Below are 81,196 nucleotides of genomic sequence, written 5' to 3'. Positions count from 1 at the left end.
GGGGATTGGGGATTGGGGATTGGGGATTGGGAAGAAACCGCTGTTTGATTAACTAATATTTTTTCCCAGTCCCTATTGCCCCTAATCCCCACTTCCTGCGGTCGTGGGGGCTCCGAGTTCCCCAGTCCCCAGTCCCCATCATAATTTCATGAAAAAAAACTTATTTTCAGACAATTTATCCTATTAAAATATTTAATCTTTAAAATTATTTCATTAAATAAAATATATAAATACTAAATTTACTTGACATTTGTAAAACAAATATGATATGAATTGATATTTGTGACCAGAAAAATAGAATATTAACCACAGGAATAGGCTGTGAGTAATAAACCTCAGAAATGCTGGTAAATTCAAGCTCCTCAGTATACTAGCTACATAAAACGTAACAAATAGTTAGCAATTGCACCATTAACTTGGGTATTAGCTCTTGGGCGTCTATAATCTTTATACAGGCGTCCAAAAGCTTAGCCTGTGCTAAAATCAGCGTACCGGCACGACGCAGGTGATGGGATAAAGCTATGTTTGAACGCTTCACAGAAAAAGCAATTAAGGTAATCATGCTGGCCCAAGAAGAGGCCCGCCGTTTAGGTCACAATTTCGTCGGCACCGAACAGATCCTCCTGGGTCTGATCGGGGAAGGGACGGGAGTGGCGGCCAAAGTGCTGAAATCTATGGGTGTCAATCTCAAAGATGCCCGGATTGAAGTAGAAAAAATCATCGGGCGGGGTTCTGGCTTTGTGGCTGTGGAAATTCCGTTTACGCCACGGGCAAAGCGAGTTCTAGAACTATCCTTAGAAGAAGCGCGCCAGTTAGGGCATAACTACATTGGCACCGAGCATCTGCTGTTGGGCCTAATCCGGGAAGGGGAAGGTGTGGCAGCCAGGGTGCTAGAAAACCTAGGGGTGGATCTATCTAAGGTAAGAACCCAAGTGATTCGGATGCTGGGAGAAACAGCAGAAGTTTCGGCTACCGGACAATCGGGGCGCACCAAAACTCCAACTTTGGATGAATTTGGCTCGAACCTAACCCAAATGGCGACAGATAATAAGCTCGACCCAGTGGTAGGACGTGCCAAAGAAATTGAGCGGGTGATTCAGATTTTGGGTCGCCGGACTAAAAATAACCCAGTGCTGATTGGGGAACCAGGGGTAGGTAAAACTGCGATCGCTGAAGGTCTAGCTTCACGCATTGCTAACAAAGATGTCCCTGACATCTTGGAAGATAAGCGCGTGGTGACACTAGATATCGGCTTATTGGTAGCAGGAACCAAGTACCGGGGTGAATTTGAAGAACGCCTGAAGAAAATCATGGACGAAATTCGCCAGGCGGGTAATGTCATTCTTGTGATTGACGAAGTTCACACCCTAATTGGTGCGGGTGCAGCAGAAGGTGCCATCGACGCAGCAAATATCCTCAAGCCAGCTTTGGCTAGAGGTGAATTACAGTGCATCGGCGCGACCACCTTGGATGAATACCGCAAGCACATCGAGCGGGATGCAGCCTTGGAACGTCGCTTCCAGCCAGTAATGGTCGGTGAACCAACTGTAGATGAAACAATTGAAATTTTGTACGGTCTACGCGATCGCTACGAGCAACACCACAAGCTGAAAATTTCCGATGAAGCCTTGGTGGCGGCGGCGAAATTGTCTGACCGTTACATTAGCGATCGCTATTTGCCAGATAAAGCCATCGACTTGATTGACGAAGCAGGTTCTCGCGTCCGTTTGATTAACTCCCAACTGCCACCCGCAGCCAAAGAGTTGGATAAGGAACTGCGGCAAATACTTAAAGAAAAAGACGATGCAGTGCGTTCCCAAGACTTTGATCGGGCTGGGGAATTGCGCGATCGCGAAATGGAAATCAAAGCGGAAATTCGCGCGATCGCTCAAAGCAAAACCAACGCTTCCGGTAACGAAGGTGAAGAACCAGTAGTCACCGAAGAAGACATCGCCCACATCGTCGCTTCCTGGACAGGCGTACCGGTGAACAAACTCACCGAATCCGAATCTGAGAAGCTGCTGCACATGGAAGACACCTTGCACCAGCGTTTAATTGGTCAAGAAGATGCTGTGAAGGCAGTTTCACGAGCCATTCGCCGCGCTCGTGTCGGTTTGAAAAATCCCAATCGCCCCATTGCTAGCTTTGTCTTCTCCGGGCCTACCGGGGTGGGTAAAACTGAGTTAGCAAAATCCTTGGCTTCTTACTTCTTCGGTTCCGAAGAAGCAATGATCCGCCTGGATATGTCCGAATACATGGAGCGTCACACCGTCAGCAAACTGATTGGTTCGCCTCCAGGCTATGTTGGTTACAACGAAGGTGGTCAGTTAACCGAAGCTGTGCGCCGTCGTCCTTACACAGTGGTGCTGTTCGACGAAATCGAAAAAGCGCACCCCGATGTATTCAACATGCTGCTGCAAATTTTAGAAGACGGTCGCTTAACCGACGCCAAAGGTCGCACCGTTGACTTTAAGAATACCTTGCTGATTTTAACTTCTAACATCGGTTCTAAGGTAATTGAGAAAGGTGCCTCCACCATCGGCTTTGAATTTGCCGACGATGCTGGCGAATCACAATACAACCGCATTAAGACTTTGGTCAACGAAGAACTCAAACAGTACTTCCGTCCAGAGTTCCTCAACCGCTTGGATGAAATCATCGTCTTCCGTCAATTGAGCAGAGACGAAGTGACCCAAATCGCCGACATCATGCTCAAAGAAGTGTTTGGCCGCCTGACAGAAAAAGGTATCACCTTAGAAGTCACCGAACGCTTCAAAGACCGCTTAATCCAAGAAGGTTACAGCCCCAGCTATGGTGCAAGACCATTACGTCGGGCGATTATGCGTTTGTTGGAAGATAGCCTAGCAGAAGAAATCCTTTCTGGTCGCATCAAAGATGGCGATACAGCCGTTGTGGATGTAGATGAAAATGGTAATGTTCAAGTAAGTTCTCAACAGCCACGGGAATTGTTACCCCAAGGCATTGAGTAAGATTTAAATTTTGGGATTAAATCTCAAATAAAATATTAGGAAACGGTAGAGGATAAATTTCTCTACCGTTTTTTGTGTAAAGACGTAGCAGAGTAGATAGTCGCAGCTGAACCTTAAAAAACTCATAATCACTTTAGTTTCATCTCTCCTATTTTTACGTGAGTTCAATGAGCGGAATTGATCGTCAAATTACTCTTGACGTTAAACAAGTTGCTAAGCATATAGCAGGTACACCTCAAATGCAAAGACTTATTAAACGAGGACTTGCAGCTCATGTATTTAATGATGAAACTACCATGAACCAAGTTGCCCAAGCCATAATAGAAAGTGGACAGTTTACTGGAATTATTCGAGGATATGAACGCTACGGAATGTTTTTTAATGAACCAATAGGTTATAGAATCAGTCCAGATGGTAGCCGTATTCCACTCAATTATGGGGAGATAAAAATCAATGCAGACAACCAATACCATGTCATCCCCCGAACAAAACCTAGTGAAGAATGACTGGGAATTTACAGAAGTATGGATAGATCCAATGTTGTCTCCTCCATACATTCTTTTATTGCTCTGCGATAGTGAGGAAAATTGCCAAATTTATGATCCGGCGCAGGGTTATAAAGTTATATTTTCTAGTCAAAGTTATGAGACAGCCAAGTTATGGTTATTAGAAGATGAGTATGAACCAATTACAGGTAGGCTATTAGCTACAGAATTAGCGTGAATTAGTTAAACTTCATGAATAAGTTTGGAAGAAATTATTATGCTGACAATATCTACCTAACAGACAGATAAAAAAAGCTAAGGCTATTACTAAATATATAATTTATTTTCATTTGTATATGAGCCAATTAGATCAAGCTTTACGTCAATTTGAAGCTGTTGAAGCAAATTTAGTCAAACTAGAAAATTTATGGAATTTGCTACAAAACAATATACCTGAAGGAATTGTATTCGGGGTAAATCCTGATTATGAAGATGCTTGCCGTTCCTATGAACATATACTCACAGGTTTACCATTGATTGATGGGTGGAAACCGACATCACTACCTTGTAGTCTTGATGAGATTGCCCAAGATCGTCTTGATGCACATCAAGTTGGAGTACTAGAATTTGAAATTGAAGTAGAGCGTCGAATTCAAGAGCCTGGCAAAGAACTAAGGGAGTATAGATTTCATTTCAATCAAAAGCGACGAAAGCTTGTTCAAAACACAGTGTTAGAAATTTCTCATGAAATAGATCAAGTACTAGATAGACTTCAAAAAATTTATCCTGTTGACTATAAATATGAACCTGTTTGTAAAAAAATTGAAGATGCAGATTGGCAGATCCTCCGTAATAAGATAAAGCAAATAGATGTCTTACTTGGTAGTAGCGTACCTCGTACTCAAGGATGGAACGACATAAAACGTCATATTTCTTATGCACAAATTAATGATTTGAGAGATATTGTCCTATATGATTGGCCATCTATAAAAAAAGGATTTCAAGTATCACTATACACTGCAAATGAACCAATCTCAGTTGAAATTAATGATTTAGCCGAGCTTGTTGCATCAAAGCCTTCAGGCTCTATTTCTACTAGGTTAAATTGGGAAAAGCTTTCTGCTGAAAACTTTGAACGTTTAATATTTAATTTACTCACTTCAGAAAAACAAAGTTATCAGAATCCTGAATGGTTGATGCACACTAACGCCCCCGATCGTGGTCGTGATCTGTCTGTTTATCGAGTTTATCAGGATCAATTAAGTGGGACAATCCGTAAACGCATTATTATTCAGTGTAAACATTGGCTTACTAAAAGCGTTCCTCCATCAGAGATTATTGTACTACAAGGGCAGGTAAAACTTTGGGAACCGCCAAGAGTGGATATTTTAGTAATTGCTACAACAGGGCGCTTTACATCTGATGCTGTTAGCTATGTCGAGAAACACAACCAATCAGATTCAGCTATGACGATTGAGTTATGGCCAGAGAGCCATCTTGAAAGTATCCTCGCTTCAAACCCAGCTTTAGTTGCAGAGTTTGGTTTGCGATAATATCCATTAAAGTCATCACCTCTAAAACAACATCTTTCAAATAGTAGTAAGGAGTAAAATTGTGCAAACCATACTTTTAAGCCGCGAAGAAGTTGGACGACGTGCCAAAGAACTATACGAAAATAACATTCGTCAACAAGTGGAACGAGAAGAAAATATCGGTAAAATGGTGATTATTGATATAGAAACAGGTGATTACGCAGTTGACAAAACAGGTATAGAATCGGCGCGATATTTACGAAACAAACACCCATTAGCTCGATTTTTTGGTATTCGTATAGGTTACAAAGTTGCTGCTTCCTTCAGTGGCGAAATGGAGCGTGATACTCGGTAATTTCTGGCATTGTCAAGAACGGACGCCCAAGCGTTAATATAATATTTCGACTGCCAAATCAACCAGATTTTAGTATTGAATTTTTGATTGATACAGGTTTTACAGAATTTCTTTCCCTACCTTCGGCAGCAGTTAGTTTGTTGGGTTTTCCTTTCTTGTATGATGCATATGCAAATTTGGCTGACAATAGTAATGTAATCTTGCCAGTACACCAAGCTACTATTATTTGGAATGGAGAAGAACGGGAAGTTAATGTACTTGCTACAGGACGGCTACCTTTATTAGGTACAGCTTTACTTGATGAGCATGAACTTGTAATACAGTTTACTGAAAATGGATTGGTAACAATAGAGGAGTTTTAGTTCTGGATTTTTTCATCGACAGCATCAAGAGCAATTACCAATTACAGTTAATTTATGGAAGTTTCAAAGTTTACTACTCCAAGTGAGAATACCCAGCTAGAAAAAATAGAAACGCCTATAAAATACAAAAACATCAGCCGTCGTGAGTTTATGAAGTTGCCACTAGAAGAACGGCAGCGTATACTAGCAGAACAAGCTGAGTTAATGTTACTACATTACCAGCAAGATAAAGAATGGCAAGAATTAGAGGCAGGAGACTTAATTGATTATTAGCTCTCTTGGGCCTAAACGGGGTGATATTTGGCTGGCTAATTTTGACCCAACAGTGGGAGCAGAAATTAAAAAAGTCAGACCTGCTGTAGTGGTAAGTTCTGATGGTGTTGGTAAATTGCCCATTAAATTAATAGCACCAATTACAGATTTGAAGGAATATTACACTGGTAATATCTGGCATGTCAAAATTGAATCAGATAAAACGAATAATTTAACAAAAGCTTCTGCTGTAGATGTTTTACAATTGCGCGGTATGGATGTGCAAAGATTCATCCGTAAAATTGGAGAATGTTCGACTGAAATTATGGAAGAAATAGCTGCGGCTATTGCTGCGGTAGTTGAGTATTTTTGACAAAGCTTTTATGGGTATTGAACTGAGTTACAGACGCCTCACACCTGAAGAGTTTGAAAGATTACATAATGATGAGGCGTATGCTAGTATTTATTTTGGTGATGATTTAGAAACAGATGAAGAGATCCATGCTTATTTTGAAGCATTAAGAGTTAGCGATCGCTATCTAGACCTTGATAAATATTGGCGATCGCTATACTTCTTGTTTACAGGTGAATTTCCATATGATGACAAAACTAATAGTGAAACCTGGCTTAAAAACATGTTTATGGGAGGAAAAGCAACACAGTGGGAAGCAACTTATGGAATGGTACGTTATTTCACTGTAAGCGAAGTTAACGATATAGCTGAAGTTTTAAATCATGTTTCTGTTGAGGATTTACAAAATCGTCTTAATCAATTATTTGAATCTTCCAAAAGCAGAGCCTATATGGAGCCACATCATCTTGATTTATATGCTCAGTTAGTCAATTTTTTTAGCAAAGCAGCACAACAAAGCGAGATAATACTTTTGTCGTTTGACTAATTTAGTCTTGCAAGTATATTTTTATTTTTATCCTTAACTATACCGTATTTGGGATTTGAGATTTGGGGTTGAGAATTGCTTTGTGTGTCTGGGTTGGGTGAATCTATCTCTCACATTCTTTTTACAAATGGGTTTAATGTGGCTTTAACTACCGTATTAAGTTGAATTAGTAAGATAAAGTTGCTTAATATATGTCATTAAAGTACTGACTTAATTTAGTAGCAAAAAAGGATAACCAATGAGCAAAGAAGTAGCCAAAGTAATCTTATGGGAAGAAAATCAAAAAGATTTTCTTAAAAAGTTCTATGATCTACAATTTGTTCCCAGAATAGGAGAGGAAATTTACATAAAAAAGGATAAATGGAGAGTAACTAAAGTTGAACATGATTTAGAAGTTAATGAGGTTAATGTCTACATAGAATTACTCAAAAAAGTAAAGCAAGATAAATCATCGCAGGATAAATCATCTAATTCATAGCCCCTCTTAAAGTACCCTCTTCCCAGATTTATAGCAAAGTGCTGAGTAAAAACCCAGTTATTTCAAGGCTTTGTGATATAGCCGTGTCCTAACACATATGACCACGGTCATATCACAAAGCTTGAAAGAAGAGGGATGAAAAACGTTGAAAATCTAAATCAGCAAAAATTTATAGTAGTTTGGTATCGGTTTCCTGACTAAATAATTGATGTATAAATTGGACTACCCTGAATATTGATTATATTAATGATTTTTCCTCACTTGTGAGAAATTCTGGATTTGACAAGTTTGTGGACTTTTCAGATAGCCATTTATACCAATTATCTAATCCTATGCCAGTTTTTGCAGAAACCTGAAAAATCTCAATATGCGGATTAACCTGTCGCGCATATTCTATACATTTTTGCACATCAAACTGCACGTAAGGTAGCAAGTCAATTTTAGTGAGAATCATAATCTCACTAGCACGAAACATATGGGGATATTTTATCGGTTTATCTTCTCCCTCTGTCACCGAAAGAATTACTACTTTTGCCTGTTCTCCTAAATCAAATAAAGCGGGACAAACCAAATTTCCCACATTTTCAATCATCACAACTGAGTTCAAAGGTGGATTTAGTTGTTGTAAACCCCTGTCTATCATTGATGCATCCAGATGACAGCCTGTCCCCGTATTAATTTGGATAACTTTACAACCTGTTTCTCTAATTTTTTGAGCGTCATTAGTTGTTTCTTGGTCGCCTTCAATAACACTAATGGTAAGCTGATGTTTTAAATCATTGATAGTTTGCGTTAAAAGAGTTGTTTTTCCTGCACCAGGAGAACTCATTAAATTTAAAGCAAGAATATTTCGCCCTTTGAACCAACCCCGATTTTGGGCTGCAATTAGATTATTTTTTGCTAAAATATCTTGTTCTAAAGATATAGTTGTATTATGAATTTTGGCGTGAATTTGAGATACTTCGCTATGAGTGTCGTGACTATGTGAATGAGTAATTACAGTACCATCAGGTAAAGTGTGAGTATGGTGATGATGGTTGTGTTCAAATTCACCTGTTTCTAAATTAGTAACTTTCCCTTCACTATCATCAGAACAACCACAAGTTACACACATACTTCCTCTATTTCTATTTCCTTAATTTTTAGTTCTTCACCAGTTATTAAATCTAAATGCACGCTACCACAGTTACAAACACCAAACGGTTTATCCAAAGCTATTTCAGTACCACATTGCCGACATCGTGCTAAACCAGGTATTTCTATAATTTCTAAAGTCGAACCTTCTAAAACTGTCCCTTGAGTACAAATATCAAAACAAAATTGCACAGCATCAGGCATAATTGCTGAAAGTTTGCCAATTTCTAACACAACTCGTAAAACTTTTTTAGCTTTGGCATGTTCAGAAACAATTACCACAATATTTTGTGTAATTCCTAGTTCATGCATAGAGAAAATTATTAAAATTATACCAATTGCATATAAATCTTTTCTTGCACACTACTCCTTTAAGCATTCTCTTTCTTTGTGTCTCTGTGTCTTTGTGGTTCAATTAACAAATTCGTGGCAATTGTTCACCTACCAACATATCCACAATTCTTTCAGTACCAAAAGCGGTTTTTAAAAAGACAACCCCTGGGGGTGAAGCAATAACTTCACCAATGATACAAGCATCTTTACCTGCGGGGTGAGATTTCATCGCTGATAAAACAGCCTCAGCATTCTCTCGTGCAACCACCACTACCAGCTTACCTTCATTCGCTAGATATAACGGATCTAAACCTAAGATTTCGCAAACTCCTTGAACTTCTTCACGCACTGGTATAGACTCTTCATTAATACGAATCCCTACATTAGAACTGAGGGCAAATTCATTTAAAACTGTGGCTAACCCCCCCCGTGTAGCATCCCGCATTGCATGTACTTGTGGGCAAACTTTGAGGATAGTTTCGACTAAATTATGCAACGGTTGACAGTCACTTTCAATATCGGTTTCTAATGCTAACTCCCCACGGGCAATTAAAATTGCTGTACCATGATTGCCTAATTCACCATTAATAATTACTACATCTCCAGGTTGAATATTGTGGGCGGAAATGCTGACTCCCGCCAGAATAACGCCAATACCAGCAGTATTAATAAATAGTTTATCAGCAGCACCACGATGTACAACTTTAGTATCACCGGTAACGATTTGCACACCAGCTTTATTCGCGGCTGCTTTCATACTTTTAGCAACACGCCGCAAAATTTCCACAGGTAAACCTTCTTCTAAAATAACGCTACAGGTGAGATATAACGGTTTAGCACCGCTGACAGCTAAATCATTAATTGTACCATTTACAGCTAATTCACCAATATCACTACCAGGAAAAAATAAAGGATCTACAACATAGGAATCAGTGGTGAAAGCCAGTCTATCTCCTTGTTGTAGAAGATTAGATAAATTCAAACTAGCTTGGTCTTCTAACTGTGAGAGAATCGGATTATCAAAACTACTGACAAAGATATCATCAATTAAATCGCGCATTGCTTTACCACCGCTACCATGTGCGAGGGTGATATGCGTATCTTGAACTTTTCCTTGGCGGCGGCGGACTTGTTCTATTTTTTGAAAAAGGGTATTTTTAGTTGATTTATTTAAAGAAATATCCATTGTTAAAGTTTTTTACAAATTGTTTGGATATCATATTGTAGGGTGTGTAAATCTTACCAAATTCATACACCCTACAATTTGCTAACTATATCTTATCTGCCTGCTTCGTCATGTCTACCACGATGTCTATCGGAGTGTAATAGACCACCTACAGCCCAATTCTCGCGTTCAAATTCATCAATGTGAATAGTTATCCATTCTGGTTTAGTATCTAACGCTGAAACTAAGGCATTGGTTAGGGCTTCTACTAGTCGCCGTTTTTTTTCGATGGAATGACCACGGGCAATTTTGACTGTAACGAATGGCATATGATTGTACTCCAATCACAAGATGATTGTGTTGTAAGGTTTGGGTTGGTCACTTTCATCTTAGGTTATGGCGTTAGAATTATCATTTCTTGTTCAGCAATTTTTTTATTAGCAAGATGGGAAAATCTTCCGTATTTGTAATAAGCTGCACAAGCACCTTCGGAAGATACCATACAAGTACCAATGGGTGTTTCTGGAGTACAAGCTGTACCAAATACTTTACATTGCCAAGGTTTTAAAACTCCTTTAAGGATTTCTCCACATTGACAAGCTTTATGGTCAGCAACTTTGCGGTTTGGAATGGTAAATTTTAGTTCTGCATCAAATTGTGCATAATCAGGATGGATTTTTAAGCCTGAATAAGGTATGTCACCTAAGCCACGCCAATCAAAGTTTTCTCGTACAATAAAAACATGGTTCATGGCATTTAATGCTACTGGATTACCAGCTTTTTCTACTAGTCGGTTATATTGGTTTTCCACTTCACAACGATTTTCAATTAGCTGTTGTAACAGCATCCAAATTGATTGAAGTATATCTAATGGTTCAAATCCAGAAATTACAATTGGTTTATGATATTGTTGGGCAATAAATTCATAAGGGTCTGTACCAATTACCATGCTGACATGACCAGGGCCGACAAATCCATCTAGTTGCAAATCAGGATTATTTAATAATGCTTGCAGGGCGGGTATCACGAGGACGTGATTACAAAACATACTAAAGTTATGAATTTTTTCGGCTGCTGCTTGCAAAATTGTGAAGGCTGTGCTGGGGGCTGTAGTTTCAAAGCCGAGGGCGAAAAAGACGATTTCTTTATCGGGGTTGTCTTTAGCAATTTGCAGGCTGTCTAGCGGTGAGTACACCATACGTATGTCTGCGCCTTGGGCTTTGGCTTGGAGTAAGCTGGTTTTGGAACCGGGAACGCGCATAGTATCGCCAAAGGTAGCCAAGATGACGTTATGATTTTGGGAGATTGCGATCGCATCATCTAATCTCCCTTTTGGCATGACGCATACTGGACAACCAGGCCCATGAATTAACTCGATGGTTTCGGGTAGAATTTCTTCGATACCATATTTAAAGATGGAGTGGGTATGTCCGCCACATACTTCCATAATTTTGATTGGTTTTTCTAGCTGCTGGCTTAATTTTGCAATTTGGCGGCGTAAGGCTTCAGCTTTTTCTGGTTCTCGAAATTCGTCTACATATTTCATAGGAAGTGGGGAATAAGAGGTAACGAACCGCAAAGGACACAAAGGACACGAAGGAAGAAGAGAAAGAAGAATTTTAATTAGTAATTTCTGCTAGTTCTTGTAATAGTTTTAAGGTTTCTGCGGCTTCTTGTTCGTTAATTCTATTCATGGCGAAGCCAACATGAACTAATACCCAATCTCCTATACATGCTTCTGGAGGATGTTGTTCGTCAACTATGCAGGCAATATTTACTTGGCGTTTGACTCCACCAATGTTGACGATGGCTAATTTGTGGTTGGCGTTAGTTATTTCGATGATTTGTCCGGGAATTCCTAAACACATTTTTATTTTCCTTTTTGAAGATGAACGAACCGCACCAGACGCAGAGGGCGCAGAGAAAAGATTTGTTAAGAGAAAGTGGTTAATATTATTAATTATTCATTAATTGGGCGGCTGTAATGATGGCTTGTCCTAGAGATAAGCTGCCGTCATTTGCAGGAAGTAAGCTCTGTGTTAGTACATCAATTTTTAAGGATTGTAGGCGGTTGGTTACTTGCTCTAATAAAATAGTATTTTGAAATACTCCTCCTGTGAGGACAACTTGATTAATCAGATTTTCTTGACGAAGGATGTTAACCATTTCTACTATGGCATTGGCTAAACTGATATGAAATTTTGTAGCTATAATTTTTTTAGGAATCTGCTGCTGTAAGTCATTTAGTAAAGCTTGCCACATGGGGGCTGGATCTATACAGTAAATATTATCTAATAAACTAAATTTAAAATGGTATTTTTTGGTTTCTTCACAATTATTTAATTTATTAATATCCACTAGGGATTCCATTTCAATAGCGGCTTGTCCTTCATAGCTACATTCTTCTAGACAAATGCCAATGGCTGCTGCTAATGCATCGAATAACCGTCCTACTGAAGAGGCTGAAGGTGAGTTAATTCTTTTTTCTATAAGTTGATTGATGAGTTTGAGTGGTTTTTGTTGCAAAAGTTTTACAACTTCTAACTCGGCATATTGTTGTTGACAATTATTCCAAAGGTTAGCGGCGAGTAACTGGGCATAGGTATTACGCCAAGGTTGATAAATTGCTTGTTCACCACCAATCATTGCCACAGGTTTAAATGTTGCTAGGCGCTGGAATTGGCGATAATCTGCTAATAGAAATTCTCCACCCCAGATTGTACCGTCTTCGCCATAACCTAATCCATCTAAAGCAATACCTAAAACTGGTGGCGAATCTAAAGGAATTGCATTTTCTGCCATACAAGCAGCAATATGGGCGTGATGATGTTGGATGGAATACAGTTTAATTTTATTGGCTGATGCTAGTTCTTTACCAAGTTTACTTGCAAGATATTCTGGGTGTTTGTCGATGGCTATGGCATTTGGCTGATGTTCAAATAAATTTAAGTATAAATTCAACGTATCTTGATAAGCATTAAAAGCCGCAGCGTTTTCTAAATCTCCCAAATGTTGAGATAAAATTGCTTTTTTCTCTTGTAATAAGCAAAAGGTATTTTTTAATTCGCTGCCCATTGCTAAAATTGGCGGCACATTCTCAAATCCTGGCGGTAAACTAATAGGCGCGGGTGCGTATCCTCTAGCACGGCGAATTGTTTGCACTTTATCGCCGACAACTCGAACAACAGAATCATCTACTCTATTGACGATCGCCCGATTATGAAGGAGGAAATAATCAGCTATTTTGCCTAGTTTATCTCGCACTTCATCATTATTAATACATTGCGGTTCATCGGAAAGATTCCCACTTGTTAAAACAATTGGGCGGTTCATCCGCTTAAGAATTAAATGATGTAAAGGCGTATAAGGTAACATGAAACCAAGGGTATTTTGCCTTGGTGCTACTGAAGATGCAATTGAATATTGAGTATTTAGCAAAGAATAAACTGTTTTCTTTTGCAGTAAAACAATAGGTGCAGCAGGACTTGTCAATAATTCTTTTTCTTTAGCGTTGATGTTACAGTATGCTTCAATTACTGATATATCCCGCGCCATTAAAGCAAAGGGTTTATGATAGCGCTTTTTCCGCTGGCGTAGTTTTTGTACAGCTGTTTCCTGTGTTGCATCGCAAGCTAAATGAATACCACCTAAACCCTTAATTGCTACAATTTCCCCTCTTTGCAATAAGGTACAAACTGCATCAACATCATCCAGCATAGAGAACATCGACGCGGTGACAGGTTTACCGTCAGCACGTTCTAACCAAGCTTTGGGCCCGCAGATATGGCAAGCTATAGGTTGGGCATGAAAGCGACGATTTTCAATATTGTGGTATTCCTTTGCACATTCGGGACACATGCTAAACGCAGACATACTGGTATTGCATCTATCATAAGGAATGGTGCGAATAATACTCAGACGCGGGCCGCAATGAGTGCAGTTAGTAAAAGGGTAGCGGTAAAAGCGACTAAAGGGGTCAAAGATTTCTTGTTGGCATTGTGGACAAGTAGCAGCATCAGGAGCAATTTCTGTTTTAATAGCATTATTAACACTATTAGAAATTACAAAATCATCAAATTTAAATTCACCTTTATAAACAGTTCGTTTCAGTTGTTGAATTTTAGCCAACGGCGGACATTCTTGTTGTAATTTAGTAATAAATTCTGTTAAAGCTTCTTCACTACCAGCTACTCGAATTAAAACACCTTCACCATCATTACAAACATCTCCCCGTAACCCATAGGCTTTAGCAAGACGATATACAGTAGGGCGAAATCCTACCCCCTGAACAGTACCACGAACTCTAATTTCCTCAATCGCCATAAGCACCTAGGCTACTACTTTTATTTCCTTTGTGTCTTAGTGACGGCAGTCGCTTCAAGTCGGCAAAGCCGACGACAGTCGCCTCAAGTCGGGAAACCCGCCCACGGCGCTGTCTCCCCAACGCGCTGCCTCGTCTTTGTGGTTAATTTTTTCATCGAACCTCCACAACAAAACTCGATTATTTCCAGAATCAGCTATTACAGCAGTGTCACCACATATTTTTATGCCATAACACCAATTGAAACTATCTCGCTTTGGCAATCCAAAATTGCGATTTTCTCCCTTACTTTGAAAATTTAATTGTCCAGCGATCGCATCCGCCACCGCACCCTGTAATGATAATATTGATGCTGGCTTTCTCCATCCTAGCAACCGGGAGTTAGCAGTATCTGCAACTATCAGCCAATCACCTGCAACCCCAACACCATAAGGCATACTCAAACTACTACCACTAGGGACATAATGCCCTTGATTCATTTCCACAAAATCAAAGCTTTTTTGTCCTAACACCACAGCACAAGGGGCATTATTTTCTGTTGGCATTCCTTGCCAAATCATCACACGATGATTACCTGCATCAGTAACAACTAAATTGTCTCCCCAAAAGGTAATATCATGACACCAACGCATACTCGCCGCAGTTGGAGAACTGCCCCCGTTTTCATTACGAGATATCATATCTGGTTGTCCCAGAACTAAATCGGCTGGTTGACCATTTTCTGTCGGCATTTGATGCCAAATTAATACCCGTCGATTGCCTGTATCAGCAACAAATAGCCGCCCTTGATGATAAAAAATGCCGTAAGGCCAATGCATTGTATTGGCTGATGCTGCTTGATTTCCTCGGTTTGGTTCGTTTTCAGTAAAATTAGCTTGCCCTAACACCAAATCTGCTGGAACATTGCTATCTTCTGGTAAATTTTTCCAAATTAAAATTCTATGATTCCAAGCATCTGCTACTGCTAATCCTTTTTCACAAGCACAAATTCCAGTTGGTACACTCAGAGTTGCCTTTCCCAATTTGCCTTTAGCATTTTGTCCTTCATGGTAAAAGTCTGGTTGTCCAATTACCCAATCAGCGCTTTGACTATCTCTAGTAGGTAAATTACGCCATCCCAATAAACGATGATGCCCTGTATCTGATACCCACAATGATCCATTTGTGAATAAACAAGCACCACGAGGGCCAAACATTGTTGTGGGACTAGGCGCTAGCGGTATTGCTAATATTTCTGGTTCTAAAATATTACCTAAAATTACCTCTGCACCTTTAGGTGACAAAGGTAATTTTTGTAAATTAGCTGTGACTTCTGAGGGTAATTTTGGTGTAGGAGTAATCACAATATGATATACAAAAACCGCAGTTAACGCTGTGAAACAAATGTATGAGGAATTCCAATTTGAAATTACCTTTCTCTCATTTTATTTTTTTTACAAAAACCTTCTCCCCTTTAATCTTTACTGGATGTGACTGTAAACGAACATCAGCAGCAGTTAGGCATTCACCAGTTAGTAAATTATATTGGAATCCATGAGAAGGACAGGTAATAATACCATTTTCTACCTTACCTGTATCTAGAGGAGATGCTAAGTGAGTACAAGCATTAGAGTAACAGGTAACCTTCTTGCCTTGACGATATAAAATTAGTGAATGACCAACAAGTTTTTTTACCAATACGCCAAAATCGGGAAGTTCTTCAATATTTGCTACTTTGACCCAAGTAGAAGTTATTTGTGGAGAAAATGGACTGATTAAACCAGAATTGGTTTTGTGGACAATAGAAGTGTTATTAACAGCAATTACTTTGGTGATTTCAGAGCAATGGTTTTTAATTGCCTGTTCTACTCCTTGAGATAAAGTTAAAGTTGAAGCCGGACAACTGCTGCAAGTTCCTATTAACCTAACTTCTACAGTATCTGGTGGTTTAAAAGCTACCAGTTCTATATCTCCGTTATGACTTTTTAAACTTGGGCGAACTTCCTCAAGGGCTGTCTGAATGCGTTCTACAATGGGTGGTTTGACTAGTTCATGGTAAAGCAGTACGGCATACACTACTTCATCAGTAACAGCAAGACGCAAAGCTGACATTGATTCTTGCTTGAGACTTTTAATCAAGCGTGTCAAAGCTTCTTTATGTAAAGCTTCAATTGCCGTTTTTAGACCTACTGCTACGCATCTTTGGCTTTCATCCCACTCGGATATAATTGCTTCAAATCGGTTAATTTCTTGAATAAATTCTTCGAGGTTGGTCATTAGTCATTGGTCAGTGGTCAGTGGTCAGTGGTCAGTAGTCAGTGGTTAGTGGTCAGCAAGTAAATAAAATATAATAACTAACAACTGACAACTAACAACTAACACCTCATTTCATTTTGAAATCCTTGAGAAGAAATGGCATCATTATGCCAGTTGCTAAGCTAGACAATGTTATTGGTAAACAAAAGGGAATATCAACTTGAGCTAGCAATACTAGTAATAGAAAACCAATGCTAGTGCCAATTGCAGTTTGTCGAATAAAATGCATGGGGTCGCGTAATAGCTTTCCTTTAAAAAATAATTTTGCGGAAAACCACCCTATTTCTATCATGCTACCTCCTAATAATTTGATAATAAAGTCAGTAAAATAAGTCCTAAGAGTATAGCAGGAATTGCACCAGCAGGAGCAAATAATGCACCAAGCATTGCTGAAAAAGAATAACCTATATCTTTACCTGCTAATATTATTCCGCCAATAGCACCGCCAATCATAGATACAACTGTTGCCAGTATTAACCATAATAATCCTGTTGTTAGGTTCAAGTCACCATCTGCCATATTTGTAAGAAAATTACTCATGTTTAATTACTCAAAATATTACTCATGTTAGTTGGGAATTGGTAATTGGGAATTGAATTGAAAAAATATCAGTTATGACTCATAATTTTTGAATTCTAATTCTAATTCTTGTAATGCTTGATTGACTATTTCTGCTTGGTCTATCTGTTGATATTGTGTAAATATTTCTCTAGCTTGCTGATAGTAATTACGCGCTTGTAATAAATTGTGATAATTACCTTTTTCTGGTTTTTCGGGGTCGTCGGGTAAGTTGAATAAAGCGTTGGCTTTGTTAGAAATTGTGTTAGCGTACTCTAGAGGTGTGTCTTTAGGGTTACGCACTTTGAGTGCCTCGTTATAAGCTGCGATCGCCCGCAAATTGTTCTCTACAGGATGGGAACTCACTAAATATTGCAAAGCGTTGCCCAAGTTATTTTGCAACATGGCATATTCTCTAGGATGATCAATCAAATTAATATGCTTCAGTGCTACTTCAAATGACTGTACTGCTAACCCCTGACGCAAGTATTCTGTGTGTGACGCCATGGGCATCGAAAGGTAAGCGATCGCAATATTGTTATATAAAATCGCGTATTCCTGCGGAAAGTCCTGCCAGGTAAACACCCGCAACGCTTCATGATAAGCTTGGATACTGTCTGTCATCCGTGCCAAATTGAAAGGCACAAGCGACTGCAATACCAGCCCCAAGTTCATCTGTGCCTCTGCCACTTCTTCAGGGGAGGCTAATTGTTGTAAAATTGGCAATGCCTCTTCATAACTTGCCTTGGCTTGCAGTAATAATTCAGTTCCGCCATCCGGAATTGCCTGCAACGTCCCTGCCATTCCTGCTTTCGACCTGGCTTTGAGTAGGAGATACTCCTCACCACACATTTCATACGCCCGGTAATATAGCCCAACTGCATTTCGCAAGTCTTGGGCAGTTTTGGGCTTTTTTTGAAAGCCTTGTGCCATCTCGATCAGCATTTGGATTTTTTCTTCTGGCGTTGCTGACTCCGATGCCATAGCGGCGATCGCTGCTTTTACTGCTGAATCTGTAATGCTAGGGGTCATAATTACCGTAACTCTAGCTGTTGGAAAATTGAGTCTATCAACGCCCGCGATCAATCAAGACACGCGATCGCGTCTTCATCAAGGGCTATAGCATTTACGCAGGCTTGAGTCCCTTAGTGGAATTCCCCTTTTTTGTCTAATTGAGACTGGTGACTGGTAAGCCAGCGCAGTCTTGCCAAGTAAGTGACGTGAGATGCAATCATGGGAACTAACGTCACCCGAAGGGCGACTGAGGATTAGTAGAAGAGTTTATCTCATCCCCAATAAGCGAATCAATTTTTGACTATAAAACAATCTATTGATAAAAATCTAGAGTGGAATTGCCAATGTTAATGTCAAGTTTAAGTACCTAATATTTTTTTTACCAATCGCCATATCTTTTCTCCAACAATACTAAGTAACAAAGTAGGAAAAGTGGGAAAAGTAGGAAAGGTAGGATATTTTAGTTTTACTGAAAAATAATAAAAATTTAATGTTATTATCACTGGTATCAACTTAAAGCGAACAAATTTATGGAAGAACAAAAAAACTATGTAATTAGCAGCACTAGTAAATTCAGAGGAACTGGACGAAGCATAAATTCCAGCAATAATAGCAGGATTTACACGAGAATTTTGGGATGAACTAGGGAAATAATACTACTTGATCAATCATTACAATAATGATATTATTTCACAAGGTCAAACAACGCGATACACCTGATTCGCTTATAAAAGTTGATAAAAATGTGAATATTTAAGTTTGGCTGAGTTCAGTTAATAAGCCACAGATACGCGACTTATTTAAGTAAGTCGCGTATCTTGTTAAGAGTGTATTGAAATTTCAAGTTTTTTTCCTTCAAGAGAATATTCATGTCTGTTATAACTATCACGTCTTTTAGTAAAATTCGTTGTAGATGTAATACCATTTCACGAAATAACTGATACAGATACATGGGTAGGGGCGTATAGCTGTACGCCCCGGAGAGTCGATTTATATCTTGCAAATATTTTTGGAATTGGTATAACCTTTTTACTTATTGATTTATTTCTTGAGATTTAGGAAAAAGATTAATTTATATTTAATTAAATTTAAATAAATCAAAAAATACCTTATGTTGAAAAATAAACACTCATAAACGGGTGATACTCTACAAGCTTTATCACCTAGATCATGCATGGTAAACAATAGAAAAATGTGTAGCTGATGACTAACGTACTCTGGCTGCAAGGTGGTGCTTGTTCAGGTAACACCATGTCATTTCTCAATGCCGAAGAACCGACAGTCTGTGATTTAATTGCCGACTTTGGTATTAAGGTGCTTTGGCATCCCTCCTTGGGATTGGAACTAGGCAACAACTTGCAAACACTGCTGTGGAATTGCATATTGGGCAAAATTTCCCTCGATATTTTGGTATTTGAAGGTAGCGTTGTCAACGCCCCCAACGGCACAGGCGAATGGAATCGGTTTGCCGATCGCCCGATGAAAGATTGGTTAACAGACCTTGCCAAAGTTGCGAAATTTATCGTAGCCGTGGGAGACTGTGCCACATGGGGAGGAATCCCCGCCATGACACCAAACCCCAGCGAATCACAAGGATTGCAATTTCTCAAGCGTACTGAAGGCGGCTTTTTAGGCAAAGATTTCGTTTCTCAAGCAGGACTACCAGTGATTAACATCCCTGGATGTCCTGCACATCCCGATTGGATTACGCAGATATTAGTAGCGATCGCCACTGGACGCATCGCCGACATCGCCTTAGACGAACTACATCGCCCCCAAACCTTCTTCAACACCTACACCCAAACAGGTTGTACTCGCAACGTCCACTTTGCCTACAAAGCCTCAACCGCCGAATTTGGTCAGCGTAAAGGTTGCTTATTCTACGACTTAGGGTGTCGCGGCCCCATGACTCATTCCTCCTGCAACCGCATTTTGTGGAACCGCGTCTCCTCCAAAACCCGCGCCGGAATGCCTTGTTTAGGTTGCACAGAACCAGAATTTCCCTTCTTTGACCTCAAACCCGGCACCGTATTTAAAACTCAAACAGTGATGGGCGTTCCCAAAGAATTACCCCCAGGAGTGAAAAAGAAAGACTACGCCTTACTCACAATGGTTGCCAAAGATGCAGCCCCAGCTTGGGCAGAAGAAGACTTTTTTACAGTTTAGTCAGTGGTCAGTGGTCAGTGGCAACTAACAACTGACTACTGACAACTAACAACTAACAAATAACAACTAACAACTAACAAATATGCCAATTCAAACATTAGATATATCGCCCGTTGGTAGAGTTGAAGGCGATTTAGATGTGCGTGTGGAAATCGCAGATGGATACGTCGTCAATGCTTGGACACATGCTGAACTTTTTCGCGGATTTGAAGTTATCTTACGCGGCAAAGACCCCCAAGCCGGATTAATTGTCACACCCCGCATTTGCGGTATTTGTGGCGGTTCTCACCTGACTTGTGCATCGTGGGCATTAGATACAGCTTGGGGAACAGAAGTTCCACGCAATGCAATTTTAGCGAGAAATTTAGGTCAAATTGTTGAAACAATTCAAAGCATACCTCGCTATTTTTATGGTTTATTTGCCATTGATTTAACTAATAAAAATTACCGCAGTAGTCGCTTCTATGAAGAAGCTGTGAGGCGCTTTGCTGCTTTCACTGGCAAATCTTACGAATTAGGTGTCACAATTTCTGCCAAACCTGTAGAAATTTATGCTCTTTTAGGTGGACAATGGCCTCATTCTAGCTACATGGTACCCGGCGGCGTCATGTGTGCCCCCACCCTAACAGACATTACCCGCGCTTGGGCGATTTTAGAATATTTCCGCACCAATTGGTTAGAACCAGTGTGGTTAGGTTGTTCTTTAGAACGCTACGAAGAAATCCAGACATATGATGATTTTATGTCATGGCTAGATGAAGACATAAATCATCGTGATTCCGATTTGGGTTTTTATTGGCGCATGGGTTTAGATATCGGTTTAGATAGATATGGCGCCGGTGTTGGTAAATACGTCACTTGGGGATATTTAGCCCATGAGGATAAATATCAAAAGCCCACCATTGAAGGACGCAATGCCGCTATGATCATGAAAAGTGGAGTGTACGACAGTTTCACCGACACTCATACCTTGATGGATCAAAGCTTCACCCGCGAGAATACCACACATTCTTGGTACGATGAAGGCACAGCGGATATGCACCCAAGCGATCGCACCACTAAACCCATCGCCAACAATACCAAAGACTTTGACAACGCTTATTCTTGGGCAAGTGCAGTCCTACACAAAGACTTCGGGCGTTTGGAAGCTGGCCCTTTAGCACGTCAATTAGTCGCTGGTGGTAAACATGGAGAGTCTTGGCAACACTACGACGGCTTGATTTTGGATGTGTTCAAGCGGATGGGTGGTGCTAACATTCATGTGCGTCAGCTAGCACGAGTTCACGAACTTGTCAAGTTATATCGGCAAGCTGAACATTGTTTGCGCGAGTTCAAATTAAACGATCCTTGGTATATTAAACCCCAAGAAAAGGATGGTAAAGGTTGGGGTGCAACCGAAGCAGCGCGGGGTTCTTTGTGTCACTGGGTAGAAGTCGAAGGCGGTAAGATTAAGAATTACCAAGTGATTGCCCCTGGTACTTGGAATATCGGCCCCCGTGACGGTGAAGGCAAACGCGGCCCCATTGAAGAAGCGTTAGTGGGGACACCCATCTATGATCCTACCGACCCTGTAGAAGTTGGTCATGTGGCGCGATCGTTTGATTCTTGTTTGGTGTGTACAGTTCACGCCCACGATGCCAAGACAGGCGAAGAATTAGCGCGTTTTCGCACTGCGTAAAAGTTATTAATAGCTAATGCCTACTTGTTTTTTAGTTAGTCATTAGCTATATTTTTTACCTTGTTAGATATTGTGCGGTCATTAGAAATAACGAAGGCATAAGAGAAGAATTTATGACTATAACTATAGAAGCTGACCAACCTACTGGGGGATAGCTGTTGCGATAATGCAATACGGCTATATTTGAAATTGTTGGACATATTCTATCTGACCTCGGTTTTATTGGTATAAATACTGATGTATATTTTATATCACCACACTCAATAATAGTTCTTGCTTGTGCTGTAAAAATTTGCCACTGTCAATACACCAACAACAGCGATCGCCCTTGCACCTCCATGATAACTAAACTAAACTTAGTTTATAGACTTAGTTTAATTTTATGGAAACCGTAAATATTCATCAAGCTAAAACGAATCTCTCAAAGCTGTTGTCGCGCGTAGAACTGGGAGAAGAAATTATTATTTCTAACCGAGGCGTTCCCATCGCCAAGTTGGTGCCATTTCGCTCTTCATCAAATCGACTCAGTAGTCTAGGGCAAGATAGAGGGCGTTTTGTAGTGCCAGATGATTTCAACGCACCTTTGCCAGAAGAGATTTTGGCAGCGTTTGAGGGCGGTGAAGAGTGAAACTGTTGCTAGATACGCAGTGCTGGTTATGGTGGTTTACACAACCAGAGTATTTGAATGAGGTAGCAATCGCCCATATTGCTGATGAAACCAATGAATTATGGCTCTCAGTCGCCAGTATTTGGGAAATAGGGATAAAAGTAGCGATCGGCAAGTTACCCTTGGAAGACCCCCTAGACAGTTATATTTCTAGTAGGATGGCACTATTGAGAATGCGATCGCTGGAAATTACATCACCTCATGCTTTACGAGCAGCTGCATTACCACTGCATCACCGAGATCCTTTTGATAGGATGTTGATAGCACAGGCACAGATAGAAGATATGACGCTTGTAAGTGCCGATTCAATGTTCAATAAGTACGAAATTTCCCTACTTTGGGCAGCTAATTCCTGAAATTTAACACTTTAAAAGTTGCTTTTTACATGCACAAGATCAAATTGATACACAACCAACAGGTTTTGATAGTAATTAATTTATTGTCTAGTGCATTAGCCGTAGCGTAACACACTAAAACTTTCAGAAACGATGCGTTAGGCTTGCCTTATTGTCTCCAAAAAGCTCAAATTTACAAGGTAAGCTTGTGTCTGATATAGCGCTACATAAATATCTCCCTCGCCTTCCCGAAATAGCACTACAAGAATTTATTGAATGGTGTGTTTTAGAACAGGCAAAAGCAGCAGGATGTAATTTTACTCCAGAAACAAGTAAGTTAAATAACTTACCACCAACAGAATATGTTCCTAAACTTATTGATCAGTTTATGAAGGTCAAACCAGATCCAATTAAAGCAGGTTTAGTAGCTGCGATCGCTGGTAAAGAAGCTGACAAACATGGGTTATCTGGTTTAGCGATCATTGCTGATTTTGTATCACTTTATGTCAAGTATTTAATCCCTAAAGATGGAAATACGCCAGAACAAGCACAAGCAATATTAACTCAAGCATCACAACATCAGTGTGAGAAACTTGTTGAAATCGCCAAAAAACATGGTGTAGAGTTTTAGTTTCTACCAGATATTGATTTTTCAAAAAATCGAGAACTGATAGGGGCGGGTTTAAAAATATTATCAATTGTTAATTGATGAGCTTGGTGAACCTGCCCCTAATTTCACAATCTAAAATCTAAAATAGTAGCAATTATGTTTGTCGTAATGAAAAACGTTGTACCTCATTAGCAGTTTGTTTTCGTAAATCTATCGGTTCAATATCAATTATTTCTAGCCAAATTACATTAATTGGCATCATCACACCATCAACACCTGCACTGATGTATGGATATTTTATATCTATAGAATCACTATTAATAGCCCAATGCCCATTTTTTCTATGTTTCAGAATTTCACCTACATAAGCAACTAAGTTATCATATAAATTGCTTTGTATTTCATTAATTCCATAAGCTTCAGCTTTTTTGGATATAATATCCAAACTCATATACGAGAAATCAAGCTGCCGATGATTAATTTGTAGCTGTTCTCCAAGCTCATGAATTAATTCATCAATGTGATTTATGAGTTCTACCTTATATTTTGAGTAATAATACCAATGAGCAACAGAATTACCTCGATTATTGGCACAATATTCTCTAATTTTTTGTGTCTGTTGAACAAATTTTAAAAAATATTCTTTTGGATAAATATCTCCTTTAGCAGGAGTACTAAGATCATTAGGATCAAAAACAAATAAGAATTTGTCATTAGGTAACTCATAGACTAGGGGCTGATCCTTATATCCAGTTGAATCAGTTACTTCAAAAAACTTTGTGAACTCTTCGTGCAGTTTTCCTTCAGATTCAATCAATTCTTGAACCTGTTTTCTCGTCAAACGCTTTTTATTGAGAGTTCGTTTATGTGCCATGATTGATAATAACAGATAAAAATAAGTATCATGAAGTTTTTACTAAATACATTCTTCTAGCATTACTCTTCTATTAATTGTTTCAGTTCGTTAATATTAGACGGAAACTTTAGCTCACCGTTTTGTTCTTCTCGCTGTGCTGTTTTGAAGTTTTCATATATTTCCTCTCGGCGTTCTTCTCGTAGATACTGTCTGAGTAGAAGTTGGAGTTCTTGCTTTTCTTCAAATGAAAGACCTTTGATTGCTTCTACCACATCACTGAAGCTCATAACTTAAAATACCTGTTTTGTTACATGTTAAATCTAACATGATCATTGTTTTTCCGGTCGAGGTATTGGGCGAATAGAATTCGCTACTACACAAACGAAGTCCGCCTCCGCGGACTAATAAAACATTAAGGGTTTTTAACCCACGTACTGCTTCGCAGAACCCGTTCACCGAAGGTGTTTTCGCAGGGTAGGGTAGGTGGATTTTGTATGTGTAGCTGCGACTTCTAGTCGGTAAAACAAGTCATAAATTAGACTTTTCAAACAACCTCTAAGCTAACTATAATAAAATCGATATTTAGCAATCAAAGTCTGTTACTTAACCTTGTTTATCACTAATTTGCTGACGAATAGCTGCTTGAATTTTACTGTCAAATTCAGGATCATCTATTGTAGTAATTACTTCGAGTCTTCGTCCCCGACGACGTTCTAAATAAGCTTGAAGTGCAACTTTATCTTCTCGATGCTTTATGAAATACTCTTTTAACTCTTGATCAGACATAGCAGTGTAATCAATTTGACTCATTAAAGCACCTCCCCATTTACAGTAATTTCAAACTCTATTTCCTCGTTTTGCCCTGCCAGTATATATAGATTTTGAGTCCGATCGTCAATGCAAATGAGGTGAATAGGCTGAAATATTAGATATGTTAACTGGTAACAGATTCGATATAAACCCTTCAATTGCGCGTTGGTAGGCATCCAACTTCCTAATTACCTGAAGAATATGTATTTAGTATACAGTTTTATTCCATAAGTGTGACTACATTCTATAGTTTAGAGAATCCTTAGCATGTCATGCTCACAATTATCGGTTGCGGAAATTTGAACCGCAGTGACGACGCTGTAGGCGTAATTATTGCCCAACGCTTACAAAAATATCTAGCCGAAAATCATCATCCTGATGTGCGAGTGTATGACTGTGGCACCGCAGGAATGGAAGTGATGTTTCAAGCTAGAGGTAGCAAACAATTAATAATTATTGATGCCAGTTCAACTAATTCAGAACCGGGTGCTATATTTAAAGTTCCAGGCAAAGAATTGGAAGCTTTGCCGGAACCTAGTTATAACTTGCATGATTTTCGTTGGGATAACGCTTTAGCCGCTGGACGCAAAATATTTCAGGATGACTTTCCCGAAGATGTGACAGTTTATTTAATTGAAGCGGCAAATCTTGATTTGGGACTAGAATTAAGCCCTGTTGTTAAACATTCCGCTGACCTGGTTTTTGAAGAGGTAGCTGCAATTATCAGACAGAATGTTTAAAATTAATACATCGATACTCTATTTTCATTGATTTGAGATTTGAGATGTGCAGAATGTGGGTGACAATTTCTCCCTTATCTTCCTCATCTTCCTCATCTTCCTCATCTCCCTATCCAGCCATATCACGGTAAACAGCGAGTTCATCTACTCTCATTTCAAAGGGTACACCTTGACCTTCTGGAGGACAGACGCGAATTTTAGCACTGGTGACAATTTTGTTGAGTAATGTCCCCATCGGCACAATTTTTTGTAAGACACGCCAGTTAGTAACTTGGTCGGGACATTCAATTACTAATGTCATGGCGCTAGCGTGGGTTGTCACGTACCACCGACAAGTAGATAAAAGATTTTGAATTGTGCGATCGCAAGCTTCGTAAAAGTACTTACTAATAGAATACTCTAGTTGCTGCCGCAAAATAATATCTGCCGATGTCGGCTGCATTGGATGAAATTCGTTACCATTAAATGAATACTTTCTTCTAGCCATCGTTCTTACCTTACTACTTAATTTCCAATTGCCATTGCATAGAGAACATCTTTAGTTGTTTCTAAGAATCTTTGAGTTTCGTCATCATAATAAGCACCAATTGCACTACATTGAATTGCCATATAGTTGCTACCCAGATAAACTCTTTGTCCGATAAAACCGGCTATTTGCATAGCAGTTTGATAACTTTTATAGTCAGACACAAAAAACAAAGTTACAGCACAATCTCTCGCTATAGCTTGATTTATGCATAAGTAACCTGTCTGCTCACTGAAATCACCAGCCTTCAGCAGATGCTTACCTTTATATAACCCTGGTGACATCCCCTCTACTCGATGCACAACCGAGTAAATTTCTATTTCCTCATAGTTCTCAGTCGGTAATGGCTGCTCAAGTTGCTGCCATATATATAAATATTCTTCTTGAGAAATACACTTTTTCCGGAAACGTCTACATGAACGTCTGTTGAAAATAGTCTGATAGAATTTATCTCGATCAAATTTCAACTGAGGCTGCTTGAGTTGCTGTTGGTAACTCTGCTGTACTGCTGTTGCTTTGTAGCTAGTTTCAATAAATTGATTCGCTTCAAAATAATCAGTAGCGCAGACAAAAGGCACCTTCAGCCTTAAGCGTCTCGTTTGCTTCTCTTGCGCTTTTCCCGAAATTGCACAAGCTGTAATAAACTCTTTATTCTCAAAACCTAAATCTGTATTGAGAGCAAGTTTATCGAAGTCGAAAATTAACTGTATATCCTTGCTATGAAGATATGCTGATGCAGCAATAGCACCTAAATGGTGTCCGCTATCCAAAAAGCAATATCTCAGGCTTCTGTCTTGATATTTCCAACTAGACCTATAATAAACGCAACTAATTAAAAAAATGAATCCGCTGATACATTTGGTCGGTATAATGTAACTCTCTAACCCATCATCAATTAATTCATAGATTAGTGTTAGACAATTATTCTCAACTTCTAGATGATATACACCATCTACCATTCCATGCACTCCGCGAACCTGTACATAAACTTCTGTGGGATAAAGAGCGCCTGCTGAGGGATTTACACGGAGTTTATAAGGCACATCCTTATATACTTTCTCAAGGGTGATAGCACTAGTCAACCAGATAAAAGAATGCACTGGATTATTGACATTTAATTGCACACGTCTATAAAATTTGGGATAAACTTTAAATGTAGACGGTTGAGTTGATGCATCTACATAATTAGGATTCATCTGCACTGATAAGTAAGAATGCTTGGTAGCATCATGATACGCTTTGCCTAGATTATTTTTTTGTAGCATTTTTCAGTATCCTTAAAACTTCTACATTACTTGCAAAATCTATCGCTTTATAATCATCTAAGTTTTGCAAATACAGATTAGGTTGATGTTGTAAAAGCAACTTGACTACTTCAGTTTTTCCAGCAGAAGCTGCATACATTAAGACAGTTGCACCATTATCATTTTGATTATCAATATTAATTTTTGACGACAACAGTAAAGTAATTAAATCGTAGTGATTGCCAAAACAAGCAAACCATAAAGCATTGTTTCCATCATTGTTTCTTGAATTTACATCTGCACCTGCATCAATCAGTTCTTTAACAACTTGGTAAATTCCTTCTCTTGTGGCTTTCATCAAAGCTGTATCGCCATTTTCACCATGCTGATTCAAATCTACAAAACTGTAACCTTTTGTTGTCAACCATTGTTTAGTAACATCTGTCAAATTATTCATATCTCTCGCCTCGTGTAAGTTTGCTCAACAAATAAAATGGTGGACAATGCCCACCATTCTTAAATAAAAGAATATATAAATAATTTTTGTTTGAATTGTACAAAATTCAAAACTAAAAGCTCAGATTTCCGACTTTTCAAAAAAGTCGGAAATCTCGTTGTTGAATGCGAGTTAACCAACAGCTACTGGTTTACGTTGCTCAGAGAATAACTCTCTTGCAGTTTTTTCTGGTTTTGGTGCGCCATAAAAACCTGCTTCTGCTTCGAGTTCATCTACTAAATCCCAAGCTTCAATTGCTCTTTTAGAATCAGGGCCATAGTTAGCAGAAACTGAACGAGCATTAGATATAGCTTTCAAGAGTTCTTTTCGCAAGAATAACAATTTTGGTTTTTCTAGAAAGTTTCCTTTATTGATAATATCTGTGACAGAAATAATACCAAGTAATTCACCTCGGATGACAGGCGCACGCCATACACCTGTGTTCGCAAATAACCGCGCCACATATTCTACATCAAGGTCAGGATCAACGACGATGCAGGGTTTGCTCATTATGTCATAAACATGCACCTCTTGTGGGTCTTTTCCATAAGCAACAACTTTGCCTACAATATCCATTTCAGTAACAATACCGTAAGCATCACCGCTGTTACGAGGTTCCACAATTAACGCCCGTAATTCTTTGAGCCTTAATAGTTTGACTGCTTCTGCTACAGTAGCGGAACCGCGAATAGTAGCTACATCTTGAGTCATGATTTGTTTGGCTCGCATAACTCTTGCTCCTTAAATTTTTTGCAAGTAGGGCAATTTCTAAACTGCTGCAATTCTTCCCAAACTGCATTTGCTTAGCTGCACTGAACGCCTATGCGCCTAACTCAAATTCAAGTTGAATTGTGAGGAATCGATATTTGCCACCTAAAAAAGCGGTTACGGAACATAGACACCCTTTTCCAGAAGTATTAAGTCCATTTCATACCTTAATAAATGTGGTTATTGATTGGGAGAAGATTTATGCATTTTCCCATTAATTATGTGTGTATGCTTTTTCACTGTCTACCCAATTTTTATGTTTAACCACTATTAAGATGAGAATGTCTTAGATAACCCTGTAATCGCTTTTTGCTGAAGTTTAGGTTCACTAGCAACAATTTAGCTTACCTATATATTATCACTCTGATAAGTTTAAATTATGAATCATTTGTTAAGATACCCAGACATATAATTACTTAAAATAAATTGAAAAAGCAACTAATTTTACAGTTATAAATCAAGAATTAAGATAGATACTTACTTACAAAAGTAACCTAATTAGCTAGCAATTATATGAGAGATGATTTATAAAGTAAACCTTAAATTGTAGGGTGCGTTAAGCGTTGCTATAACGCACCGATAAAAATGGTGCGTTACGGCTAATCCTCACTCTCTCAAACTCCGAAATCCTAGCAAACGCCGTAACACAACGGCAATAAAGCGAGAACTCAGAGCGGCGGCTTCCGCCGCTCTGAAGTTCGGTGGGGAGGAACATCCACACCGCTTTTTGCCTCCCCTACTTAATATTTACTTTATAAATAGGCTCTGAATGCTTGTCAATAAAATTAATCTATTACCTGATTGTCAAAAGATAGATCTATGCCACATTGATATTGTCTGTGGTTTGTAATTAAAATCAAGCCTCATAACTGAAATAAGATAGGATTTACACAGAGAATAATTAAAACCTTTATTTTCATATAGTGATAATTAATGAATTGCCGCTACAGCGTCTGGTTTTGTGTAAGTTTTATAGAAGTACTATCGCTTCTCAGTTTTACGTTGATGTCAAGATTATCAACATTTAGTAATAGTGTTTTAAACCTTGCTGAGATTAACTAAGTAGTATCTCGATATAATCTATCAAATAGAGGTGTCGCTATTGAAAGACATAGTGTATTAGATATATCTCTTAAAAAATTAAGAAATCTTGAATAATCTTATTACTAGTATCAAAGCTTGTTAAAGTGGCAAGTATAAATAACTAAAAGGAAATTAAAACATGGAAATTAGCGCTCGTAATTCGCTCAAAACCACAGTCAAAAAAGTTGTAACTGGTTCAGTCAATACTGAAGTGACTTTAGAATTAGCACCTGGAATAGAACTAGTGTCAATTATTACCAAATCATCAGCGGAAAAGCTTGGACTTGCGGAGGGCAAGCAGGCTTATGCTGTAATTAAATCATCAGACGTGATAGTTGCTGTTGATTGACAAATAGGCGACTTGCTTTTAAAAGCAAATCGCCCATAAAGCTTTTGAGTTTATTTGAGGGTGAATAAATATTATGGGCGCAAAACCTTGCGTCCATACTAATCAATTATCAATAATCCGAACATAAATAGCGCGGGCAACTTCTCGTTCTATATTCCAGGATATATTACCAATTTTGATGATTAAAGAAGGAAATTGTTGTTCTAAAGTGATGATAGTGCCTGTTGTCACGCCGATTGATGTTATTTTTGTATGGATTTTCTCATCTTGAATTTTGCAGAAAGTAACAATGCCTCGTTCTCCTGTTCTGAGTAATTCTAATGAGCAACCAATCACGCTAAAAGGAGTAAACATTTTAACAATAAAACATGAAGTATGAAGTATGAAGTAAATACATATACTTCATACTTCATACTTTGTTCTTTAATTGATTGCTAAGGATAGCAACCAAAGCGATCGCTTACACGAGATATGCTTCTTGATGTGTCTTAATCGTGCAATTAGAACGTGGTTTGCTAACACAAAGTAGAGCAAAACCTTTCTCAAGTTGCTCGTCATCCAAGAACAGTTGATCTTCTTGATCTACTTCACCTTCAACTACTTTACCTACACAACTTGAGCAACCACCTGAATGGCAAGAGTAAGGTAATTCAATACCAGCTTCTTCTGCTGCATCCACAATGTTTTGATCTTCATCAACTTCAATTGTGGTATCGAGGTCTTCTTTTTTGTTGATTAATCTAACTTGGTAGGTAGCCATTTTCCGATTCTCCTCAAATATACGATTCGGTTGGTTTCTCGAAGTTGTGCAATCTTTCCCACTCTTCGAGAAAAAGTGCGGAGCGCCTCAAATAATTAGTAGTTCGTAATTCGTAATTCGTAATTTTATTAATTACAAATTACCCATGAACAATTACGAATTATTTAGCTGCAAGGTACACCTGTAGGCGTGCAGTCACCTGCTTTAAACGACTTTCCGCAGCCACAGGTATCACTTGCATTTGGGTTAGTAAACTTAAAGCCGCTTTCTATTACCCCTTCGACAAAATCGATTACCACCCCTTCCAATAAAGGCGCACTTTTAGCATCCACATAAATCAGCACCTTGCCTTGCTCAATAACTAAATCATCTGGTTGGGGTTTGCTAGTGATATCGATCACATACTCGTAGCCACTGCAACCACCATCTTTTACAGAAATGCGGACACCTTTAGTTGCACCATTCTCGTCAGGAGCGGAACCTCGCAAAAATGCTCGCAAACGAAATTCTGCTTTTTCTGTCAAAGTAACGGTCATTAAGCCTCCTAATTTGTAGCGATTAATTGTTCTGGTTTCGGGTGTAGGTTTGTTAGCTGTCAGTTGTTAGTTGTTAGTTGTCAGTTGTTAAATAACTAATAACCATTGACTACTGACTACTGACCACTGACCACTGACTAATGTGTGCAATTGCTACTGGTGGGTTCCATCGAATTGGATTGCGCGTATCTCCAGGGTGCAGTGTTACCACAGACTGGACAAGAGCGATCGCGCCCAGATCGGCGTTTAGCAAATTCCATTCGGTTAAAATCAATTGTCAGCAATTGTGACAACAGAGGTTGACTAAACCCAGTGATCAACTTCACCGCTTCCAGCGCTGTCAGACAAGCCAAAGTTCCCGAAACAGCGCCCAGAACCGAAAAGCCGCGCCGATCCCACTCAGGCTTCTCAGGAAACAGACAGGATAAACAAGGAGTCACACCAGGAATAATCGTTGTCAAATACGCCTCCATCCCATCCATTGCGGCTTCCACCATTGGTTTGCGCCAACGCACACAAGCTGCATTTAACAAATCGCGTTCCGTGAAATTGTGCGCGCAGTCCAGCGCCATATCAGCAGATTGCACCAAAGAGTCTACATTTTCCGGGGTGATATACTCATGAACTGCTTCTATCTGGATGTCGGGATTGATCGCCTCCAGAGTTTCCTTTGCTTTGAAAACCCTTGGTTTACCTACCCAATCATCCGTCATCAGAACTTGACGATTCATATCATCCAGTCGCAAGTCACCACCTCGGACAAGGATTAGCCGCCCAACACCCGCTACTGCTAAGTAAAGTGCCGCCGTACCGCCTAATCCCCCCACACCCGTAACCAGAACCGTCGCTGACTTGAGGCGCTTCTGAGCTACTTCGCCAAAATTCGGGAGCATCATTTGGCGACTATAGCGTTCTAACTCTGTAGGCGTTAGGTTTATCACTTTGTAACTCCTAATCAGAAGTGATTTCTGTCAGCGTGACTACATTCTTAGGCTTCTCGTTAAATACCTTGAACAGCTTTTGTTCTTGGGGTGTTGATTCCAGAAAAACCTCATAAGCTTTTTGTAAAGCTAAAGAATATTGATTGAGCTTTTCTTCTGCACTCAGATCAGGAGAATTATCATCAATTTCCCGAATATATTGGGAAAACTTCTTCAAAATATGAAGACGATTTACATTCACAAATTTTTCGTCGTAGGGCAGATTAAAAAACTGCAAAAATTCTTCTGTATCTACGAGCTTTTTGAATTCTTCAATAGTCCCAGCCATAGAATTTTGGATTTTAGATTTTGGATTTGGGATTGACCCCACAAATTGATTCGGGGGCTTGGGGATTTTGGATTTTAGATTTTGGATTTGGGATTGATCCTAAATATCTGGGGGGTTGATCATTTAGCATTCTCCAATTTCTTCAGCTGTTGCTTAAGTTCATCTAACTCACGATAGATTTCATAAGTTGCAGCCGCCACATCCATAAGGTTTTTGTAATCAGTTGGCAGACCTTCCGCTAAATCATGCAGATCCATCTTCATCTGACCCGCTTTACTATTAAGCTTTCTAATCTGCCCTTTCAGTTCCTCAATATTTGTTTCTCCTGCCTGCACCATCAACTTCTCCTCATTAAGTGCTGAGTGCTAAGTGCTGAGTGCTGAGTTATAAGTGATAACTTATGAGTGCTGAATTTTGAATTATCTACATTAGACCTCTTGCAAAAGTCATTCTTAGCGTTCTTTTCTTTGCGTCTTTGCGACGGCAGTCGCTTCAAGTCGGGAAACCCGCCCAACGCGCTGCCTCGCCTTTGCGTGAGACAAAAAAAGATTTATGCAAGAAGTCTATTAATTATGAGTTGTGAGTTATGTAATTGTTAATTCATAACTTCTAACTCATAACTTCTTACTATTCACTCAGCACTCAGCAACGCCACATGCTTCAAGTCGGCAAAGCCGCCCAACGCAGTGGCTCCTCAGCACTCAGCACTTCTAAAGTTTGCCAACTTCGGGGAAGCGTTTCGCTAAATCAATTCCTTTTTGGACAAACTTATCTCCTTCTTCAGCTAGTTTCTCTAGAGAATCAAAACCAAAGCGATGGGCATCTCGCAAGGTTTTTACAGCTAGCAAAAGCCGACCAGAAAAAACTAATGCCCAGCCGAATCCTTCATGACTCAAGTCAATTACCACTTGAGATATCAAACCTGTTTCTTTTTCAATTCCGGCGGCGATAGCGCGGAAAAATGCCATAATTCGCGCCTGTGTCACCGGGTCAACCTCACCCTCAACAGAAATTTCACGTTTTTTCTGTTTAGTGACAACAAAGGGTTTGAGAATTAATTCATCCGACCAATTGCGGTAAACTCCATAATTATCTTGTCCTCGGATTTGGAAAACTAACGACTTCAAAAAAGGAGATTCTGCAACTACAGTTGTCGCGGTTCCATTAACGCTATTATTTTCACTCATACCGTTGCTTCATTTTCTACTTCATCTGCAAAGTTTGAGGTTTTTTGCTGTAAAGCTTTACGCAGCCAAGGCGGAGGATTGCCTTTAAGGGTTTGCACTAATTTAGTGAGTACTTCATTAATTTCTTCTTCTTCTGATCGCGCCTTAACTGGAGTCACACCTTTCTTGATTAATTTAGCAGCAGCAGTACCACCAATTGCCGTTACATAAACAATGGTACAATCGCTTAGAGCTTCAAGTTTGGGTGTGATTTTATCCTCATTACCATCTTCTTTGAGTTCGCCAGAAAATGAGAGAGTTTCTAGAAATTGATATCCCTCATTGGAGATTTCATAAACATCAATTTCTCTTGCCCATCCGAAGTGAGCATTGATATGAACGTGGTCACTTGTCGTAAAGGCAATTTTCATTGTTAGTTGTCAGTTGTTAGTTGTCAGTTGTTAGTTGTCAGTTGTCAGCGGTCAGTTGTCTTTTACCAATGACAAAGGACTAAGGACTAATGACTCTTCTTGCTCTAAAAAGAGGTTACCAATACCAAATAAAAGCTCCATTGTGCCGCGATAGCCAACTTTGGTAAATTGCCCATTACCCAAACGGTCATAAATGGGAATGCCGAGACGGTACAAAGGAATTGACAGACGTTTAGCGATCGCGTTTACATTAGAATTACCAATCAGCAGATCAGAACCCACTGCTAATTGTTCAAAGTCTTCTAAATCACCGATGGTCACGCTCTTAATCGGTAATTGTTCCAACAGTGGCGATTTTGTGGTTGTCACGGCTGCATGAATTTGGCTTCCCATCGATTGCAGGAAATTCACCGTTGACCATAACAAGTCAGGTTCCAGCGCTAAGGAAACTCTCTTCGCACCGAAGTAGAAGTGAGTATCCAGCATGGCATCTTGCAGTTGGCGACGTTGGCGGCGGTATTTTTCTGGTACACTATTGCTACTCAAAATCGCCAATGCCTGCAAAAATTCATCCACTGGTTCCAAGCCAGTTAATTCGCCAAACACCTCGTAAGGAATGCCAAACCGTTCTTCGAGAATTTTGGCAGCACCGCGCATACTTTCACCCAAGGCGATAGTGAAGGCAGAACTACCGACTTCTTGTAACTGTTTGACAGTGGTGCCGCTGGCTGTGATAGCGTTATAGCCATCTTCTAAATGTCCATCCAGGGAAGCGCCAAGGTTAGGTACAAAGATGGGTACTAAACCAAAAGCCGTCACCATCTCTTTGATTTCCTGCACATCCCCAGGCGTGAAAGCAGAACCCGCCAAAATCGTTACTTGCTCAGTTCTGATTCCGCCTGCTTTCGGAACTTCCCTAACTATACTTTCCACAGCAGCAGCAAAACCATCTTGCAACGCACCCTTAAAATCAGGTGTGGGAGCAAAGACAATAGGCAGGTGATCTAGTTCGCGGTGACGTTTGCGGATATCTTTGATAAACCGCTCAATATCATCGCCTCTAGTTTCTGTCAATCCTGTGCTGCACAAACCGATAATTTCGGGATTTACCTTTTCTACCAAAGTGAGAATTGCTTGCTCTAAATTTTCTTCACCACCCAAAATGGTAGTCACTTCCGTCATGGCTGTAGTGGCTAGGGGAATAGCTTCCCGAAAATGCCGTACAAGCACAACTTTAGCGAAGGCGGTACAACCTTGGGAACCGTGGAATAAAGGAATCATTCCTTTCAATCCCAAGAATGCTAAGGATGCGCCCAAAGCTTGGCTTTGCTTGAGGGGATTAACTGCAACTGATTTATTGGGAACGGTAACGATCGCCATTTAAATTATCTCCTCCATCGAGGCAAACAGAGAATGATCGGTATCCCTACCTTCCAAGATGCCTTCATCTTCATCCCAAGGCGCCGGCTTACGTATTTGTTGCCAAATGGGGCTATAAAGGGCTTCGTACAGTTCTCTAGCCATTTCAATCATCCCCACATAACCTGCGTAAGGATGGTGGCGTTCTTGGTTAATATCTAAGAAAGGAATCCGCGCTTTTAGGGCTGTGTATTGGTTACGACCACCAGCAATCAGCATATCTGCTTTGGTGTCTTTAACCAGTTGTAACAGTTCCTTAGCGTTGCCCTTTTCCAGCATGATGCCATCATTGCCGATTAACTTCTTAATCTTGGCTTTGTCTTCCTCAGTACTTTTTCTCGTACTAGTAGCAACAACTTCGATACCCAAGTCCTTAGCAGCCGAGATAATCGACCAACTCTTAACACCACCAGTATAAAGAACAACTCGCTTACCTTTGAGACGAGCGCGATAGGGAGCCAACGCCAAATCTAAAGCAGCAGTTTCTTCAGCAATCAGCTTTTCTGTCCGTTCTTGTAAATCAGGATCACCCAACTTCGCAGCAATGTTCCGCAAACAGCGGTTCATATCATCAATGCCGTAGAAAGATTCTTCAATATAAGGAATGCCGTAGCGTTCCTCCATCTTTCTCGCCATATTCAGCAGCGCCCGCGAGCAAATCATCACATTGAGTTTGGCGCGGTGGGCATAGCGAATTTCTTCATAGCGAGCATCGCCTGTGATTTTGGATAATACCCGAATACCTAACTTTTCTAACAGTGGTGTGACTCCCCACATCTCCCCGGCGATATTGTACTCACCGATTAAGTTAATATCATAGGGCGTTGTTTCTTCCGGTTCTGCTGTCCCGACAACATATTCTAATAAAGATTCACCGCCAAAACGGTTGCCGAGATTTTTACTGCCAATAAATCCTGGGGAGATAACAGGGATGACCGGAGTACCAGTTTTTTCAGCAGCAACTTTGCAGACTGCATCGATATCATCGCCAATCAAAGCAGTCACACAGGTAGCGTAGACAAATACCGCCGCTGGCTTGTAGCGTTCTTGTACTTCTAGAATTGCCTTATAAAGCTTTTTCTCACCACCGAAAATGACATCATTTTCAGTCATATCGGTAGTAAAACCCATCTTGTATAATTGGGGGCCAGAGGAGAGACTACCACGACTACCCCAAGAATTGCCAGCACAAGCGATCGGCCCGTGGACTAAATGAGCCGCATCGGCGATCGGTACTAGAGCAATCATTGCACCATCAAAAGCGCAGCCACCTTGAGCCGCCCCTGGTTGTGCTTGTTGCGTACAAGACTTGTTTTTCTTTTCTCCCTGCTTATGCTGATTATGTTCGCATCCCGGCTCACTGAGCAACTCGTTGATTTTGCCTTGGGTGATTTTCATCTCTCTTCTCTTGCTGGATGGCATTAATTGTTCTTTGTTAGTTGTGAGGCAGTGCGTTGGGCGGGTTCCCCGACTTGAAGCAACTGCCGAACCCGTAAGGGTCAGTTGTCAGTCGTTAGTTGTTAATTGTTTTTTTTGCACATTGTTAGTTTTCACTACTGACCACTCACTATTGACTGTTGACCACTAACAACTGACCACTGACCACTGACAAATAACTAACAAATATATTTCGTGACATCTTCACCACACACATCAGTGAGGTAAGATAAAGCACGAAAACGCATTCCTACAAATTCGTCATATAACGGATTCAGTTTGCATAAAGGTGGAATATGCAAAGTCCGCCCAAATAAATTAATAGTTCGCTCAAAAGGACAGCAACAAGGAATTACTTGACAAATCAAATGAGCGAGTCGATAATTTTTAATCTCAAATCCATCTACGACATTACGTAAGGGATTGAGGATATTGTTAAACCATCCAGATTTTTTATAGTTAGGTGGATGGAAATTAACATGACTATGAGTATGAGTATGAGCGTGAGTTTGATTGATAGTTTCCATAAATAGATACCTCAAGGTAAATGCAAGGAAGAAAAGGTAAGGTGGGGATTGGGAAGGGTAACGGGTAAGGGGCAAAGGGGAAAGGGATTCCTTTCCCCTTTCACCTTTTCCCTTTCCCCTTTTTAATCCCCTTACTTACCGTTGTTTAGCACGCTGCGGGTGAATGCAATTTCTAACGAATCAAGTCGTAGGAAATATCTGTCTTAGAAGGAATGTTGGTGTTGCGATCGATTTCTTCAAAGATTGTGTTAACAATCCAGTTGAGTAAGTTGATCACGCCTTGGTAACCGATGGTGCTATAGCGGTGGTAGTGGTGACGATCCATGATGGGATAACCGATTCTCACGAGGGGAATCTTGGTATCGCGCCACAGGTACTTACCGTAGGAATTACCAATTAACAAGTCTACGGGTTCGGTGAACAACAATGAACGCATATGCCATAGGTCTTTACCACCCCAGATGGTTGCACTCTTGCCAAAAGGACTAGAATTTAACAACTCTTTGAGTTCTTTTTCAAATTCTTCGTTAGAGTTGTGAACTAGGATATGTACAGGTTCAGCACCTAATTCCAGCATGAAGCCGACTACACTGTACACTAAGTCTGGTTCGCCGTAGATAGCGAAGCGCTTGCCGTGAACCCAAGCATGGGAGTCAGTCATCGCGTCAACTGCACGACCGCGTTCGATTTCCAATTCTTCAGGAATTGGCTTACCAGACAGTTCGCTGAGTTTCATCAAGAACTCATCAGTAGCCTTGATACCCCAAGGACGAGCAACTGCAACTTCTTGCTTCCATTCTTTGGCGATGTACTCGCGGGTTTTGACTGTGGAGTGTGATTGTAGAAAGACTGTAGCTTTAGCATTAATGGAATCAGCTGCATCTTCCAGCTTGGTTCCACCTGGGTACATATCGAACTCACCTGTGTTGGGTGAATCCAAGTAGTCGCTGTTGTCAGCCAAAATGGTGTAGTCAAAGCCGAACAAAGAAGCAATCCGCTTGATTTCGCGGTTGTTACCTACATAGGTGTCAAAACCTGGTACAAAGTTGATTTTGCCGTTGCTGGTTGCTTTCTTCTTACCTGCGGTTAGGTTAGAAAGAATACCCTTCATCATGTTGTCATAGCCAGTGATGTGGGAACCAACAAAGCTAGGAGTATGAGCAAAAGGTACTGGGAAATCTTGAGGAACTGAACCAGCTTGCTTAGCGTTGTTGATGAAGGCTTGCAAGTCATCACCAATTACCTCTGCCATACAGGTGGTGCAGACAGCAATCATCTTGGGCTTGTACAGTTGGTAGGAGTTTGCCAAACCGTCAATCATGTTTTGCAGACCACCGAACACCGCTGCGTCTTCAGTCATGGAAGAAGACACACCAGAGAATGGTTCTTTGTAGTGGCGGGTTAAGTGGGTACGGAAGTAAGCCACGCAACCTTGAGAACCTTGTACAAAGGGTAAAGTGCCTTCAAAACCCACAGCAGCGAAGATTGCACCTAAAGGTTGGCAACCTTTAGCAGGGTTAACGGTCAACGCTTCACGAGCGAAGTTCTTTTCACGATAATCCCAGCTCTTAGTCCATTCTGCAACCCGTTTTACTTCTTCGGGGTCGTGACCGTTTTCAAACTGCTTTTTGTTCTCGAATAATTGTTGATATTCCGGCTGGTGGAATAACTCTACGTGGTCTTGAATCTTGTCTGGATTCTGAGGCATTTCTGGATCTCCAAGCTTACTGAAGTCGTTACTAATCGAAGAATTGGGGGATGGTAAGTGGAGGGTAGGGAGTAGGAATGTACTTCAAAACTCAAAATGCAAAATCAAAACTAAATCTTGAATTTTGAATTTTAAATTTTGAATTCCCGCCTCCTCCTGGGGCTAAAACCCCAGGCTATCCCTACTTTCCCGTTTTTCTAGACGGAAGCTTTAGCTTTAGCTTTAGCTTCTTTCTTGCTCCAGGGAGCGCCAATTAATCCCCAAGTTGGGCTGTTGAGTGCTAAATCCATGTCACGAGCAAAGATGGCGAAGCCGTCATAACCGTGATAAGGGCCGGAGTAATCCTTTTGATGCTTTGATTTTTCTAAACAGCTGAATGTTTGCAGTAAGCAGTGTTAATCCTAAACATTGTTCATCGATAGCACATTTATTTTGAGGCTAAATCTAGGCTAAATACACAGCAAAATAATTCGTAATTGATAATTCGTAATTCGTAATTATGGCTCTTAATTACGAATTACGAATTAGTAACTATTTAGGCTCAAGTCTGCAATCACTCCAGCAAAGAGAGGATATGAAAACAAAGGTACCCCTGGAATTAGAAAAGGTAAATCTGCGTTTGAAGTCTGCAAAGACAAAAGTTACAATTAGAGAATCGAATGGAAGTCTGCAATTACGTGCTACCTTACCAATTAAACCAGGAGACAAGGACAAAAACGGAACTGGGAGAAAGCAATACAATCTCAGTTTAAATATTCCCGCTAACTTAGATGGATTAAAAACTGCTGAAGAAGAAGCTTATGAATTAGGTAAATTAATTGCTCGTAAAACCTTTGAGTGGAATGATAAATATTTAGGCAATGAAACAATTAAAAAAAGCTTTAAAACTATAGGTGAATTACTGGAAAAATTTGAAGATGAGTATTTCAAAACTCATCAACGCACCACAAAAAGTGAACATACCTTTTTTTATTATTTTTCCAGAACCAAGCGTTTTACTAATCCTCAAGAGTTAGCGAGTTCTGAAAACTTAATAAATTCAATTGAAAAAATTGATAAGGAATGGTCTAGATATAATGCAGCCAGAGCGATCGCTGCATTTTGCCAGGCATTCAATATTGAAGTTGATTTATCTCTATATTCCAAAATGCCTGAGAATAATACTCGGAATATCCCAACCGATGTAGAAATATTTGCAGGATTTAGCAGGTTTGAAAATTACCAGATTAACAGAGGTAATCAAGTCAATGAAAATGTTAGAGATAGCTGGCAGCTTTGGCGATGGGCCTATAGCATGTTAGCAGTTTTTGGTTTACGCCCACGAGAATTATTTATTAATCCTGATGTTGAATGGTGGTTGAGTAAAGAGAATATAGATTTAACATGGAAAGTTCATAAAGATTGTAAAACTGGGGAAAGGCAAGCATTACCGTTATATAAACAATGGATTTTGGAGTTTGATTTAAGAAATCCTAAATATTTAGAGATGTTGGCAACGGCAATTAGTAAAAAAGATAATAGCAATCATGCAGAAATCACAGCTTTGACACAACGCGTTAGTTGGTGGTTTCGTAAAATTGGCTTAGATTTTAAGCCCTATGATTTACGTCACGCTTGGGCAATTCGAGCGCATATTCTGGGAATCCCAATTAAAGCAGCAGCGGATAATTTGGGGCATAGTGTCCAAGTTCACACGCAAACCTATCAGCGTTGGTTTTCGCTTGATATGCGAAAATTGGCGATTAATCAGGCTTTGAGTAAGAAGGATGAAGTTGAACTGATTAGGGAGGAAAATGCTAAGTTGAAAATGGAAAATGAAAGGTTGAAATTGGAGATTGACAAATTGAAGATGGAGTTAGTTTATAAGCATAGTTGAATTTGCTCTGTAATTAGCTAGAATATGATTGTTGTGCTAATTTATTCACTAATTATCAATGAAAAAATGACACTAGAAACCCTTAATCAAATACTTAAACAACTAGAGACACTAGACATAAAAGAACTTCAGCAACTTAATCAGACAATTCAAAGGTATCTTGCTGATAAAGAAGAAAGTGCCAAACAAGCATCATTTCACCAATCTTTAATCGATTCTGGCTTAGTGAAGCAGATTAAGCATCATGCTTATGAACCAATCAACGAGCGACGACTAATTCATGTTGAAGGAAAACCTGTTTCTGAAACTATTATTGAGGAACGCCGTTAGATGGCAATCTACTTTATAGACAGTAGCGCATTGGTCAAGCGTTATATCAGTGAAATTGGTTCAACGCACCCTACTTCTGGAATCTACTACTATGGAAGAAAACATTCCAAAATATAGGTTGTGTACTGTAAGCTCAGTTAATATGACTGAAGCTTTAGATTACTTTGCAGATTTCATTCAAGAAAAAACCTCTTATAAAGATAAAGAAGCATATCTGTGTATTGAAGGATCTTTATTAATATTCCATTGTTCTGGAATAAAAAACTTAGTCTTCCTTGAAATACATTGCAGTGTGATTGCAAAACCAGGGGAAGGTAGAATTGATTTTGTAGCGATCGCAAAATTCATTAATTTTTGTAATAGACAAAAAACAAATATAAAAATACTGAGAAATAACTCCGTCGTTCCTTCTTCCATTGGTGCGATAATGTCAGACTTCTATGGCTCCTTGCCATATAAAAAAGCAACGCATTATGCTAATTATCGATACCGTGTAAGTAAGTTAAAGCATGAGTAAAACACTGATTTATACAAAATCCAATCATTTGTCTTATGAAGCGCGATCGCATTCCCAATGTAGGGTGCGTTGTCGCAAAGCGCAACGCACCACTGTTTCAAACGTCCTAAATATTTGACAAAAGTTAAACTTTACCATTGCCACCCCAATCTAACGGGTAAATCTTTTGCTGAATAAAACGATGAATACTGAAAAAAATCCATTTCTGGGGTAATTGCTGCAATTGGGCATGGTTTTGAAAAATCCTGTTTGTTTTTAAGACAGCCATGATTGATGCAGTGCTTTGTGGCGCAACACACCTACTAGCTAGTTTACTGTAGTAAAAAATGCTAATCATTTATGATATGCTAAGATTTTTGCTAATTTTTAATGAAAATATGGCAATTTAATTCCTAAACCAAATTTTAAACCAGTAGAGGCACTGGACAAAAAAGAGCTTGAACAATTTAATCAGAGAATTCAAAGGTATCTGTTAATGTATATCTACAAACTGACCCGGATCGTATTCAACAATGGAGAAGAAGTTAAACCAGGAAACCTTACCGTTATCATTGGGCCGAACAATGCTGGAAAAAGCCGTATTTTAAAGGACATTGCTCAGAAAACCACAATAAGTACACCTCTACCTAATGTTGTTGTTAACGATGTTGACTGGACAACCCCACAGAATCTACAAGAGCTACGCGAAGCCTATAGTTTAGAACGCCACCAAGACGAATATAATAACTGGGTGTTTCGTACACTAGCTCCTGAGCTTTCCCGGGAACGCCAAGCCATTGCAAACTTCTGGACTGAAGAAGATGAGGTAATTTATCATTTTTTATCTAAGAAATCTTTGTTTGCCGAGCATTTTGGTCTTGCTATGGTTGCATTCATCACCACAGAACACCGTCTTAAATTGGTGAAAGAGGCTGCTAGTGCAGAGCATGAAAGACAAGAAGCCAATCTGCTGCAAACTATGTATAATGCAGGAACTTCTCTAGAGAATGAAATACAAAAGTTAGTTAAGCGTGCCTTTGGCAAAGAAATTAAGCTGGATTTCACTGTACCTCAAAGATTACTTTTTCGAGTTGGAGATGATTTTAGTTTAATTCCTTCAGATCCAAGAGATGCTAGACAGCCGATGCAGCAGTATGACAAATTGGATGATCAAGGGGATGGAATCAGAAGTTTTGTGGGAATTACCACTGCATTGCTGGCGACTAAACGAAATGTATTTCTAATCGATGAACCAGAGGCTTTTCTTCATCCGCCTCAAGCTTTTCGGATAGGTGAGTTTATTGCACAACAAGCAAACAGCGAACGCCAGATAATTTTAGCCACGCACAGCGCTGACTTACTGCGCGGTCTTTTAAGCAAGACAACTGATCTCACTATTATTCGGATTGACCGTAGAGATAAAATAAATTATTTCAATACACTTGACCCAAATCGCTTACAAGAATTAGTAAACGATCCTCTATTGAGTTCATCTCGTGTTCTCGACGGACTCTTTTACTCCGGCGTAGTTGTAGTAGAAGCAGATAGTGATGGGCGGTTTTACCAAACTGCCTCTAACAAGCGGAAAAATGACATCGATTTATATTTCGTTAATGCAGATAATAAGCAAACTGTTCCACGGATTACCACATTGTATCGGAATATGGGAGTACGCTGTGTAGGAATTGTTGATTTTGATGTGTTGAATGACTCGGCAGAATTTAAAAAGCAGCTAGAAGCTTTAGACTTTAGTGAAGAAAGCATCACTCCAATGCTGACTATTCGTGAAGAAATTGCAAAAGCAGCTAAAGAACTTCCTTGTGATGAGAGATTAGAGAAAGTTAAAGAGCAAATGAAAACACTATTAGCCTCTCTTAATGAGATACAAGGTAAAGCTTTTGGTTCTGATGGCGAAGCTAAATTTGAAAAAGAGAAATTACTGAGCCAAATTGAACGTCGAGCTAGAGAAATTGCAGCCTCGACCAAAAACTGGAACGATTTCAAGGAGAAAGGGCGGGCAGCCTTGCCAGCAGAATTACAATTTAGTTTTGACGAATTATGGAAAACCTGTTCGGAAAAAGGGCTATTTATCAATCCATGTGGTGAGTTAGAGTCAATGCTCACACATGCAGGGCTTGCTTACACAACAGATAAACGGGTATGGATTACAAAAGCGTTGTCAATGCTTCCCAGGCTCGAAGTTAATGACAATGAATATCCCTGGAAATTTATCAAAGAGATTCAAGATTATCTAATGGGTTAGCGAAACTAATAGTATCCTTTTAGCCGAGACTTTGCCCGAACTTTAGTACAAGAATATCAAGTTAAGTTGATAGTTTACGATCCAAAGGTTGAGGTGATTGTGCAATGGCAAAACTAGACCAATACCGTGAATATATTCAAAACTTACTAACCAAGTATGGCAGTTATAAACCTTCAGAGGAAGATGTCGAAATTCAATTGATATTCGATACGGTGCGAGATCATTACCAGATTCTAGAAATTGGTTGGGATGGATATGACCAAATTTATAATTGTGTGATGCATCTCGATATTAAAGCTGAAAAAATATGGATTCAGCGTAATATGACGGATATCCAAATAGCTGAAGAGTTGACTGAGATGAGAGTACCAAAACAGGATATTGTTTTGGGATTACAGCCATCTAACCTGCGTCAATACACGCAATATGGCGTAGCGTGAAATATTCTACTAATGATGGGAAAGCTTTTGTCGTGTTTAGTGGTGCGTTGCGCTGCGCGACAACGCACCCTACTGTTTTTTGACTCGTAAACTAATTTCTGCGACTCGTAAACTAACTTTTGCGACTCGTAAACTAACTTTTGCGACTCGTAAACCAATTTTTGCGACTCGTAAACTAATTTTTGTGACTCGTAAACTAATTTTTGCGACTCGTAAACCAATTTTTGCGACTCGTAAACTAATTTTTGTGATTCGTAAACCAATTTTTGCGACTCGTAAACTAATTTTTGTCAACAAATTTCAGCAAATATACCCGTATTCATCCTATTTTCCTAATGCTTTATAGGTTCTGTAGCTTTACTCAGGCTGGTGCATTGGCTGACTGCGTATTCTGATGATATCTAACGAACTCAGTGTGAAATACTCTTAGAGTTCTTTATTTTAATGAATCCAAAAAGGAACAGTTTATGGCGCAACGGAAACGAAATTCCACAGCACTCACCAAAGCTGAACGACGAATTGAAGGAATACAGACAATTAACTCTGATTTAGACTTTGGTAATGGCTTTTCAATCGCTAGTTACAACACTAAGATTGTTGAGTTACGAGAGAAGCTAGCCGTCTATAATCAAGCACGAACAATAGTAGAGAAGACACAGAATGCATTAGTCGATGCAGAACGTACAATAAATAGCTATTCTGAACAGATGTTGTTATGTGTTGCATCTCGCTATGGCAAAAATAGTGATGAGTATGAAATGGCTGGTGGAACGCGTAAGTCCGGTCGAAAGAAAGCACGTTCTGTGGTAAACCAAAAATTGAAGGTTGCGGAGTGATTTTCTAAATAAGTTGACTGATGACAGATGACTGTTGACTGTCAGTGATCAACAATTTCCATTAAACAAGCAGCGATCGCACGCTGTTATTTTTTTGCCAAAATTGAAAGTGCGATCGCAACTTTTCTGTAGCCTGTGTAAACTTTGCTTGTAAAAGTCATATCTCTCAAATATTCCCAATATTTCCTGCAAGCTAAACTTCACGGCTGCTAACACAAATTTACAAGTAAATATGCTGGTAAATAAATTTGGAATTTTACTGTAGTTTGTGTAAAAACTAAGTCATCCTATACTACTGCTGCCAGGAGGCTTTATGGCTGACGAATCAACTACATTGTATGCAAGACTTGGAGGTTATGATGCGATCGCAGCCGTGGCTGATAATCTTCTCCCCCGTCTTGCGTCTGACCCACAATTAGGTCGTTTCTGGCAACATAGAGGAAATGATGGTCTGCGTCGAGAGAGACAGCTGTTAATTGATTTTCTCTGTGCAAAATCTGGCGGTTCTCTTTATTACACTGGTCGAGATATGTTCACTTCCCACCAAGGAATGCGAATCAGTACAACTGATTGGGATGCATTCATCGGTCATCTCAACGCAACCCTTGAGGCGTTCCAGGTTCCAGAACAAGAGAAACAAGAAGTTCTTGCCTTTATTAACAGTACAAAGGCAGATATCGTTGAAGTATAGTTTTGCTGAGGGCGATCGCATTATTTATGTAGTATGCATGATAGCCTACGTGATTAATGCGATCGCTTGACTTTTAATACATTTATTGCATGGATAAACGAATCAATGAATTTGCTTAACTTTATTTGATATCACCCATATGTGCCGAAAAAAGTCAAAATAGACGAGTTGGTATAAACTCGCTCAAAACAAAGATGGCACAAACAACAAACATCGAAATTAAGACTACAAAAGTCAAAATACCTAACAACGGCTTAGAAATTGATGCTTACTTAGCTCAACCAGCTAACCCAGGAAAGTTTGGCGCTATTATAGTTTTTCAAGAAATTTTTGGTGTTAACAGTAATATTAGAGATATCACCGAATTAATAGCTAAACAAGGATATGTAGCAATAGCACCTGCTATGTATCAACGTATTGCACCCGGTTTTGCGGCTGACTTTAGCGAAGAACATATTGGGTTTAGTCCAGAAGCATTGCAGCTTGGATTACAATATTATCAACAAGTAAAATATCAAGAAATAATCAGCGATATTCAAGCTGCGATCGCCTACTTAAAAACTTTACTCAATGTCAAAGAAGATGCCATTGGTGCTATTGGTTTTTGTTTTGGTGGTCATGTTGCTTACATAGCTGCAACGTTAAGCAATATCAAAGCCACAGCTTCATTTTACGGTGGTGGAATTACCACTTCTAGTTATGGAGAAGAAACACCGACCGTTAATCGTACAGATGAAATTAAAGGTACTATTTACACGTTTTTTGGTACAAAAGATACATTGATTTCTCAAGAGGAAACTGAGCAAATAGAAGCAGAACTCAAGAAACATCAAATCAAGCATCGTGTATTTAGATACGATGCAGGACACGGTTTCTTTGCAGGATTCTTTGTAGACAAATACCCATTCATGGTACAGCACCCAGGTTACAACCCAGAAGCCGCTCCTGATGCTTGGCAACATGTTCTAGAATTGTTTCAAAACAACTTGTAATATTTTTGCTTGGGGCGATCGCATCTTCTCATCACGCAATCATCATAGTAGGGTGCGTTGTCGCGAAGCGCAACGCACCGCCATCTCAAACATCCCAAACATCAGAAACAATTTGAACCTTACCACTGTAACCCCAATCTAACGGATAAACATTCTGCTCCATAAAACGATGCAAACTTGAAAATGCCCATTGTTGAGGAAATTCACAAAGTTTATGCCGTACAGGATTATAGTGAATGTAGTCACAATGATTCGCAAAATCTACTTCATCTCTAATTAAATGCTCCCAAAAGCGGCGTTGCCATAAATTACCTTCTTTTCGCTTTTCTCGTGAACGGGAGATTTCGACATCAAGCCCTAGCTGATTGCCATAGTATTTAGTCACAAAGCGTTTGATCAAAAGCATTCGTATTGATAGATTATTATCTCCCGCAGGCAGAGTCCATAAAGCATGAAAGTGATCAGGCAAAAGAACAAATGCATCAATGGAAAAAGGGTAATTTTTTCGCACATGTCCAAGCGCAGCACGAACAGCAGTACGTCCGATATCAGAGCAAAGCCAGGGTTGTCGTTGGTAGGTAACTTGAGTGATGAAATAAGTAGCACCAGAAATATTGAGTCTGCGGTAGTTGGACATGGACATGAGGAGATGACATTTGTTTTTAGGATGCCCATAATTGATGTGGTGCGTCGCGCTGCGCGACAACGCACCTTACTGGCTCAAGCTCAAATATCTTGAGCGTGCAGATTTGAAAGGACATAATTATTGGGCGTTGCTGAATATTTTTTAGGCATTTATGCTAAAAAATAAACAGCTACATTATATATTTATGAAAACATTAGAGGAACGCATTGCTGAAGTTTACAACGGTCAGCCTAATCCTGAATCTCCATACTATGCTATTACTATCCTTGCAGATTCAGATGGTAACTTGAAAAGATCATGTTACTCTCACTGGGTTGGATGGGCTGATTTAGATCAGCGTATTGAGCTTCGTGCAGCTTCGCTCATACGAGCAGATATAATGGCAAGTCTGTGGCTACAGATCGGACAAGGCTATATAGTAGTTAATAGCCTTGAGGATATGAGTATCTTTCTATTATGTGGTGGAAACGGACTAGTGGAAAAAAGTGTTGCTGAATCAGCAATACCAGAAATGATTGAACCGTCTCCTGTGGTTCAGTCTAGTGATGGTGGTTTCGTGCATGTTGAGTCTATACCGAAGAGTGCATTTAATCGCGCACCTACACCAAAGTTACGTATGCAAGTTATTCAAAGAGATGGCTCTCGATGCCGAATTTGTGGACGACGGCCTGCTGATTATGTTGATGTAGAATTGCATGTTCACCATATTCGTCCTTGGGGAATGGGAGGATTAACACAGGACGAAAATCTTATTACTCTTTGTCATACTTGTCATAAAGGTTTAGATCCTCACTACAACCCAAGCTTATTCGCCCTTATTTCATCTAGTAAAAGAACATTTAACGCAGAAAATTTTACAAATGATTATTGGGAAGGTGTTCAACAATATCAAGAAATAATCTTAAAAACCTTACCAGAAGATTATTGGAATTAGTAGGGTGTGTTATGTCGTAGGCTAACGCACCTTTAATTGTTGGCGGTGCGTTGCGCTGCGCGACAACGCACCCTACTTGAAATTTCTTAACATAGATTAAAATATTAGTGCTGATTTACTTGAGATGAATATTGTTGCTTTTGCTAATTACACGTTCTATCTCTCATTGTCATAATTTTCAAGTAAAAGCGATCGCTCCCCATTTAATCTAAAAAATCGCCACTAAAAATAGTCTTTTGTTTTACAGCTTTTCTTTGGGCAAAATGCTTTTCAAAACTCAAAACCAGGCAGAATAAGAGTTATATTATCTAAAGCATCAAAACAGATTTTTCCTAGATCACCCTGCAACTTGCATTTAGGCTAAAAATAGAATATTTTTCATTCACCAGCGAAAAAACCTTGCATTACTTGACTTTGAAGAGCGATCGCTAGGTTCGGAGTAATCCCAAGAGTGCATTTGACGGAAAGGAAGACCCATCTTTTGGAAGACATACTTCTCTTTCACACCAGAAGCAATCAAGTCAGGCTTGAGTGCCTTAACAAACTCCTCGAATTCGTAAGCGGTAACGTCGTCGTAAACGATAGTACCATTTTCGATGTAGTGAGTGGTACGTTTGTAGTCGTCGTTATGAGCAAACTCATAACCAGTACCAATCATCTTCATACCCAAATCTTGGAAAGCTGGAACAACGTGACGAGGACGCAGACCACCAACCATCATAGCGACGGTCTTACCTTCCAAACGGGGGCGATACTTAGCAACGATCGCATCCATTGTAGGCTGATACTTAGCAATCAGTTTCTCAGCGTTTTCTTGGATCTTGGAGTCAAACTTAGAAGCAATTTCGCGTAAGGATTCAGCAATCTTGGTGGGGCCGAAGAAGTTGTATTCTAACCAGGGTATACCGTAAGCTTCTTCCATGTGACGGCTGATGTAGTTCATCGAACGGTAGCAGTGAATTAAGTTCATCTTCACGTTCGGTGTCATCAACATTTCGTTGATTGTACCATCACCAGACCACTGAGCAACTACGCGCAAGCCCAGTTCTTCTAACAGAATCCGGCTAGCCCAAGCGTCACCACCGATGTTGTAGTCACCGATGATTGCTACGTCGTAAGGAGTAGACTCGAATTGTAACTTACCTTCTTTCTTTTCTTTGTCGGCTCTGGTGAACACCCAGTCGCGCACCATGTCGTTAGCGATGTGGTGACCCAAGGACTGAGAAACACCACGGAAACCTTCGCAACGTACAGGTACAACAGGCTTACCAATTTGTTTCGATGTGTTCCGAGCAACAGCTTCGATGTCATCCCCAATTAGACCGATGGGACATTCAGATTGAATAGATACACCACGGTTAAGGGGGAAGAGTACTTCCAATTCTTGGATTAGCTTGGTGAGTTTCTTGTCACCACCAAAAACGATGTCCCGTTCTTGGAAGTCAGAGGTGAAGTGCATTGTACCGAAGGTATCAACACCTGTGGTACCAATGTAGTAGTTACGACGACCAGACCAAGACCAGTAACCGCAACCTACAGGGCCGTGGCTGATGTGGATCATGTCCTTAATTGGGCCCCAAACCACACCTTTGGAACCTGCATAAGCACAACCACGAGCGGTCATTACACCAGGAAGAGATTTAATATTCGACTTAACGCCGCAATCACTCTTACCTTCTTCGTATACGTTTAGGTGCTTTTCCCGTTTTTTAGCAGCTTTTTCGGGATAAGCGCTTAAAACTTCCTTAATTAGTTCTTTTCTTTCTTCGATGATGTTCTGGTTTTCTGGAGGAGTCATTTTTGCCTCTCTAGCTCCTAAGGAACGGGGTAGGGAAGGGGAGGGCTAAGTGATAGCCCATCATCCCCTTTGGGGTTGGGGACTCGTAGTCCCCGTTGGGGATACAGGTAGTCGGTAGAAAGAAGGTAAAAGGTATATGCAATTGTTTCCTTTTCCTTTTCCTACATTAAAGCTTACTTAACAGGTGCTTCAGCAGCAGTTTTACCGATGATGTCTGCGTGCTTGGTATCGTCATCAAGGATACCGAATTCAACCAACAACGCTTCTAGCTCGTCCATTTCGATTGGTGTGGGGATTGTGAGCTTGTCGTTGTTGATGATCTTCTTAGCTAGTGCGCGGTATTCGTTACCTTGATCGCTATCAGGTGCGTACTCGTTAACAGTCATCCGGCGCAATTCAGCGTGTTGAACGATGTTGTCGCGGGGTACGAAGTGAATCATTTGGGTGTTCAAACGTTCAGCCAAAGTTTCGATCAATTCGATTTCCCGGTCAACTTTACGGCTGTTACAAATCAAACCACCTAAACGTACACCACCGGAGTGAGCATACTTAAGAATACCACGAGCGATGTTGTTAGCAGCGTACATCGCCATCATTTCACCAGAGGTAACGATGTAGATTTCTTGTGCTTTACCTTCACGGATAGGCATAGCGAAACCACCGCACACAACGTCACCCAATACGTCGTAAGATACGAAGTCTAAGTCTTGGTAAGCACCAGCTTCTTCCAAGAAGTTGATGGCGGTGATAATACCACGACCGGCGCAACCTACACCAGGTTCTGGGCCACCAGACTCCACGCACTTCACACCACGGAAACCGGTTAACATTACTTCTTCGAGTTCCAAGTCTTCTACTGCACCGCGTTCAGCAGCAAGATGAAGAACTGTGGTTTGAGCTTTGGAGTGCAGCATCAAACGGGTGGAGTCAGCTTTGGGGTCGCAACCCACAATCATGATGCGCTGACCCATTTCTGCCATAGCTGCCAGGGTGTTTTGGGAGGTGGTAGATTTACCGATACCACCTTTACCGTAGAAAGCTATCTGTCTAATGTTTTCGTCAGTCATGGTTCTTGTTTTCCTGCAATTGGTTGGTTGGTTGGTTTGGTGGGTCTGTTCGTCTCTCACGCCTGTTGAGCTACAGCAGTGAGCGCATGTAGAACGTCGCTGGTGGCGATCGCTCCACAACAAATTCGGTGAGCATTTGTGTCATAATTATTCGGAGATAAATTTTTATTTAACCTTTGTCATTTGTTTGATACACCACAAATGACAAAGGAATTACACACTTTACAAATACGCCATAATTTCGGGAAGCTGGAAACAAGAAGGCAGGACTTGATACCAATTCGTAATTCGTAATTCGTGAGGAAGTCGGAGTCTTGGCGGTTCCCGTCGAGTCCGAACTTCCGAACCCGAAGGGTAATTCGTAATTAAGAAAGCCACATTTAACTTTCTGCAAATTGGTACTGTCTACAATCAATGCTTAAGTCCTGAACTGTTCCATGTAGCAGATAAACTCGTGGGGGTTGTCATTAGTCACTGGTCAAAAGTATTCACAAAGGACAAAGGACTAATGACGCTTTTTACGAAAATGCAAGATGTAGGCGCGTTACCTAATTACTTGTTGACAATAGCGCCTTTCACATTGGAGACGCGAGCTATTGCAGCGTTGATATCATCAGCTGCTACTCCATTTGTAGCCATTGCGTCACTCAGGTGTTTTGTAACTGCCTCGAAGTGTTGGGGCTGTACGCTCATACCTGCGTGGGTTTTGTCCATTGGACGACCTGCGTATTCCTTTGGCCCTTCTAGCAACTGAGTTAAGAAAGCGATAAAATGACCGCGTTGCTTTGCCAAATCTGTCTTAGCGAAAAATGGACTAACGCTACCGTCTGCTAAGATGCGTTTGTGCAAATCCTCAACTACTTTCTCAACAGTTGCCTTTCCGCCAATTTTGTCGTATAGTGTTGCGCTCATATCCTGATTCCTTTGAAGCGAGTTGGATGAAATTCGCGCTTAGGCGTTGTGTACTTTCGCCTATGTGCTTTAGCTGTTCGTTGTCAGTAGGAATTAAGCATTGATGAGAAGACATTGTATCGGTCAAATCCTACTTTCTGTTTCTGGCTGTTGCACATTAAGGTGTATTTGTGCTGTGAGTAAAACTTTGCGCTATGGCTCAACCGCTTCGACAATCAAGTTCTTACTGACGCGATCCTGTAATCTGGCTTCGATCGCAATCTTCAAAGTTGCAGTGCTGCTGGAGCAAGAACCGCAAGCACCTTGAAGTAACACTTTCACGCGATCGCCATCTACATCATACAGTTCCACGTCTCCCCCGTCGGCAATCAGCACGGGTCGAACTTCTTCATCGAGTACTTTTTGAATTAGAGCAATTCTTTGGACGTTGGTCAGCGGTCTTTGCTTAGAATTAGCTATATCTGTAGCAACTTTTACGTTATAATCTTTGTTTAGAGCAGGTGCAGTTGCTTGTTCCCTTACAGATTTAATAATATCATCAATGTTTGCCAGACAGGAACCGCATCCGCCGCCAGCTTTCACATAATTTGTTACCTGTTCAGCATCAGTGAGGTTATTTTCGATAATCACGCGCCGAATCTTCGACTCGCTAATGCCAAAGCAACTGCAAACTAATGCACCTTCATCATCGTCATCATGGGCGGCGAGGGGAATGCCTCGATAATTATAGATAGCGGCTTCTAGCGCTTCTTGCCCCATGACTGAGCAATGCATCTTCGCTTCTGGCAAACCGCCGAGATAGTTAGCAATGTCTTTATTGGAGACTTTCAAAGCTTCATCTAGAGTTAAACCTTTGATCATTTCAGTCAAGGCACTAGAAGAAGCGATCGCACTAGTGCAACCAAAGGTTTGAAAACGAGCATCTAGAATTTTATCAGATGCGACTTCCACTTTCAAGTGCAATCTCAGAGCATCACCGCAAGCAATGCTACCTACTTCTCCCATGGCAATTTTTACCCCAGATTCGTTGGTTTCTTCGATAGCTCCCTGATTCTTTGGCTCGTAAAACAGTTCTAATACTTTATCTGTGTAGTCCCACATGAATTTTGTCCGTTGTCAGTTGTTAGTTGTTAGTTGTCAGTTGTTAGTTGTCAGTTGTCAGTTGTCAGTTGTCGCAAACTAATGACTAATGACAAATGACCACTGACCAATGACTAATGACTATTGACTAATGACTGTTCTTGCAGCCAACCTGCATCATCATTTTGAAAGGGTGAAAGAGCGCGTAAACGTTCTACAATACCGGGCATTACTTCTATAACTTGGTCGATTTCGGCTTCTGTGGTGTAGCGACAAAGGCTGAAGCGAATGGAACCGTGTAAAGTGGTGTATGGTAAACCCATTGCCCGCAATACGTGGGAAGGTTCCAGTGAACCAGATGTACAAGCAGAACCAGACGATGCACAGATACCGTGTTTATTTAAGGAAAGCAGAATCGCTTCACCTTCGATATACTTGAAGCCGATGTTGGTGGTGTTGGGCAATCTCTGCGTCGGATCGCCGTTAACTTCACAATTGGGGATAGTTGCAAGTAAAGTTTGTTCGAGGCGATCGCGCAATTTTCTTTCTCTCTTGGTCGCCTCTTCCAAGTGTAGCAGTTCTAATTCTGCTGCTTTGCCTAAACCGATAATTCCGGGTACATTTTCCGTTCCCGCACGACGACCGCGTTCTTGGTGTCCGCCAATTAAGAAGGGACGGAACCTCACACCGCGTCGCACGTATAAAGCCCCAATACCTTTGGGTGCGTGAATTTTGTGACCAGACATAGTTAACATGTCTATGGTGCTGGTCTTCATATTCAAGGGAATTTTACCCACTGCTTGCACTGCATCTACATGGAACAAAGCACCATGTTCTTTAACTCGTAACCCAATTTGTTCAATGGGGAAAACTGTGCCTGTTTCGTTGTTGGCGTACATAATTGTCACCAACGCGGTGTTTCCTGTAAGCGAGGCTTCTAATTCATTTAAATCTAATTGCCCCTGACGATTCACCGAAAGATAAGTAACATTATATCCTTGGGTTTCCAACTGTTTGCAGACATTCAGCACCGCAGGATGTTCTACTTGGGTGGTGATGATATGTCGCTTATCTGGTTGCGCTAACAATGCGGCGCGAATTGCGGCGTTATCACCTTCAGTTCCACAACTAGTGAAGACAATTTCTGATTCATCAGATCCGAGTAAAGCTGCAACTTGTTCTCTGGCTGTTTTCACACCTTTGGCAAGTTGCCCACCAAAAGTATGCATACTAGAGGGATTGCCGTAATAATCGGTCAAGTAAGGCAACATCGCCTCTAAAACTTGTGGGTCTACCTTCGTAGTAGCATTATTGTCGAGATAGATGCAATTCTTTTGCATAGATTCTAATTTCAATAGTGAAGGATGAAATGTGCAGTGTGAACTGAAGTCTTTGTTTTATAGCAAAGTGCTGAGTGCTGAGTGCTGAGGAGCCACTGCGGTCTTGGGGTCTCACGCCACGTGCTTCAAGTCGGCAAAGCCGCCCAACGCAGTGGCTCCCCAAGTGGAGCATGTGGCGTTGCTGAGTAAAAATCCAGTTAGTTCAAAGCTTTGAGCAATCAGCAGTGTCCTAACACATATAACCACGGCTATATCTTTAATTCTTCAGTCTTTAACCTTCTTTATGCTTCTAATACTTGCTGTTGGCGCTTTTGCAACTGTTCAGAAAACTTCTGAGAATAACAGTTAAACCAACGTTCCCAATAATCTTGTTTGTTAGTTAATTTCGCTAATACGTGATTATATTTGGCAAACCAGCCTTCCCAATAATCGCCGGGCTGCTTCACGCAACCATCACAGGTGGGACAACCAGCTTTACATTGAGGTACGCTATAAACACTACCAATACAGTTTGTGCAAAGTTCTGGGTCAATCCAGTGTTGACCGTCAACTACCTTAACTGCACCTGTGGGACATACAGACAGACAGAGATTGCAGGAAATACATTGGCTAGTGATATTGTAAGCCATGAATTCTTCTCCTTTTTGGGTACTGGGGATTGGGTACTGGGTATTGGGGATTGGGTATTGAGTACTGGGTATTGGGCAATTCAATTTTGGATTTTGGATTTGCGATTTTGGATTGAAATAGAATCTAAAATCCAAAATCTAAAATCTAAAATTTCCAGTCCCTAATCCCCAGTCCCTAGCCCCCAGTCCCTAATCTCTATTCCATTGCTCGTAAAATTCCAAGGCAACCTTTTCAATTACGTCGTAAGCTTCAACAGTCTGTATGCCCGCTTCATGCAATTTTTCTTTTGGACAGTTGCCAATCTTGGAAACTAAAACTGCTTTGCAATCAGCGATCGCTTTTATAATATGGTCAGAAGTGGCTTCTTCACCGTATCCACCTTGACAATATTGATCAATCTTGCGATGACCGATAAAGCGAACTTCTACACCATCCACTTCATAAATCTGGAATTCTTTCGCATGACCGAAGTGTTGGTTAACTAATCCACTACCTTTAGTTGCTACTGCAACTAAAATTTTGGGATTGTTGGTAGATTTTTTGCCAGTTTGTACTTTTTCTTTGGCTACTTTTAGTTCTTCTTTAAATTTCTCAATACCTTCATGAACGGTGGCGCGTTGTTCAACGTCATATTCTGGTGTCATTTCCAAGAATTTATCTTTGGTAAATTCTTGGCTGCGGTCTTCTCCCAATAATCCTACGGCATCGGCTCGGCACTGGCGACAGTGACGCATCATTTTCATGTTGCCGGCACAGTTATCTTGTACTTCTTTGACTTCTTTGGGTGTAGGGCCGCGCTGACCGGTTAAGCCGAAGTGTGTACCATGTTCTGGTGCAGAAATCAGCGGCATGATGTTATGCAGGAATGCGCCATTTTCACGAATGAATTTATTCACTTCGATTAAATGCTGGTCGTTAATTCCCGGAATCATCACGGAGTTGACTTTGCACAGGATGTCAGCTTCTCTAAGAGCTTGCAAACCTTCGATTTGCTTTTCTAGGAGAATTTTAGCACCTTCAATGCCTCTGTAACGTTTGCGCTTGTAGTGAACCCAAGAATAAATCTGTGCGCCGATTTCTGGGTCGATGGTGTTAAAGGTGATTGTAACGTGATCGATGTTTAATTGTTTAATGCGATCGATGTGTTCGGTGAGCATTAAACCGTTGGTTGATAAACAAAGCTTGATATCTGGTGCTTTGTCTGCAATCAATTCAAAGGTGCGGAATGTCTTTTCTGGGTTCGCCAAAGGATCGCCAGGCCCCGCAATTCCCACTACTGTCATTTGGGGAATTTTACCAGCAATCACCAAAGCTTTGTGTGCTGCTTCTTCTGGTGTGAGTAATTCGCTAACTACTCCCGGACGGCTTTCGTTGGCGCAGTCATATTTGCGGTTGCAATAGTTGCATTGAATGTTACAAGCTGGTGCAACTGCAACGTGCATTCTCGCGTAGTGGTGATGTGCGTCTTCGCTGTAGCAGGGATGTTTGGCAATGCGCTCTTTGAGCTTTTCATCCATTTCCACGGTGGCGCTGCTTTTGCTGTCGCATCCGCAACCACCCGATTTTGCTTGGTTTCCTGTTGGTTCCTGATTAAAATTAAGGAGTCCTGTAGCCGGTAGTGTCATTGAATTTCGCAAGGAATCGGTGGACAGGCTGCCACTGTGGGAGATGCCGTTGCTACTTCCCTATGCCCAGGAATTGAAGCCGCTTGTTGTACCCACCCTGCCATCCCTGTGGCGGTAGTGTTAACGCGTGTAGGAGGGCAGGTGATAAAATCCTTGAGTTCGGCTGGTGTGTGTCAACGCTTGGTTCTTGGGTAGAATTTGTGGGTACAGCCGCGACTTCCATTCATAGAGGCATGGTGCTATCTCATCCCTCCACTCACTTTTCGTTTCGTTTTTGTGTAGAACCGTTAAGTGATTGGCGATATATGATTTATAGCAGCCATCCACAGGCTAGACGGCGCGTCTATCTGGATAGAATTTATTGGATTTATTAAGCTTGTACTCAAATCCTGAAACCCTAATCTTTCCAATATTTAGAAAGAATTAAAAAATTTTTTTCGGGTAAGGGTTCTAGTATTTTATGGCGGGGGTGCGAGTATTTATGGACAGGGGTTCAGGTTTTCTTTGTACTCAGCCAAAAAGCTATCCCTGCAAGGATTTGAGCTTAGTTTTAACTTGTTTTTGTTCACTCAAACATGTACTCAAAACCTCCTTAAACCCCGATAAATCAAACAAAATTCTGGGGTTTAAGGGGAAAAACTGGAGTAGATTAAGTCGTACTACTCCAGATACGTGCGAAATTCAATTCTGTATCCAACATATCATTTTTTTTGAGTTAAAAATGCGGTTTATATTTTTTTAATTTTTGCTTTGAGAAAGATGTGCAATTATGTCTCTAAGCCTTAGCTGATAAGTCTTACAGGCTCAAAAAAATAGACAGCTTAATGCGATTTATTTCAAATAATTTAACTTTTTTTATCAAAAACATGGGATGTCTGGCGACAAGTCAGTACGCCAATCAACAGACTGCATAGCCTGTATACGGTCTTAACTCTGGTGGACGAAACCCAAGTACAATGTGTTCTTTAGGGATTCCAGCCCGTTCTAAATCGGCAGCAATGCCTTCTTCAGTGCCATCGCGTTGAATCCAGATTTTGCCATCAATCAAGTCAATATGAACTAGACAGCCATGAATGCGGCGATCGCCATCCCAACCGAGATCGATCCACAAATAGCGAGTCTCCTTCGGAGAGGCTGCGCCAACGTGGGTACGATCAAACACTACCTCTGATTTAATATCCGCGTAGGAATAAGGTAGCGTAGCATATTCAGTGAGGACAGACTCAATTACTTGGCGATAGTAATCTAATTTGGTGTGATCCATTGTTTAATTACCTCCTGTTTTGGCTCAAACGTAATCAGTTTTAAACGGTGATTTTTAAGCAATAATTTACCGATGGGTTCCTCAAACAAATCCTCAAATATACTGTTAGCTATTGCCAAATATAACACTCGCTCCGGCTCTAACTCAGTTAATATATCCTGATACAAGATGTACTGTCCCAAAGCTTTTTCTAAATCATCAACATCTGATCTACCAGTAAAACTTTTAATCTCAACAGCAATTTTAGATTCTGCTTTCTCGGCTGCCAACAATTGACTAGCACCTAGATCAATATATAAGTCCTTTTTACCAAACTTGAGAGTCAGCAGATCGTGAGTTATTTTCCATTTGTCTTTGATCAAAGCATTTTTGACATTGTTGTGATAGATGTCTCTAGCTAGCATAGAGGTGTAATTTGAAATTCATATAAATTCAATCTAACCGCTAAACTAAAGGCATAAGCAATAACAGGCTTTCTCAATTGTGTGAGTCAAACAGGGTACTAGGAGGAATGCTATGAAAGCAGTCGTTATCCGTCGGTATGGCCCCGCTGAAGTGTTGCAGTATGAAGAAGTAGAGCAACCAAAAATCAAGCCTGACCAGTTACTTGTCAAAATTCACGCTAGTAGTGTTAATCCCATTGATTGGAAAACCCGCAAAGGAATGTTAGGCTTGCTCACAGGCTACCAATTCCCCAAAATTTTAGGGTTTGATGTGGTGGGAGAAGTGGTAGAAGTTGGTTCTGGTGTAACGCGTTTTAAAGTAGGAGATGCTGTTTATGGAAGCACTAACTTCCCAGGAGGTGCTTATGCGGAATTTGCAGCCATCCCAGAAAACTTACTAGCCCTCAAACCAAATAACTTGAGTTATCAAGAAGCAGCAACTGTACCCTTAGCCGCCCTCACGGCTTTGCAAGCTTTGCGTGACTTGGGTAATATTCAACCAGGACAAGCTGTATTAATTAATGGTGCTTCCGGGGGTGTAGGCATATTTGCGGTACAAATTGCCAAGGCTATAGGTGCAGAGGTGACTGGTGTTAGCAGTACTAAAAACTTAGATTTGGTAAAATCTTTGGGAGCAGACCGCGTTATCGACTATAAACAACAAGACTTTGCCAAAGATACAGCACAGTACGATATTATCTTTGATGCGGTAGGGTTGCGATCGCTCTTGGACACGAAAAAAGTCCTCAAACCCAACGGAATATACATCACAACCCTACCTTCGCCAAAAGTTGTAGTGGAGAGTGTTTTAACATCTTTTCTTCCCGGCCAAAAAGCGAAATTCGTGTTTGAGAAACCCAACTCTCAAGACTTGAATTACCTCAAAGATTTGATAGAGGCTGGCAAAATCCGCACTGTAATTGACCGCACCTTTCCTTTACAAGAACTCGCTGCGGCTCACACTTATAGCGAAACTGGGCGTGCAGCGGGAAAGATTGCGATCGCGATCGCTAGCTAAAAGCTAACTCGAAAAATTCTCTTTGTGTCTTAGTGTCTCTGTGGTTAAATAATTACTTTTAAACCGCAGAGGCACAGAGAACACAGAGTTTAATACTTTGTTAAAGCTAGGTTATTTTGTTTTAGGAATGACATTCCTGATGCCACTTTTTGTAGAGACAGTATCACCTTTATATCGGGGAATGAGATGAACACTGGCGTGCATCATATTTTGACCTGCTGCTCGATTAACATTCATTCCTACATTAAAACCATCAGGTTGAAATTCTGTTTTTAGAATTTCTTGTACTTTGTTCACCATAAACCAACAAGCAGACTGTTCTTTAAATGGTAAATCAAAATAATTGCTGACATGACGTTTAGGAATAACTAAAACATGTCCTTTAGTTATAGGATAACCATCAAAAATCGCATAAGCTGTTGCTGATTCAGTTAATAATTTTAAACTTTTAGGAGGATTACAGAAAATACAATAATTAGATGAATTACGTTGATGGTTATAATGAATATATTGATAAAATTCTCGAAGATCGTCTAAGTAAATTGAAGCATAGGGAAGTTTGACAATACATTGATATGTAGGCTTTTTATGGATATAATGTTCTCTAAAGCCTTCTTTTTTAATATCTCTTCTCACCGCATAATAAGCTTTACCTCCAGGTTTTAACAAATGTGACACTTCCATTAACACATTGGCTTGTTCTTCAGCAAATAAAACATTTAAAACATAAAAGCAAATGATAGTATCGAATTTCTCTTGAGGATATTGGGGAAAATAATAAGGGTCATAGCCTGTAATATCAAAGCCTTTTTGGCTTAATAATTTCACATCATTACCAAAGCCACAACCAAAATCTAATATTTTACCTTGAAGCAGGTTTTGATTTAATAAAAACTGTGCAGGAAATGACAGGTAAGTTCTTTCAATCGCCGTGAGATGGCTGAATTGATTTTTTTGCTGTTTCATGAGAGTTCGAGATTCACGTTCTCCCTGTCTTAGCACATATGAATTGTAAGTAAGTAGGTCAGCGCAAATAAAGCTAACTGGTAAAGGTCGTCATTTCTCATTTGTTCTTAGTCATTGGTGAGGGTTTCAAGTACATTTACATTTTGTAACATAGTTCTGTTCATTCTCACCGACTTACTTAGTGAGTTCTAGCTAAAAGTAACACCATCAACAGTTTAAGGTGCATTAGCCTGATGGCATAACACACCCTACATTTTCCATTGAAGCTTTAAATTCAGAAATCTTACTTTACTCTGTTTTACTTATGATCTGACTATATTCGTTCACAGCATCATATTGGTCAGCCATACGTGCATATTGTGCTAATAAATTTAAATTCAAATCTGGCAATAAACTACTTTGAGTAACTTTTATATAGCTATCGCCTTGCAAACAATAAATTGATAATAAACCATCTTGCCAAAACCAAACTTCAGGCACTCGCAAACGCTGATAAATTTCTAGCTTATTAATTCCACCACTTGTGACTGTTATTTCTAAAATCAAATCAGGAATAGGTTTTTTTGTGCCTAAATTATAAGATTCATCAGGTTCCCGTCGCGTTTTATCTTCTTTTTGACCTATGGTTGCACTTCCCCGCCCATAAAATCGGATCTTCTTCGCCCGCATATAGGCTTCCAGCAACATCGCTAGAGTTTTTTTATTATCCTCATGGTCGTCAGAAAGTGGGGACATAATTTCGAGAATACCATCTAAATAAGTTAGTCGTGCGCTTGTCCCTAGAAGGGCAACATTAAGCTGTTCTAACTGTTCCCAACTGACATTGTACAGAATAACGTAGGTAGTCTCAGAATTCGCAGGTTTTTCCAGGACAGGGGAAGACATAAGTTAGACCATAGATAGGCTTGTTTCTATCATAGAACTGAGTTAAAAATATAGTGTTGCTAAGTGAAGGTATGAATTTAGTAAGTCTATCTTACTGTTCATTTGGGGGTGTTTGCTGTGCTATTTGCTGGACTTGTGAAATAGTCAAGTCTAACGCCTGCGCTATTTGTTCGGGAGTTAAACCCAGTGCTAAAAGCTTAGGTACAGCTTCTAATTTTGCTTCCAAACGACCTTCTTGTTTACCTTCTTGTTTACCTTCTTGATAAACTCGCGTTTTCTTCAATTCACTTAATCCAAACATTGCTTCTATCTCCTCTCGACTGATGTTAGGCAATTTATAAATCAAGATTGTCTCGATCAATTCTAATAATTGTTTTTGTGGCAGTTGCAGATTTACTGCTTGCTGGGTACGGTTGATTAATTCCCTGGCGGTGTTAATGAACCGCCCCCACACTTGGCGACAACGCACCATACAAAAAAAGTATATGTGAATACAGACGATAAAAGCTAAAATAAAATGAAGAATTTGGTTTTATCGGTGCCAAAATCATAAAATAACAATCGTAACTGCATATACAGAAATTTAAGTTGTATTCCTGTCTACTGCATATTTACAAGGTATTGAGTACAGCTTAATATATTGCAAAATATCTTAACTAAATTGCTGTAAAGTCTTACAGTTAAAGACGTTTATAGTGAGTACAAAAACTCTTGACCCCCCATCTTAAAAATACTAGTACCCCTACCCTAAAATACTAGCACCTTACACCCATAGCAATTTTAAATTCACAGTAAATCAGGGTTTTTGGTGTATGAGTACAAGCTTAATTAATCCAATAAATCCAATCTACATTCAATGTACTGTCCAGTTGCAAGCGACCTGATATAAGCAGAAAAATAGCACATGGCTCTTTCAACCAGACAGTAACGATGCAACAGTCATTTGACAGTATCAACAATATTAAGTCTACAAAAACAGCGGATTCTACAAATACATCTCTGCTGAAAAATTTACTCTCTGGGGTTTTTTTTGAGCCATTATTGAGTGATTTTCGCATTATTTTTGAACGTGACCCAGCTGCACGTAATTGGTTAGAGGTGGTGTTTTGCTACCCTGGATTACACGCGCTTTGTTTGCATCGTCTCGCGCACTGGTTACATTGTCGAGGAGTAGGTTTCATTCCCCGCCTAATTTCTCACTGGGGTCGGTTTTTGACGGGAATCGAAATTCACCCAGGTGCAGAGATTGGTAAAGGTGTGTTTATCGACCACGGTATGGGTGTTGTGATTGGTGAAACTGCAATTGTCGGAGACTACACATTGATTTACCAAGGTGTCACCCTTGGCGGAACGGGAAAAGATAGCGGTAAGCGTCATCCTACCTTGGGTAAACACGTTGTGGTGGGAGCAGGTGCAAAGGTTTTAGGTAATCTACAAATTGGCGATCGCGTGCGTATTGGTGCAGGTTCAGTCGTGTTACGCGATGTTCCTTCTGATTGTACCGTTGTTGGTGTTCCTGGGCGAATTATTTCTCGTCAACAAAACACCAACCTTTCACCCCTAGACCACGGAAAACTACCCGATGTGGAAGCCAGCGTCATCCGTTCTTTAGTCGCACGGATTGAACAACTAGAACAACAACTGCAAACATTAACAGCCAAAAGTCAGGAATCAGTCCTCAATCGTCAGTAGTAACTAGTCGCAACTAACAACTGACAACTGACAACTGATAAAGGACAAATGACCAATGACAAATGACACAGATCAAATTTTACACATCCCTCTGAGCGATCGCTGGCTCATCTATCATCGTTTACAGGAGTTGATGATTTCCTGTTCCTGTCCCGCTGATGGTTCTTTACGGGTAAAAGTCAATAATTTCCTCGAAGCAATTCTCATCCGTAGTACTGTGATGCAATTTTTAGCTTCTCGCCACGAGTTAGTCGAGTGGCTAGAACGTTGCTGGGATTATAGTGCTGAGTGCTGAGTAGAAGACAAAGGACAAAGATAACAACCTAATATTAAGGTTATAAAAAATTGTCTTAATTACGAATTACGAATTACGAATAATGACCACCCGTAACAGTGAAGTAAAATTTATCAATTTTTTACACAAGGAGCTTGCACTTTCAAATGCAGATATTGCTATAGCACTAAGACACCGTGAATTAGATAATGGGCCGTTACCAATGCTTCTCTGGCAGTATGGACTGGTTAATTTAGAACAGCTAGAGCGGATTTTAGATTGGCTTGATGAACAACATTAAGGGAACTCTGATAAATAAATTTTCCGGTTGAAGTTGTTGATTGATGACTGATGACTGTTAAAACAAAAATCTAAGATTGCTATAAAAGTACCCATTCCCCATTCCCCATTCCCCATTCCCTATTTGTATGAGGTGACACGATGCTTTCTACTTTAATTGCTGGATTTGCTATTTTACTTTCTCTAGGACTTGCTAATAACTATGCTAGCTACTTACTACTCGAAAAAACTTTACACAGCAAGAGTAAAAACAATTCCTAAATTATACATGCTTTTGGTTTTCTGCCATACAGATGTGAAATTGTTGTTTGGTTAATATTAAAGAATCATGAAGATGAATTATTAACTGAAAGAGTTTATCGCATTTACCATTCATCCTTCAGCATTTGTATTAGGTATTAACCACTACCAGCAATGGCAGAAAAATAGGTTCACAATCCAGAAGGGATACAAAGACAAATTCCTAAGAGGGATGTTTGAGATGAATGAAATTCTAATTAATGACACTACATTACGTGATGGCGAACAAGCCGCAGGAGTTGCTTTTACCGTTAAGGAGAAAGTAGCGATCGCTAAATTTCTCGATGCCATTGGTGTGCCGGAATTAGAAGTAGGAATTCCGGCAATGGGTGAAGATGAAATTCGCGCGATATCAATAATTTCTGACTTGGGTTTACAAGCAAAACTCCTCGGTTGGAACCGCGCTGTTATATCAGATATTAAAGCTTCTATCGCGTCAGGAATGAAGCGAGTGCATATTGCCATTCCTGTTTCTGGAATCCAAATAGCTGCTAAATTTCATGGTCAATGGCGAGTCAGTTTGCAAAGATTAAAAGATTGTATCAGCTTCGCAAGCGATCGCGGTCTTTGGGTAGCTGTCGGCGGCGAAGATTCTTCTAGAGCAGATGATAACTTTCTTTTAGATGTAGCACTTTCTGCTCAAGAATGGGGTGCATCACGTTTTCGTTTCTGCGACACCGTAGGCGTTCTTGATCCCTTTAGCACCTACGCTAAAGTCAAGCGGCTGGTTTCAGCTTTATCAATTCCGGTGGAAATTCACACCCACAATGATTTTGGTTTAGCAACTGCCAATGCTCTTGCTGGTATCAAAGCTGGAGCAACATCAGTAAATACCACAGTCAACGGTTTAGGTGAAAGAGCCGGAAATGCAGCTTTAGAAGAAGTTGTCATGTCAATCAAACGCATCTATGGTATTGATTTGGGTATTGACACACCTCGTTTGCTAGAACTTTCCCAACTTGTCGCTTCAGCCTCAAATTCTCATGTTCCACCTTGGAAAGCAATTGTTGGTGAAAATACCTTTGCTCACGAGTCTGGAATTCACGCTCATGGTGTGCTGCAAAACCCCATCACCTACGAACCATTTGCACCTGAAGAGGTAGGTTGGGAAAGACGTTTAGTCGTGGGTAAGCATTCTGGTAGACATTTAGTTGCAAACTTACTAGAACAGCACGGTATTTTTCTCAACCCAGAAGAAACTCAGTCTGTTTTAGATGCAGTGCGTCAGCAGTCGGTACAGAAAAAACGCAGCCTCACCACCGAAGAACTGTTGAATTTGGTCAGAGAACAGAGGTATTCTCATGCAACGCGATGAATTAGAACTGGACTTACCACCCGCTTTTGAAATCGGTCAAAAAGTCAGAATTCGCAAACTGATTAAAAATGATGGTACTTTTCCCGGTCAAGAAATTGGGGCAGTTTTAGCAAAAAAAGGAGATATTGGCTATGTAGCAAGTATAGGTACTTTTTTACAGAGTTCCTATATATATGCCGTGCATTTTATGGATACAGGGTTCGTCGTTGGTTGTAAGAAAAAAGAACTAGAATCTGTTGAGGAAACTAATGAAAGTAATGCTACGGATGAATGATGCCGGCGATTTGGTTGTCTATGTTGCCAAAAAAGACTTAGAAGAAATAGTAGTTAAACAAACAGATGGAAATGAGGGCAAGATTCTCACCTTAGCAAATGGCTGGGAATTAGAATTTCGTGATTTACCAGGCCCAGAAAATTTACCTCAAACTGTAGAAGCTAAACGACTGGCGTAAGAAAAGTGCTGAGTTAAGAGTTAGGAGTTAGGAGTTAGGAGTTAGGAGTTAAAAGATAAAAGTTAGAATTTAAGAGATATAAATTTTAATTTTTAACTTTACAATTATCTTATTTAAGTTGTGAATTTTAAACTTTTTCATGTAGTACTAGAGTTTGCTATTAAGTGAACAAGGTACACACAGAAAAGATAAATGCAATAAGTCACAAAAAATTTAAGATTGTTGTAATTTTTTACTCCCAACTCCTAACTCCTAACTCCTAACTCCCAACCCCTAACTCCTAAATCCCAACTCCTAACTCCCAACTCCTAACTCCCAACTCCTAACTCCCAACTCCTAACTCCTAACTTTTAACCAATCATGGGTGACAAATTTTTGACGTTATCAGAAGTAAACCTGGAGGGACAGTTCCTAGGTTTTGTTGGTGATATACCACGTAAATCTAAATATTTGCGATTAGCGATCACTTCTGGTGATCTGCTAATTAAAATTCCTAAAGAGTTACGTAATCCTCTGAGTTTATCTTTACAGCCTGGTGAACAAATTCGTGTTTATGGATTTAGTAAGTTAGACAAACACACAGGCAAGATTAAACTAAAAGCCTATCAGGTGTCACCAATAGATGTTTGCCCAAACCACAATATACCACCTCAATCTCAAGCGAGGATTATGGTGTGTCAAAAGTCTGGTTGCCTGAAGCGAGGCGGTAAAGGATTATTATCAGAATTAGAAAAGACTTTGTGCGATCGCGGCTTATTAGACAAAGTTACAATTGAGCATACTGGCTGCCAAAAACGTTGTAGTAGCGCACCCAACTGTGTTTTACAGCTTGGTAAAAAGAAATACAAAAAGGCTCATCCCGAAGCGATCGCATCGCTATTAGAAACTCATTTAAATAATTTAGGTCTTGGCTAAAACCCTATAGCCTTCTATCAAACAAAGTTGCGTTCCGCAATTGTAGGACAAGTTCTTGCTTGTCCTACTTTTCATATTTCAACATAAATGTTGAGCAAATTACCTACTAAAGTTTAGTAGGTAAAATACATAAAATAACGCTTAAAAAACATTTATTCAACAAATCTTTACTTTGTAGTGGTGTGATATAGCTAAAATAATAGTGCATGAAATCTACCTCTTCTGGTGTGGGTATTTTGCCCACTATGGACGGGCGAAAGGCCCATCCCATAAAAAAATTCTTATGTACCAATTTAGCCTTGCCACCCTAATAAAGTTCGTTAAAGCGCTCTACAACACACATTGATTTTGATGCGTAGAGAAATGCTTTTGGAGCAGAACCAACTTTAATTATTCTAACTTTAGAAATAATCAGCAAGTGATAAGTTTGACTTAAGTTTGAATTTGGGAATATTTTTCTTTTGCAAAATTTATTAAGTAACTCTTTAATAAGATAGAGGCTAAGTATTTTTAAGAATGATAAGATTTTAACGAAGATTTAAGAAAAATTACAATTTTTTAATATTAATTATGTATAAATAAAAAGTGCTTAATTTTACTATTATCTAATAAATTGAATATCAAGTTTCCATATTTTAACTTATTTGCTGGGAAAGCAAAATTGAAAAATTTAATTTCGATTGAGCAAAACATAACATTATCAAGTGCTATCTGCTGTACATCATGACATCTAAGCGACCGTCTAAGAAATCTCAATCAAATTCTCCTGCATCTTCAACATCCAATCAAGAGCAGCAACAGAAAAATCAGGACGAATTATTTCCCATTGTGGGAATGGGAGCTTCTGCGGGTGGATTAGAAGCATTCACACAATTGCTCTCGCATTTGCCAGTTGATACTGGTATGGCGTTTGTCTTGGTTCAGCACTTAAGCCCTAGTCACAAAAGCTTGTTGAGTGATATTCTTTCCCGGACAACTCAAATGCCTGTAACAGAAGTGCAGAATGGCATGAGCGTCGAACCGAATCATGTCTACGTGATTCCACCCAATGCCAAAATGACCATTTCTCAAGGAGTGCTGAAACTGAGTCCGCGTGAGAAAACCCGTGGTTATAACATGACAGTGGATGCTTTTTTTATTTCCTTAGCAGAAGAACGAGGTAGTAAAGCGATCGCTGTAGTACTATCAGGAGGCGATGCTGATGGTTCACGAGGACTGGAAGCAATCAAAGGGGAAGGTGGTATCACCTTTGCCCAGACTAGCGAAACGGCAACAGTCAGTAGTATGCCGAACACTGCCATTGCCTCTGGTCATGTAGACTTCATTTTGACCCCGAAAGAAATCGCCGAGGAACTAACAAAAATCAGCCGTCATCCCTATATCAAAAACACCACTCAGGTAAAATCAGTGGAAGTACTGCCCCAAGCCGAGGATGCTCTGGGCACAATCTTTAGTCTGCTGCGATCTGCTAAGGGCGTTGACTTTAGCCAATACAAGCAGACTACTTTAAAGCGGCGGATATTGCGCCGGATGATTTTGTACAAGTTTGAAAGGCTAGAAGATTACCTGCGGTATCTTGAGGACAACCCCGCAGAAGTCAGTGCCTTGTATCAGGATGTGTTAATTAGTGTCACCAGTTTTTTTCGAGATCCCGAAGTCTTTGAAGCATTAAAGACTAAAGTATTTCCCATTGTAGCTAAGGATCGCACAGCAGAGTCACACATCCGGATTTGGGTAGCAGGATGTTCAACGGGTGAAGAAGCTTATTCCATTGCCATTTGCTTGCTGGAGTATTTAGCAAATCAGGGAATTAGTCAGCCCATCCAGATTTTTGCTACCGATATCAATGAAGCAGCCATTGAAAAGGCTCGTAACGGTATATACAAGCAAAACCAGATATTAGATGTCTCTCCAGAACGGCTACAGCGCTTCTTTGTGCAGGTAGAAGACGGTTACCAAATCAGCAAGCAGGTGCGCGAGTTGTGTGTCTTTGCTCGGCAAAACTTGCTCGGCGACCCACCATTTTCCCGCTTAGATCTGATTACTTGTCGAAATGTACTTATTTACTTAGGATCTGCTGTACAGAAAAAGCTCCTGCCAATCTTTCACTACGGTTTGAAGCCAACAGGTTTTCTCATGTTAGGCACATCAGAAACAGTGGGCGAGTTTACCGAATTGTTTTCTTTGGTGGACAGAAAATGCAAGATTTATGCTAGAAGAACAGCACCTGCTCGGCTGAACATCGATTTGTTAGCTAACCATTATCCTACAGAAACGGTTAACCTCCAGCCAATAGCAAGCGAAAATGGTGAGAATGACTGGGAAATAGAGAAACAAGCCGACCGCATTGTTTTGAATCAATATGCCCCTGTTGGTGTGATTATTAATAACGACTTGGAAATTGTGCAATTTAGGGGTCAAACTAGTGCCTATTTGCAACCACCACTGGGCAGGCCAAGTTTTAATTTATTAAAGATGGCCAAACAAGATTTGCGGCTAGAGTTACGCACTGCCATTCACCAGGCAAAAAAGCGACAGGTAGCGGTGAGAAAAGAAGGCTTACAGATTAAAGAAGATGAGCGAGTCAGGCACATTAGACTTGATGTTGTGCCGTTCAAACTTACCCCAACAGCAGAAAGCTACTTTTTGGTTTTGTTTGAGGACATATCCCCTTTAGAAATTCCTGCCTTGGAAGCAGCAAGCGATCGCAACCTCACAGGTATTTCACAGCAACGAAGAAATCAACAGCAAGAGATTACCCAACTCAAGCAAGAACTCGGAACTACTAAAGAATATCTCCAATCTATTATTGAGGAACAACAAGCCACCAATCAAGACTTGAGAGCTGCCAATGAAGAAATTCTCTCTAGCAACGAAGAGTTGCAAAGTACGAATGAAGAATTAGAAACCGCCAAAGAAGAAATTCAGGCAACCAACGAAGAACTGAACACAATTAATGACGAACTACAACGCCGCAATATCGAATCGACTCAGGTTAGTAACGATTTACAAAATTTACTGAGTAGTATTAATATCCCAATTTTGATGTTGGGAGGCGATTTGCGAATTAGGCGCTTTACCCCAGCAGCAGGGATAATTTTCAACTTGATTCCCACAGATGTCGGGCGACCACTGAGTGATATCAACCACAATTTGCATGTCCCAGATTTAGAGCAACAAATTATAGAAGTAATTAATACGCTCCACTTTAAAGCTCAGGAGGTGCAAGACAATGAAAATCATTGGTATGACCTGCGAATCCGACCTTATCGGACAATAGACAACAAAATAGATGGTGCTGTGGTGGTGTTGGTTGATATTGATGCCATCAAACGTGGTGTAGAACAACTCAGAGCATCACGAGATTACGCTGAAGCAATTGTCAGCACCGTGCGGGAATCTTTAGTGGTGCTGAATGAAAACTTACGGGTGCTGAGCGCGAATCAGTCTTTCTACGAAACCTTCCAAGTTGTGCCACAAGACACAGAACAGCGCTTGATTTTTGAGATTGGCAATGGACAGTGGGATATACCCTACTTGCGATCGCTTTTAGAAGAAATTCTCTTGAATAACGCCCAGTTTCAAGATGTTGAGGTTGAGCATAACTTTGAGCAAATCGGACATAAAACGATGCGCCTGAGTGCCCGAAAAATGGCTCAAATAGATGATACTGAGACACCGACGATTCTTTTAGTCATTGAGGACATTACCCAGCACAAGCAGTTAGAAGTAGAACGCATTGAACTTTTGCAGCAAGAACAATCAGCCCGCAATGCAGCTGAGACAGCCAACCGTGCCAAAGATGAGTTCTTATCTGTTCTCTCCCACGAACTGCGAAACCCCCTCAATGCCCTCTTGGGGTGGGCACAATTTCTACGGACACGGGAGCTTGATGAAGCTACAACTAATCAAGGGCTGCAATCCATCGAAAACAGCGCCAGGACGCAAGCCCAACTGATTGCGGATCTCCTAGACATCTCCCGCATTACCTCTGGTAGGATGCGTTTGGATGTTGAACAAATCGAACTGATTCCTGTAATTGAAGCTGCGATGGAAGTCGTTCGTATATCGGCAGAAGCCAAAAATATTCAAATCACATCCCAGTTGGAACCTTCCACCATAACAATATCAGCCGATCCCATCCGTTTACAGCAGGTGGTTTGGAATTTACTTTCCAACGCCATTAAATTTACTCCTAGAGGAGGAAGAATTGAAATCGCACTAGAATATGTTGATCAACAAGCTGAGATTCGAGTAAGTGACACGGGTCAGGGTATCAGCAGTGACTTTCTGCCCTATGTATTTGACCGCTTCCGCCAAGCCGATGCTAGCACAACGCGCGCAAATACTGGTCTGGGGTTAGGATTAGCGATCGTGCGACATTTGGTAGAACTCCACGGTGGCACAGTCCAAGCCCAAAGCGAAGGAGAAGGACAAGGAGCAACATTTATTGTCAGGCTACCGCTGCAAACTAACTTAGAACAGAGTCCTGTGCCGAGTGTTATCGAGTCAACAGTCTCCACAGACACACCGGATACCCCAGTTAATGACATTCCCGCGCTGAATGGTGTCAGAGTGCTAATTGTTGATGATGAACCAGAGATACGCGAGTTATTCACAACAGTCCTGGAGGTATACGGAGTTGAAGTTACAACTGTGACATCAGCAAAGGAAGCTTTATCAGCATTGATGGCAAACTCTAGCGGGTATGACATACTTTTGTCCGACATCGGTATGCCAGAAGAGAACGGTTATACGCTGATTCGTCAAGTTAGGGCGTTGAGTCCCGAAGCAGGAGGAGAAATTCCAGCCGCAGCACTCACAGCATATGCCAGAGAAGAGGAATATAAAGAAGCACTGGCAGCAGGTTTCCAAATGCATTTGGCTAAACCAGTGGAGGCAAAACAACTATTATTTGTAGTTGCCAAATTAGCTGGACGAGTCACTAATGATAGTTGAATTATTTTTTTTAATCCTTGAGATGCTATCGGATTTGATATCACCTCATACCTGCTATTTAAAAAGAAAAAACCTAGCCGATTTTAATCAACTAGGTTGTTAGTTGTAAGGAGATATGGCAAATCTTTCACAAGAAATAATCGAACTTCATATCACTCGTAGTGATTTTTATTAGTCTTTTGTCAATACAAATGACAAAGGACTAATAAATAATCACCATTTGACGAGTGATTATGCTACTTGGACGCCCATTAGCTGAGCAGAGATTATTTTTCCCTTGCCTTTAATAAGCGTCACAAAGATTAGTAGTTAACTATTGTTGTTGTTGATAGCCGCCGCCACCACTGAATGATTTAGCGATAGTAGCAATATGACCAACGCCATATACCATTACAAATGCTTCAGCTAGCTTGGTCAATGCGGTGGGATTGCTAACATCACCACCACCAAAACCACCACCGCCACCGCCACCACCAGCAGCACCGGTACCACCATTTATAGAGGTGGAATCCATATCACTTAATTCATTTAAAAAGCTTTCAGAATCATCAAACAATTGAAAGCCACTATTGTTTAGTTCAGAAACAGCGATAGTTGACATAATTTTCTCCTAGATTCATTGATGAAATGCAAGTTTTTTCGGAAGCAGTTAAGCTCTTTAACTTAACTACTTGATGCTATTCTGCTCTAAATATTTTTGAGAATCAACTAGTTAGTATTGTCCAAAAAGACTTAATAACTTTAATTATGTCTTTTATGAATTTTTAGTAGACATAAATATTATATTTTCAACTTTATAGTTGGTTTTAATAACAAAACAAGCTAGCATAAATCTCAAGTTAAGAATATCAATAAAGAAATATTCCGTCAGACATAATTATCTTTTAACTAAAAGTCTGAGACTAAACACGCAAAGCCCAGTATTTGAAGGCTATACAGAAATTTACCCTAGTAACTACCTGATTTCTCAATATATCTTTTGGATTATGTCCAGTAGTAAACGAGATAGTGTCTTCATTTACGGTCGCTGATGAAAATTTCTGGTTTGCTTATAACATGCGTGCATTTACGGATTTTTTTCCCATTCAATATTTCAAACATAATTCCAGCAATTTTGTCTTTGAAAGTCGTGAGCTTTTAAGACTGTAAGATTTAATGGAATTAATTATGTAAGTTCAATAAAATAGAAATTTATTTTTTTATAAGCATAAGAGCTTTTGCCCTCTGAACTAGACAAAGGGCTTTTTGCTGTGGCATTCTTTCTTTATAATCTGGCGACACATTCAAACGCCAAAACCCAGTAGAGACGATTCGGTGAATCGTCTCTACAATTACAAATTACGAAAAATTAAACCTTCCATTGCCTGTTGCAAATCATTTGTTAAATCAGCAACAGCTTGCCTTGCACCCAAGCGACTTTCTTTATAAACTGGGTAACGTTCAGAAATAGAAATTGGCTCACCAATGGTAATTTTTACCCGTTGCTTACCTAATTGTGGACGCCGGAAAGCTTTACTGCTCCTGATTTTAGCAATCATTTGCCATAAAATGAGAGTCGTTTCAGCAAACCTTTCTACTGTTGGTTTCTCACGGATATAATTACCAGAAACTGCCACGAAACTTTCTACTAACCGCATGTGCCACATGCGGGCATTTGCCTCTTCCGCAACGCGATCGCCTAACGCTTTCTCTACAGCAGATAATCCTTTGACATCCTTAAAATCTTCTCTAAAAATATAATTCCAACCAGCCTGTTCTACGCGGCGACAGCGGTCACTCAAATTTCCCTTGGGCTGTAAATCAAAATACTGCTCTGAGATTTGTAGCGCCACATTCAATAAAGCTTGCAAACGCACAGCCAGCGCTTCATTTCTATCATTGATTCCCTTAGATATATCTTGGGAATCTGGCAACTTTTGATGATAAAACTTTGTGTAAAATTTTTCCATCAAAGACAGTAAATGTTCTGCCAAAGTCAACAATCTGGGATAAAGTAACTCCATCGAAGCAGCATTAGCTTGTCCACCTGGATTCACAGTTAAACCACTAGCCGCTTCCAATTCACTTAAAAGTTCAGCGATCGCATCCCAAGGAGCCGCAACATAACTATATTTAATCCCAACTGGTACAATTAAAACTTGCTCGGAGCGTTCTGCCTTGTGCAAATCTTCAGCACACCAAAAGCCCAATTGGGCAATACCCGGTTCCAGTGGGCTGATAATCTCCGATAGACCATTAGTAGCACCTTCTGGTGCCGCCGCCATCGGGAACTTACCATTGGCAAACAAATCACGCGCCGAACGTAACCCTGTCCAGTCAGCTTTACCCCGCTGGATAGGAGTCCCACCCAAACGAGAAGCAACCCAACCAACATAGGAACCTGCCCATAGAGGAATACCGCGATCGTAGATAAAATGAGCATGAATCGGAGATTTGAGTACTGTGCCCTGCTCTCGTGCTACCCTTGGCACTAGTTGAGACAACAAGTAGCCTAAGCATAACGGATCGTCGGTCTTGGGATGGCGAAAAGCCAGCATGAAGCGGATTTTACCCTCTTGAAATTGGCGATACAAATCCACCAAAACCTCTACATTGTCTGCTTCAATTTGGGTAATAGCTGTTTGCCAGTTAATCCAATTTGGTAGCACCAAATCAAAGACTCGTAGAAATAAGGGGTTGAGCGCTGGGGGTATAAATTCCAAGGGCGGCTGCGCTTGATAAATTACATTTGACAAGGTAGTTATCTCCTTAGATGGTGCAGGGGTGCGGGGGTGCGGGGGAGCAGAGGGGCAAAAACCTATAAATACAAATGGAAAAGGAATAATACTTTATACTTCATCATTGATAAGCTAAAACACATCTAAATTGCACAATTACTTATGACAGTTGTTGACTGTTGGACACTGACAGTCATCAGTAATCACAATTAAATTTGCAACTTTGATGTGGAATAGCTTACTTTACACTTGATCTTTACTTTATTAATGATTCTGGAAAGGGAATAAACGATGCGACTGTCACAAATGTTATTCGTTACACTGCGGGATGATCCAGCTGATGCTGAGATCCCTAGCCATAAATTGTTACTCCGTGCAGGTTACATTCGTCGCATCGGTAGCGGTATTTATGCATATCTCCCGCTGATGTGGCGGGTACTACAAAAAGTTTCCCAAATAGTTAGGGAAGAAATGAATGCTACAGGCGCACAAGAATGTCTGCTTCCCCAATTACAACCAGCTGATTTGTGGAAGGAGTCGGGACGCTGGGACACCTACACCAAAGCTGAAGGTATCATGTTTTCCCTCATTGACCGTCGAGAACAACAATTAGGGCTAGGGCCAACTCATGAGGAAGTAATTACAGCGATCGCTCGTGATATGATTCGCTCTTACCGTCAGTTACCGCTACATCTCTACCAACTACAAACCAAATTCCGTGATGAAATTCGCCCGCGCTTTGGTTTAATGCGTGGACGAGAATTTATCATGAAGGACGGCTATTCTTTCCATGTGGATGAAGTTAGCCTCAAAGCAACTTACGATGATATGTACAAAGCTTACAGCAATATGCTGCGGCGTTCTGGTTTGGCTTTCCGGCCTGTAGAAGCTGATTCTGGTGCCATTGGTGGTTCTGGTTCTACAGAATTTATGGTGTTGGCGGAAGCTGGTGAAGATGAAGTTCTCTACACTGAAGATGGGAAATACGCCGCTAACGTGGAAAAAGCAGTTTCTTTAAGCGCTGATGCAGAATCTTCACCGTTTACAACTTATGAAAAACGCGAGACACCTGGAACGGAAACCATAGAAAAGCTTTGCCAATTTCTCAAATGTTCTCCTACCCAAGTTGTCAAAAACGTCCTTTACCAAACAGTTTATGACAATGGAATAACGGTTTTGGTTTTGGTAAGTATTCGCGGTGATCAAGAAGTGAATGAAGTCAAGTTACAAAATGAATTGACTAAATTAGCTGCTAATTACGGTGCTAAAACTATTATTGCTTTGGATGTGCCAAATCCAGAAGCGCAGCAAACATGGACAGCGAAATCTCTGCCTTTAGGCTATATTGCTCCTGATATTGGTAATGAGTATATTGCTGCTAATAAACAGATTCATCCCAAGTTTGTACGGTTAGTGGATAAAACAACAGTTGATTTAAAAAACTTTGTCACAGGTTCTAATGAAACTGGCTATCACGTAGTTGGTGCTAATTGGGGTGAGCAATTTCCACTATCAGAAATTGTAGTTGATGTCCGCAAAGCAAGACCAGGCGATCGCGCCGTTCATAACCCTGAACAAACTTTACAAAGCGCTCGTGGTATTGAAGTTGGTCACATCTTCCAATTAGGTACTAAATATTCCCAAGCAATGGGAGCAACTTACACCAATGAACAAGGTGAAGAAAAGCCTTTATTCATGGGTTGCTATGGTGTGGGTGTGTCAAGATTGGCACAATCAGCGGTTGAGCAATCTTACGATAAAGATGGCATTATTTGGCCAGTAGCGATCGCACCTTATCACGCAATTGTGACAATTCCCAACATTAATGATGCTCAACAAGTGGAAATTGCTGAAAAACTTTACACTCAACTCAATCAAGCAGGAATTGAAACTTTACTCGATGACCGCGATGAAAGAGCCGGAGTAAAATTCAAAGATGCTGATTTAATTGGCATACCTTATAGAATCGTCACAGGACGAGCGATCGCTAATGGTAAAGTCGAAGTTGTGGAAAGAGCAACGCGGAAATCTCAAGAAATCCCCATTGATGAAGTGATAACTACACTCAAAAACTGGATTACGGCGGCAATAGAAGTTAAAAAATAAATGCCAAGGTGCTAATCTCCATCTATAAACCAGTTAAACTGTTTCAAATTTAAGTCGCAGATCTAATTATGTTGACTGATAACTGATGACTGATAATAGTTATCGGTCAACTACATTTGTTTTGTAATTATCAACAATCTCAAGAAGAAAAGATTGACTGTTCGTAGATAGTTACCTTGAGTTTTCCAATATTTTTAACTCTTCAGCGCTAGGCTTAGGACGACTAGACTCAAAGCTACCTTGAAGGCAACGTACTTCAAGCATTAGATTATCACCAGTTTCAGCATCCAGCACTTGAGTCAGCTTGGCATTTGATTTACAACGTCCACTGTCAAAGTCGATGCCACCTACATAATCAGCTGTAACTTTCCACACCTTACGGTTGCCGTCGATATTGGGATTATCTTCTTTTGGGGGTTTAGCATCTTTCCACTTGAGGAATTTAATTTCTTTAATTTTCCGGTTGCCTAAAACTTTGGTCACGTCATCTTGAGTTTTCAGCTTCAGTTCGCGATCGGGTTTGTTTGAGTTATCATTGTATTGAGTAGGTAGCTGAATAGCATACGCATGTGGATAAATTTCTGTAGCATTCGTATGACATGGTAGCAGCGCTCTTAAAGCTGCTATATAAGCAATAATCGATTTCTTGAGCATATCCTGGCACAATAATAATGTAATTAATGTAACAACTATTTAATATATATATTTTATACAAGTAAATTATTATCCTGAACTGTAATGACAAAATTTTACTAAAGGAGTTTTTCAAGAAAATGTATGTTTAACTTGAACTCGATGGAACTAAAAAAATAGGGTATTTTTGCATTTATTTGAGTAACGATTAATACCTAGTATCTTTAGTTAAAAGTCTATGACTAGCTTTTTGAAGGTGTTGTGTAATGGCTTAAAAGAGCTAGTCTTAAATCAGTGCTGCTGAGTCATTTTGTCATAGGTAAGTCTAAACTCCAGCACTTAAAATAGATTTACATAATTTGGCTTGGCAGGTGACGGATTCAACTGCAAATTCTAAAATTGGAGATAGAGTATCTAAAATAAAAAAAACCGCAGCATTTTACTAGATTAAACTCCAGGGGTAATAACCTACAAAAAAGGACAAAAACTCTTCGTCCCTACTCCATACTCTCTACTCCTTACTCCCTATTCTTAAAACAGAGCCTTTAAATTTTTGGAAACTCTCAACTTATAACTATCGTCCTTAACCAGGCTGCTCTGCCACAAATATTATCTCAGCCCTCAGTCAGGAAGGTTTTAAACATGACAGACCAACAAGGATCTAAACGTATTTCTTCAGGTGTGATTGCAGCTGTCTCAGCAGCGGTTGTAGCGGTCAGTGGCGGCGTAGCTTGGATGACCTGGAATAACAGCAATACCCCTGCAACGTCAAACCCCTCTGAAAAACTAACCAATCCACAAACTAATCCAAAACAGGCGCAACCATCGACCACGCAGCCTGGTAAAGAGCAAACTGCTAATATTTATTGGCTCAAACCAACAGAAAAAAGTGTTGATTTGGTTCCTCACCCAGTTCAAATCGCCGCCACACAGCCCAACCAAGTTTTAGAAAAAGCCTTCCAAAGCTTGCTAGAAGGGCCATCAGAAGGAACAGATTCTACTACCATCCCTAAAGGAACTAAATTATTGGGGCTAAAGGTAGAAAATAAAGAAGTTCATGTTAATTTATCTGATGATTTTACCAAAGGTGGTGGTAGTACCTCAATGATTGCTCGTGTGGGGCAAGTTGTTTACACTGCTACAACTTTAGACCCCAACGCCAAAGTCTACATTGATGTCAACGGCAAACCGCTAGATGTTTTAGGTGGTGAAGGTGTGGAATTAGAACAACCATTGACTCGTGAAAGCTTTAAGGAAAATTATCAACTTTAGTCAGTGGTCAGTGGTCAGTGGTCAGTAGTCAGTAGTCAGTGGTCAGTGGTCAGTGGCGACGAAGAAAAACTAACAAATGACAAATGATAAATGACAACTAACAACTGACAACTAACAAATGACACCTAACTTAAGATTTAGTATTCAGCACCCGAAAGCTGTGGGCTTGCTGTTCTAGCCTTGTGGCGAGGCGATCGCAAACCCGACTGCATAATTCAAAAATCATTTCATCTTCCACCCGGTAGTAAGCGCTAGTTCCTTCACTGCGGCGGCTAAGGATTCCTGCTTGCCACATTACCTTCAGGTGTTTAGACACATTTGCCTGTGAAGTTTGTGTTGCCTCTACCAATTCTTGCACACACTTTTCTTCATCCCGTAATAAGTGCAACAGCCTCAGGCGCATCGGCTCACTTAACAGGCTGAAGTATTCGGCTATTTGTTGCACAACTTCTTGTGGTACAGGCAACGCTTGTTTCATCAGGATTAACCCCTAAGAACACACAATTTTATCAATGACTCATTTATTAGGAATGATTCATTTGATATATAGATTAATACTTAATCAGGGTTAATTCTCATTAAAGGTTGACCATATTCAACAGGTTCGCCATTTTCTACGAGAATTTCCATCACTTGTCCAGATACCTCAGTCTCGATTTCATTCATCAGCTTCATAGCTTCGATGATACAAACTGTTTGACCATTACGGACGCGATCGCCCAGTTCCACAAATGCTGCTTCACCTGGTGCAGGAGCGCGATAAAACGTTCCTACCATTGGAGAAGGCACTTCTACCCATTTTTTATCATTTTTTGACGGAGAACTTCCTGGTAATTGTACACCAGAAATTGCCACAGCACTTTCTGTAACACGACTTGTCCCCACCTCCGATACCAGAGGTGGTGCTGTCTGACTGGCAATTGGTGGAACCGATGTCAATCCCGAACCAACCACACTACTTAATGCTGCTTCACCAACCGACACAATCTGAGTGCTAGCGCCTTTACGTACCGTTAGTTCAAAGTCCTCGCTTTTGAGCGTTACTTCTGCAATATCAGTTTGTGCAATAGTGGTTAGCAGTTGGCGGATTTCATTAAAGTCCAATGGCACAGTTTTTATTACCTCGACCTGTCCGTAAATTAAGAAGTTTAATTGTGGCAGGGATTTAATCCCTATAAAGGGATTGAAATCGGAATTTACTCAAGAATGAGATCAAACCTATTCCCTGCCTAAATATTTATCGTCACGGGTATCAATTTTAATGCGCTCACCTTTTGAGATAAACAAGGGAACCATTACAGTTGCACCAGTTTCTACCGTTGCTGGTTTAGTACCACCAGTAGCAGTGTCACCTTTTACACCTGGATCTGTTTCTATTACTTCCAAGACCACAGAGTTGGGGAGTTCCACTTCTAATACTTGTTCACCCCAACGAATCACATTAGCTTCCATACCTTCTTTGAGGTATTTTACGCGATCGCCAATTTGGGCTGCACTTAACCTACCTTCTTCGTAGGTTTCCATATCCATAAAGACATACTCGTCGCCTTCTTTATAGGTATGCTGCATCGTGCTTTTTTCCAGAGTCGCTTGGGGTACTGTTTCCCCAGCTCGGAAGGTTCTTTCCACAACGTTGCCATTCTGGACGTTTTTCAGCTTTGTACGCACAAAGGCGGAACCCTTACCTGGCTTAACGTGGAGAAACTCTACCACTCGCCATACAGACCCATCTAGGACAATTGAGACACCGGGTCGAAAGTCGTTACTAGAGATCATGAAACTTGCAAATTTTGGAAGACAATCGGCATTTATTGTACCCTTCAAGCGGAGTCATTGGTCATTAGTTATTGAGTAATTAGTCAATAGTTGGGAATTGGGAATTGGGAATTGGGAATTGGGCATGGGTTGAGTTATTTTCTCCCTCATCTCCCTCATCTCCCTCATCCCCCCCATCACCCCATCACCCCATCACCTC

General features: G+C 40.3%; 90 protein-coding genes and 2 pseudogenes. 38 read left to right on the top strand and 54 right to left on the bottom strand.

Annotated features, from left to right (window positions below):
- Window positions 1–521 precede the first annotated feature (521 nt).
- The 10 genes from I8748_RS11160 (at window position 522) to I8748_RS11115 (ending at window position 7,353) form a co-directional block, all read left to right on the top strand.
- The gene (locus tag I8748_RS11160) at window positions 522–2,990 is read left to right on the top strand and encodes an ATP-dependent Clp protease ATP-binding subunit (RefSeq protein WP_198124646.1); all 2,469 of its coding nucleotides are present in this window, start codon (window positions 522–524) and stop codon (window positions 2,988–2,990) included.
- A gap of 167 nt (window positions 2,991–3,157) precedes the next feature.
- Window positions 3,158–3,496, top strand: a complete 339-nt coding sequence (locus I8748_RS11155) for a DUF6972 family protein (protein WP_198124645.1) — start codon at window positions 3,158–3,160, stop codon at window positions 3,494–3,496.
- Window positions 3,444–3,713 carry a hypothetical protein gene (locus tag I8748_RS11150; protein WP_198124644.1) on the top strand — a complete coding sequence of 90 codons (270 nt, stop codon included), beginning with the start codon at window positions 3,444–3,446 and terminating at the stop codon, window positions 3,711–3,713. The genes I8748_RS11155 and I8748_RS11150 overlap by 53 nt, the downstream gene beginning before the upstream one ends.
- A gap of 118 nt (window positions 3,714–3,831) precedes the next feature.
- The gene (locus I8748_RS11145; protein ID WP_198124643.1) at window positions 3,832–5,028 is read left to right on the top strand and encodes a restriction endonuclease; all 1,197 of its coding nucleotides are present in this window, start codon (window positions 3,832–3,834) and stop codon (window positions 5,026–5,028) included.
- A 61-nt stretch (window positions 5,029–5,089) separates the two neighbouring features.
- Window positions 5,090–5,362, top strand: a complete 273-nt coding sequence (locus I8748_RS11140) for a hypothetical protein (RefSeq protein WP_198124642.1) — start codon at window positions 5,090–5,092, stop codon at window positions 5,360–5,362.
- Window positions 5,362–5,724 (top strand): clan AA aspartic protease, encoded by a 363-nt coding sequence (locus tag I8748_RS11135; RefSeq protein WP_198124651.1) that lies wholly within the window; start codon window positions 5,362–5,364, stop codon window positions 5,722–5,724. Before I8748_RS11140 ends, I8748_RS11135 begins: the two co-directional genes overlap by 1 nt.
- Before the next feature lie 54 nt (window positions 5,725–5,778).
- Window positions 5,779–5,997 (top strand): hypothetical protein, encoded by a 219-nt coding sequence (locus tag I8748_RS11130; protein WP_198124641.1) that lies wholly within the window; start codon window positions 5,779–5,781, stop codon window positions 5,995–5,997.
- Window positions 5,987–6,349 carry a type II toxin-antitoxin system PemK/MazF family toxin gene (locus tag I8748_RS11125; RefSeq protein ID WP_198124640.1) on the top strand — a complete coding sequence of 121 codons (363 nt, stop codon included), beginning with the start codon at window positions 5,987–5,989 and terminating at the stop codon, window positions 6,347–6,349. The genes I8748_RS11130 and I8748_RS11125 overlap by 11 nt, the downstream gene beginning before the upstream one ends.
- Before the next feature lie 10 nt (window positions 6,350–6,359).
- Window positions 6,360–6,875 (top strand): DUF1877 family protein, encoded by a 516-nt coding sequence (locus I8748_RS11120; RefSeq protein WP_198124650.1) that lies wholly within the window; start codon window positions 6,360–6,362, stop codon window positions 6,873–6,875.
- Between the two features lie 238 nt (window positions 6,876–7,113).
- Window positions 7,114–7,353: a hypothetical protein gene (locus I8748_RS11115; RefSeq protein WP_198124639.1), complete on the top strand. Its 240-nt coding sequence runs from the start codon at window positions 7,114–7,116 to the stop codon at window positions 7,351–7,353.
- Window positions 7,354–7,591: 238 nt separating this feature from the next.
- On the opposite strand, the gene hypB is transcribed toward I8748_RS11115, so the two are convergent.
- The 12 genes from hypB to I8748_RS11060 form a co-directional block, all read right to left on the bottom strand.
- The gene (gene hypB / locus I8748_RS11110) at window positions 7,592–8,467 is read right to left on the bottom strand and encodes a hydrogenase nickel incorporation protein HypB (protein WP_198124638.1); all 876 of its coding nucleotides are present in this window, start codon (window positions 8,465–8,467) and stop codon (window positions 7,592–7,594) included.
- A complete protein-coding gene (gene hypA, locus I8748_RS11105; protein ID WP_198124637.1) occupies window positions 8,458–8,799 on the bottom strand; it encodes a hydrogenase maturation nickel metallochaperone HypA in 342 nt (113 codons plus the stop codon). Before hypA ends, hypB begins: the two co-directional genes overlap by 10 nt.
- A 103-nt stretch (window positions 8,800–8,902) precedes the next feature.
- A complete protein-coding gene (gene hypE / locus I8748_RS11100) occupies window positions 8,903–10,006 on the bottom strand; it encodes a hydrogenase expression/formation protein HypE (RefSeq protein ID WP_198124636.1) in 1,104 nt (367 codons plus the stop codon).
- Window positions 10,007–10,098: 92 nt separating this feature from the next.
- Window positions 10,099–10,314: a tautomerase family protein gene (locus I8748_RS11095; RefSeq protein WP_096557441.1), complete on the bottom strand. Its 216-nt coding sequence runs from the start codon at window positions 10,312–10,314 to the stop codon at window positions 10,099–10,101.
- A 65-nt stretch (window positions 10,315–10,379) separates the two neighbouring features.
- A complete protein-coding gene (hypD, locus tag I8748_RS11090) occupies window positions 10,380–11,531 on the bottom strand; it encodes a hydrogenase formation protein HypD (RefSeq protein ID WP_198124635.1) in 1,152 nt (383 codons plus the stop codon).
- Between the two features lie 73 nt (window positions 11,532–11,604).
- Window positions 11,605–11,853 carry a HypC/HybG/HupF family hydrogenase formation chaperone gene (locus I8748_RS11085; protein ID WP_198124634.1) on the bottom strand — a complete coding sequence of 83 codons (249 nt, stop codon included), beginning with the start codon at window positions 11,851–11,853 and terminating at the stop codon, window positions 11,605–11,607.
- An 88-nt stretch (window positions 11,854–11,941) separates the two neighbouring features.
- Window positions 11,942–14,308 carry a carbamoyltransferase HypF gene (gene hypF, locus I8748_RS11080; RefSeq protein WP_198124633.1) on the bottom strand — a complete coding sequence of 789 codons (2,367 nt, stop codon included), beginning with the start codon at window positions 14,306–14,308 and terminating at the stop codon, window positions 11,942–11,944.
- 54 nt (window positions 14,309–14,362) lie between these two features.
- Complete coding sequence (locus I8748_RS11075; protein WP_318781208.1) at window positions 14,363–15,646, bottom strand: NHL repeat-containing protein; 1,284 nt, start codon at window positions 15,644–15,646, stop codon at window positions 14,363–14,365.
- A 79-nt stretch (window positions 15,647–15,725) separates the two neighbouring features.
- On the bottom strand, window positions 15,726–16,562 hold the full coding sequence (locus I8748_RS11070) for a NifU family protein (protein WP_198124632.1): 837 nt from the start codon (window positions 16,560–16,562) through the stop codon (window positions 15,726–15,728).
- Between the two features lie 106 nt (window positions 16,563–16,668).
- A complete protein-coding gene (locus I8748_RS35030; RefSeq protein ID WP_225896380.1) occupies window positions 16,669–16,893 on the bottom strand; it encodes a hypothetical protein in 225 nt (74 codons plus the stop codon).
- An 8-nt stretch (window positions 16,894–16,901) separates the two neighbouring features.
- The gene (locus I8748_RS11065; RefSeq protein ID WP_198124631.1) at window positions 16,902–17,141 is read right to left on the bottom strand and encodes a hypothetical protein; all 240 of its coding nucleotides are present in this window, start codon (window positions 17,139–17,141) and stop codon (window positions 16,902–16,904) included.
- 72 nt (window positions 17,142–17,213) lie between these two features.
- Complete coding sequence (locus I8748_RS11060; protein WP_198124630.1) at window positions 17,214–18,191, bottom strand: hypothetical protein; 978 nt, start codon at window positions 18,189–18,191, stop codon at window positions 17,214–17,216.
- A 1,185-nt stretch (window positions 18,192–19,376) separates the two neighbouring features.
- Here I8748_RS11060 and I8748_RS11055 point away from each other — a divergent pair.
- From I8748_RS11055 to I8748_RS11035, 5 genes are all read left to right on the top strand, one after another.
- A complete protein-coding gene (locus tag I8748_RS11055; RefSeq protein WP_198124629.1) occupies window positions 19,377–20,339 on the top strand; it encodes a hydrogenase small subunit in 963 nt (320 codons plus the stop codon).
- An 82-nt stretch (window positions 20,340–20,421) separates the two neighbouring features.
- Window positions 20,422–22,017 carry a nickel-dependent hydrogenase large subunit gene (locus tag I8748_RS11050; protein WP_198124628.1) on the top strand — a complete coding sequence of 532 codons (1,596 nt, stop codon included), beginning with the start codon at window positions 20,422–20,424 and terminating at the stop codon, window positions 22,015–22,017.
- A gap of 382 nt (window positions 22,018–22,399) precedes the next feature.
- The gene (locus I8748_RS11045; protein WP_198124627.1) at window positions 22,400–22,645 is read left to right on the top strand and encodes a type II toxin-antitoxin system Phd/YefM family antitoxin; all 246 of its coding nucleotides are present in this window, start codon (window positions 22,400–22,402) and stop codon (window positions 22,643–22,645) included.
- Window positions 22,642–23,040: a type II toxin-antitoxin system VapC family toxin gene (locus tag I8748_RS11040; protein ID WP_198124626.1), complete on the top strand. Its 399-nt coding sequence runs from the start codon at window positions 22,642–22,644 to the stop codon at window positions 23,038–23,040. Before I8748_RS11045 ends, I8748_RS11040 begins: the two co-directional genes overlap by 4 nt.
- A gap of 187 nt (window positions 23,041–23,227) precedes the next feature.
- Window positions 23,228–23,650 carry a hypothetical protein gene (locus I8748_RS11035; protein WP_198124625.1) on the top strand — a complete coding sequence of 141 codons (423 nt, stop codon included), beginning with the start codon at window positions 23,228–23,230 and terminating at the stop codon, window positions 23,648–23,650.
- A 133-nt stretch (window positions 23,651–23,783) separates the two neighbouring features.
- On the opposite strand, the gene I8748_RS11030 is transcribed toward I8748_RS11035, so the two are convergent.
- From I8748_RS11030 to I8748_RS36260, 4 genes are all read right to left on the bottom strand, one after another.
- Complete coding sequence (locus I8748_RS11030; RefSeq protein ID WP_198124624.1) at window positions 23,784–24,503, bottom strand: hypothetical protein; 720 nt, start codon at window positions 24,501–24,503, stop codon at window positions 23,784–23,786.
- 62 nt (window positions 24,504–24,565) lie between these two features.
- The gene (locus I8748_RS11025; RefSeq protein ID WP_198124623.1) at window positions 24,566–24,772 is read right to left on the bottom strand and encodes a hypothetical protein; all 207 of its coding nucleotides are present in this window, start codon (window positions 24,770–24,772) and stop codon (window positions 24,566–24,568) included.
- 316 nt (window positions 24,773–25,088) lie between these two features.
- On the bottom strand, window positions 25,089–25,295 hold the full coding sequence (locus I8748_RS11020; protein ID WP_198124622.1) for a DUF6887 family protein: 207 nt from the start codon (window positions 25,293–25,295) through the stop codon (window positions 25,089–25,091).
- Window positions 25,295–25,471: a DUF6888 family protein gene (locus I8748_RS36260; protein WP_404800300.1), complete on the bottom strand. Its 177-nt coding sequence runs from the start codon at window positions 25,469–25,471 to the stop codon at window positions 25,295–25,297. Before I8748_RS36260 ends, I8748_RS11020 begins: the two co-directional genes overlap by 1 nt.
- Window positions 25,472–25,567: 96 nt before the next feature.
- On the opposite strand from I8748_RS36260, the gene I8748_RS11015 reads away from it, so the two are divergent.
- Window positions 25,568–26,035, top strand: a complete 468-nt coding sequence (locus I8748_RS11015) for a hydrogenase maturation protease (RefSeq protein ID WP_198124621.1) — start codon at window positions 25,568–25,570, stop codon at window positions 26,033–26,035.
- Window positions 26,036–26,144: 109 nt separating this feature from the next.
- On the opposite strand, the gene I8748_RS11010 is transcribed toward I8748_RS11015, so the two are convergent.
- The 4 genes from I8748_RS11010 to I8748_RS10995 all read right to left on the bottom strand — a co-directional run bounded on the left by I8748_RS11010 (window position 26,145) and on the right by I8748_RS10995 (window position 29,030).
- Window positions 26,145–26,522 (bottom strand): hypothetical protein, encoded by a 378-nt coding sequence (locus tag I8748_RS11010; RefSeq protein ID WP_198124620.1) that lies wholly within the window; start codon window positions 26,520–26,522, stop codon window positions 26,145–26,147.
- 17 nt (window positions 26,523–26,539) lie between these two features.
- Entirely contained in the window at window positions 26,540–27,826 is a 1,287-nt protein-coding gene (locus I8748_RS11005; RefSeq protein ID WP_198124619.1) for a SagB/ThcOx family dehydrogenase, read from the bottom strand.
- Window positions 27,810–28,262: an ankyrin repeat domain-containing protein gene (locus I8748_RS11000; protein WP_198124618.1), complete on the bottom strand. Its 453-nt coding sequence runs from the start codon at window positions 28,260–28,262 to the stop codon at window positions 27,810–27,812. The genes I8748_RS11005 and I8748_RS11000 overlap by 17 nt, the downstream gene beginning before the upstream one ends.
- A gap of 171 nt (window positions 28,263–28,433) precedes the next feature.
- Window positions 28,434–29,030, bottom strand: coding sequence for a CBS domain-containing protein (locus I8748_RS10995; protein WP_198124617.1), 597 nt, complete (start codon window positions 29,028–29,030; stop codon window positions 28,434–28,436).
- Window positions 29,031–30,291: 1,261 nt separating this feature from the next.
- Here I8748_RS10995 and I8748_RS10990 point away from each other — a divergent pair.
- Window positions 30,292–30,501 (top strand): TOBE domain-containing protein, encoded by a 210-nt coding sequence (locus tag I8748_RS10990; RefSeq protein ID WP_096557466.1) that lies wholly within the window; start codon window positions 30,292–30,294, stop codon window positions 30,499–30,501.
- Between the two features lie 102 nt (window positions 30,502–30,603).
- On the opposite strand, the gene I8748_RS10985 is transcribed toward I8748_RS10990, so the two are convergent.
- The 13 genes and pseudogenes from I8748_RS10985 to I8748_RS35025 all read right to left on the bottom strand — a co-directional run.
- The gene (locus I8748_RS10985; RefSeq protein WP_198124616.1) at window positions 30,604–30,855 is read right to left on the bottom strand and encodes a FeoA family protein; all 252 of its coding nucleotides are present in this window, start codon (window positions 30,853–30,855) and stop codon (window positions 30,604–30,606) included.
- A gap of 106 nt (window positions 30,856–30,961) precedes the next feature.
- Entirely contained in the window at window positions 30,962–31,261 is a 300-nt protein-coding gene (locus I8748_RS10980; RefSeq protein ID WP_198124615.1) for a 2Fe-2S iron-sulfur cluster-binding protein, read from the bottom strand.
- A 164-nt stretch (window positions 31,262–31,425) separates the two neighbouring features.
- Complete coding sequence (locus I8748_RS10975; protein ID WP_198124614.1) at window positions 31,426–31,797, bottom strand: HesB/IscA family protein; 372 nt, start codon at window positions 31,795–31,797, stop codon at window positions 31,426–31,428.
- Window positions 31,798–31,934: 137 nt separating this feature from the next.
- A complete protein-coding gene (locus I8748_RS10970) occupies window positions 31,935–32,738 on the bottom strand; it encodes a HesA/MoeB/ThiF family protein (RefSeq protein WP_198124613.1) in 804 nt (267 codons plus the stop codon).
- Window positions 32,739–32,748: 10 nt separating this feature from the next.
- Window positions 32,749–33,066 (bottom strand): nitrogenase-stabilizing/protective protein NifW, encoded by a 318-nt coding sequence (gene nifW / locus I8748_RS10965; RefSeq protein ID WP_198124612.1) that lies wholly within the window; start codon window positions 33,064–33,066, stop codon window positions 32,749–32,751.
- A 119-nt stretch (window positions 33,067–33,185) separates the two neighbouring features.
- Entirely contained in the window at window positions 33,186–33,404 is a 219-nt protein-coding gene (locus I8748_RS10960) for a CCE_0567 family metalloprotein (RefSeq protein ID WP_198124611.1), read from the bottom strand.
- Window positions 33,405–33,776: 372 nt separating this feature from the next.
- Complete coding sequence (locus I8748_RS10955; RefSeq protein WP_198124610.1) at window positions 33,777–34,253, bottom strand: NifX-associated nitrogen fixation protein; 477 nt, start codon at window positions 34,251–34,253, stop codon at window positions 33,777–33,779.
- A complete protein-coding gene (nifX, locus tag I8748_RS10950) occupies window positions 34,250–34,663 on the bottom strand; it encodes a nitrogen fixation protein NifX (protein ID WP_198124609.1) in 414 nt (137 codons plus the stop codon). Before nifX ends, I8748_RS10955 begins: the two co-directional genes overlap by 4 nt.
- Before the next feature lie 51 nt (window positions 34,664–34,714).
- Window positions 34,715–36,043 (bottom strand): nitrogenase iron-molybdenum cofactor biosynthesis protein NifN, encoded by a 1,329-nt coding sequence (nifN, locus tag I8748_RS10945; protein WP_198124608.1) that lies wholly within the window; start codon window positions 36,041–36,043, stop codon window positions 34,715–34,717.
- Window positions 36,044–37,480: a nitrogenase iron-molybdenum cofactor biosynthesis protein NifE gene (gene nifE, locus I8748_RS10940; protein ID WP_198124607.1), complete on the bottom strand. Its 1,437-nt coding sequence runs from the start codon at window positions 37,478–37,480 to the stop codon at window positions 36,044–36,046. It lies immediately after the preceding gene.
- Between the two features lie 218 nt (window positions 37,481–37,698).
- Window positions 37,699–38,046 carry a Mo-dependent nitrogenase C-terminal domain-containing protein gene (locus I8748_RS10935; protein ID WP_198124606.1) on the bottom strand — a complete coding sequence of 116 codons (348 nt, stop codon included), beginning with the start codon at window positions 38,044–38,046 and terminating at the stop codon, window positions 37,699–37,701.
- A 172-nt stretch (window positions 38,047–38,218) separates the two neighbouring features.
- Window positions 38,219–39,754 (bottom strand): nitrogenase molybdenum-iron protein subunit beta, encoded by a 1,536-nt coding sequence (gene nifK, locus I8748_RS10930; protein WP_198124605.1) that lies wholly within the window; start codon window positions 39,752–39,754, stop codon window positions 38,219–38,221.
- 197 nt (window positions 39,755–39,951) lie between these two features.
- Window positions 39,952–40,107, bottom strand: a pseudogene (locus I8748_RS35025) (nitrogenase molybdenum-iron protein alpha chain); the annotation flags it as partial.
- A 146-nt stretch (window positions 40,108–40,253) separates the two neighbouring features.
- On the opposite strand from I8748_RS35025, the gene I8748_RS10925 reads away from it, so the two are divergent.
- The 3 genes from I8748_RS10925 to I8748_RS10915 all read left to right on the top strand — a co-directional run bounded on the left by I8748_RS10925 (window position 40,254) and on the right by I8748_RS10915 (window position 42,477).
- Window positions 40,254–41,630: a site-specific integrase gene (locus tag I8748_RS10925; protein ID WP_404800298.1), complete on the top strand. Its 1,377-nt coding sequence runs from the start codon at window positions 40,254–40,256 to the stop codon at window positions 41,628–41,630.
- 66 nt (window positions 41,631–41,696) lie between these two features.
- Entirely contained in the window at window positions 41,697–41,960 is a 264-nt protein-coding gene (locus I8748_RS10920; RefSeq protein ID WP_198124603.1) for a hypothetical protein, read from the top strand.
- A gap of 91 nt (window positions 41,961–42,051) precedes the next feature.
- Window positions 42,052–42,477 (top strand): hypothetical protein, encoded by a 426-nt coding sequence (locus I8748_RS10915; protein ID WP_198124602.1) that lies wholly within the window; start codon window positions 42,052–42,054, stop codon window positions 42,475–42,477.
- Window positions 42,478–42,601: 124 nt separating this feature from the next.
- Here the strand turns inward: I8748_RS10915 and I8748_RS10910 are convergent, their stop codons facing one another.
- Complete coding sequence (locus I8748_RS10910; protein ID WP_214662510.1) at window positions 42,602–42,745, bottom strand: hypothetical protein; 144 nt, start codon at window positions 42,743–42,745, stop codon at window positions 42,602–42,604.
- A gap of 207 nt (window positions 42,746–42,952) precedes the next feature.
- Between I8748_RS10910 and I8748_RS10905 the strand changes: the two genes are divergently transcribed.
- Both I8748_RS10905 and I8748_RS10900 read left to right on the top strand, forming a co-directional pair.
- On the top strand, window positions 42,953–44,719 hold the full coding sequence (locus tag I8748_RS10905; RefSeq protein ID WP_198124601.1) for an ATP-dependent nuclease: 1,767 nt from the start codon (window positions 42,953–42,955) through the stop codon (window positions 44,717–44,719).
- A 104-nt stretch (window positions 44,720–44,823) separates the two neighbouring features.
- A complete protein-coding gene (locus tag I8748_RS10900) occupies window positions 44,824–45,159 on the top strand; it encodes a XisI protein (RefSeq protein ID WP_198124600.1) in 336 nt (111 codons plus the stop codon).
- Window positions 45,160–45,228: 69 nt separating this feature from the next.
- Here I8748_RS10900 and I8748_RS10895 read toward each other — a convergent pair whose 3' ends face one another.
- Window positions 45,229–45,453, bottom strand: a complete 225-nt coding sequence (locus tag I8748_RS10895) for a hypothetical protein (protein WP_198124599.1) — start codon at window positions 45,451–45,453, stop codon at window positions 45,229–45,231.
- 173 nt (window positions 45,454–45,626) lie between these two features.
- On the opposite strand from I8748_RS10895, the gene I8748_RS10890 reads away from it, so the two are divergent.
- The 3 genes from I8748_RS10890 to I8748_RS10880 all read left to right on the top strand — a co-directional run bounded on the left by I8748_RS10890 (window position 45,627) and on the right by I8748_RS10880 (window position 47,678).
- Entirely contained in the window at window positions 45,627–45,995 is a 369-nt protein-coding gene (locus I8748_RS10890) for a hypothetical protein (RefSeq protein ID WP_198124598.1), read from the top strand.
- 313 nt (window positions 45,996–46,308) lie between these two features.
- Window positions 46,309–46,686 carry a group I truncated hemoglobin gene (locus tag I8748_RS10885; protein WP_198124597.1) on the top strand — a complete coding sequence of 126 codons (378 nt, stop codon included), beginning with the start codon at window positions 46,309–46,311 and terminating at the stop codon, window positions 46,684–46,686.
- A 194-nt stretch (window positions 46,687–46,880) separates the two neighbouring features.
- On the top strand, window positions 46,881–47,678 hold the full coding sequence (locus I8748_RS10880) for a dienelactone hydrolase family protein (RefSeq protein WP_198124596.1): 798 nt from the start codon (window positions 46,881–46,883) through the stop codon (window positions 47,676–47,678).
- An 85-nt stretch (window positions 47,679–47,763) separates the two neighbouring features.
- Here I8748_RS10880 and I8748_RS10875 read toward each other — a convergent pair whose 3' ends face one another.
- On the bottom strand, window positions 47,764–48,315 hold the full coding sequence (locus I8748_RS10875; RefSeq protein ID WP_198124648.1) for an REP-associated tyrosine transposase: 552 nt from the start codon (window positions 48,313–48,315) through the stop codon (window positions 47,764–47,766).
- Window positions 48,316–48,508: 193 nt separating this feature from the next.
- Here I8748_RS10875 and I8748_RS35020 point away from each other — a divergent pair, with 193 nt between their 5' ends.
- Window positions 48,509–49,258 carry an HNH endonuclease gene (locus I8748_RS35020; protein ID WP_225896378.1) on the top strand — a complete coding sequence of 250 codons (750 nt, stop codon included), beginning with the start codon at window positions 48,509–48,511 and terminating at the stop codon, window positions 49,256–49,258.
- 382 nt (window positions 49,259–49,640) lie between these two features.
- On the opposite strand, the gene nifD is transcribed toward I8748_RS35020, so the two are convergent.
- The 7 genes from nifD to nifB form a co-directional block, all read right to left on the bottom strand.
- Window positions 49,641–51,056: a nitrogenase molybdenum-iron protein alpha chain gene (nifD, locus tag I8748_RS10865; RefSeq protein ID WP_198124595.1), complete on the bottom strand. Its 1,416-nt coding sequence runs from the start codon at window positions 51,054–51,056 to the stop codon at window positions 49,641–49,643.
- A 173-nt stretch (window positions 51,057–51,229) separates the two neighbouring features.
- Window positions 51,230–52,123, bottom strand: coding sequence for a nitrogenase iron protein (gene nifH, locus I8748_RS10860; protein ID WP_198124594.1), 894 nt, complete (start codon window positions 52,121–52,123; stop codon window positions 51,230–51,232).
- 552 nt (window positions 52,124–52,675) lie between these two features.
- On the bottom strand, window positions 52,676–53,035 hold the full coding sequence (locus I8748_RS10855; RefSeq protein WP_096557504.1) for a group I truncated hemoglobin: 360 nt from the start codon (window positions 53,033–53,035) through the stop codon (window positions 52,676–52,678).
- A 192-nt stretch (window positions 53,036–53,227) separates the two neighbouring features.
- Window positions 53,228–54,136: a Fe-S cluster assembly protein NifU gene (gene nifU, locus I8748_RS10850; protein WP_198124593.1), complete on the bottom strand. Its 909-nt coding sequence runs from the start codon at window positions 54,134–54,136 to the stop codon at window positions 53,228–53,230.
- A gap of 113 nt (window positions 54,137–54,249) precedes the next feature.
- Window positions 54,250–55,455 carry a cysteine desulfurase NifS gene (nifS, locus tag I8748_RS10845; RefSeq protein WP_198124592.1) on the bottom strand — a complete coding sequence of 402 codons (1,206 nt, stop codon included), beginning with the start codon at window positions 55,453–55,455 and terminating at the stop codon, window positions 54,250–54,252.
- A gap of 281 nt (window positions 55,456–55,736) precedes the next feature.
- Entirely contained in the window at window positions 55,737–56,084 is a 348-nt protein-coding gene (locus I8748_RS10840; protein ID WP_198124591.1) for a DUF362 domain-containing protein, read from the bottom strand.
- 189 nt (window positions 56,085–56,273) lie between these two features.
- Window positions 56,274–57,710, bottom strand: coding sequence for a nitrogenase cofactor biosynthesis protein NifB (gene nifB, locus I8748_RS10835; RefSeq protein ID WP_198124590.1), 1,437 nt, complete (start codon window positions 57,708–57,710; stop codon window positions 56,274–56,276).
- Window positions 57,711–57,880: 170 nt separating this feature from the next.
- Between nifB and I8748_RS34570 the strand changes: the two genes are divergently transcribed.
- Window positions 57,881–58,084 (top strand): hypothetical protein, encoded by a 204-nt coding sequence (locus tag I8748_RS34570; RefSeq protein ID WP_214662509.1) that lies wholly within the window; start codon window positions 57,881–57,883, stop codon window positions 58,082–58,084.
- Between the two features lie 524 nt (window positions 58,085–58,608).
- On the opposite strand, the gene I8748_RS10830 is transcribed toward I8748_RS34570, so the two are convergent.
- The gene (locus I8748_RS10830; protein ID WP_198124589.1) at window positions 58,609–58,974 is read right to left on the bottom strand and encodes a XisI protein; all 366 of its coding nucleotides are present in this window, start codon (window positions 58,972–58,974) and stop codon (window positions 58,609–58,611) included.
- Window positions 58,956–59,378, bottom strand: coding sequence for a XisH family protein (locus I8748_RS10825; protein ID WP_198124588.1), 423 nt, complete (start codon window positions 59,376–59,378; stop codon window positions 58,956–58,958). The genes I8748_RS10830 and I8748_RS10825 overlap by 19 nt, the downstream gene beginning before the upstream one ends.
- 112 nt (window positions 59,379–59,490) lie before the next feature.
- Between I8748_RS10825 and I8748_RS10820 the strand changes: the two genes are divergently transcribed.
- A complete protein-coding gene (locus I8748_RS10820; RefSeq protein ID WP_198124587.1) occupies window positions 59,491–60,435 on the top strand; it encodes an NAD(P)-dependent alcohol dehydrogenase in 945 nt (314 codons plus the stop codon).
- Between the two features lie 111 nt (window positions 60,436–60,546).
- On the opposite strand, the gene I8748_RS10815 is transcribed toward I8748_RS10820, so the two are convergent.
- From I8748_RS10815 to I8748_RS10805, 3 genes and pseudogenes are all read right to left on the bottom strand, one after another.
- Window positions 60,547–61,401 (bottom strand): HIT family protein, encoded by an 855-nt coding sequence (locus tag I8748_RS10815; RefSeq protein WP_198124586.1) that lies wholly within the window; start codon window positions 61,399–61,401, stop codon window positions 60,547–60,549.
- A 288-nt stretch (window positions 61,402–61,689) separates the two neighbouring features.
- A complete protein-coding gene (locus I8748_RS10810; protein WP_198124585.1) occupies window positions 61,690–62,286 on the bottom strand; it encodes a Uma2 family endonuclease in 597 nt (198 codons plus the stop codon).
- Window positions 62,287–62,377: 91 nt separating this feature from the next.
- Window positions 62,378–62,725: pseudogene (locus I8748_RS10805) on the bottom strand (Rpn family recombination-promoting nuclease/putative transposase); the annotation flags it as partial.
- 491 nt (window positions 62,726–63,216) lie between these two features.
- On the opposite strand from I8748_RS10805, the gene cysE reads away from it, so the two are divergent.
- The 8 genes from cysE to I8748_RS10765 all read left to right on the top strand — a co-directional run bounded on the left by cysE (window position 63,217) and on the right by I8748_RS10765 (window position 72,493).
- Complete coding sequence (cysE, locus tag I8748_RS10800) at window positions 63,217–63,978, top strand: serine O-acetyltransferase (RefSeq protein WP_198124584.1); 762 nt, start codon at window positions 63,217–63,219, stop codon at window positions 63,976–63,978.
- Window positions 63,979–64,033: 55 nt separating this feature from the next.
- Window positions 64,034–64,273, top strand: a complete 240-nt coding sequence (locus I8748_RS10795) for an Asr1405/Asl0597 family protein (protein WP_198124583.1) — start codon at window positions 64,034–64,036, stop codon at window positions 64,271–64,273.
- Between the two features lie 82 nt (window positions 64,274–64,355).
- A complete protein-coding gene (locus I8748_RS10790) occupies window positions 64,356–64,553 on the top strand; it encodes a DUF2949 domain-containing protein (protein WP_198124582.1) in 198 nt (65 codons plus the stop codon).
- A gap of 480 nt (window positions 64,554–65,033) precedes the next feature.
- Window positions 65,034–66,167 carry a homocitrate synthase gene (gene nifV / locus I8748_RS10785; RefSeq protein WP_198124581.1) on the top strand — a complete coding sequence of 378 codons (1,134 nt, stop codon included), beginning with the start codon at window positions 65,034–65,036 and terminating at the stop codon, window positions 66,165–66,167.
- Window positions 66,154–66,441 (top strand): nitrogen fixation protein NifZ, encoded by a 288-nt coding sequence (locus I8748_RS10780; protein ID WP_198124580.1) that lies wholly within the window; start codon window positions 66,154–66,156, stop codon window positions 66,439–66,441. Before nifV ends, I8748_RS10780 begins: the two co-directional genes overlap by 14 nt.
- Window positions 66,416–66,619, top strand: coding sequence for a putative nitrogen fixation protein NifT (nifT, locus tag I8748_RS10775; protein WP_198124579.1), 204 nt, complete (start codon window positions 66,416–66,418; stop codon window positions 66,617–66,619). The genes I8748_RS10780 and nifT overlap by 26 nt, the downstream gene beginning before the upstream one ends.
- Before the next feature lie 360 nt (window positions 66,620–66,979).
- Window positions 66,980–67,534 carry a (2Fe-2S) ferredoxin domain-containing protein gene (locus tag I8748_RS10770; protein WP_198124578.1) on the top strand — a complete coding sequence of 185 codons (555 nt, stop codon included), beginning with the start codon at window positions 66,980–66,982 and terminating at the stop codon, window positions 67,532–67,534.
- Between the two features lie 723 nt (window positions 67,535–68,257).
- Window positions 68,258–72,493 carry a chemotaxis protein CheB gene (locus tag I8748_RS10765; protein WP_198124577.1) on the top strand — a complete coding sequence of 1,412 codons (4,236 nt, stop codon included), beginning with the start codon at window positions 68,258–68,260 and terminating at the stop codon, window positions 72,491–72,493.
- A 313-nt stretch (window positions 72,494–72,806) separates the two neighbouring features.
- On the opposite strand, the gene I8748_RS10760 is transcribed toward I8748_RS10765, so the two are convergent.
- Both I8748_RS10760 and I8748_RS10755 read right to left on the bottom strand, forming a co-directional pair.
- On the bottom strand, window positions 72,807–73,094 hold the full coding sequence (locus I8748_RS10760) for a hypothetical protein (RefSeq protein WP_198124576.1): 288 nt from the start codon (window positions 73,092–73,094) through the stop codon (window positions 72,807–72,809).
- Between the two features lie 730 nt (window positions 73,095–73,824).
- Window positions 73,825–75,228 carry a lysophospholipid acyltransferase family protein gene (locus I8748_RS10755; RefSeq protein ID WP_198124575.1) on the bottom strand — a complete coding sequence of 468 codons (1,404 nt, stop codon included), beginning with the start codon at window positions 75,226–75,228 and terminating at the stop codon, window positions 73,825–73,827.
- Window positions 75,229–75,501: 273 nt separating this feature from the next.
- Between I8748_RS10755 and I8748_RS10750 the strand changes: the two genes are divergently transcribed.
- Window positions 75,502–77,316 (top strand): proline--tRNA ligase, encoded by a 1,815-nt coding sequence (locus I8748_RS10750; RefSeq protein WP_198124574.1) that lies wholly within the window; start codon window positions 75,502–75,504, stop codon window positions 77,314–77,316.
- 171 nt (window positions 77,317–77,487) lie between these two features.
- On the opposite strand, the gene I8748_RS10745 is transcribed toward I8748_RS10750, so the two are convergent.
- Window positions 77,488–77,970, bottom strand: coding sequence for a hypothetical protein (locus I8748_RS10745; RefSeq protein ID WP_198124573.1), 483 nt, complete (start codon window positions 77,968–77,970; stop codon window positions 77,488–77,490).
- 621 nt (window positions 77,971–78,591) lie between these two features.
- Between I8748_RS10745 and I8748_RS10740 the strand changes: the two genes are divergently transcribed.
- Window positions 78,592–79,221, top strand: coding sequence for a GerMN domain-containing protein (locus I8748_RS10740; RefSeq protein ID WP_198124572.1), 630 nt, complete (start codon window positions 78,592–78,594; stop codon window positions 79,219–79,221).
- 130 nt (window positions 79,222–79,351) lie between these two features.
- On the opposite strand, the gene I8748_RS10735 is transcribed toward I8748_RS10740, so the two are convergent.
- The 3 genes from I8748_RS10735 to efp all read right to left on the bottom strand — a co-directional run bounded on the left by I8748_RS10735 (window position 79,352) and on the right by efp (window position 80,997).
- Window positions 79,352–79,699: an ArsR/SmtB family transcription factor gene (locus I8748_RS10735; protein ID WP_096557567.1), complete on the bottom strand. Its 348-nt coding sequence runs from the start codon at window positions 79,697–79,699 to the stop codon at window positions 79,352–79,354.
- Between the two features lie 80 nt (window positions 79,700–79,779).
- Entirely contained in the window at window positions 79,780–80,331 is a 552-nt protein-coding gene (accB, locus tag I8748_RS10730; protein ID WP_198124571.1) for an acetyl-CoA carboxylase biotin carboxyl carrier protein, read from the bottom strand.
- 108 nt (window positions 80,332–80,439) lie between these two features.
- Window positions 80,440–80,997 carry an elongation factor P gene (gene efp, locus I8748_RS10725; RefSeq protein WP_198124570.1) on the bottom strand — a complete coding sequence of 186 codons (558 nt, stop codon included), beginning with the start codon at window positions 80,995–80,997 and terminating at the stop codon, window positions 80,440–80,442.
- Window positions 80,998–81,196: the final 199 nt, after the last annotated feature.

The organism is Amazonocrinis nigriterrae CENA67, from assembly GCF_016056305.1.
Taxonomy (GTDB): Bacteria; Cyanobacteriota; Cyanobacteriia; order Cyanobacteriales; family Nostocaceae; genus Amazonocrinis; species Amazonocrinis nigriterrae.
Note: the sequence above shows the minus strand (reverse complement) of the source record. Positions and strands in the feature narration are given on the sequence as shown.

Coding starts and splice junctions, on each gene's coding strand:
- I8748_RS11160 (WP_198124646.1), top strand. CDS start 522: ATGTTTGAACGCTTCACAGAAAAAGCAATTAAGGTAATCATGCTGGCC.
- I8748_RS11155 (WP_198124645.1), top strand. CDS start 3,158: ATGAGCGGAATTGATCGTCAAATTACTCTTGACGTTAAACAAGTTGCT.
- I8748_RS11150 (WP_198124644.1), top strand. CDS start 3,444: ATGCAGACAACCAATACCATGTCATCCCCCGAACAAAACCTAGTGAAG.
- I8748_RS11145 (WP_198124643.1), top strand. CDS start 3,832: ATGAGCCAATTAGATCAAGCTTTACGTCAATTTGAAGCTGTTGAAGCA.
- I8748_RS11130 (WP_198124641.1), top strand. CDS start 5,779: ATGGAAGTTTCAAAGTTTACTACTCCAAGTGAGAATACCCAGCTAGAA.
- I8748_RS11120 (WP_198124650.1), top strand. CDS start 6,360: ATGGGTATTGAACTGAGTTACAGACGCCTCACACCTGAAGAGTTTGAA.
- I8748_RS11115 (WP_198124639.1), top strand. CDS start 7,114: ATGAGCAAAGAAGTAGCCAAAGTAATCTTATGGGAAGAAAATCAAAAA.
- hypB (WP_198124638.1), bottom strand. CDS start 8,467: ATGTGTGTAACTTGTGGTTGTTCTGATGATAGTGAAGGGAAAGTTACT.
- hypA (WP_198124637.1), bottom strand. CDS start 8,799: ATGCATGAACTAGGAATTACACAAAATATTGTGGTAATTGTTTCTGAA.
- hypE (WP_198124636.1), bottom strand. CDS start 10,006: ATGGATATTTCTTTAAATAAATCAACTAAAAATACCCTTTTTCAAAAA.
- I8748_RS11095 (WP_096557441.1), bottom strand. CDS start 10,314: ATGCCATTCGTTACAGTCAAAATTGCCCGTGGTCATTCCATCGAAAAA.
- hypD (WP_198124635.1), bottom strand. CDS start 11,531: ATGAAATATGTAGACGAATTTCGAGAACCAGAAAAAGCTGAAGCCTTA.
- I8748_RS11085 (WP_198124634.1), bottom strand. CDS start 11,853: ATGTGTTTAGGAATTCCCGGACAAATCATCGAAATAACTAACGCCAAC.
- hypF (WP_198124633.1), bottom strand. CDS start 14,308: ATGGCGATTGAGGAAATTAGAGTTCGTGGTACTGTTCAGGGGGTAGGA.
- I8748_RS11070 (WP_198124632.1), bottom strand. CDS start 16,562: ATGACCAACCTCGAAGAATTTATTCAAGAAATTAACCGATTTGAAGCA.
- I8748_RS35030 (WP_225896380.1), bottom strand. CDS start 16,893: ATGATAGAAATAGGGTGGTTTTCCGCAAAATTATTTTTTAAAGGAAAG.
- I8748_RS11065 (WP_198124631.1), bottom strand. CDS start 17,141: ATGAGTAATTTTCTTACAAATATGGCAGATGGTGACTTGAACCTAACA.
- I8748_RS11060 (WP_198124630.1), bottom strand. CDS start 18,191: ATGACCCCTAGCATTACAGATTCAGCAGTAAAAGCAGCGATCGCCGCT.
- I8748_RS11055 (WP_198124629.1), top strand. CDS start 19,377: ATGACTAACGTACTCTGGCTGCAAGGTGGTGCTTGTTCAGGTAACACC.
- I8748_RS11050 (WP_198124628.1), top strand. CDS start 20,422: ATGCCAATTCAAACATTAGATATATCGCCCGTTGGTAGAGTTGAAGGC.
- I8748_RS11045 (WP_198124627.1), top strand. CDS start 22,400: ATGGAAACCGTAAATATTCATCAAGCTAAAACGAATCTCTCAAAGCTG.
- I8748_RS11030 (WP_198124624.1), bottom strand. CDS start 24,503: ATGGCACATAAACGAACTCTCAATAAAAAGCGTTTGACGAGAAAACAG.
- I8748_RS11025 (WP_198124623.1), bottom strand. CDS start 24,772: ATGAGCTTCAGTGATGTGGTAGAAGCAATCAAAGGTCTTTCATTTGAA.
- I8748_RS11020 (WP_198124622.1), bottom strand. CDS start 25,295: ATGAGTCAAATTGATTACACTGCTATGTCTGATCAAGAGTTAAAAGAG.
- I8748_RS36260 (WP_404800300.1), bottom strand. CDS start 25,471: ATGCCTACCAACGCGCAATTGAAGGGTTTATATCGAATCTGTTACCAG.
- I8748_RS11015 (WP_198124621.1), top strand. CDS start 25,568: ATGCTCACAATTATCGGTTGCGGAAATTTGAACCGCAGTGACGACGCT.
- I8748_RS11010 (WP_198124620.1), bottom strand. CDS start 26,522: ATGGCTAGAAGAAAGTATTCATTTAATGGTAACGAATTTCATCCAATG.
- I8748_RS11005 (WP_198124619.1), bottom strand. CDS start 27,826: ATGCTACAAAAAAATAATCTAGGCAAAGCGTATCATGATGCTACCAAG.
- I8748_RS11000 (WP_198124618.1), bottom strand. CDS start 28,262: ATGAATAATTTGACAGATGTTACTAAACAATGGTTGACAACAAAAGGT.
- I8748_RS10995 (WP_198124617.1), bottom strand. CDS start 29,030: ATGCGAGCCAAACAAATCATGACTCAAGATGTAGCTACTATTCGCGGT.
- I8748_RS10990 (WP_096557466.1), top strand. CDS start 30,292: ATGGAAATTAGCGCTCGTAATTCGCTCAAAACCACAGTCAAAAAAGTT.
- I8748_RS10985 (WP_198124616.1), bottom strand. CDS start 30,855: ATGTTTACTCCTTTTAGCGTGATTGGTTGCTCATTAGAATTACTCAGA.
- I8748_RS10980 (WP_198124615.1), bottom strand. CDS start 31,261: ATGGCTACCTACCAAGTTAGATTAATCAACAAAAAAGAAGACCTCGAT.
- I8748_RS10975 (WP_198124614.1), bottom strand. CDS start 31,797: ATGACCGTTACTTTGACAGAAAAAGCAGAATTTCGTTTGCGAGCATTT.
- nifW (WP_198124612.1), bottom strand. CDS start 33,066: ATGGCTGGGACTATTGAAGAATTCAAAAAGCTCGTAGATACAGAAGAA.
- I8748_RS10960 (WP_198124611.1), bottom strand. CDS start 33,404: ATGGTGCAGGCAGGAGAAACAAATATTGAGGAACTGAAAGGGCAGATT.
- I8748_RS10955 (WP_198124610.1), bottom strand. CDS start 34,253: ATGAGTGAAAATAATAGCGTTAATGGAACCGCGACAACTGTAGTTGCA.
- nifX (WP_198124609.1), bottom strand. CDS start 34,663: ATGAAAATTGCCTTTACGACAAGTGACCACGTTCATATCAATGCTCAC.
- nifN (WP_198124608.1), bottom strand. CDS start 36,043: ATGGCGATCGTTACCGTTCCCAATAAATCAGTTGCAGTTAATCCCCTC.
- nifE (WP_198124607.1), bottom strand. CDS start 37,480: ATGAAAATCACCCAAGGCAAAATCAACGAGTTGCTCAGTGAGCCGGGA.
- I8748_RS10935 (WP_198124606.1), bottom strand. CDS start 38,046: ATGGAAACTATCAATCAAACTCACGCTCATACTCATACTCATAGTCAT.
- nifK (WP_198124605.1), bottom strand. CDS start 39,754: ATGCCTCAGAATCCAGACAAGATTCAAGACCACGTAGAGTTATTCCAC.
- I8748_RS10925 (WP_404800298.1), top strand. CDS start 40,254: ATGGCTCTTAATTACGAATTACGAATTAGTAACTATTTAGGCTCAAGT.
- I8748_RS10920 (WP_198124603.1), top strand. CDS start 41,697: ATGACACTAGAAACCCTTAATCAAATACTTAAACAACTAGAGACACTA.
- I8748_RS10915 (WP_198124602.1), top strand. CDS start 42,052: ATGGAAGAAAACATTCCAAAATATAGGTTGTGTACTGTAAGCTCAGTT.
- I8748_RS10910 (WP_214662510.1), bottom strand. CDS start 42,745: ATGGCTGTCTTAAAAACAAACAGGATTTTTCAAAACCATGCCCAATTG.
- I8748_RS10905 (WP_198124601.1), top strand. CDS start 42,953: ATGTATATCTACAAACTGACCCGGATCGTATTCAACAATGGAGAAGAA.
- I8748_RS10900 (WP_198124600.1), top strand. CDS start 44,824: ATGGCAAAACTAGACCAATACCGTGAATATATTCAAAACTTACTAACC.
- I8748_RS10890 (WP_198124598.1), top strand. CDS start 45,627: ATGGCGCAACGGAAACGAAATTCCACAGCACTCACCAAAGCTGAACGA.
- I8748_RS10885 (WP_198124597.1), top strand. CDS start 46,309: ATGGCTGACGAATCAACTACATTGTATGCAAGACTTGGAGGTTATGAT.
- I8748_RS10880 (WP_198124596.1), top strand. CDS start 46,881: ATGGCACAAACAACAAACATCGAAATTAAGACTACAAAAGTCAAAATA.
- I8748_RS10875 (WP_198124648.1), bottom strand. CDS start 48,315: ATGTCCAACTACCGCAGACTCAATATTTCTGGTGCTACTTATTTCATC.
- I8748_RS35020 (WP_225896378.1), top strand. CDS start 48,509: ATGAAAACATTAGAGGAACGCATTGCTGAAGTTTACAACGGTCAGCCT.
- nifD (WP_198124595.1), bottom strand. CDS start 51,056: ATGACTCCTCCAGAAAACCAGAACATCATCGAAGAAAGAAAAGAACTA.
- nifH (WP_198124594.1), bottom strand. CDS start 52,123: ATGACTGACGAAAACATTAGACAGATAGCTTTCTACGGTAAAGGTGGT.
- I8748_RS10855 (WP_096557504.1), bottom strand. CDS start 53,035: ATGAGCGCAACACTATACGACAAAATTGGCGGAAAGGCAACTGTTGAG.
- nifU (WP_198124593.1), bottom strand. CDS start 54,136: ATGTGGGACTACACAGATAAAGTATTAGAACTGTTTTACGAGCCAAAG.
- nifS (WP_198124592.1), bottom strand. CDS start 55,455: ATGCAAAAGAATTGCATCTATCTCGACAATAATGCTACTACGAAGGTA.
- I8748_RS10840 (WP_198124591.1), bottom strand. CDS start 56,084: ATGGCTTACAATATCACTAGCCAATGTATTTCCTGCAATCTCTGTCTG.
- nifB (WP_198124590.1), bottom strand. CDS start 57,710: ATGACACTACCGGCTACAGGACTCCTTAATTTTAATCAGGAACCAACA.
- I8748_RS10830 (WP_198124589.1), bottom strand. CDS start 58,974: ATGGATCACACCAAATTAGATTACTATCGCCAAGTAATTGAGTCTGTC.
- I8748_RS10825 (WP_198124588.1), bottom strand. CDS start 59,378: ATGCTAGCTAGAGACATCTATCACAACAATGTCAAAAATGCTTTGATC.
- I8748_RS10820 (WP_198124587.1), top strand. CDS start 59,491: ATGAAAGCAGTCGTTATCCGTCGGTATGGCCCCGCTGAAGTGTTGCAG.
- I8748_RS10815 (WP_198124586.1), bottom strand. CDS start 61,401: ATGAAACAGCAAAAAAATCAATTCAGCCATCTCACGGCGATTGAAAGA.
- I8748_RS10810 (WP_198124585.1), bottom strand. CDS start 62,286: ATGTCTTCCCCTGTCCTGGAAAAACCTGCGAATTCTGAGACTACCTAC.
- cysE (WP_198124584.1), top strand. CDS start 63,217: ATGCAACAGTCATTTGACAGTATCAACAATATTAAGTCTACAAAAACA.
- I8748_RS10795 (WP_198124583.1), top strand. CDS start 64,034: ATGACAAATGACACAGATCAAATTTTACACATCCCTCTGAGCGATCGC.
- I8748_RS10790 (WP_198124582.1), top strand. CDS start 64,356: ATGACCACCCGTAACAGTGAAGTAAAATTTATCAATTTTTTACACAAG.
- nifV (WP_198124581.1), top strand. CDS start 65,034: ATGAATGAAATTCTAATTAATGACACTACATTACGTGATGGCGAACAA.
- I8748_RS10780 (WP_198124580.1), top strand. CDS start 66,154: ATGCAACGCGATGAATTAGAACTGGACTTACCACCCGCTTTTGAAATC.
- nifT (WP_198124579.1), top strand. CDS start 66,416: ATGAAAGTAATGCTACGGATGAATGATGCCGGCGATTTGGTTGTCTAT.
- I8748_RS10770 (WP_198124578.1), top strand. CDS start 66,980: ATGGGTGACAAATTTTTGACGTTATCAGAAGTAAACCTGGAGGGACAG.
- I8748_RS10765 (WP_198124577.1), top strand. CDS start 68,258: ATGACATCTAAGCGACCGTCTAAGAAATCTCAATCAAATTCTCCTGCA.
- I8748_RS10760 (WP_198124576.1), bottom strand. CDS start 73,094: ATGTCAACTATCGCTGTTTCTGAACTAAACAATAGTGGCTTTCAATTG.
- I8748_RS10750 (WP_198124574.1), top strand. CDS start 75,502: ATGCGACTGTCACAAATGTTATTCGTTACACTGCGGGATGATCCAGCT.
- I8748_RS10745 (WP_198124573.1), bottom strand. CDS start 77,970: ATGCTCAAGAAATCGATTATTGCTTATATAGCAGCTTTAAGAGCGCTG.
- I8748_RS10740 (WP_198124572.1), top strand. CDS start 78,592: ATGACAGACCAACAAGGATCTAAACGTATTTCTTCAGGTGTGATTGCA.
- I8748_RS10735 (WP_096557567.1), bottom strand. CDS start 79,699: ATGAAACAAGCGTTGCCTGTACCACAAGAAGTTGTGCAACAAATAGCC.
- efp (WP_198124570.1), bottom strand. CDS start 80,997: ATGATCTCTAGTAACGACTTTCGACCCGGTGTCTCAATTGTCCTAGAT.